Source organism: Streptomyces sp. NPDC001056 (assembly GCF_053598955.1).
Map to the genome: position 1 here is coordinate 112,645 of NZ_JBSFLI010000008.1, position 113,762 is coordinate 226,406.

General features: G+C 72.1%; 102 protein-coding genes, 7 tRNA genes and 2 pseudogenes (2 of these 111 only partly in view). 88 read left to right on the forward strand and 23 right to left on the reverse strand.

The features are described 5' to 3' along the window. The 3 genes from ACWDD7_RS12465 to ACWDD7_RS12475 all read left to right on the forward strand — a co-directional run. Positions 1–149, forward strand: the 3' end of a protein-coding gene (locus ACWDD7_RS12465; RefSeq protein ID WP_450457325.1) for an aldo/keto reductase. 823 nt of this gene lie to the left of the window's left edge; only the last 149 of its 972 coding nucleotides appear in the window; its start codon lies beyond the left edge, outside the window; the stop codon is at positions 147–149. Positions 150–233: 84 nt separating this feature from the next. After that, positions 234–785 (forward strand): TetR/AcrR family transcriptional regulator, encoded by a 552-nt coding sequence (locus ACWDD7_RS12470; RefSeq protein ID WP_351870496.1) that lies wholly within the window; start codon positions 234–236, stop codon positions 783–785. Next, entirely contained in the window at positions 782–2,305 is a 1,524-nt protein-coding gene (locus ACWDD7_RS12475; RefSeq protein ID WP_450457326.1) for an MFS transporter, read from the forward strand. Before ACWDD7_RS12470 ends, ACWDD7_RS12475 begins: the two co-directional genes overlap by 4 nt. A gap of 19 nt (positions 2,306–2,324) precedes the next feature. Here the strand turns inward: ACWDD7_RS12475 and ACWDD7_RS12480 are convergent, their stop codons facing one another. Next, positions 2,325–3,992, reverse strand: coding sequence for a multicopper oxidase family protein (locus ACWDD7_RS12480; RefSeq protein ID WP_450457327.1), 1,668 nt, complete (start codon positions 3,990–3,992; stop codon positions 2,325–2,327). 147 nt (positions 3,993–4,139) lie between these two features. Continuing rightward, positions 4,140–4,811, reverse strand: coding sequence for a lysophospholipid acyltransferase family protein (locus ACWDD7_RS12485; protein WP_351870506.1), 672 nt, complete (start codon positions 4,809–4,811; stop codon positions 4,140–4,142). A 348-nt stretch (positions 4,812–5,159) separates the two neighbouring features. On the opposite strand from ACWDD7_RS12485, the gene ACWDD7_RS12490 reads away from it, so the two are divergent. Both ACWDD7_RS12490 and ACWDD7_RS12495 read left to right on the forward strand, forming a co-directional pair. Beyond that, positions 5,160–6,344 carry a glycerophosphodiester phosphodiesterase gene (locus tag ACWDD7_RS12490; RefSeq protein ID WP_450457328.1) on the forward strand — a complete coding sequence of 395 codons (1,185 nt, stop codon included), beginning with the start codon at positions 5,160–5,162 and terminating at the stop codon, positions 6,342–6,344. Positions 6,345–6,518: 174 nt separating this feature from the next. Continuing rightward, the gene (locus tag ACWDD7_RS12495) at positions 6,519–7,016 is read left to right on the forward strand and encodes a GNAT family N-acetyltransferase (protein ID WP_450457395.1); all 498 of its coding nucleotides are present in this window, start codon (positions 6,519–6,521) and stop codon (positions 7,014–7,016) included. Positions 7,017–7,109: 93 nt separating this feature from the next. Here the strand turns inward: ACWDD7_RS12495 and ACWDD7_RS12500 are convergent, their stop codons facing one another. Together ACWDD7_RS12500 and ACWDD7_RS12505 are read right to left on the reverse strand one after the other, a co-directional pair. Further along, a complete protein-coding gene (locus ACWDD7_RS12500) occupies positions 7,110–7,529 on the reverse strand; it encodes a hypothetical protein (RefSeq protein ID WP_351870515.1) in 420 nt (139 codons plus the stop codon). Between the two features lie 2 nt (positions 7,530–7,531). Beyond that, positions 7,532–7,891, reverse strand: a complete 360-nt coding sequence (locus ACWDD7_RS12505; protein ID WP_145483871.1) for a hypothetical protein — start codon at positions 7,889–7,891, stop codon at positions 7,532–7,534. A 69-nt stretch (positions 7,892–7,960) separates the two neighbouring features. Here ACWDD7_RS12505 and ACWDD7_RS12510 point away from each other — a divergent pair. The 9 genes and pseudogenes from ACWDD7_RS12510 (at position 7,961) to ACWDD7_RS12550 (ending at position 20,433) form a co-directional block, all read left to right on the forward strand. Next, positions 7,961–8,651, forward strand: a pseudogene (locus tag ACWDD7_RS12510) (HAD-IA family hydrolase). Between the two features lie 399 nt (positions 8,652–9,050). After that, the gene (locus tag ACWDD7_RS12515; RefSeq protein WP_450457329.1) at positions 9,051–10,085 is read left to right on the forward strand and encodes a methionine ABC transporter ATP-binding protein; all 1,035 of its coding nucleotides are present in this window, start codon (positions 9,051–9,053) and stop codon (positions 10,083–10,085) included. Next, positions 10,082–10,819 carry a methionine ABC transporter permease gene (locus ACWDD7_RS12520; protein WP_392214786.1) on the forward strand — a complete coding sequence of 246 codons (738 nt, stop codon included), beginning with the start codon at positions 10,082–10,084 and terminating at the stop codon, positions 10,817–10,819. The genes ACWDD7_RS12515 and ACWDD7_RS12520 overlap by 4 nt, the downstream gene beginning before the upstream one ends. A gap of 153 nt (positions 10,820–10,972) precedes the next feature. Next, positions 10,973–11,803: a MetQ/NlpA family ABC transporter substrate-binding protein gene (locus tag ACWDD7_RS12525; RefSeq protein ID WP_351870527.1), complete on the forward strand. Its 831-nt coding sequence runs from the start codon at positions 10,973–10,975 to the stop codon at positions 11,801–11,803. Positions 11,804–11,972: 169 nt separating this feature from the next. Further along, positions 11,973–12,611 (forward strand): GNAT family N-acetyltransferase, encoded by a 639-nt coding sequence (locus tag ACWDD7_RS12530; RefSeq protein ID WP_450457330.1) that lies wholly within the window; start codon positions 11,973–11,975, stop codon positions 12,609–12,611. Positions 12,612–12,723: 112 nt separating this feature from the next. After that, positions 12,724–13,947 (forward strand): precorrin-6y C5,15-methyltransferase (decarboxylating) subunit CbiE, encoded by a 1,224-nt coding sequence (gene cbiE, locus ACWDD7_RS12535; protein WP_450457331.1) that lies wholly within the window; start codon positions 12,724–12,726, stop codon positions 13,945–13,947. 336 nt (positions 13,948–14,283) lie between these two features. Next, the gene (cobT, locus tag ACWDD7_RS12540; protein WP_450457332.1) at positions 14,284–18,144 is read left to right on the forward strand and encodes a nicotinate-nucleotide--dimethylbenzimidazole phosphoribosyltransferase; all 3,861 of its coding nucleotides are present in this window, start codon (positions 14,284–14,286) and stop codon (positions 18,142–18,144) included. Between the two features lie 149 nt (positions 18,145–18,293). Next, the gene (gene cobA / locus ACWDD7_RS12545) at positions 18,294–19,526 is read left to right on the forward strand and encodes a uroporphyrinogen-III C-methyltransferase (RefSeq protein WP_450457333.1); all 1,233 of its coding nucleotides are present in this window, start codon (positions 18,294–18,296) and stop codon (positions 19,524–19,526) included. Positions 19,527–19,614: 88 nt separating this feature from the next. Continuing rightward, positions 19,615–20,433, forward strand: a complete 819-nt coding sequence (locus tag ACWDD7_RS12550) for a TrmH family RNA methyltransferase (RefSeq protein WP_351870542.1) — start codon at positions 19,615–19,617, stop codon at positions 20,431–20,433. Positions 20,434–20,731: 298 nt separating this feature from the next. On the opposite strand, the gene ACWDD7_RS12555 is transcribed toward ACWDD7_RS12550, so the two are convergent. Beyond that, the gene (locus ACWDD7_RS12555) at positions 20,732–22,150 is read right to left on the reverse strand and encodes a protein kinase domain-containing protein (protein WP_450457334.1); all 1,419 of its coding nucleotides are present in this window, start codon (positions 22,148–22,150) and stop codon (positions 20,732–20,734) included. Between the two features lie 602 nt (positions 22,151–22,752). On the opposite strand from ACWDD7_RS12555, the gene ACWDD7_RS12560 reads away from it, so the two are divergent. The 3 genes from ACWDD7_RS12560 to ACWDD7_RS12570 all read left to right on the forward strand — a co-directional run bounded on the left by ACWDD7_RS12560 (position 22,753) and on the right by ACWDD7_RS12570 (position 24,598). Next, positions 22,753–22,929, forward strand: a complete 177-nt coding sequence (locus tag ACWDD7_RS12560) for a hypothetical protein (protein WP_450457335.1) — start codon at positions 22,753–22,755, stop codon at positions 22,927–22,929. A 368-nt stretch (positions 22,930–23,297) separates the two neighbouring features. Continuing rightward, positions 23,298–24,185 (forward strand): phosphotransferase family protein, encoded by an 888-nt coding sequence (locus ACWDD7_RS12565; protein ID WP_450457396.1) that lies wholly within the window; start codon positions 23,298–23,300, stop codon positions 24,183–24,185. Between the two features lie 101 nt (positions 24,186–24,286). Then, positions 24,287–24,598 carry a TFIIB-type zinc ribbon-containing protein gene (locus ACWDD7_RS12570; protein ID WP_351870548.1) on the forward strand — a complete coding sequence of 104 codons (312 nt, stop codon included), beginning with the start codon at positions 24,287–24,289 and terminating at the stop codon, positions 24,596–24,598. A gap of 46 nt (positions 24,599–24,644) precedes the next feature. Here the strand turns inward: ACWDD7_RS12570 and ACWDD7_RS12575 are convergent. The 5 genes from ACWDD7_RS12575 to ACWDD7_RS12595 form a co-directional block, all read right to left on the reverse strand. Next, positions 24,645–24,716 (reverse strand) — tRNA-Val (locus tag ACWDD7_RS12575). A gap of 29 nt (positions 24,717–24,745) precedes the next feature. Next, positions 24,746–24,817, reverse strand: a tRNA-Val gene (locus ACWDD7_RS12580). A 50-nt stretch (positions 24,818–24,867) separates the two neighbouring features. Beyond that, positions 24,868–24,939: transfer RNA gene (locus ACWDD7_RS12585), tRNA-Val, on the reverse strand. 1 nt (position 24,940) lies between these two features. Continuing rightward, positions 24,941–25,014: transfer RNA gene (locus ACWDD7_RS12590), tRNA-Cys, on the reverse strand. A 38-nt stretch (positions 25,015–25,052) separates the two neighbouring features. Next, positions 25,053–25,125: transfer RNA gene (locus ACWDD7_RS12595), tRNA-Gly, on the reverse strand. A 177-nt stretch (positions 25,126–25,302) separates the two neighbouring features. On the opposite strand from ACWDD7_RS12595, the gene ACWDD7_RS12600 reads away from it, so the two are divergent. The 3 genes from ACWDD7_RS12600 (at position 25,303) to ACWDD7_RS12610 (ending at position 28,372) form a co-directional block, all read left to right on the forward strand. Continuing rightward, on the forward strand, positions 25,303–26,358 hold the full coding sequence (locus tag ACWDD7_RS12600; RefSeq protein WP_351870551.1) for a chorismate-binding protein: 1,056 nt from the start codon (positions 25,303–25,305) through the stop codon (positions 26,356–26,358). After that, positions 26,355–27,179, forward strand: coding sequence for an aminotransferase class IV (locus ACWDD7_RS12605; RefSeq protein WP_351870554.1), 825 nt, complete (start codon positions 26,355–26,357; stop codon positions 27,177–27,179). Before ACWDD7_RS12600 ends, ACWDD7_RS12605 begins: the two co-directional genes overlap by 4 nt. A gap of 365 nt (positions 27,180–27,544) precedes the next feature. Then, complete coding sequence (locus tag ACWDD7_RS12610) at positions 27,545–28,372, forward strand: GNAT family N-acetyltransferase (protein ID WP_351870557.1); 828 nt, start codon at positions 27,545–27,547, stop codon at positions 28,370–28,372. Positions 28,373–28,421: 49 nt separating this feature from the next. Here the strand turns inward: ACWDD7_RS12610 and ACWDD7_RS12615 are convergent, their stop codons facing one another. Next, on the reverse strand, positions 28,422–28,946 hold the full coding sequence (locus tag ACWDD7_RS12615) for a DsbA family protein (protein ID WP_392214797.1): 525 nt from the start codon (positions 28,944–28,946) through the stop codon (positions 28,422–28,424). A 278-nt stretch (positions 28,947–29,224) separates the two neighbouring features. Here ACWDD7_RS12615 and ACWDD7_RS12620 point away from each other — a divergent pair, with 278 nt between their 5' ends. Both ACWDD7_RS12620 and ACWDD7_RS12625 read left to right on the forward strand, forming a co-directional pair. After that, the gene (locus ACWDD7_RS12620; protein WP_392214799.1) at positions 29,225–29,650 is read left to right on the forward strand and encodes a hypothetical protein; all 426 of its coding nucleotides are present in this window, start codon (positions 29,225–29,227) and stop codon (positions 29,648–29,650) included. A gap of 140 nt (positions 29,651–29,790) precedes the next feature. Beyond that, positions 29,791–29,967, forward strand: coding sequence for a hypothetical protein (locus tag ACWDD7_RS12625; protein ID WP_450457400.1), 177 nt, complete (start codon positions 29,791–29,793; stop codon positions 29,965–29,967). Between the two features lie 143 nt (positions 29,968–30,110). Here ACWDD7_RS12625 and ACWDD7_RS12630 read toward each other — a convergent pair whose 3' ends face one another. Then, on the reverse strand, positions 30,111–30,671 hold the full coding sequence (locus ACWDD7_RS12630) for a CGNR zinc finger domain-containing protein (RefSeq protein ID WP_351870565.1): 561 nt from the start codon (positions 30,669–30,671) through the stop codon (positions 30,111–30,113). A 310-nt stretch (positions 30,672–30,981) separates the two neighbouring features. Next, a complete protein-coding gene (locus tag ACWDD7_RS12635; RefSeq protein ID WP_004002642.1) occupies positions 30,982–31,395 on the reverse strand; it encodes an SsgA family sporulation/cell division regulator in 414 nt (137 codons plus the stop codon). Between the two features lie 190 nt (positions 31,396–31,585). On the opposite strand from ACWDD7_RS12635, the gene ACWDD7_RS12640 reads away from it, so the two are divergent. The 5 genes from ACWDD7_RS12640 to ACWDD7_RS12660 all read left to right on the forward strand — a co-directional run bounded on the left by ACWDD7_RS12640 (position 31,586) and on the right by ACWDD7_RS12660 (position 34,101). Further along, the gene (locus ACWDD7_RS12640; RefSeq protein WP_351870568.1) at positions 31,586–31,981 is read left to right on the forward strand and encodes a TIGR02611 family protein; all 396 of its coding nucleotides are present in this window, start codon (positions 31,586–31,588) and stop codon (positions 31,979–31,981) included. 83 nt (positions 31,982–32,064) lie between these two features. After that, positions 32,065–32,136 (forward strand) — tRNA-Val (locus tag ACWDD7_RS12645). Positions 32,137–32,400: 264 nt separating this feature from the next. Beyond that, positions 32,401–32,847 carry an SRPBCC family protein gene (locus tag ACWDD7_RS12650; protein ID WP_450457336.1) on the forward strand — a complete coding sequence of 149 codons (447 nt, stop codon included), beginning with the start codon at positions 32,401–32,403 and terminating at the stop codon, positions 32,845–32,847. Positions 32,848–32,886: 39 nt separating this feature from the next. Then, positions 32,887–32,958, forward strand: a tRNA-Val gene (locus ACWDD7_RS12655). A gap of 123 nt (positions 32,959–33,081) precedes the next feature. Then, complete coding sequence (locus ACWDD7_RS12660) at positions 33,082–34,101, forward strand: DUF2207 family protein (RefSeq protein WP_450457337.1); 1,020 nt, start codon at positions 33,082–33,084, stop codon at positions 34,099–34,101. Positions 34,102–34,144: 43 nt separating this feature from the next. Here the strand turns inward: ACWDD7_RS12660 and ACWDD7_RS12665 are convergent, their stop codons facing one another. Continuing rightward, positions 34,145–34,870, reverse strand: coding sequence for a 3'-5' exonuclease (locus ACWDD7_RS12665; protein ID WP_351875827.1), 726 nt, complete (start codon positions 34,868–34,870; stop codon positions 34,145–34,147). Positions 34,871–35,038: 168 nt separating this feature from the next. On the opposite strand from ACWDD7_RS12665, the gene ACWDD7_RS12670 reads away from it, so the two are divergent. The 4 genes from ACWDD7_RS12670 (at position 35,039) to ACWDD7_RS12685 (ending at position 39,556) form a co-directional block, all read left to right on the forward strand. Further along, positions 35,039–35,605: a DUF4365 domain-containing protein gene (locus ACWDD7_RS12670; protein ID WP_351875830.1), complete on the forward strand. Its 567-nt coding sequence runs from the start codon at positions 35,039–35,041 to the stop codon at positions 35,603–35,605. Beyond that, positions 35,602–36,813, forward strand: coding sequence for a hypothetical protein (locus ACWDD7_RS12675; RefSeq protein ID WP_450457338.1), 1,212 nt, complete (start codon positions 35,602–35,604; stop codon positions 36,811–36,813). The genes ACWDD7_RS12670 and ACWDD7_RS12675 overlap by 4 nt, the downstream gene beginning before the upstream one ends. Before the next feature lie 115 nt (positions 36,814–36,928). Continuing rightward, positions 36,929–38,905 carry a threonine--tRNA ligase gene (gene thrS / locus ACWDD7_RS12680; RefSeq protein WP_351875836.1) on the forward strand — a complete coding sequence of 659 codons (1,977 nt, stop codon included), beginning with the start codon at positions 36,929–36,931 and terminating at the stop codon, positions 38,903–38,905. Between the two features lie 93 nt (positions 38,906–38,998). Continuing rightward, complete coding sequence (locus tag ACWDD7_RS12685) at positions 38,999–39,556, forward strand: HIT family protein (protein WP_285560785.1); 558 nt, start codon at positions 38,999–39,001, stop codon at positions 39,554–39,556. Between the two features lie 67 nt (positions 39,557–39,623). Here ACWDD7_RS12685 and ACWDD7_RS12690 read toward each other — a convergent pair whose 3' ends face one another. After that, positions 39,624–41,270, reverse strand: coding sequence for a hypothetical protein (locus ACWDD7_RS12690; protein ID WP_450457339.1), 1,647 nt, complete (start codon positions 41,268–41,270; stop codon positions 39,624–39,626). A 188-nt stretch (positions 41,271–41,458) separates the two neighbouring features. Beyond that, positions 41,459–43,657, reverse strand: coding sequence for an elongation factor G-like protein EF-G2 (locus ACWDD7_RS12695; protein ID WP_450457340.1), 2,199 nt, complete (start codon positions 43,655–43,657; stop codon positions 41,459–41,461). A gap of 261 nt (positions 43,658–43,918) precedes the next feature. Between ACWDD7_RS12695 and pgsA the strand changes: the two are divergent. The 15 genes and pseudogenes from pgsA to ACWDD7_RS12770 all read left to right on the forward strand — a co-directional run bounded on the left by pgsA (position 43,919) and on the right by ACWDD7_RS12770 (position 59,597). Then, a pseudogene (gene pgsA / locus ACWDD7_RS12700) lies at positions 43,919–44,636 on the forward strand (phosphatidylinositol phosphate synthase). Next, positions 44,633–45,541, forward strand: coding sequence for a phosphatidylinositol mannoside acyltransferase (locus ACWDD7_RS12705; RefSeq protein WP_450457341.1), 909 nt, complete (start codon positions 44,633–44,635; stop codon positions 45,539–45,541). The pseudogene pgsA and the gene ACWDD7_RS12705 overlap by 4 nt, the downstream one beginning before the upstream one ends. Next, positions 45,538–46,701: a glycosyltransferase family 4 protein gene (locus ACWDD7_RS12710; RefSeq protein WP_351875851.1), complete on the forward strand. Its 1,164-nt coding sequence runs from the start codon at positions 45,538–45,540 to the stop codon at positions 46,699–46,701. The genes ACWDD7_RS12705 and ACWDD7_RS12710 overlap by 4 nt, the downstream gene beginning before the upstream one ends. Positions 46,702–47,071: 370 nt before the next feature. After that, positions 47,072–47,614 (forward strand): LemA family protein, encoded by a 543-nt coding sequence (locus tag ACWDD7_RS12715; RefSeq protein WP_392214815.1) that lies wholly within the window; start codon positions 47,072–47,074, stop codon positions 47,612–47,614. Positions 47,615–47,741: 127 nt separating this feature from the next. Continuing rightward, complete coding sequence (gene pdxS, locus ACWDD7_RS12720; protein WP_037651067.1) at positions 47,742–48,647, forward strand: pyridoxal 5'-phosphate synthase lyase subunit PdxS; 906 nt, start codon at positions 47,742–47,744, stop codon at positions 48,645–48,647. 27 nt (positions 48,648–48,674) lie between these two features. Next, the gene (pdxT, locus tag ACWDD7_RS12725) at positions 48,675–49,280 is read left to right on the forward strand and encodes a pyridoxal 5'-phosphate synthase glutaminase subunit PdxT (protein WP_450457342.1); all 606 of its coding nucleotides are present in this window, start codon (positions 48,675–48,677) and stop codon (positions 49,278–49,280) included. Between the two features lie 48 nt (positions 49,281–49,328). Continuing rightward, positions 49,329–50,081 (forward strand): YebC/PmpR family DNA-binding transcriptional regulator, encoded by a 753-nt coding sequence (locus tag ACWDD7_RS12730; RefSeq protein ID WP_285560801.1) that lies wholly within the window; start codon positions 49,329–49,331, stop codon positions 50,079–50,081. A gap of 136 nt (positions 50,082–50,217) precedes the next feature. Beyond that, complete coding sequence (gene ruvC, locus ACWDD7_RS12735) at positions 50,218–50,757, forward strand: crossover junction endodeoxyribonuclease RuvC (protein WP_351875860.1); 540 nt, start codon at positions 50,218–50,220, stop codon at positions 50,755–50,757. Further along, positions 50,754–51,359: a Holliday junction branch migration protein RuvA gene (gene ruvA, locus ACWDD7_RS12740; protein ID WP_351875862.1), complete on the forward strand. Its 606-nt coding sequence runs from the start codon at positions 50,754–50,756 to the stop codon at positions 51,357–51,359. The genes ruvC and ruvA overlap by 4 nt, the downstream gene beginning before the upstream one ends. A 27-nt stretch (positions 51,360–51,386) precedes the next feature. Then, entirely contained in the window at positions 51,387–52,481 is a 1,095-nt protein-coding gene (gene ruvB / locus ACWDD7_RS12745; protein ID WP_351875865.1) for a Holliday junction branch migration DNA helicase RuvB, read from the forward strand. Between the two features lie 192 nt (positions 52,482–52,673). Beyond that, positions 52,674–53,180 (forward strand): preprotein translocase subunit YajC, encoded by a 507-nt coding sequence (yajC, locus tag ACWDD7_RS12750; protein WP_450457343.1) that lies wholly within the window; start codon positions 52,674–52,676, stop codon positions 53,178–53,180. Positions 53,181–53,325: 145 nt separating this feature from the next. Beyond that, on the forward strand, positions 53,326–55,116 hold the full coding sequence (gene secD, locus ACWDD7_RS12755) for a protein translocase subunit SecD (protein WP_450457397.1): 1,791 nt from the start codon (positions 53,326–53,328) through the stop codon (positions 55,114–55,116). Positions 55,117–55,119: 3 nt separating this feature from the next. After that, positions 55,120–56,214, forward strand: coding sequence for a protein translocase subunit SecF (gene secF, locus ACWDD7_RS12760; RefSeq protein WP_450457344.1), 1,095 nt, complete (start codon positions 55,120–55,122; stop codon positions 56,212–56,214). Beyond that, positions 56,211–56,750, forward strand: coding sequence for an adenine phosphoribosyltransferase (locus ACWDD7_RS12765; protein ID WP_392214819.1), 540 nt, complete (start codon positions 56,211–56,213; stop codon positions 56,748–56,750). The genes secF and ACWDD7_RS12765 overlap by 4 nt, the downstream gene beginning before the upstream one ends. Positions 56,751–57,056: 306 nt before the next feature. Beyond that, positions 57,057–59,597, forward strand: coding sequence for a RelA/SpoT family protein (locus ACWDD7_RS12770; RefSeq protein WP_450457345.1), 2,541 nt, complete (start codon positions 57,057–57,059; stop codon positions 59,595–59,597). A gap of 93 nt (positions 59,598–59,690) precedes the next feature. Here the strand turns inward: ACWDD7_RS12770 and ACWDD7_RS12775 are convergent, their stop codons facing one another. Then, the gene (locus ACWDD7_RS12775; RefSeq protein ID WP_351875881.1) at positions 59,691–60,920 is read right to left on the reverse strand and encodes a DUF349 domain-containing protein; all 1,230 of its coding nucleotides are present in this window, start codon (positions 60,918–60,920) and stop codon (positions 59,691–59,693) included. 144 nt (positions 60,921–61,064) lie between these two features. Beyond that, the gene (locus ACWDD7_RS12780; RefSeq protein ID WP_351875884.1) at positions 61,065–61,889 is read right to left on the reverse strand and encodes a peptidylprolyl isomerase; all 825 of its coding nucleotides are present in this window, start codon (positions 61,887–61,889) and stop codon (positions 61,065–61,067) included. 180 nt (positions 61,890–62,069) lie between these two features. Between ACWDD7_RS12780 and ACWDD7_RS12785 the strand changes: the two genes are divergently transcribed. The 5 genes from ACWDD7_RS12785 (at position 62,070) to rpsD (ending at position 67,615) form a co-directional block, all read left to right on the forward strand. Beyond that, positions 62,070–62,777 (forward strand): MBL fold metallo-hydrolase, encoded by a 708-nt coding sequence (locus ACWDD7_RS12785; protein ID WP_285560819.1) that lies wholly within the window; start codon positions 62,070–62,072, stop codon positions 62,775–62,777. Between the two features lie 14 nt (positions 62,778–62,791). Then, positions 62,792–64,054 (forward strand): histidine--tRNA ligase, encoded by a 1,263-nt coding sequence (gene hisS / locus ACWDD7_RS12790; RefSeq protein WP_351875886.1) that lies wholly within the window; start codon positions 62,792–62,794, stop codon positions 64,052–64,054. Positions 64,055–64,600: 546 nt separating this feature from the next. Beyond that, positions 64,601–65,254: a vitamin K epoxide reductase family protein gene (locus ACWDD7_RS12795; RefSeq protein WP_351865859.1), complete on the forward strand. Its 654-nt coding sequence runs from the start codon at positions 64,601–64,603 to the stop codon at positions 65,252–65,254. Between the two features lie 83 nt (positions 65,255–65,337). Further along, positions 65,338–66,693, forward strand: coding sequence for a replication-associated recombination protein A (locus ACWDD7_RS12800; RefSeq protein WP_450457346.1), 1,356 nt, complete (start codon positions 65,338–65,340; stop codon positions 66,691–66,693). 307 nt (positions 66,694–67,000) lie between these two features. After that, positions 67,001–67,615 carry a 30S ribosomal protein S4 gene (gene rpsD / locus ACWDD7_RS12805; RefSeq protein WP_070030068.1) on the forward strand — a complete coding sequence of 205 codons (615 nt, stop codon included), beginning with the start codon at positions 67,001–67,003 and terminating at the stop codon, positions 67,613–67,615. Between the two features lie 105 nt (positions 67,616–67,720). Here the strand turns inward: rpsD and ACWDD7_RS12810 are convergent, their stop codons facing one another. Next, positions 67,721–69,856: an ATP-binding protein gene (locus ACWDD7_RS12810; protein WP_450457347.1), complete on the reverse strand. Its 2,136-nt coding sequence runs from the start codon at positions 69,854–69,856 to the stop codon at positions 67,721–67,723. Positions 69,857–70,017: 161 nt separating this feature from the next. Between ACWDD7_RS12810 and ACWDD7_RS12815 the strand changes: the two genes are divergently transcribed. The 13 genes from ACWDD7_RS12815 to nusB all read left to right on the forward strand — a co-directional run bounded on the left by ACWDD7_RS12815 (position 70,018) and on the right by nusB (position 83,120). Next, positions 70,018–70,464 carry a DUF948 domain-containing protein gene (locus ACWDD7_RS12815; protein ID WP_450457398.1) on the forward strand — a complete coding sequence of 149 codons (447 nt, stop codon included), beginning with the start codon at positions 70,018–70,020 and terminating at the stop codon, positions 70,462–70,464. A gap of 9 nt (positions 70,465–70,473) precedes the next feature. Then, positions 70,474–70,833, forward strand: coding sequence for a hypothetical protein (locus tag ACWDD7_RS12820; protein WP_450457348.1), 360 nt, complete (start codon positions 70,474–70,476; stop codon positions 70,831–70,833). After that, positions 70,833–73,505 carry an alanine--tRNA ligase gene (gene alaS / locus ACWDD7_RS12825; protein WP_450457349.1) on the forward strand — a complete coding sequence of 891 codons (2,673 nt, stop codon included), beginning with the start codon at positions 70,833–70,835 and terminating at the stop codon, positions 73,503–73,505. Before ACWDD7_RS12820 ends, alaS begins: the two co-directional genes overlap by 1 nt. A gap of 45 nt (positions 73,506–73,550) precedes the next feature. Continuing rightward, on the forward strand, positions 73,551–74,015 hold the full coding sequence (gene ruvX, locus ACWDD7_RS12830) for a Holliday junction resolvase RuvX (protein WP_351865843.1): 465 nt from the start codon (positions 73,551–73,553) through the stop codon (positions 74,013–74,015). Between the two features lie 121 nt (positions 74,016–74,136). Further along, positions 74,137–75,834, forward strand: a complete 1,698-nt coding sequence (gene mltG, locus ACWDD7_RS12835; protein WP_450457350.1) for an endolytic transglycosylase MltG — start codon at positions 74,137–74,139, stop codon at positions 75,832–75,834. Then, on the forward strand, positions 75,815–76,654 hold the full coding sequence (locus tag ACWDD7_RS12840) for a shikimate dehydrogenase (protein WP_392214836.1): 840 nt from the start codon (positions 75,815–75,817) through the stop codon (positions 76,652–76,654). The genes mltG and ACWDD7_RS12840 overlap by 20 nt, the downstream gene beginning before the upstream one ends. A 215-nt stretch (positions 76,655–76,869) precedes the next feature. Next, on the forward strand, positions 76,870–78,054 hold the full coding sequence (gene aroC, locus ACWDD7_RS12845; RefSeq protein ID WP_351865835.1) for a chorismate synthase: 1,185 nt from the start codon (positions 76,870–76,872) through the stop codon (positions 78,052–78,054). Then, positions 78,051–78,566, forward strand: coding sequence for a shikimate kinase (locus tag ACWDD7_RS12850; protein WP_450457351.1), 516 nt, complete (start codon positions 78,051–78,053; stop codon positions 78,564–78,566). Before aroC ends, ACWDD7_RS12850 begins: the two co-directional genes overlap by 4 nt. Next, complete coding sequence (gene aroB / locus ACWDD7_RS12855; RefSeq protein WP_450457352.1) at positions 78,563–79,654, forward strand: 3-dehydroquinate synthase; 1,092 nt, start codon at positions 78,563–78,565, stop codon at positions 79,652–79,654. The genes ACWDD7_RS12850 and aroB overlap by 4 nt, the downstream gene beginning before the upstream one ends. 162 nt (positions 79,655–79,816) lie before the next feature. After that, positions 79,817–80,821, forward strand: a complete 1,005-nt coding sequence (locus ACWDD7_RS12860) for an AAA family ATPase (RefSeq protein ID WP_450457353.1) — start codon at positions 79,817–79,819, stop codon at positions 80,819–80,821. 150 nt (positions 80,822–80,971) lie between these two features. Next, positions 80,972–82,078 carry an aminopeptidase P family protein gene (locus ACWDD7_RS12865; RefSeq protein WP_450457354.1) on the forward strand — a complete coding sequence of 369 codons (1,107 nt, stop codon included), beginning with the start codon at positions 80,972–80,974 and terminating at the stop codon, positions 82,076–82,078. Positions 82,079–82,122: 44 nt separating this feature from the next. Continuing rightward, on the forward strand, positions 82,123–82,689 hold the full coding sequence (gene efp, locus ACWDD7_RS12870) for an elongation factor P (protein WP_285560852.1): 567 nt from the start codon (positions 82,123–82,125) through the stop codon (positions 82,687–82,689). A 2-nt stretch (positions 82,690–82,691) separates the two neighbouring features. Continuing rightward, positions 82,692–83,120, forward strand: coding sequence for a transcription antitermination factor NusB (gene nusB / locus ACWDD7_RS12875; RefSeq protein ID WP_351865821.1), 429 nt, complete (start codon positions 82,692–82,694; stop codon positions 83,118–83,120). Between the two features lie 241 nt (positions 83,121–83,361). Here the strand turns inward: nusB and bldD are convergent, their stop codons facing one another. Further along, positions 83,362–83,865 (reverse strand): transcriptional regulator BldD, encoded by a 504-nt coding sequence (gene bldD / locus ACWDD7_RS12880; RefSeq protein WP_014671524.1) that lies wholly within the window; start codon positions 83,863–83,865, stop codon positions 83,362–83,364. Between the two features lie 254 nt (positions 83,866–84,119). On the opposite strand from bldD, the gene pyrR reads away from it, so the two are divergent. The 13 genes from pyrR to metK all read left to right on the forward strand — a co-directional run bounded on the left by pyrR (position 84,120) and on the right by metK (position 98,446). Then, the gene (pyrR, locus tag ACWDD7_RS12885; protein ID WP_450457355.1) at positions 84,120–84,692 is read left to right on the forward strand and encodes a bifunctional pyr operon transcriptional regulator/uracil phosphoribosyltransferase PyrR; all 573 of its coding nucleotides are present in this window, start codon (positions 84,120–84,122) and stop codon (positions 84,690–84,692) included. An 89-nt stretch (positions 84,693–84,781) separates the two neighbouring features. After that, a complete protein-coding gene (locus ACWDD7_RS12890; RefSeq protein WP_450457356.1) occupies positions 84,782–85,759 on the forward strand; it encodes an aspartate carbamoyltransferase catalytic subunit in 978 nt (325 codons plus the stop codon). Between the two features lie 4 nt (positions 85,760–85,763). Then, positions 85,764–87,050, forward strand: coding sequence for a dihydroorotase (locus tag ACWDD7_RS12895; RefSeq protein ID WP_450457357.1), 1,287 nt, complete (start codon positions 85,764–85,766; stop codon positions 87,048–87,050). Continuing rightward, positions 87,047–87,607 (forward strand): PH-like domain-containing protein, encoded by a 561-nt coding sequence (locus ACWDD7_RS12900; RefSeq protein ID WP_392214845.1) that lies wholly within the window; start codon positions 87,047–87,049, stop codon positions 87,605–87,607. Before ACWDD7_RS12895 ends, ACWDD7_RS12900 begins: the two co-directional genes overlap by 4 nt. Then, positions 87,604–88,746 carry a glutamine-hydrolyzing carbamoyl-phosphate synthase small subunit gene (gene carA / locus ACWDD7_RS12905; RefSeq protein ID WP_392214847.1) on the forward strand — a complete coding sequence of 381 codons (1,143 nt, stop codon included), beginning with the start codon at positions 87,604–87,606 and terminating at the stop codon, positions 88,744–88,746. The genes ACWDD7_RS12900 and carA overlap by 4 nt, the downstream gene beginning before the upstream one ends. Then, positions 88,739–92,047, forward strand: a complete 3,309-nt coding sequence (gene carB, locus ACWDD7_RS12910; protein ID WP_351865807.1) for a carbamoyl-phosphate synthase large subunit — start codon at positions 88,739–88,741, stop codon at positions 92,045–92,047. Before carA ends, carB begins: the two co-directional genes overlap by 8 nt. 83 nt (positions 92,048–92,130) lie before the next feature. Beyond that, positions 92,131–93,237: a quinone-dependent dihydroorotate dehydrogenase gene (locus tag ACWDD7_RS12915; RefSeq protein WP_351865804.1), complete on the forward strand. Its 1,107-nt coding sequence runs from the start codon at positions 92,131–92,133 to the stop codon at positions 93,235–93,237. Further along, positions 93,234–94,088, forward strand: coding sequence for an orotidine-5'-phosphate decarboxylase (gene pyrF, locus ACWDD7_RS12920; protein ID WP_351865802.1), 855 nt, complete (start codon positions 93,234–93,236; stop codon positions 94,086–94,088). The genes ACWDD7_RS12915 and pyrF overlap by 4 nt, the downstream gene beginning before the upstream one ends. Before the next feature lie 269 nt (positions 94,089–94,357). Beyond that, the gene (locus ACWDD7_RS12925; protein WP_037651003.1) at positions 94,358–94,681 is read left to right on the forward strand and encodes an integration host factor; all 324 of its coding nucleotides are present in this window, start codon (positions 94,358–94,360) and stop codon (positions 94,679–94,681) included. A 60-nt stretch (positions 94,682–94,741) separates the two neighbouring features. After that, on the forward strand, positions 94,742–95,299 hold the full coding sequence (gene gmk, locus ACWDD7_RS12930) for a guanylate kinase (RefSeq protein ID WP_285560871.1): 558 nt from the start codon (positions 94,742–94,744) through the stop codon (positions 95,297–95,299). A gap of 53 nt (positions 95,300–95,352) precedes the next feature. Beyond that, complete coding sequence (rpoZ, locus tag ACWDD7_RS12935) at positions 95,353–95,625, forward strand: DNA-directed RNA polymerase subunit omega (protein WP_005319902.1); 273 nt, start codon at positions 95,353–95,355, stop codon at positions 95,623–95,625. A 145-nt stretch (positions 95,626–95,770) separates the two neighbouring features. Further along, complete coding sequence (coaBC, locus tag ACWDD7_RS12940) at positions 95,771–96,973, forward strand: bifunctional phosphopantothenoylcysteine decarboxylase/phosphopantothenate--cysteine ligase CoaBC (RefSeq protein ID WP_351865868.1); 1,203 nt, start codon at positions 95,771–95,773, stop codon at positions 96,971–96,973. Positions 96,974–97,222: 249 nt separating this feature from the next. Then, positions 97,223–98,446, forward strand: a complete 1,224-nt coding sequence (gene metK, locus ACWDD7_RS12945) for a methionine adenosyltransferase (RefSeq protein WP_450457358.1) — start codon at positions 97,223–97,225, stop codon at positions 98,444–98,446. A gap of 61 nt (positions 98,447–98,507) precedes the next feature. On the opposite strand, the gene ACWDD7_RS12950 is transcribed toward metK, so the two are convergent. Beyond that, positions 98,508–99,302, reverse strand: coding sequence for a S1 RNA-binding domain-containing protein (locus ACWDD7_RS12950; protein ID WP_450457359.1), 795 nt, complete (start codon positions 99,300–99,302; stop codon positions 98,508–98,510). 290 nt (positions 99,303–99,592) lie between these two features. On the opposite strand from ACWDD7_RS12950, the gene ACWDD7_RS12955 reads away from it, so the two are divergent. Next, positions 99,593–101,758 carry a primosomal protein N' gene (locus ACWDD7_RS12955; protein ID WP_450457360.1) on the forward strand — a complete coding sequence of 722 codons (2,166 nt, stop codon included), beginning with the start codon at positions 99,593–99,595 and terminating at the stop codon, positions 101,756–101,758. Between the two features lie 163 nt (positions 101,759–101,921). Here ACWDD7_RS12955 and ACWDD7_RS12960 read toward each other — a convergent pair whose 3' ends face one another. Further along, entirely contained in the window at positions 101,922–102,464 is a 543-nt protein-coding gene (locus tag ACWDD7_RS12960) for a hypothetical protein (RefSeq protein ID WP_351865789.1), read from the reverse strand. A gap of 307 nt (positions 102,465–102,771) precedes the next feature. Here ACWDD7_RS12960 and fmt point away from each other — a divergent pair, with 307 nt between their 5' ends. The 8 genes from fmt (at position 102,772) to ACWDD7_RS13000 (ending at position 111,024) form a co-directional block, all read left to right on the forward strand. Next, positions 102,772–103,704, forward strand: a complete 933-nt coding sequence (fmt, locus tag ACWDD7_RS12965) for a methionyl-tRNA formyltransferase (RefSeq protein WP_450457361.1) — start codon at positions 102,772–102,774, stop codon at positions 103,702–103,704. Positions 103,705–103,997: 293 nt separating this feature from the next. Continuing rightward, positions 103,998–105,419, forward strand: coding sequence for an RsmB/NOP family class I SAM-dependent RNA methyltransferase (locus ACWDD7_RS12970; RefSeq protein WP_450457362.1), 1,422 nt, complete (start codon positions 103,998–104,000; stop codon positions 105,417–105,419). 174 nt (positions 105,420–105,593) lie between these two features. Next, positions 105,594–106,280 (forward strand): ribulose-phosphate 3-epimerase, encoded by a 687-nt coding sequence (gene rpe, locus ACWDD7_RS12975; RefSeq protein ID WP_351865781.1) that lies wholly within the window; start codon positions 105,594–105,596, stop codon positions 106,278–106,280. Between the two features lie 90 nt (positions 106,281–106,370). Then, positions 106,371–107,414, forward strand: coding sequence for a sugar-binding transcriptional regulator (locus ACWDD7_RS12980; RefSeq protein ID WP_351865778.1), 1,044 nt, complete (start codon positions 106,371–106,373; stop codon positions 107,412–107,414). A gap of 193 nt (positions 107,415–107,607) precedes the next feature. After that, a complete protein-coding gene (locus tag ACWDD7_RS12985; protein ID WP_450457363.1) occupies positions 107,608–108,084 on the forward strand; it encodes a ribonuclease domain-containing protein in 477 nt (158 codons plus the stop codon). After that, complete coding sequence (locus ACWDD7_RS12990; RefSeq protein WP_351865776.1) at positions 108,081–108,401, forward strand: barstar family protein; 321 nt, start codon at positions 108,081–108,083, stop codon at positions 108,399–108,401. Before ACWDD7_RS12985 ends, ACWDD7_RS12990 begins: the two co-directional genes overlap by 4 nt. A 490-nt stretch (positions 108,402–108,891) precedes the next feature. Next, entirely contained in the window at positions 108,892–110,334 is a 1,443-nt protein-coding gene (locus tag ACWDD7_RS12995; RefSeq protein WP_450457364.1) for a GuaB1 family IMP dehydrogenase-related protein, read from the forward strand. 237 nt (positions 110,335–110,571) lie between these two features. Then, a complete protein-coding gene (locus ACWDD7_RS13000) occupies positions 110,572–111,024 on the forward strand; it encodes an Lrp/AsnC family transcriptional regulator (protein WP_037650980.1) in 453 nt (150 codons plus the stop codon). 109 nt (positions 111,025–111,133) lie between these two features. On the opposite strand, the gene ACWDD7_RS13005 is transcribed toward ACWDD7_RS13000, so the two are convergent. After that, positions 111,134–111,874, reverse strand: coding sequence for a GntR family transcriptional regulator (locus ACWDD7_RS13005; protein ID WP_450457365.1), 741 nt, complete (start codon positions 111,872–111,874; stop codon positions 111,134–111,136). A 230-nt stretch (positions 111,875–112,104) separates the two neighbouring features. On the opposite strand from ACWDD7_RS13005, the gene ACWDD7_RS13010 reads away from it, so the two are divergent. Together ACWDD7_RS13010 and ACWDD7_RS13015 are read left to right on the forward strand one after the other, a co-directional pair. Next, positions 112,105–113,265, forward strand: a complete 1,161-nt coding sequence (locus ACWDD7_RS13010) for an ABC transporter substrate-binding protein (protein WP_351865767.1) — start codon at positions 112,105–112,107, stop codon at positions 113,263–113,265. Then, a protein-coding gene (locus ACWDD7_RS13015) for an ABC transporter permease (RefSeq protein WP_351865764.1) crosses the window boundary here: on the forward strand, positions 113,262–113,762 show its 5' portion. It continues 399 nt past the right edge of the window; 501 of the gene's 900 nt are visible here — the first part of the coding sequence; it begins with the start codon at positions 113,262–113,264; its stop codon lies beyond the right edge, outside the window. Before ACWDD7_RS13010 ends, ACWDD7_RS13015 begins: the two co-directional genes overlap by 4 nt.

Here is a 113,762-nt window from a genome sequence, read left to right on the forward strand (position 1 = left end):
TGTCCGGCGCCGTGACCCTCGGTCAGCTCGCCTCCAATCTGCACGCCCCCGCCGTCGACCTGGACGCGGACCGGATGACCCGGCTCGCCACGCTCACGGAGGACCCGCGCGTCTACTGGGAGCGGCGCGGCCGGCTGCCCTGGCACTGACCTGACACCCCGGCTGGCCAGCCATGATGAGTCGTGCATGCCCATGATGAGACGTTCACGTCTCATGTGGGCTACTCTTGTCTCATGGCCCTGGACCGAGACCATGTGCTGCGCAGCGCCGCCGCCCTGCTGACCCGTAAATCCACCGCGACCATGGACGAGGTCGCCAAAGCAGCCGGGATCAGCCGGGCCACGCTGCACCGCCACTTCGCCGGACGCGACGCGCTCGTACGGGCCCTGGAGGCGCTCGGCATCGCGGAGTGCGAGGCGGCGCTCGACCGGGCCCGCCCGGAGGAGGGGTCCGCGACCGACGCCGTCCGCAGGCTGGTCCGCGAGATCCAGCCGGCCGCGGGACTGCTCGCCTTCCTGTACGGCGAGAGCCAGCTGTGGGAGGGCGACCGGCAGAACGACGGCTGGCAGCGGCTCGACAGCCGGATCGGCGCCCTGTTCCAGCGCGGACAGCAGGGCGGCGAGTTCCGCATCGACCTGACCCCCGTCTGGCTCACCGAGGCGCTGTACGGCCTGACCGCGTCCTGCGCCTGGGCCACCCTGGACGGCCGCGTGGCCGCCCGCGACTTCCCGACCATGGTCGCCGAGCTGTTGCTCGGCGGCGCTCTACGGAGAGAGGAACCATGACCAGCACCCTGCAGCCGGCGCGTGTGGCGGAGGTGGAGAAGCGTCCGGGCCGTTGGCTCGCGCTCTCCGTCCTCGTCCTGGCCGTGCTGCTGGTGGCCGTCGACGCCACCGTCCTCGGCCTGGCGACCCCCTTCATCAGCGAGGACCTCCACCCCTCCGGCACCCAGCTGCTGTGGATCGGTGACGTCTACTCCTTCGTCATCGCCGGCCTGCTGGTCTCCATGGGCAGCCTCGGCGACCGCGTCGGCCGCAAGCGGATCCTGCTCTGCGGCGCCACCGCGTTCGGCGCGATATCCGTGCTCAACGCCTATGCGACGACACCCGAGTCGATGATCCTGGCGCGGGCGCTGCTCGGTGTCGCGGGCGCGACCCTGATGCCCGCCACCCTCGCCCTGATCCGCAACCTCTTCCACGACCCGCGCGAGCGCAGCCTCGCCGTCGGCATCTGGGGCGCCACGGCCTCCGCCGGTACGGCGCTCGGCCCCATCGCGGGCGGCTTCCTGCTGGAGCACTTCTGGTGGGGCTCGGTCTTCCTGATCAACCTTCCGGTGATGGCGGTCCTCGTCCTGGTCGGCGTCCGCACCCTCCCCGAGTCCCGTGACCCGGACCCCGGTCCCTGGGACCTGGCCAGCGTGCTGCTGTCACTCGTCGGCATGATCGGCGTGGTGTACGCCGTCAAGGAGACGGCCGCCCACGGCGTCTTTGGGCCCACGCTCGCCGTCGGTCTGCTGGGCGCCGCCGCCCTGTACGGCTTCGTCCGCCGCCAACTGACCATGCCCGTCCCGCTGCTGGACATGCGGCTGTTCGGCAACCGCGGCTTCAGCGGCGCCGTGCTCGCCGACCTGCTGACCGTGCTCGGCATGTCCGGCCTGGTGTTCTTCCTCTCCCAGTACCTCCAGCTCGTCCAGGCCAGGCGGCCGTTCGAGGCGGGCCTCGCCGAACTGCCCGCCGCCGTCGGCGCGGTGGTGGCCGGACTGGTCGCGGGCAACGCGGCCCGCCGCTTCTCGGTCCGCTCGGTGGTCTCGGCCGGACTCGCCGCGGTCGGCCTGTCCCTGGCCGCGCTGACCTCCCTCGGCCAGGCCACGGGCTACCCGGTGCTCGGCGCCGCCCTGCTGGTCGTGGGCGTCGGCGCGGGCCTGTCCTTCACGGTCACCGCCGACGTCATCCTCTCCAGCGTTCCCAAGGAGAAGGCCGGAGCCGCCTCCGCGGTCTCCGAGACGGCCTACGAGCTGGGCGCCGCCCTGGGCATCGCCCTCCTCGGCTCCATAGTGACCGCCGTCTACAGCGCCTTCCCCGCCCCGCCGCACACCCCACCGGGCGTCCACGACTCCCTGGGCGCGGCGGTGGACACGGCGTCCCGCATGGCCCCGGCGCCGGCCGAGTCCTTGCTGGACGCGGCCCGCGACTCCTTCGTCCACGGCCTCCACCTGGCCTCCGGGGCGGGCGCGGCGGTCCTGCTGGGCACGGCGGTGGCGGCGTGGTTCCTGCTCAAGGGCCTGAAGCTGGAGAACGCGGACTGACCGGCCGCTCGGCGACCTCTCACCGCTTGTATCCCAGCACCGTCATCATGCCGCTCTCCGAGTGGTACTGGTTGTGGCAGTGCAGCATCCACAACCCCGGATTGTCCGCGTCGAACTCCACCACCAGCTTCCGGTGCGGCAGCACCAGCGCCGTGTCCTTGCGCGCCCCCACCGCGTCCAGCCCGGTCATCGCGAACGTGTGGCCGTGCAGATGCATCGGGTGCCACATGTCCGTCGCGTTGATGAGAGTGAGCCGCACCCGCTCCCCGGCGTGGATCTCGTGCCGTTGCCGGACGTCGTACGCCTTGTGGTCGAAACCCCAGTCGAACTTCCGCATGTTGCCGGTGACCCTGATGCGCATCTGGCGGTCGGGATGCCGCTCGGGGAGGGCGACCGATTCGGCCGGTTCCAGCCGCCGCGCGGGCACGCACTCGCCGTCCAGTTCCCGGGGGCGGACGTCCGGCGCCGGGAGGTTCCTGCCCTTGTCGGTGCGGAGCACGGCGAGCGCGCTGCCCTTCTTGCCCTCGGCGAGCGCGACCAGCGGGAAACAGCCGTCCTTGACCGTCACCAGCACGTCGTACCGCTCGGACATCCCGATGAGCAGCGCGTCGGTCTCCTTGTGCCGCACGGGGTAGCCGTCGGTGTGCGTGACCGTCATGGCGTGGCCGCCGAGGGAGACCCGGAAGGCCGTCTCCGAGCCCGCGTTGACGAAGCGCAGCCGGACGCGGTCACCGGGACGGCAGCGGAACTCCGAGGGGTTGTGCGGCAGACGCCCGTTGGCGAGGTAGTACGGGTAGTCGACGCTGCCGCCGTCGCCCTGGAGCATGATGCTGTGGGAGTCGCGCAGCACCCGGTCGGGGCCGCCTCCCGCCTTCTTGGGCGGTGACGACTTCGCCTTGGCGGACCTGCCGGGACCCGGGCTCGGGCTGCCGCTCGCGTGCGGGTGCTCGGGGCCCATGCCCATGCCGGCCATCCCGGAGCCGCCCGGCTTGAGCTGTTCGAGCACGTTGTCGGGGGTGGACCCGGCCACGCCGTCGAGCCAGTCGTCCAGGACGACGACCCACTCCTTGTCGTAGGCGAGCGTCTCCTTGGGATCGTCCACGACGAGCGGCGCGTACAGGGCGCGGTCGGGCTGCATCCCGACGTGGGAGTGGAGCAGGTACGTACCCGGGTGCTTCACGGCGAACCGGTAACGGAAGTCCGTGCCGGCCGGGATGGGCCGCTGGGTCAGGTCGGGTACGCCGTCCATGTCGCAGCGCAGCCGCACCCCGTGGGAGTGCAGGGTGGTGGTGGTCGGCAGCCGGTTGGCGAGCGTCAGATCGAGGATGTCGCCCGCGGTGACCCGGACCAACGGCCCCGGCACCGTGTCGTTGTACGCCCAGGTGCGCACGGAGCGTCCGCCCAGGTCGAGCTTGGCCTCCGCCGCGGTGAACCGGTAGGTGCGCACCCGCCCCGCTCCCCGCTTGCGCTCGGTGGCGAGGACCTCCGGGTCCGACGGGTTGACGTACCCCTTGGGCCCCGCCGGTACGAAGTTCCCCTCGATGCCCGCCCCGAGGGGCCCGGTGTCCGCGTGGTGGGGACCGGAGCGGCTCTCGGGCCCTGAACCGGAGCCGCAAGCCGCCAGGAAACCCGCACCGACGGCTGCGATGGGGACACGGAGGAGGGTTCGCCGCGAAGGTGTATCCATGCCTGAATCAGACATGTTCTGTGGATCACACGCGCGGGGGCGTAGGCCGAATGCCCCTGCCTCGGGGCAGATTCACACCGGCAGACGGACGAACGCGGGCCGCCCCGGTACGACCGGAACGGCCCGCGTCCATCTGCTGCGTGAGGCTCAGGCGGCCTTCGCCTTGGTGGCGTACATGTCCACGTACTCCTGCCCGGACAGCCGCATGACCTCCGCCATCACGGAGTCGGTGACCGCCCGCAGCACATAGCGGTCGCGGTCCATGCCGTCGTAGCGGGAGAACTCCATCGCCGGGCCGAAGCGGACGGTGACCTTGCCGGGCCGCGGGATGCCGTTTCCGCCGGGCTGCAGCTTGTCGGTGCCGATCATGGCGAACGGCACCACCGGGGCGCCGGTCATCAGGGTCAGCCGGGCGATGCCCGTGCGGCCCCGGTACAGGCGGCCGTCGGGGGAGCGGGTGCCCTCCGGGTAGATCCCGAAGACCTTGCCCTCCTCCAGGACCCGTCGCCCCGTCATCAGCGCCGCCACGCCGCCGTTCGCGCCGTCCCGGTCCACCGGGATCATGCCGACGCCGGTGAAGAACCACGCCATCAGCCGGCCCTTGAGGCCCTTGCCGGTGACGTACTCGTCCTTGCCGATGAAGAGCACCTGACGCTTCGTGACCAGCGGCAGCACGATCGAGTCGATGAAGGTGAGGTGATTTCCGGCCAGAATCACCGGGCCGTCCCCCGGAATGTGCTCCACACCCTCCACCTGTGGGCGGAACATCAGGCGCATGATCGGTCCGAGCACTGCCTTGATGAGGCGGAAGCGGGACAACGGGTCCTCCGATGTCAGGGGAGCGATATGAGTCTGTGCAGGTGAGGACATTACTCGCGGGTCCGGCGCGAACGCACATCGGGCACGGCCGGTTCACCGAGGTCTTACGAAGTGTTGACGTGGGTTTACCTGCGGTGACGTGCGGCGGACGGCGTGTAACACCCTTGTGCCGATGTGACGGACATCGCTCACCCCGTCGCCGTAGCGACGGCCCGTCATCCGCCCGCACACACGGGCCACGCACCGTCACCCGGGAGTTCGACGCGAAGCCGCCCTTCTGTCATATGCCCACCCCTACGATCGCTCGGACTGATGAGCGAAGAAGACAGAAGACGGCAGGAGGCCGCCATGGGAACCGAGCGTACGACCGAGACGCAGCCACAGACGCAGGTCACGGGGCGGCGGGCGCTCCTCGGCGCCGCGATGCTGGGCGCGGGCGGTGCGGTCCTCGGACTGTCCGGCACGGCCAGGGCCGCCGAGGCCGGTACGGCGAAGAAGGCCACCGCGCGCGGGCTCAAGGGCCTGCCGGTGCCCACCGTCATCGGCCACCGCGGCGCCAGCGGCTACCGCCCCGAGCACACCTTCGGCTCCTACGAGCTGGCCCTCGACCTCGGCGCCGACATCGTGGAGGCCGGTGACCTCTGCCCGACCAGGGACGGCCATCTCGTCTGCCGGCACGAGCCGGAGATCGGCGGCACCACCGATGTCGCGGACCACCCCGAGTTCGCCGGCCGCAAGACCACCAAGGTGCTCGACGGCGTCCCCACCACCGGCTGGTTCACCGAGGACTTCACCCTCGCCGAGCTGAAGACGCTGCGCGCGATCGAGCGCATCCCGGCCAACCGCCCGCACAACACCCTCTACGACGGCCGCTGGGAGATCCCCACCTTCGAGGAAGTCCTCAAGTGGCAGGACGAACAGACCCGCAAGCGCGGCAAGCAGGTCTGGATCTACCCCGAGACCAAGCACCCCACCTACTTCCGCAAGCTGGGCCTCGCCCTGGAGGAGCGGGTCGCCAAGCTGCTGCGCAAGCACGGCAAGGACACCCGCAACTCCCCCGTCATCCTGCAGTCGTTCGAGCCCACCAGCATCCAGAAGCTCAACCAGCTGGTCGACAACCCGCTCGTGGTGCTGCTGTCCGCGGCCGACAGCCGTCCCTGGGACTTCGTGGAGGCGGGCGACCCGCGCACCGTTCGCGATCTGATCACGCCCAAGGGCCTGCGGGAGATCGCCGGTTACGCCCAGGGCATCGGCCCCACCCTGGACCTGGTCATCCCCAGGAAGGCGGACGGCAGCCTCGGCGAGCCCTCCACCCTGGTCTCCGACGCGCACCGGGTGGGCCTGATCCTGCACCCCTACACCATGCGCAACGAGAACCCCTTCCTGCCCGCCGAGTTCCGCAAGGGCACCGCGGCCGACGGCTACGGCAACCCCTTCGGCGCCTTCCAGGCGTACTTCGCGACCGGCATCGACGGCGTCTTCACCGACAACGCCGACACCGGCGTCCTCGCCCGCGCCGACTACCTGTCCTGACCCGCACCGGACGCCCCCGCCGATCTCCCGGCAGGCCACGGCCGGCAGGGAGACCGGCGGGGGAGTCGGCTATCTCACAGGACGGCACCGCACGACGGAGGTTGTTTCCCGCCGAGCGCGGGGATAGGAGTGTGGGGGACGACAGATGATCAGGTGAGCGGGAGGCATGCGCACATGGGCATGAGCGTGACCATCTCGGTGGCGACCGAACAGGACGCGGAGGACATCTTCCGCCTCCAGTACCTGTGCTTCCAGAGCGAGGCACAGCTCTACGGCAACTACCGCATCGAGCCGCTCGTCGAGACCCTCGACGCCGTCCGCCGCGAGGTCGCCGTCGACTGCGTCTTCGTCGCCCGGCTCGGCGACGAGGTGGTCGGCGCCGTACGCGGCAAGCTCACCGAGGAGGGCTCGGCCGTCATCGCCCGGCTCTGCGTCCATCCCCGCCTGCGGGGCCACGGTATCGGCGCCCGCCTGCTGCGCGCCGCCGAGGCCGCCCTGGCCGAGGACCGCGGCGCCACCCTCTTCCGCCTCCGGACCGGCCACCTCAGCGAGGGCAACCTCAGCCTCTACCGCCGGGTCGGCTACGAGGCGGTGGGCCGCGTCAAGGGAACGGACGGGGTGGAGCTGATCGTCCTGGAGAAGCCGGCGGCCAGTTACGCGACGACGGCGTGACCGACGCGACCCGAAGGGCGCGGGGCCGTATCGATGTGCGGCTCCGCCACGCGGGCACGGGCGACCCCGTCGGACGGAAAGCCGCCGGCGTACTCAAGCGCCCCTGCGCGACCGCGCCTTGCGCAACCAGTACATCGCGGAAAGAGGGAGCAGCACGGGAATGAAGACGTACCCCATCCCGTAGTCGGACCACACCGTGGAGTCGGGGAACGCCGAGGGGTCGACCAGGGTCCACGTCCCCACGAGCAGCACACCCGCCAACTCGACACCGCAGCACACCAACGCCGCCCGCCGGGCGACGTCCCCGCCCCGCACGAGGGTGTACGTGATGAACGCGTACACGACCCCGGCCACGGCGGACAACGAATAAGCGAGCGGCGCCCGTTGGAAGTCCGTCGCGATCTGGTAGACGGAACGCGACACCGCCCCGACGACCATCACGCCGTAGAACCACACGAGCAGCATCCCCGGCCCGCTGATCAACCGGGCCGGCTTCTCCTCCACGGTCGTCATCCTCAGCCTCCCCAGATGTCGAAGAGCCGGACCTGAAGCACGGCCAGCACCACGCCGCCCGCCGCGGCCGTCACCGAACCCCACCGGGTCCGCTCGGCCAGCGACATGAACCCCGCGGCCGGAACGCACGCGAACGCGCCCAGCAGATACGCCACGAAGATCGCGGTACCCTGCTCCGGCTTCTCGCCCCGTGCCAGCTGCACGATCCCGATCACCAGCTGGATCACGGCCAGCAACGACACCACGGCCATGCCGATGAAGTGCCAGTCCTTCGTCGGCTGGTCACGATAGGCGGCCCAGCCGCACCATGCGGCGAGCAGCAGCGCGGCGACCCCGGTCACCAGCGTCAGGACAGTGAGCATGCGGTGACCTTATTACGGCGGAAACGGGCCAACGCCGCCGACCCCGCCGTACACCGCACGGTCGAGGCCATGACGATCCACGCGCACGCCCTCCTGTTCGACAACGACGGCACCCTGGTCTCCTCCTACGACTCCGTCGTGCGCTGCTGGACCCTCCCCCAAGAACTCCGACAAGCTCCGTCCTCGGGGGACCCCCATGGCCCATGAGTACGGGGTCACGGCCGAGCGGTTCGGACAGGTGGAGCTGCACGGTCGTACCGCGGCGGAGATAATCGCCGACCTCCTGCCCGCCGACCTGGTGCCGGAGGCCGTCGCCCGGGTCGAGCAGCTGGAGGTGGAGGACGTGGCGAACGGGGGCGTGCGGCTGCTGCCCGGCACCCGCGCGTTCCTGGACTCCCTGCCCGCCGACCGCTGGGCCGTGGTCACCTCCGCCACCCGCCGGCTCGCGGAGGCCCGCCTCTCGGCGGTGGGCATCACCCCGAAGTCCCTGGTCAGCGCCGACGACGTGACCCACGGCAAGCCGGACCCCGAGCCCTGTCTGCCGGCCGCCCGGCAGCTCGGCGTGGATCCGGCCGACTGCGTGGTCTTCGAGGACGCCCCCGCCGGACTGCGGGCGGGCCGCGCGGCCGGGATGCTGACCGTGGCGTTGGCCACAACCCACCGCGCCGGGGAACTCGACGCCGACCTCGTCGTGGACGACCTCGCGGCCTTGCGCGCGCTGGCCACCGGCGGGGGAGTGGACATCTCCGTCCGCGACTGAGCCCCGCCCCGAGGTGTCCGCGGCTGTCCACTATGCGGACGGCGGCCACCGGTCGGCGGTGACCGTCTGCTTTACTGGGCCGCATGACCACGACGAACAGCCGCATCCCTGCGACCGAGGCGACCATGACGCCCGGTGCTGTTTGTACGTGTCCGTGTCGAATGTGCGCTTTCTAGAGGGCCCCCGCACCATCCGAGCCTCGCGCCCCGAAGCGAGAGCCGCGGCCCGTCCCGCGTCCGTACCGGGCGTGTGGGACCCGCCGGCCGCCCCGCGCACACGACGTTCTCCCCGGTTCCCCGCCACCCGAGGACCGTGCCGCGTCCCCGAACGAACGAACGCACGCAACGCACCCGTGCCGGGCACACCCGTGCCCGCGCACTCGACAGTGACGGAATTCCTGTGATCACCACATCGGGCCTGACCAAGGTCTACCGCTCCCGCGGCCGCGATGTCACCGCCCTCGACGGCGTCGATCTCCACGTCCGCGAGGGCGAGGTCTACGGCGTCATCGGCCAGTCCGGCGCCGGCAAGTCCTCCCTCATCCGCTGCGTGAACCTGCTGGAGCGACCCACCTCCGGCACCGTGACCGTCGCCGGGCAGGACCTCACCGCCCTGGCCGGCCGCGGACCGCGCGCCGGCCGGGAGCTGCGCCGGGCGCGCAGCCGGATCGGCATGGTCTTCCAGCACTTCAACCTGCTGTCCTCGCGGACCGTGCAGGACAACGTCGAGCTGCCGCTGGAGATCCTCGGCGTGTCCGGGAAGGAACGTTCCCGCAAGGCGCTCGCACTGCTCGACCTGGTCGGCCTCGCCGACAAGGCCAAGGCATACCCCGCCCAGCTGTCCGGCGGCCAGAAGCAGCGCGTCGGCATCGCCCGCGCCCTGGCCGGCGACCCCAAGGTGCTGCTGTCCGACGAGGCCACCAGCGCCCTCGACCCGGAGACCACCCGCTCCATCCTCCAGCTGCTGCGCGACCTGAACCAGCAGCTCGGCCTCACCGTCCTGCTCATCACCCACGAGATGGACGTGGTCAAGTCGATCTGCGACTCCGCCGCCCTGATGGAGAAGGGGCGGATCGTGGAGTCCGGCACGGTCAGCGAGCTGCTGGCCACCCCCGGCTCCGAGCTGGCCGCCGCGCTGTTCCCGCTGAGCGGCGAGTGCACGGGAGCCGAGCGCACCGTCGTCGACGTCACCTTCCACGGCGAGGCCGCGACCCAGCCGGTCATCTCCCAGCTGTCGCGCACCTACAACATCGACATCTCGATCCTGGGCGCCGCCATCGACACCGTCGGCGGCCTGCAGATCGGCCGGATGCGCATCGAGCTGCCCGGCCGCTACGAGGACAACGTGGTGCCCATCGGGTTCCTGCGCGAGCAGGGGCTCCAGATCGACGTCGTGGGCCAGGAGGCCGTGCTCGTGAAGGAAGGTGCCAAGTGACCTGGTCCGAGATGCAGCCCCTGCTGTCGCAGGCGTGTTCCGAGACGTTCGACATGGTGCTCTGGTCCACCCTGATCGCCGTCGTCGTGGGACTCCCGCTCGGCCTGCTCCTCGTCCTCACGGACCGCGGGGGCCTGCTGCAGAACGTCGTCGCCAACAAGGTGATCGGCCAGATCGTGAACGTCGGCCGCTCCCTGCCGTTCATCATCCTGATGGTCGCCCTGATGAGCTTCACCCGCTGGGTCACCGGGACGACGATCGGCACGGCCGCGGCGGTCGTACCGCTCGCCATCGGCGGCATCCCGTTCTTCGCCCGCCTGGTCGAGACGTCCGTGCGCGAGGTGGACGGCGGGCTCGTGGAGGCCGTGCAGTCGATGGGCGGCAACACCTGGACCATCGTCCGCAAGGTGCTCGTCCCCGAGTCCCTGCCCTCCCTGATCGCCGGCACCACCACCACGGTCATCGCCCTCATCGGCTACTCCGCCATGGCCGGCACGGTCGGCGGCGGCGGCCTCGGCGACCTCGCCGTGCGCTACGGCTACCAGCGCTTCGAGACCGAGCTGATGTGGATCACCGTCGCGATCCTCGCCGTCGTCATCTCCCTCATCCAGTTCGCCGGCGACTTCGCGGCGCGCGCCCTGCACAGCCGCGGCGGCCGCTCCGGCCCCGCGCCCAGGCTGCGGTTCCTGAAGGCCGAGTCGCCGGACACGGCCGAGGTCGGCAAGGCCGCGTAGGCGCCGGCCAAGCCGCGTAGAAACGTTTCTGCGAGGTGGCCGCCCCCGCAGCCCCGCCGCCCGCCCGCCACCCGACCACCACCCCTCGACAAGGCGCTTCGCGCCGCACCCCCCGATCCGGGGTCGCACCACCCATAAGGAAAGGCACTTTTCGTGCGTAACACCGTCAAGTTCACCACCGCCGCCCTCGCCGCCGGAGCCCTCGCCCTCGGGCTGACCGCCTGCGGCTCCGGCAAGTCCTCGGCCTCCCACGACTACAGCGGACCGCTGGTCGTCGCCGCCACCCCGGTCCCGCACGCCGAGGTCCTGAACTTCGTCGAGAAGAACCTCGCGAAGAAGGCCGGACTCGACCTCCAGGTCAAGGAGTTCACCGACTACATCACGCCGAACACGGCGACCGAGGACGGCTCGGTGGGCGCCAACTACTTCCAGACCAAGCCGTACCTGGACGACTTCAACAAGAAGCGCGGCACCCACCTCGTGTCCGTCGTCGGCGTGCACCTGGAGCCCCTCGGCCTGTACTCGCACAAGGTCAAGAAGCCCGGCGACCTCAAGAACGGTGCGACCATCGCCGTCCCGAACGACGCCGACAACGAGTCCCGCGCCCTGAAGCTGCTCGTCGCGGGCGGCCTCATCACCCTCAAGCCCGGCGCCGGCTCCGAGGCCACCCCCGAGGACATCGCGAAGAACCCCAAGCACCTCCGGTTCAAGGAGGTCGAGGCGGCCCAGACCCCGCGCTCCCTGGACGACGTGGACGCGGCGGTCGTCAACGGCAACTACGCCATCTCCGCGGGGCTGAAGCCCGCCAAGGACGCCATCCTCCTGGAGACGGCGAAGGACAACCCCTACGTCAACCTCCTCGTCGTCAAGAAGGGCAACGAGAACGACCCGCGGGTCAAGAAGCTCGCCAAGCTCCTCACCTCGCCCGAGGTCAAGAAGTTCATCGAGGACAAGTACCAGGGCTCGGTCATCCCGTCCTTCTGATCCGGCCACCGGCAGGCACCGCGTCGCTGACCCACGGGGTCCACTCCCTCACCGGGTGTGGACCCCGTCGTGCGGTTCAGTGGTTTCATGCTGCATGCTGGGCAGTTCAGCAGACCCGTGCCACGGCACCGATGGCACGCGAGTTCTTCCGAAGGTTACGGAGCGGCGCATGACGAGCACCTTCCCCAACATCTCCATCAGCACGGAGCGGTTGGTGCTGCGCCCCCTCGACGAGGACGACGTGCCCGCCCTGGCCGAGATGATGAACGACGAGCAGGTCGCCGCCTGGACCGACGTGCCCCAGCCGTTCACCGAGGCCGGTGCCCGCCGCTGGATCACCGAGCACGCGCCCGCCGAACGCGCCGCGGGCCGGGGCCTGGACCTCGCCGTCACCGAGTTCCTCACCCAGCGTCTGGTCGGCGTCGTCCAGCTGTCCAAGACCAACTGGCACATCCGCGCCACCGAGTTGTCGTACATCGTCGCCCCCTGGGCCCGCGGCGAGGGATACGCCTCGGAGGCCGCGCTCGCCATCGCCCGCTGGCTCTTCGACGACCGGCGCTTCGAGCGCATCGAGCTGCGCACCGCCGCCGACAACACCGCCTCCCAGCAGGTCGCCCAGAAGATCGGCTGCATCAGCGAGGGCGTGCTGCGCAACGCGTGCATAGCCCATGTGCGCACCGAGGACGGCGGCTGGGCCGACCTGCGCACCGACTTCATCGTCTGGAGCCTGCTGCCGGAGGATCTCGAAGGCGCCGACGAACAGCTCGCCGACACCGCCGGCTTCACGTCGTACGCCGACTGGAACTGACGCCACCCTCGTGGCCCGTCCTCGGCCGTGCGGCGGGACCGGGTACTCTCACGAAGCCCGCCACTGGGCCCCGCACCCCTGACGACCTGCGAAAACCTGGAGATGGACAACGATGGCCGACCGGGTCACGGTGATCGGCTGGGACGGCTCGCCGCTGACCGAGGCGGCACGCTCGGCGCTCGGCGCCGCCACCCTCGTGGCAGGCGCGGCCCACCATCTGGCGCTGCCCGAGCTCCCGTCCGCCGCCGAACGCATCCGCCTCGGCAGCGTGGCGCTCGCCGCCCGCCGCATCGCCGCCCACCGCGGCACCGCGGTCGTGCTGGCCGACGGCGACCCCGGTTTCTTCGGCGTCGTACGCACCCTGCGCGCACCGGAGTTCGGCCTGGAGGTGGAGGTCGTCCCCGCCGTCTCCTCCGTCGCCGCCGCCTTCGCGCGGGCCGGCATGCCCTGGGACGACGCCCAGGTCGTCGTCGCCCACCCGCGCACCCTGCGCCGGGCCGTCAACGTCTGCCGCGCCCACACCAAGGTGGCCGTCCTCACCTCGCCGGGCGCCGGCCCCGCCGAACTCGGTCTCCTCCTCGCCGGTGTCCACCGCACCTTCGTCATCTGCGAGGAACTGGGCACCGAACGCGAACAGGTCTCCGTCGTCACCTCCGACAACGCCCCCGACCACACCTGGCGCGACCCCAACGTCGTCATCGTCATCGGCGGACCGGTGAGCGCCTCGGAGAGCGGCGGCTGGATCGCCGGCCGCGACCCGGGCACCGGACCGCGCGGCTGGGTCCAGCCCGACGCGGCGTACGGCGACGGCGCCGCGCTCGGCGAGGGCGAGACCGAGCTGCTGCGCGCAGCCCAACTCGCCCGCCTCGGGCCCCGGGTCGGCGACCTCGTCTGGGACATCGGCTGCGGCTCCGGCGCGTTCGCCACCGAGGCCGCGCGCGCCGGTGCCGCCGTCATCGCCGTCGACCGCGACCCGGCCGCGTGCGCCCGCACCGACGGCGCCGCCCGCCGCTACGGCGTCCAGCTCCACGTCGTCCACGGCAGTGCCCCGCACGTCCTGGAGGACCTGCCCGAACCCGACGTGGTGCGGGTCGGCGGCGGGGGAGCGGCCGTCGTCTCGGCGGTCGCCGACCGGCGCCCGCAGCGCATCGTCACCCACGCCGCGACCCGCGACGCGGCCGAACTCGTGGGCCGCGACCTGACCGAGCACGGCTACCGCGTCGAGTGCGCCCTGCTCCAGTCCGTCGAACTGGACACCCGGGCCTGGCGGGAGACGGAGCGGAACGTTGCGTTCCTGCTCAGCGGGGTGCTCATGGATCGCCCCGTGATCCGGTAGTCGTACCGCGCGCGGTAGGCTGGCCGATCGTGGTACCGCACCGGTGGCCCGGAAATTCGTTCGCCAATGTCCGGAACGCACGCCCCGTTTGGGGTGGGTGGGGTACGGCGAACCCGTGGATGCGCAACGTGGCGCAGTCCACAGCGGCCTGTCGCGGATCATGCTGTCGTGACGGCGCAACGACCGGGACAATGCCACTGAATGGCTTTGTCGCCTTTTCCGGCGGGTCGTTCGTGCCGCTGGGCACGGACGCTCGTTCTTCACTACGGGGCGGTCGGCATGCCGTTCCGGGTGAGCTGGTCGTAGGAGCACTAACCGATTGGGCGAGGGGTACGCATGACCGACACCGGCCAGGTCCCGGGCGAGGGGCAGCCGGAGAGCGCAGGCATGGTGGAGCAGCCGGGCGTCACCGCGCACGGCGCGTACACCTACCTCTCCGAGGCACCCGCCGAGGACGAAGACCTGCTGCTGCCGGGCGCCCAGGGCGCATGGGGCAACGAGGTGCCGCCGCCCGCCCCGGAGCCCGTGGTCGAGGCCCTGCACGAGCCGGGCCCGCACGAGGCCGCCGGCCGTGACACGGGCTCCGTGGACCTGGGCGGCGTCCGCCTCCCGTCCCCGCACGAGACCATGGCGCCGCGCCGCCCGCTGCACCTCGGCCCGCCCATCCCCAACGCCTCCGCGAGCCCCGTCCGTTCCCTCGCCGACCGCGGCCCGGAGTACCTGGACGCCCAGCCGCTGCGCGAGATGGTCCCCCAGAGTGCCGCGCCCTGGGGCGCGGCTCCGGGGGGTACGGCGGTGGGGATGCCGGCCGCCGCGCAGGTGCCGGGTACGGCCGAGGCCGTGCCGGTCGCCGCCGGTACCCCGGGTGCCGAGGCCCCGGCGCTCGCCGTGCCGGGTACGGCGGATGCGGCGGATGCGCCGGTCGCCGGACAGGTGCCGGGTGCGGAAACGGTTGACCCGGCGGTCGCCGGCGCGCCGGACGACATCGCCGGCGAGGCCGCCGTGAACGGCCTCGCCGCCCCGGTCGCCGCGCAGGCGTCCGCCGCCGAGCAGGTGGTGCAGGGCCAAGACGGTCCCCAGCCCGCCGAGGGCCATGACGGTGTGTACGCGCCGCGGACCGAGGAAGCCGTGCCGGTCGCCGCCGAGCCCGCCCAGGTGCCGGTCGCCCAGGTCGCCGAGGCGACCGCCGTCGCCGCGCAGCCGGTCCAGGAGGCGCTGGTCGCCGAGGCGCCGGGCGCGCCGGAGGCCGGGGCCCCCGTGCAGGCCGAGGTTCAGGTTCCGGGTGCCGTCGAGGACGCCCGACCGACCGAGCCGGTCGCCGTCGAGGCCGTCCAGGTGGCCGAGCCGGTCGAGCCCGTGGTCGTCGAGGCCGTCCAGGCGGCCCAGCCGGTCGAACCCGTCGCCGTCGAGGCCGTCCAGGCGGCCCAGCCGGGCGAGCCCGTGGCCGTGGAGGCTCCCGTGGCCGTGGCGGCCGAGGTGCCGGTCGTGCCCGCGCCGGTTCCTCACCAGCTTCCCGACGCCGCCGGTCAGCCGGTCGCCGAGCCCGTCGAGCCGGTTGCCGTGGACGCCGTCCAGGCCGCCGAGCCGGTTGCCGTCGAGGCTGTCCCGGCCGTCGAGCCGGCTGCCGTCGAGGCCGTTCAGGCCGCCGACGCCGTCCAGCCCGTCGCCGCCCCGGTCGAGCAGGCCGAGGCGACCGAGGCTCCCGTCGCCCCCGCGCCGGTCGTTCACCAGGTCCAGGGTCCGCAGTCGGTCGAACCCGCGGCCCAGGACGCCGAGCCCGTGCCGAGCGCGCCCCAGCCGGGAGGTCCGCCCCCGGCCCCGGCCCCGGCCCCGGTCGAGGCGCAGCCCCTGCCCCAGCCGACGGCCCAGGACCAGACCGGCCCGGCAGTCCCCCCCGCCGAGCCCGTCCCGGCGGGCGACCCCGCCGTACCCACCTCGGTCCCCGGCCCCGAGCAGCCCGCCGAGGCCGTCCCGGCACCGGTCGCCGCCGTGGCCGTGGACCCGCAGGCCGCCGTCGCCGCGGAGGCCGAGGCCCCGCAGCCGCGACCCGCCGCCGACCCGGCCCCCGTCGCGCCCGCGCAGCCGCAGGACGCTTCGGCGCCCGTCGAGGCCCCGGCCCCGCAGCCCGCAGTCCCGGCGGAGGCCCCCGGGCAGCCCGCCCCCGCCGCCGAGCAGGTGCCCGGCGTCCCCCTGGAGCCGGGTCCCGAGCAGCCGCTCGGGGAGTTCGTGCCGGTGGAGGGGCAGGTGCCGAGCACGCCGCACCTGGCGCCGACCCCGCCGCACCCTCTCGTCCTGCCCGCCCAGGGCCCCGCGCCGCAGGCCACCGTGCCCGCGCCCCGCGAGGCCGAGGCCGCGCCGCACGCGACGACCCCGGAGCCCGCTGCCGCCGCGCAGGAGCCCGCTGCCGCCGCGCAGGGGGAGACCCCGGCCGAAGCGGCACCGGCACCCGCGCCGGGATCCACCGGTCCGGCCGCCCCCGGCTACGACGATGCCGAGCGCGAGGCCGTACTGAAGGTCATGCGCGAGCGCCGCGACATCCGCAACGGCTTCCGCAACGACCCCATCCCGCACGAGGTGCTGCTCCGCGTCCTGGAGGCCGCCCACACCGCGCCCTCCGTCGGCCACTCGCAGCCCTGGGACTTCGTCGTCATCCGGTCCGCCGAGACGCGCAACACCATGCACGAACTGGCCATGCGCCAGCGCGAGGCATACGCGAAGTCGCTGCCCAAGGGCCGGGCGAAGCAGTTCAAGGAACTGAAGATCGAGGCCATCCTCGACACTCCCGTGAACATCGTCGTCACCGCCGACCCCACCCGTGGCGGCCGGCACACGCTGGGCCGTTACACCCAGCCCCAGATGGCGCCGTACTCCGCGGCGCTCGCCGTCGAGAACCTCTGGCTCGCGGCCCGCGCCGAGGGCCTCGGCGTCGGCTGGGTCAGCTTCTTCGACGAGCGCGAGATGGTGCGCGCCCTCGGCCTGCCCGAGCACCTGGAGGTCATCGCCTACCTGTGCGTAGGCTACGTCGACGAATTCCCGGACGAGCCGGAGCTGATGCAGGCCGGCTGGTCCAAGCGACGCCCCCTGTCCTGGGTGGTGCACGAAGAGACGTACGGCCGCCGCGCCCTGCCCGGAGAGGAACCCCACGACCTGCTTGCCGAGACCGTCGCCCAGATCCGCCCGCTCGATGCCAAGGCCCTCGGTGAGGCCTGGGAGCGCCAGAAGCGCATGACCAAGCCGGCCGGCGCGCTCGGCATGCTGGAGATCATCTCCGCGCAGCTGTCCGGTCTCTCCCGGCAGTGCCCGCCGCCGATCCCGGAGCCCGCCGCCGTCGCCATCTTCGCGGGCGACCACGGTGTGCACGCCCAGGGCGTCACCCCCTGGCCCCAGGAGGTCACCGGTCAGATGGTGGCCAACTTCCTGGGCGGGGGCGCGGTCTGCAACGCCTTCGCCGCCCAGGTCGGCGCCGAGGTGTGCGTCGTGGACGTCGGCGTCGCCACCGACCTGCCCGCCACCCCGGGGCTGCTGCCCCGCAAGATCCGCGGCGGCACGTCCGACATGACCGCCGGGCCCGCGATGACCCGCGAGGAGGCCAAGGCGGCCATCGAGGTCGGCATCGAGACCGCCCGCGACCTGGTCGCGGCCAGCAACAAGGCGCTGCTCACCGGTGAGATGGGCATCGCCAACACCACCGCGTCCGCCGCGCTGATCTCCGTCTTCACCGGCGTCGACCCGGCCGAGGTCACCGGCCGCGGCACCGGCATCAACGACGAGACGCTGGCCCGCAAGACCGAGGTGGTCCGGCGCGCCCTGGAACTCCACCAGCCGGACCTGGCCGACCCCGTCGGCGTCCTCGCGGCCATCGGCGGCTTCGAGCACGCGGCGATGGTGGGCCTGCTGCTCGGCGGCGCGTCCCTGCGTACGCCGGTCATCCTGGACGGCGTCAGCGCGGGTGCCGCGGCCCTCGTGGCCCGCGCCATCGCCCCGGAGGTCCTCGCGGCCTGCATCGCCGGCCACCGCAGCGCCGAACCCGGCCACGTCGCCGCCCTCAACAAGCTCGGCCTGCGCCCCCTGGTGGACCTCGACCTCCGCCTCGGCGAGGGCACGGGCGCGCTCCTCGCCCTGCCGCTGGTGCAGAGCGCGGCGAGGGCGATGCACGAGGTGGCGACGTTCGACTCGGCGGGCGTCACCGAGAAATAGGTCCCCAGGGGCTTCGGCAGGGCGGTTCCGGTTGCCGCCCTGCCGTACTGCCGCACCGTCGTGACCAGCCCCCGGACACCTGCCCCGGCCTCACCGCTGCCCACGTAAAATCCGCACGTCAGGGCCACCACAACGTCCCCGGAGGAGCCATGGCCGAACACCCCGCCTACCCCGTAGGGCTCCGCCTCTCCGGCCGCCGCGTCGTCGTCCTCGGCGCCGGCCAGGTCGCCCAGCGCCGGCTCCCCGCCCTCATAGCGGCGGGCGCGGACGTCATCGTGGTGTCCCCCGAGGCGACCCCCTCCGTCGAGGCGATGGCGGACGCGGGCGAGATCACCTGGCACAGGCGGCGGTACGAGGACGGCGACCTCGCCGACGCCTGGTACGCCCTCATCGCCACCAGCGACCAGGAGACCAACTCCGCCGCCTCCGCCGAGGCCGAGCGCCACCGCGTGTGGTGCGTCCGCTCCGACGACGCCGACCGGGCCACCGCATGGACCCCGGCCACCGGCACCAGCGCGGGCGTCACCGTCGCCGTCCTCACCACGGACGCCCGCGGCCGCGACCCGCGGCACACCGCCGCCATCCGCGACGCGGTCGTCGAGGGCCTGCGCGACGGCACCCTCGTCGCCCCCCACCACCGCACCCGCACCCCCGGCGTCGCCCTGGTCGGCGGCGGCCCCGGCGACCCCGACCTGATCACGGTCCGCGGCCGTCGGCTGCTCGCCGAGGCGGACGTCGTGATCGCCGACCGGCTCGGCCCGCGCGACCTGCTCGCCGAACTCCCGCCGCACGTCGAGGTGATCGACGCGGCGAAGATCCCGTACGGCCGGTACATGGCCCAGGAGGCCATCAACAACGCGCTGATCGAACACGCCAGGCAGGGCAGGTCGGTCGTACGGCTCAAGGGGGGCGACCCCTTCGTCTTCGGCCGGGGCATGGAGGAGGTCCAGGCGCTCGCCGAGGCCGGCATCCCCTGCACCGTCGTGCCGGGCATCTCCAGCTCCATCTCGGTGCCGGGCGCGGCCGGCATCCCGGTCACCCACCGGGGCGTCGCCCATGAGTTCACGGTCGTCAGCGGCCATGTGGCGCCCGACGACGAGCGTTCGCTGGTCGACTGGCCGTCGCTGGCCAGGCTCACCGGCACGCTGGTGATCCTGATGGGCGTCGACAAGATCGGGAAGATCGCCGAGACGCTCGTCGCGCACGGCAGGTCCCCGAAGACCCCGGTCGCGCTGGTGCAGGAGGGTACGACGGCCGCGCAGCGCCGGGTCGACGCCACCCTCGCCACGGTCGCCGAGACCGTCCGCGCCGAGGACGTGAAGCCCCCGGCGGTCATCGTGATCGGCGAGGTCGTGACGCGGGGCCTCGCGCCGACCGTGTGACCGAATCCCCCTTGATCACGCGTAACCTCGGGTAACGCACCCCTACCCAGCCGTTGGCACCACACCCAGGACAAGGCAGTATCACCCTGTGGCCGATCTCATCACCGTCGACGATCCCGACGACCCGCGTCTTTCCGACTACACGGACCTGACCGACGTCGAACTGCGCCGCAAGCGCGAGCCCGCCGAGGGCCTGTTCATCGCCGAGGGCGAGAAGGTCATCCGCAGAGCCAAGGAAGCGGGCTACGCGATGCGCTCCATGCTGCTCTCGGCGAAGTGGATCGACGTCATGCGCGACGTCATCGACGAACTCCCCGCCCCCGTCTACGCGGTGAGCCCGGAACTCGCCGAGCGCGTCACCGGCTACCACGTGCACCGCGGCGCGCTCGCCTCCATGCAGCGCAAGCCGCTGCCGACCGCCGCCGCACTGCTGGGCTCCGCCCGCCGCGTGGTGGTCATGGAAGCGGTCAACGACCACACCAACATCGGCGCGATCTTCCGCTCGGCGGCCGCCCTCGGCATGGACGCGGTCCTGCTCTCGCCCGACTGCGCCGACCCGCTGTACCGGCGCAGCGTCAAGGTGTCGATGGGCGCGGTGTTCTCGGTGCCGTACGCCCGCCTGGAGAACTGGCCGAAGGGCCTGGAGCAGGTCCGCGAGGCCGGCTTCACCCTCCTCGCCCTCACCCCCGACGAGAAGGCCCGCAGCCTGGACGAGGCCGCCCCGCACACGATGGACAGGGTCGCCCTGATGCTGGGCGCCGAGGGCGACGGCCTCTCCACCCAGGCCCTCGTCGCCGCCGACGAATGGGTCCGCATCCCCATGTCCCACGGCGTCGACTCACTGAACGTGGGTGCCGCCGCCGCGGTCGCCTTCTACGCGGTGGCGACGGGCCGCCCGCGGTCCTGACTCCACGACCGGTCGGCCCGGCGCCGAGGCGGGCCGGCTCGCCAGGGGCGCGTCGAGGCCCGGCGATCCCTCCGTCGTCCGCGCGGGCCACTTCGCGGGCGTGATGCCCCGCGGCCAGAAGTCCCCTGGTGAGTGCGCCGCATCGGCCCCGACGGATCGCGGAAGTCCGTCATGGACCGGATGCGCGCGGCCCCCGGCGGACGACGCCGCGTGGGGCGACGTGCGGGGGAGCTTCACCGAACCACCAGGGCCCTCGGCCCCGCCGGTCGACCACGGACACCCACCGCGCGGTGCGCCCTCACCCTCCGGCGCCGCGGTCCGCGGGGGAGGAGCCGGGCGGGTCGGCGTACGGCCGTGTGTCACCGGCCGTACGCGACGGGGCGACCGGCGTCTGCTGCGACGGCCGTACCCCCGCGCCGAACGCGCCGCCGAAGCCGTTGCCCAGGCCCCGGGCCGGGCCCTGGCAGCCCTGGGCCAGGGCGATGCCGAGGGCCACGAGCAGGGTCACCACGACGAACACGGTGAGGCGCTGCCGGAGCAGGCGGGGATTGGCGGGACGCAGGCCGGTCTTCGTGGTGCGCGGGGCCGGGCGCCGGGCGTTGCCGCGGGTGCCGGGACGGCTTTTGCCGGTGGAGCGGGGGCCGCTGCCACGCTGGTCCGGGGTGGGCCGTGCCGTGCCCGGCCGGGAGGTGGCGTTGCCGCCGCGGGAGGTGCTGCCGCCGCGCGAGGGCACCCCGCCGCCCCGGGACGAGGCGCCGCGCGGCAACGGTGTGCCGGGGGCCTGGCGGCGTGTGGCGCGCTGCGTGTCCGGATACGTGTCGGCGAGCCGCCCGGTGGGCCGGTCCGCCTCCGCCGCGCGCGGGGAGGGCGGTCGCGCCTCGCTCTGGCCCTGCGCCTCGCGGGCCGCGATCTCCTTGAGCCGCAGGGACAGTTGGAGCGTGCTGGGCCGGTCCTCGGGGTCCTTCGCCAGACAGGCCCGGATCAGCGGGGCGAGCGCGTCGGGCACGCCGTGCAGCTGCGGCTCCTCGTGCACCACCCGGTACAGCATCACCTCGGAACTGCCGTGCCCGAAAGGGGAGTCGCCGGTCGAGGCGTAGGCGAGGGTCGCGCCCAGCGAGAAGACGTCCGTGGCCGGGGTGACGGCCGCCCCGCGCACCTGCTCGGGGGCGAGGAAGCCGGGGGAGCCCACGGCGGTGCCCACATGGGTGAGGGTGGAGGCACCGGTGGACCAGGCGATGCCGAAGTCGATGATCCGCGGCCCCTTGGGGGACAGCAGGATGTTGGAGGGCTTGAGGTCCCGGTGGACGACCCCCGCCTCGTGCACCGCGACCAGGCCCTCGGACAGCGCCGCGCCGATCGCCGCCGCGTCGGCCGCGAGGAGCGCGCCCTCGTCGGCGACCCGGTCGTGCAGGGACGGCCCGGGGACGTACTGGGTGGCGAACCAGGGGCGGTCGGCCTCCAGGTCGGCGGCCACCAGCCGGGCCGTGCAACCGCCCCGGATGCGACGGGCCGCGGAGACCTCGCGTGCGAAACGCGAGCGGAACTCCTGGTCCTCGGCGAGATCGGGCCGGATCACCTTCAGGGCGACCCGCTGCCCCTTCTTGTCGGAGCCGAGGTAGACCACGCCCATTCCGCCCGCGCCGAGCCGTCGGTGAAGCCTGAACGAGCCGACGACGCGCGGGTCCTCGCGCCTCAGGCGCATCATCGCCATGTTCATCCCCGCTGCCCGGTCCCTCTGACGTGGCACAGCTTACGTTTCCCGGGCCGCCCGCGCGCAGAGGCCGCGCCCTCTCGGCGCGACGGATTGTGCGCGCCGCCGGGCCGAGGTGAGACACGGTCAGGAGACCTGCGGCTACGGCCCTCTTGAGCCGCCGCCAACGTCAACCGGGCGCGTCCACAGGGACGTTGAACCCGCCACGACCAGGGGACCCCGTCCTCCCCTCCGTCGCCGGAACCCGCCGCGGACGCCCCGCTCCACCCGTCGTCGACCGGTGCCCGGACGGCACCCGGCGTCCGCTCCATGACCGTCCCGAGTGATCGAAGTCACGCGTTCCGGTGCGCTGTCCGCGTCCGACATGCCCGACACGGTGGGCGACCCCTCAGGGAAGACCCCGAGACCCGGGACCGGCTCTCCACCCAGGGGAGTAGGCCGCGGCCGGGGGCTCATCCTCCGGGAGGCCCGGCAATAGGTACGAGGGCATGACGCCCGGTTCGCGCCCCGCGCCTAGATTTGAGGTCAAGCGGCGGGTGCAGCGCTCGTCCCCCGAGGTCGGACACCCGCCGCTGTCACAGACAACCGAGACGGTCAGGAGAGGGACCATGACCCACCCGGCACCGCGACGCACCGCGTTCGCATCCCGCCGCGCGGGTCGCCGCCACCCGCTGGTGGCGACGCTCATGGCCCTTCCCCTGGCGGCCCTGCTCCTGCTCGTCTTCGACGGCTGGGAGACGGTGGCCACACAGGCGTCGTCCGTGGGTGCGATGCTGGGGCGCTGAGCGGCGACCCCAGGCCCGGAAGAGCGGTCCGGGCGGGGACATCCATCCATGAAACCCCGTGGGGACGGGGGTGCGACGGACGGCACATATGCCGGCGCAGCTGGGGAGCTGCGCCGGCATAGCCGTTCCCTGCCGGGGAGGCTGCCGGGGACGCCGACCCGCCATCGCCGTGACAGCCGTCGGGCGACCGTGCCGCCGCCGTGACCGAGCGTGCCGCCGCCGTGACCGAGCGCGCTGTCGCCCGCGCCCCGGGGCACCGGCCGGCTCCGGTGAGCGACCCGGCCTCCGCCCGGCGCGCCGCAACCGCCACCCCCACCCCACCGTCGTATTTCTCACCACACCCCGTCCCCCCCCGAGGCCCCGTGAACATCGTCCCCGCCCTCGTCGCGCACGCCCGCGCCACGCACCCCCACCGCGCCGCCGCCCCCACCACCCTCGCCGACCGCCCCGACGCCACCGTCATCCGCCTCGGGGACACGGTCGTCAAGGCCCACGCCCCCGGCACCGACCCCACCCACCTGGCCCGACGCCTCGAAACCGCCGCCGAGCTGCCCGGTATCCTCCTGCCCCCGCTCACCCCCACCGCGGAGAACCTGCACGACCGCCCGGTGACCTACTGGCCGTACGGCACCCCCGTGGACCCCGCCGCCCCCGCCGCGGCCCCCTGGGAAGCCGTCGCCACCCTCCTCGCCCGGCTGCACCACGCCGTCCCGCACCCCGCCCTGCCCCCGATGCGCGGCCCCGCCAAGGCCGCCCGCGCGATCACCCGCCTCCACGCGGCCCTCCGCGCGGCGCCCCACCCCGCCGCCCGTCCCGTCCTCGACGCCTGGGCCGCCCTTCCCGCCTGGGCCCGTGCCGAGGCCCCGATGCCCGGCCCGCGAGCGGTCTGCCACGGCGACCTCCACCTCGGCCAACTCGTCCGGCATCCCGCCCCCGACGGCCCCTGGCGGCTGATCGACGTGGACGACCTGGGACTCGGCGTCCCCGCCTGGGACCTCGCCCGCCCCGCCGCCTGGTACGCCTGCGGACTCCTCCCGCCCGACGACTGGACCCGCTTCCTGGCCGCCTACCGGCGGGCAGGCGGTCCGGCCGTCCCGGCGGACGGCGACCCCTGGGCCGCCCTGGACGTCCCGGCCCGCGCCCTCAGCGCCCAGACGGCCGCCCTGGCGATCACCAAGGCGCTCGCCGCGGACCGCCCGCTGGACGAGATCGAGCAGGCCGTCGTCGACGCCTGCGCCCGCATGCCCGCCCCGTGACGTCCGTTCTCCCGGAAGGTGGTTGCAACCACGCGCGGTGGAACGGAGTCTGTCCTGGGGAAACACCAAGCAGTACCGACCGGCGAGGAGTTGAGCCGACGATGCAGTGTCCGAAGTGCCACGCACCCATGCAGACGTACAACCGCAGCGGCGTCCAGATCGAGCAGTGCGGCGGGTGCCGCGGCATCTTCCTCGACTACGGCGAGCTGGAGGCCCTGACCCAGCTGGAGTCCCAGTGGTCCAAGCCCGCCCCGCCGGCCCCGCCCGCCGCCCCGCAGGGGTACCCGGCCCCCTCCGCGCCCGCCTGGGGCGCCCCGTACGGCGGTCACGGCGGCGGTCACTACGAGCACGGCCACCACGGCCACCACGGTCACCACCACCGGAGCTTCACCCACATGCTGTTCTCCAGCTGAGGGACGACGAAAGCCCCCGGCCGACGGCCGGGGGCTTTCTGCTGTGTGGACGATACTGGGATTGAACCAGTGACCTCTTCCGTGTCAGGGAAGCGCTCTCCCGCTGAGCTAATCGTCCGCGGACAGTGATCCGGGGACCACGGTCAGTGCGCGATACTGGGATTGAACCAGTGACCTCTTCCGTGTCAGGGAAGCGCTCTCCCGCTGAGCTAATCGCGCGGGTGTGGATCTTCGAGAGACCCGGGACCTCCGGCTGACCGGCGATCCAGTGGACGATACTGGGATTGAACCAGTGACCTCTTCCGTGTCAGGGAAGCGCTCTCCCGCTGAGCTAATCGTCCTTGGAGGTGGAGACGGGATTTGAACCCGTGTAGACGGCTTTGCAGGCCGTTGCCTCGCCTCTCGGCCACTCCACCAGGAGTGTAGGGGATCGGGACGACCCCTTCTTCCTTCGAGCGGACGACGAGGCTCGAACTCGCGACCTCAACCTTGGCAAGGTTGCGCTCTACCAACTGAGCTACGTCCGCTTGTCGTTTCGTTCCGCTTCCGCGTCCCGGCGACGTGTTGAACTCTAGCGGATTCCCGGGCCAGTACAAAAACGCGTTTGCGCAGCGTGCTGCGCTGCACCCGGCGCAGGCGGTGGTCAGGGGCCCCTCCGGGACATCCCCGGGTCACCTCCACGACACCCACCTAGACTCGGGCACGTGCTCCACCATGCTCCTGGCCTTCCCCCGCTGGCCCGCTTCGGCGACCGCCTCGCGACCGGCCTCCTCGATGTCACCAGCGATCCCGCCGCCCTGGAATCCACCGGCTTCTGGGCCGTGTGCGCGGACTTCGAGGGCCGTCTGACCTGCGCACGCTTCGCGGACGTACGACAGGAACCGGTGCCCGCCCCCGTGCCCGGCGGCTGGCACGGCCCCGCCGTGGGGGACTGGGTCTCCTCCCTGGACCGCGCCTCCTACACCGCGGCCGTCCGCCGCGTCCGCGCCCACATAGCGGCCGGCGAGGTCTACCAGGCCAACCTCTGCCGGGTGCTCAGTGCGCCGATCGCCCCCGACGCCGACGTGGACGCCCTGACCGCCCTGCTGGCCCGCGGCAACCCGGCACCGTACGCCGGAACGATTCGCCTGCCCGCGCACGGTGTGGAGATCGCCACCGCGTCCCCGGAGCTGTTCCTGCGCCGCGACGGGCGGACCGTGGAGTCCGGACCCATCAAGGGCACCGGCCGCACCGAGGCGGACCTCCTGGAGAAGGACTACGCCGAGAACGTGATGATCGTGGACCTGGTCCGCAACGACATCGGGCGCGTCTGCGCCACCGGCAGCGTCACCGTCCCGGACCTGTGCGTGGTGGAGAAGCACCCCGGCCTCGTCCACCTCGTCTCCACCGTCCGCGGCGAGCTGCGCGCGGGCGCGGGCTGGCCCGAGCTGCTCGCCGCCGCCTTCCCGCCCGGTTCCGTGACCGGCGCGCCCAAGTCCAGCGCCCTCAGGATCATCGAGGCCCTGGAGCCGGCCCCGCGCGGCCCCTACTGCGGCGGCATCGGCTGGGTCGACGCCGACCGGGGTACCGGCGAGCTGGCCGTGGGCATCCGCACCTTCTGGATCGACCGCGCCGCGGGCGTCCTGCGCTTCGGTTCCGGCGCCGGCATCACATGGGGCTCGGACCCCGAGGGGGAGTGGCGGGAGACCGAGCTGAAGGCGTCCCGCCTGCTCGCGGTAGCGTCGGGGGCGTACGAGCGAAGTGGAGAGGCGTGCACATGAGGATCTGGCTGGACGGCGGGCTGCGGGACATGGACTCCGCGCGGGTCTCCGTCTTCGACCACGGGCTGACCGTCGGCGACGGCGTCTTCGAGACCGTGAAGGCGGTCGAGGGCCGCACCTTCGCACTCACCCGGCACCTCGACCGGCTCACCCGCTCGGCCCGGGGACTCGGTCTGCCCGACCCCGACCACGACGAGGTCCGCGAGGCCTGCGCCGCCGTGCTCGCGGCCAACCCGATGCCGCTCGGGCGGCTGCGGATCACCTACACCGGCGGCCACGGTCCGCTCGGCTCCGACCGCGGCGAGCACGGTACGACCCTGGTGGTCGCCCTCGGCGAGACCACGCGCCGCCCGGACACCACGGCCGTGATCACCGTCCCCTGGACCCGCAACGAGCGCGGTGCCCTCACCGGCCTGAAGACCACCTCGTACGCCGAGAACGTCGTCGCCCTCGCCCGCGCCCACGAACAGGGCGCCTCCGAGGCGCTGTTCGGCAACACCGTCGGCCAACTGTGCGAGGGCACCGGCTCGAACGTCTTCGTCGTCCTGGACGGCGAGATCCACACGCCACCGGTCGCCTCCGGCTGCCTCCCCGGCATCACCCGTGCCCTCGCCGTCGAATGGACGGGCGCCAGGGAAACCGACCTCCCCCTCGACGTGTTGACCCACGCCGACGAGATCTTCCTGACCTCCACCCTGCGCGACATCCAGGCGGTCCACCGGGTGGACGACCGCGAACTGCCGGACACGCCGGGCCCGGTGACCACGAAGGCGATGCGGATCTTCGAGGAGCGCGCGGGGCAGGACCCGGACCCGCGGTGACGCGGTAGCACGGGCGCGGGCTCGGTGGGCCGGCTTCGGTCCGGGCCGCCGGGACCACGCGTGAGCGCGTCTCGGACGGGCCGGGCGGTGTGCCGGTCCGCGGCCCGCCGGCTCCGGGGCGCGGAGGCGCGGGGCTGACACCGCGATCCGGGCGGACGATGGGGTGGGCGCGCGTGCGCGGGGGCCGGTCGGCCGTCGGGAGCGGGTCGCGGCCGGTGGGCCGGGCCGCGCGGGCCGGCCGTGACCCGGGCGGGACCCGGCCGTCGGCCCGGTGCTTCGACCTGACCCGTGTCCCGGGCGGGACGCCGGCCCGAGCCTCGGCGAACCGGCTGACTCCGGCCGCCGCCCTGGGTAGAACAGCTGTGATGACCACGACCCTGCGGCCCCTTGAGCCGCTTCAGCAGCATCCCGACGGCACCCGTTCGCGCCGCTACCAGGTGTGCGTGAACAGCCGTCCCGTGGGCGAGATCCACCTCGGGACCTCGCCGTCCCTCGGGGACACGGTGGCCCGCGTCGACGACCTGCGGATCGCCGAGGCCGACCGCCGCCGCGGCCGGGGGACGGTCGCCGCGCTCGCCGCGGAGGAGGTGGCGCGCGGCTGGGGCTGCCGGCAGATCGAGACCGTCGTACCGGCGGCCTCGGCGGACATCGCGCTGCGGCTGTTCGGCGCCCTCGGCTACACCCTGCGCAATCGCGGCATGGAGAAACGCCTCGACGCCGCCCCGCCCGCGCTGCCGCCGGGCAGCCGCGCACGGCCCATGTCCGAGGCCGAGTTCGCGGACTGGCAGGCCCACGAGCACGAGCGCTACATCCGTACGTGGGCCGAGCGGGGCGTCCCCGAGGCGATCGCCCGCGCCAAGGCCCGCGACGACCATGCCCGGCTGCTGCCGCGGGGACTCTCGACGGAGGGCATGCTCTTCAGCGTCCTGGAGCACGAGGGGACCCGGGTCGGCACCCTGTGGCTGGCCCTGCGGGAGGACGCGGCGTACGTGTACGACGTCGAGGCGGACGCGGCCGGGCGCGGCCAAGGGCACGGCCGGGCGCTCATGCTCCTCGCGGAGCGCCAGGCACTGGAGGCCGGCCGGCCGCTCCTCGGCCTCAACGTGTTCGCGGGCAACACCCCGGCCGAGCGGCTGTACGAGTCACTCGGCTACGAGACGGTGACGTACTCCTTGTCGAAGCCGCTGCTGTAGGCAGGCCGGTCCAAGGGGGCGGCGCGGCATCGCGGAGGCGGAGGAGTCCTCAGGCGTCACGCTCGCCCAGCAGGCGGTCGGCGATCTCCTCGATCCGCTCGCGCAGCCCCTCCTGGCTCTTGCCGCCGTCCAGCCGCTCGCCGCCGATGACGTACGTCGGGGTCCCCGTCACGCCGATCGCCTTGCCCTCGGCCTGGTCGGCGTCGACGATCAGGATGTGCCGGCCGTCGATCAGCGCGGTGTCGAACTCCTCGGCGTCCAGACCGAGTTCACGGGCCACCTCGACCAGGAGGGGCTCTCCCTCCCGGCCCAGTTCCCCGACCCGCTCCAGGACGGCCTCCACGTACGGCCAGCCGCTGCCCTGCGCCAGCGCCTCCTCGGCGGCCTGGGCGGCCGCGAAGGCGTGCTTGTGCCGCTCCAGCGGGAAGTGCCGCAGCCGCACGTCCAGCCGGTCGCCGTAGCGGGCACGCAGGGCGCGCACGTCGTCCAGGGCGGTACGGCAGTCGGGGCACTGGAGTTCGCACCAGACGTCGAGGACGAGGGCGTCGGTGCGCACGGGGGAGGAGTCGCTCATGCCCTCCAGTCTTCCAGGCCGGCCACGACCACCCCAACGCGGACCTCGGCTCGGCCCCCGGCGGGCTCGGCGTCTCTCCCCACGCCCTCGGCCACCGGCACCCGAGGAGGAGGCGACCCGGAGATCTCCCTGATGTGCGGCTCGGGGCATGGCCCCGTGCGGGCCGGGCGGTGCAGGATGGAAGGGACGAAGCGCCACACGTCGGCCGTACCGGAGTACCGGAGGGCCGCTGGTGACGCGCCGACCTTCCACCCGACCGAGCCCGCCAGGAGGACCGGATGATCGCCGAGACAGTCTGCTCCGCCGTGTCCGCGGCGGGCCTGGGTATCGCGGTGGTCACGGCCTATCGCAGGCGCTTCCTGTCGGCGGCCCGCATCGCGGCCTACGCGCTGGTGCCGGTCGGCCTCGTGATGACGGGCATCGTGGGCTGGCTCGCGGACACCGCGTTCAGCCCCACCGCCTGGGCGGGCTTCGGCGTGCTGGCCGCGGCCTGGCTGCTGTTCGCCGGCACCCGCGCGGTGGAGCGCCGCAGGGCCGGCGCGGGCCCGGAGCGCGGGGCGGCGTCCGACACCGGCAGGACGCGGCCGGGCACCACGGCACCCACGTCATCCGCTCCGGCGCTGGGGCGGGGCCAGGGGAAGCGTCCGACGTCCGGCGACGACTTCAGCGACATCGAGGCGATCCTCAAGAAGCACGGCATATGACAGTCACATGAGTTGCCGGGGCGTCACAGTGGGTCCGCGGACGTCCGGAATCGTTCACCAGCCGAAGCGAGCCGGACGAGAGATCACGGGAATCGGCGAACTCCCGCAAGATCGTGAGTCTTGATCGCTGACGAGGGCCCGTGTGCGCCATGATCGGCCGCGAGATGCTGGATACGACGCAGAGCGAGGCCGCGCCGCCGAAGGACGAGCCGCGCGGGTGCCTCTTCGCCCTTTCCCAGCCACCGCTGATGATCTTCCTGGCGGTGATCGGGTGTCTGATCCTCATGGCTGCGCTGCACGATCTGCTGTTGCTGTGAGCCGTACACGTCCGTCCCGGCGCCACCCGCCGGGACCGACGTCGCCCCCTGGAGCGCTGCCGTTCACCCGCCCGGCCCAAGCCCGTCGGCCTCTCTTCCGGCCGAGACCACCGGCCTCTTCCGCCGGCCCCCCCGGGGACGGCTCAGCCCGTCGCCTCCTTGCGGCGCGCCCGGTACGCGGCGACATGCAGACGGTTGCCGCAGGTGCGGCTGTCGCAGTAGCGGCGGGAGCGATTGCGGGACAGGTCGACGAAGGCGCGGCGGCAGTCCGGGGCCTCGCAGCGGCGCAGGCGCTCCACCTCGCCGGCGACGACGAAGAAGGCCAGGGCCATGCCGCAGTCGGCGGCGAGGTGGTCGGCCACGGAGGCGCCGGGGGCGAAGTAGTGGACATGCCAGTCGTAGCCGTCGTGATCGGTCAGCCGCGGAGTGGTGCCCGCCGCCGCGACCAGTTCGTTGATCAGCGCGGCGGCGCTCCTGGCGTCCGGGGCCGCGAAGATCGCCGCGAACCGCGCCCGGACCGCCCGCACGGCCGACAGGTCGGTCTCCGACACCACCCCGACATCGCTGACCTCGTGGTTTCGTATGAAATCCGCGAGGGCCGGGACATCGGGCAGCCCGTCCGGCGCCGTCTCGTCCTCCGGCGCGGTGTTCACCAGGTCCACCACGGTGTCGAGGGCGCACCGGGTGTCGTGGGTGATCAGCACGTTTCGCTCCCTGGCCTGGGGGTCGGGCGGGCGCCCGCCGATGCTGGCCGATGGTAGCGACAACGTGTCCCTCGCAGGGGCCGCGTCCGGCCCCGACCGCCCGTGGAACGCCGTCACGGGGCCAGGAGGTCCCGGAGTCGCCGTGAGCGCGCCCAGGGCCGCCGCACGAGACCCCTGCGCGCACACGGACGGACCGACCCCGTTCCGTGAACGCTCACGGTGACGGCGCCGGCCTGTGCCGTATGCGGTTGTCGTGGCCCGAGCCGTCTCCCCGAGTGGACGGCGCCGGGCTGCTCGGAAGGGCGGCGGGCTAGCTTTCCGCCAGGATGTGCGAGAGCTCCTGATCCAGATCGAAGTGCCGATGCTCCGTGCCGGGCGGCACGGCGGCGTCGGTTCGCTTCAGGAAGGACTCCAGGGCCCGCGCGGGCGCCTCGAGCAGGGCCTCCCCCTCGGGGGAGCTGAGGGCGATGCAGACAACGCCCTGACCATGGCTGCGGGACGGCCAGACCCGGACGTCTCCGGTTCCGGTGGGCCGGTGCAGCCCCTCGGCGAGGAGGTCGCGGGCGAACACCCACTCGACGGTCTCCTCGGCTCCGGTGTGGAAGGTGGCGTGCACGGCGTAGGGGTCGGCCGTGTCGTACCGCAGGCCTGCGGGGACAGGCAGGGAGGACTCGCTCGACACAACGAGGCGCAGGTGCAGCTCGCAGCTGACCGTGGTGTTCATAAGCGCCAGGGCCTTTCGCTCAGTGTGCGCTCGGGGATTCGCACGTCGGCGAAATCGACATGCCACCTACGGTGCCGTTGTAAACCCCTCTGAGGGTTTTGCGTGTGTTTACGACACTCTTCCGGCCGAGAACTCGTACCGGATCTACGACCATTCCGGTGATGTGAATCACTCGGGTAGCGTTGTCGGTATGAATACGGGGAGTGACGATCCTGGGCTCGGGTCCCGCGCGCCCGAATTCATCAAGGCGCGCAGACTGCTGCACCGCGGCTGGCAGGCCGGCGTCTTCGTGATCGGCCTCGCGGTCGTGATCGCCGGCGTCGCCCTGCTCCCGCTGCCCGGACCCGGCTGGGTGGTGATCTTCGCGGGCATGGCGATCTGGGCGACCGAGTTCGTGTGGGCCCAGCTCGTGCTCCGCTGGACCAAACGCAAGGTCACCGCGGCGGCGCAGCGTGCCCTGGAGCCCGAGGTGCGCCGCCGTAACATCGCGCTGACGACGACCGGAGCGGTGATCGTCCTGGTGCTGGGCACGATCTACCTGGCGCGGTTCGGTCTCGTGCCGCCCTGGAGGACCGAGAACCGGTGAGCCGCCTCGCCGCCCCGCCCGGCCGTCGCCGCGGCCATGGTCGAGGGCACTCCCTGACATGGGGTAATGTTCTTCCTGCGCCGGGGCGATTAGCTCAGTGGGAGAGCGCTTCGTTCACACCGAAGAGGTCACTGGTTCGAACCCAGTATCGCCCACCCCGGATCGACGGCCCATCCGCGAAAGAGCGGATGGGCCGTCGTCGTATTCGCATGCCGTGACGAACCGTCACCCGGCGGGAGACATTCCGCTCGCGCGCAACTGGCCGAAAGTGTCCGGGCTTTACGGAAAGCCGCCCAGTTTCCCGGCCGCTGCCCCGGGAGTGCGGAATTCCGCGCGGCCCAAGGCCCGTGACGCCTGCGCAATCTGAGCCGGAATCAGCGGACGGCGCGAGCGGCCGCTCCGCGCGGCACACTCGACGCATGGACTGGAACCACTACCGCTTCCGCAGCCTGTGGCCCCTGCCCGCCCCGCCGGCCGCCGTCTACGCCGTGCTGGAACGGCCCGAGGACTACCCCCGCTGGTGGCCCCAGGTGCGCGCGGTGACCCGGATCGACGACTCCACCGGCATCCTCACCATCCGCTCGGCACTGCCGTACGCCATGACTGTCACCGCCCGCGAGAGGCGCCGTGACCCGGCAGCCGGGGTCCTGGAGATCGCCATGAGCGGCGACATCGAGGGCTGGGCGCGCTGGACGGTCACCGCCGCGGGCCCGGGGACGCTCGCCGTCTACGAGCAGGAAGCCGACGTCCGCAAGCCCCTGCTCCGGCGTCTCGCCGTGCCCGGTCGTGCGGTCTTCCGCGCCAACCACGGCCTGATGATGCGGGCCGGACGGCGCGGACTGCTGCGCCGGCTGCGAGCGGTTTGAAGGATCGGCGTCGGGACCTGTATTGTTCACTGCGTTCCCGGGCGATTAGCTCAGTGGGAGAGCGCTTCGTTCACACCGAAGAGGTCACTGGTTCGAACCCAGTATCGCCCACCGGGAGAGAGCCGGTCCGCACAGCGGACCGGCTCTTCTGATGCCAGAGGGGCGCCCTGGGCGAGGAGCAGGACGGGGACGGACCGAGACCCGGCGCCCGCAGGGAAGGCCGTCGGCACCACCGTGACCCACCCGCTGCTGAATGCCCTCCTCGGCCTCGCCCTCGCCGCCGCGCTGATCACGATCCTGCTGCTGCGCCTCGCCGGTCGCGACCGGCCCGCGCCCAGGGGCACCGACCCGGGCACGCCCGGCCCCACACCACCGCCGGGCCTGAACGCCGCCCAGGGCGGGCTCCTCGTCACCGAGCGGGTCGAGGCCCGGCACCGGACCGCCTGGCTGCTCGGCGCCGTCGCCGAGGGCCACCTCGTCCTCGGCGGCGGGACACACGCGCCGACGCTGCGGCGTCGCGCCACGAGCGCCGGGGCCTGCGACCCGGTCACCAGGGATGTCTTCCAGCGCGTCTTCGCCGGGCGCCGCGAGGTCGTCCTGGGGTCGTACGACCCGTGGTTCCGGGAGGGCTGGGAGGCGCTGGCCGGTCACCTGACCCGGTGGCAGGAGGGGTCCGGCCTGTGGGGCGCGGCCTCCCTGCGCCGGGCGCTGGCCGGGCGGTACGCCGGCATCGCCGCGAGTGTGCTCGGCTTCGTCTTCGCCGCCGTGGGCGCGGCGCTCGGCGGTGGCCGCCATACGGCGGGCGGCCCGCTGCTCATCGCGGGCGCGGTCGTCTTCGGTGCCGGTCTCGCACTGGCCCGGCGCGCCTGGGAACTCCAGCGGCGCACCCCCGAGGGCGGCGCCCAGCGGCTACGGGTCGAATCGTTCCGGCGCTGTCTCGCCGACCCCGCGGCCTTCCCCGGCACGGAACCCCTCGACGACGACCAGGTACGCCACTGCACGGCCTGGGCCGTCTCCCTGGACCTCGCCGCCGACTGGCGCGAAGCCGTGGAGACCTCCGCCGACCCCACCCGCCGACCCTCCTCCCGCACCGTCCGGCTGGGCCCCGCCCTCGCCCGGGCCCTCATCGGGACCGCGGTGGCGTCCGCCCGATCCCCGTCGTCCGGTGGGAGTTCCGGCGGCAGCTCGGGTGGCGGCAACTCATCCTCGGGCGTCGGCGGCGGAGCGGGCGGCGGCGGAGGCGGCTCCTGGTGAGTCCGCCCGCCGGGGCGACGCGCCGAGTCCGGGAGCGGGCGTCCTACGCCGCCGCCGGCATCTGCGGTCGTAGCGGCCACTCCGTGTCGACCGTCTCGTCCGAGCCGTTGCGGGCGAACCAGGACTGGAGGCCGCGGGCCTGGGCGGCGTGCCAGCCGGCCTGGAGGGTGTGGAGTTCGGCGGGGGAGAGGCGTTCGAGGCGGGTGGCGAAGCGGCGGCCCAGGGCGCGGACCACCTCCAGCGCCGCCAGCGCGTCCGTCGCCGCGTCGTGTGCCCCCTCCAGCTCCACGCCGTAGTGCGCGCACAGGTCGGTCAGCGTGCGCCGCCCCTTGCGGTAGCGGTCCAGATGCTTGTCCAGCACCCGCGGGTCCAGCACCCGCAGCGGCACCGAGGGGAACCACCGCTCCAGGGAGGACGCCCGGTGCCGGCGCAACTCCCGGTCCAGCAGCGTCAGATCGAACGGCGCGTTCATCACCACCAGCGGACGCCCCCGCGCCGCGTGCTCCGCCAGCTGCTCGGCTATCTCGAACACCACCGGCGCCGGCCAGCGCCCGTTGCGCTGCAGGTGCTCCTCCGTCAGCCCGTGCACCGCCGTCGCCTCCGCCGGCACCGGCACCCCCGGGTTCACCAGCCAGCGCGAGACCCGGGGCAGGGTCTGCGGCGCGTCCTGGACGACCACGGCGGCCGACACGATCCGGTCGGTCTCGACGTCCACGCCCGTGGTCTCCGTGTCGAAGGCGGCGAGCGGCCCCTCGTACCAGTACGTCATCCCAACCCAACTCCTCCATCACCCACGGCGGCTGACGTTCCGTCTTCTGCCTGTTTGGTGATACCCGGGCCGTTTGCGCCGTACGCCGGAAGGAGACAACAGGAGTACGGGTCTTTGCAGTTCAGCAGCCCGCAGCGGGGAAACTCTTGGCTTGGAAGGCTGTTGGTCATGGCCACTCTGCAGCCCGAGCGGGGCGGGCTGCTGCCCGAAGGCACGGGCACCGTCCGCGGCTCGCTCGCCACCACCGCCTGCATGGAGACGCTGCAGGTCGGCTATCTGCACGCGGTCGCCGCGGCGGCCGGCTGCTCGCTGTCCCAGCCCTTCCCGGACAACGGCATCGACTGGCACGTCAGCCACAGCGCGCCGGGCCACACGGTCGACGACGAGGTCACCATCAAGGTCCAGCTGAAGGCGACGTACCAGATCCCGCCCCACCCCCCGGGCCGCGCCTTCTCCTTCACCCTCGACAACGACCACCTGCGCAAGCTCGCCCGCACCCCCGTCACGGTGCACAAGATCCTCGTCGTGATGCTGGTCCCGCGCGCCCAGGACGACTGGCTGCGCGCCGGCCACGACCGGCTCGACCTGAGGCACTGCTGCTACTGGGTCAACCTGGCCGGCCACCCCATCACCGGCCGGCACCGGACCACCGTGCGGATACCGACCACACGCATCTTCGACGACCGGGCGCTGTGCGAGATCATGACCCGCGTCGGGACGGGAGGCAGACCATGAGGACCGGTCCCCACGAGGAGCCGGTGCCGCGGCCGCGCCCCGACGCCCTCCCCTGGCACCGCACACCCCGCGCCGCCGACGTCGACCCCGCGGTGCTCGGCGTCCTGCTGCGCCGGCACGGCTGGCAGCGGCGCGGCGGGTCCGCCGGACGCTACGGCCGCTGGACCCCGCCCGGACCGGGCGGCGGCGCGACCAGCCTGCTGGTGCCCGAAAGCCGGGCCTTCCCCGACAGCGACGACCTGCTCGGCGAGGCCCTGGACGCCCTCGCCCGCAGCGACACCCCCGCCGCCCGCGAGGTGCTCGTCTGCCTCGCCGTACCCAGCGACGAGATCCGCTGGTGGCGCGATGTCCCGAGCGGCCCGGCCGGCACCGCCTCCTGGGGCCGCGAGGAGCGACTGCGCGCCGCCGCCCGGCAGATGCTCCTCGCCGCCGCGCTCGCCACCCGTGCGCGCGCCGGGTACCACGGCGCCCGCCACCGCCGTGCCGCCACCGCACTCCTCGACGACGTCCTCGTCGGCCCCGCCACCGAGGACGGCCGGCTGACCGCCTTCGCGCCCGTGCCCGCCGCCCGGCCCCTCGCCGTCCGCCTCCAGCAGGCCCTGTACGCCGCCCGCGAGGCCATCGACTACCGGCGCGCCACCGGCGGCATGGACGCCTTCGACGGCGCCGTCGAGGCCGGCGTCAGCCGCGAGCTGACCGAAGCGCTCGGCGCCCTCGTGCGCGGCACCGAGGGGGCCCGGGTCTCCGTCGCCTGGGCCCCCGCCGCCGGCGTCCCCGAGGGCTGCGCCCCCGACGCCGAACCGGTCGAGTTCTCCCCGGGCGACCTGCCCGTGCTCCGCGACGCCGCCGCCCGCTACCTGCACGAGGAACCCTCCGTACCCGTGCGGATCACGGGCGCCGTCGTACGCATGCGCCGCTCCGGACCGCGCGGCGAGGGCACCGTACGGCTGCGCGTCCTCGCGGGCGCCGAGGTGCCGCACGTCCGCGCCACCCTGGACGAGGAGGACTACCGCATCGCGGGCCACGCCCACCTCGTCGGCCTCCCGGTGCGCGTGCACGGCCGGCTGGAGCGGCGCGGCGGCTTCCGCAGACTCACCGGCGCCTGCGGGGTCGTACCCGTACAGGTGGACGACGCCGAGCGGGACCGGCTGATGAAATCCCTCCAGGAGAACCTGGACTTCTTCGAGGAGGCTTGCGGAGAGACGTGAGAGGGCGGGGACACCGTCCGTAACCGTTTCGCGGTCGGCGCCCTCGGGTCGGTACGATCGCCTGTGCGCGCGCTCCTGGTATGGCGCCGCACCCACCTTCAGTCAGGAGAGACCGGTGTCAGACGTCCGTGTGATCATCCAACGCGATTCCGAGCGGGAAGAACGCGTGGTGACGACGGGCACTACGGCCGCCGACCTCTTCGCGGGCGAGCGCTCGATCATCGCCGCGCGCGTGGCCGGCGAGCTGAAGGACCTCGCCCACGAGCTGTCCGACGGCGACGAGGTCGAGGGTGTCGAGATCTCGTCCGAGGACGGCCTCAACATCCTCCGGCACTCCACCGCGCACGTCATGGCGCAGGCCGTGCAGGAGATCTTCCCCGAGGCCAAGCTGGGCATCGGCCCGCCGGTCAAGGACGGCTTCTACTACGACTTCGACGTCGACAAGCCGTTCACGCCCGAGGATCTCAAGGCCATCGAGAAGAAGATGCAGGAGATCCAGAAGCGCGGGCAGAGGTTCGCCCGTCGTGTCGTCACCGACGACGCCGCCCGCGAGGAGCTGGCCGACGAGCCGTACAAGCTGGAGCTGATCGGCCTCAAGGGCTCCGCGTCGCACGACGACGGCGCGGACGTCGAGGTCGGCGCCGGCGAGCTGACGATCTACGACAACCTGGACGCCAAGACGGGCGAGCTGTGCTGGAAGGACCTCTGCCGCGGTCCGCACCTGCCCTCCACCCGCCTCATCCCGGCGTTCAAGCTGATGCGCAACGCGGCCGCCTACTGGCGCGGCAGCGAGAAGAACCCGATGCTCCAGCGCATCTACGGCACCGCCTGGCCGTCCAAGGACGAGCTGAAGGCGTACCTGGAGTTCCTCGCCGAGGCCGAGAAGCGCGACCACCGCAAGCTCGGTGCCGAGCTGGACCTCTTCTCCATCCCCGAGCAGATCGGCTCCGGCCTCGCCGTCTTCCACCCCAAGGGCGGCATCATCCGCCGGACCATGGAGGACTACTCGCGGCGCCGCCACGAGGAGGAGGGCTACGAGTTCGTCTACACCCCGCACGCGACGAAGGGGAAGCTCTTCGAGACCTCGGGCCACCTGGACTGGTACGCCGACGGCATGTACCCGCCCATGCAGCTCGACGAGGGCGTGGACTACTACCTCAAGCCCATGAACTGCCCGATGCACAACCTGATCTTCGACGCGCGCGGCCGCTCGTACCGTGAACTGCCGCTGCGTCTCTTCGAGTTCGGGACCGTGTACCGGTACGAGAAGTCGGGCGTCGTGCACGGCCTCACCCGGGCCCGGGGCTTCACGCAGGACGACGCGCACATCTACTGCACCCGTGAGCAGATGTCCGAGGAGCTGGACAAGACGCTCACCTTCGTCCTCGGCCTGCTGCGGGACTACGGTCTGACCGACTTCTACCTGGAGCTGTCCACCAAGGACCCGGAGAAGTTCGTCGGCTCCGACGAGGTCTGGGAGGAGGCGACCGAGACCCTGCGCCAGGTCGCCGAGAAGCAGGGCCTGCCCCTGGTCCCCGACCCGGGCGGCGCCGCGTTCTACGGCCCGAAGATCTCGGTGCAGGCCAAGGACGCCATCGGCCGTACCTGGCAGATGTCGACCATCCAGCTCGACTTCAACCTGCCCGAGCGGTTCAACCTGGAGTTCACCGGCCCCGACGGCTCCAAGCAGCGTCCGGTCATGATCCACCGCGCGCTGTTCGGCTCCATCGAGCGCTTCTTCGCGGTGCTCCTGGAGCACTACGCGGGCGCGTTCCCGGCGTGGCTCGCCCCGGTGCAGGCGCTGGGCATCCCGATCGGCGACGCCCACGTCGAGTACCTGGAGAAGTTCGCGGCGGCGGCCCGCAAGCAGGGCCTGCGCGTCGAGGTGGACTCCTCCTCGGACCGCATGCAGAAGAAGATCCGCAACGCGCAGAAGCAGAAGGTGCCCTTCATGGTCATCGCCGGCGACGAGGACATGTCGAACGGCTCGGTGTCCTTCCGCTACCGCGACGGCTCCCAGGAGAACGGCATCCCGGTCGACGAGGCCATCGCCAAGATCGCCAAGGTCGTGGCGGAGCGGGCCCAGGTCTGACCCTGGCCGATAAGGGCCTGACCCTGGCCGATATGGGCCCCCGGAGGATGTCCGTCCCCGGGGGCCCTGGCCTGTGAGGGGGCCTTACGCCATATGCTGCATGGCATGACGAGTGAGCCGGAGCAGCAGATCGGCGTGGGGACGCAGGACGCGTTCCAGCGCCTGTGGACGCCTCATCGGATGGCCTACATCCAGGGCGAGAACAAGCCGAGCGGCCCGGGGGCCGACGACGGCTGTCCCTTCTGCTCGATCCCGGCCAAGTCCGACGAGGACGGGCTGATCATCCGCCGGGGCGAGCATGTCTACGCGGTCCTCAACCTGTATCCGTACAACGGCGGCCATCTGATGACCGTGCCCTACCGGCACGTGGCCGACTACACGGATCTCACCGGCCCGGAGACCGCCGAGCTGGCCGAGCTGACCAAGCAGGCGATGACCGCCCTGCGCACCGCGTCCGGGGCGCACGGCTTCAACATCGGCATGAACCAGGGCGCGGTGGCGGGCGCGGGTATCGCCGCGCACCTGCACCAGCACGTGGTGCCCCGCTGGGGCGGCGACACCAACTTCATGCCCGTGGTCGGCCACACCAAGGTGCTCCCGCAGCTCCTTGCCGACACCCGCAAGATGCTGGCGGAGGCCTGGCCCGCGTAAGGCCGCTCGGATACGAAGAGGGCGCCCCCCTTTCCCGGGGAGGCGCCCTCTTCGTGTCCCGGACGTGCTACGCGTCGTACAGATCCGCCTTGCGCGGCGACGGGTCCTGGACCTGGCCGCTGAGGAACGACGACCGGTTGCCGAACTTCTCCGTGTCGACGCCGTGCTCCTTGAGGACCTTGATCGCGGCCGAGTGCACGACCCGCAGCACCGGGGTGGCCGCGCGCAGCGCGTCGTCGGCCATGAAGCGGTGCCGCCACGGCTGGTCGGCCCACGCGTGCCGCAGACCGAACGGCTCCGGCAGGCCGAGGGAGCCGCCGAGCCAGTTGAGCAGCGGCGGGTACCAGGCCAGCGGGGCGCGCACGGCGAGCCGTACGACCTCGTCGGTGGTCATCAGCGGCAGGTTGATCTTGCGGGTCTCCCAGGGCTTGAAGGTCTTGGCGACCTCCTTGGTCGGCGCCTCCGGCTTGCCCCAGAACAACCCGTTGACCGGGCCCAGCGCATGCCCGGTGACCTCGATGCGCAGCGTCTCGTGCAGCACGGTCACCGTGATCATCATGGTGAGCACCAGCTGGCCGTCCCACAGCGTCCACTGCACGCCCAGGTAGTGCCGGTCGCCCTTGCCGAACTGCTGCTTGTTGCAGATCTCCTGTATGGCGTGCGGCTTGACCTGGAAGGCCTCCACGTCGGTGCCCTCCGGCCGGGACACCGCCCCCGCCTTCTCGGCGATCGGGGTGACGATCCAGTGCTTGACCGACGGCTTGGGGAAGCCCCCGGTGTTCAGCGGGCCGCGCTCCAGCAGCGCCAGCTGGTCATGGATCGCGCGGATGACGTCCCAGCTGCGGAACGGGTGGATCTCGCGGCCCGGTTGGGCGGACACCAGGTCCTCGGCGAGCTGCCAGGAGCCCCAGCGGGTGCCCATGCCGAGTATGCCCTTGGGGCCCGCGTAGAAGACGGAGTTGGACTGCTGCTCGGCGGTGAGCCGGGCCAGGGACTCGCGCAGCGCGTCGGCCGCGGTCTGGTTCGGGCCGCGCGGCACCGCCTCGGGCACCTTGATGCCCACGCTGCTGCCCGACAGCAGGCCGTCCCAGCGCCCCCGCAGGTCCTTGGCGGTGCGCTCGCAGATCCGCTTGGCCAGGTACCAGCCGACGGCCGGCAGCACCACGGCCGCCCGCGCGTACCACCCCCAGAAGCCGCCGAACGGCATCTTGATCAGGAGCAGCACGGCCAGCACGCCCACGCCGAGGAGCAGCGTGGTGGCCAGGGTGCCGGCCCGCTTGTCGTCCCGCTTGGCGATGAACGAACGCAGCTGGAAGACGAGCAGCCAGGCGATCAGCCCCGGCAGGAAGAGCACCCCGCACAGGACCGTCACCAGCATCAGCCGGTTGTCCCGCTCGCGGCGGATGTTGTTGGCCGCCAGGCAGTGCTCGACCACGAACTGCGGCTCGGAACCGAACGACTGGATGAGCGGCTTGCGGCCGGCGCCGAGCATGCGGTCCACGACGGCGCGCGAGAACGCCTCGCCGAGGTTGGGCTTGAACAGCCCGATCCGGCCGGTCTTGACGGTGGACTGGTGCCACTCGTTGTCGGCTTCCTTGATCTTGTCGACCGGGTCGTCCCGGTAGGCCGCGGAGGCCAGCGCGGCCGTCGCCGCCTGCTGGCCGTCGCCGGAGACGGGCACCTGGGGCCCGTCCCACTCCGTTCCAAACGACATTCCCGCCCCCATCGCCGCCGGTGTCGCTCCTGCGGCCTTCCCGACTTCCCTGCCCCGCACACCTGTTGGGCCCGTCGTCGTACCGGAACCGGACGTCCGGTGCCCGAGGTGCCCAGGTGATCAGCGTATCCGGCACCACCGACGACCGGAGGGCGGACGGCCGAAGCCGCCCGCCCGGAATCGGCCGATCAGCCTTCGTCCCCGGCCTGTTCGCGAATGCGCTCGGCGATCTGCGGGGGCATCGGCTCGTGGCGTGCGTACGCCCGGTCGAAGCGCGCCGTGCCGTGGGACAGCGAGCGCAGGTCGACGGCGTAGCGGCCGATCTCGAACTCGGGGACCTCGGCCCGGATCAACGTGCGTCCGGAGCCCACCTGTTCGGTGCCGAGCACCCGGCCGCGGCGGCCCGACAGGTCGCTCATCACGGCGCCCACGTAGTCGTCGTTGACCAGGACGCTCACCTCGGCCACCGGCTCCAGCAGATGGATCCTCGCGTCCGCGGCGGCCTCGCGCAGGGCCAGCGCGCCCGCGGTCTGGAAGGCGGCGTCGGAGGAGTCCACCGAGTGCGCCTTGCCGTCGAGCAGCGTGACCCGCACGTCCACGAGCGGATGTCCGGCGGCGACGCCCTTCGCGGCCTGCGCGCGCACGCCCTTCTCCACGGACGGGATGAACTGGCGCGGCACCGCTCCGCCGACCACCTTGTCCACGAACTCGATGCCCGAGCCCCCGGGCAGCGGCTCCACCTCGATCTCGCAGATGGCGTACTGGCCGTGCCCGCCGGACTGCTTGACGTGCCGGCCGCGCCCGGTGGCCCTGTTCGCGAACGTCTCCCGCAGGGAGACCTTGTGCGGTACGACGTCCACCTGGACGCCGTAGCGGCTGCGCAGCCGATCCAGCGCGACGTCCGCGTGCGCCTCGCCCAGGCACCACAGCACCACCTGGTGGGTGTCCTGGTTCTGCTCCAGGCGCATCGTCGGGTCCTCGGCGACCAGCCGGGACAGGCCCTGCGAGAGTTTGTCCTCGTCGGCCTTGCTGTGCGCCTGGATGGCGACCGGGAGCAGCGGGTCCGGCATCTGCCAGGGCTCCATCAGCAGCGGGTCGTCCTTGGCGGAGAGGGTGTCCCCGGTCTCGGCGCGGGACAGCTTGGCCACGCACACCAGATCGCCGGCGACGGCCTGGGTGACCGGCCGCTGCTGTTTGCCGAACAGCATGGACAGGGCGCCGATCTTCTCGTCCACGTCGTGGTCCTCGTGGCCCCGGTCGGTCAGGCCGTGCCCGGAGACGTGCACCGTCTGGTCGGGGCGCAGCGTGCCGGAGAAGACGCGGACCAGGGAGATGCGGCCGACGTAGGGGTCGGAGGCGGTCTTGACGACCTCGGCGGCCAGTGGTCCGGCGGTGTCGCACGGCTTCAGCTCGCGCGGCCTGCCGTCGAGGGTGGTCACGCCGGGCACCGGATGCTCGAACGGAGTCGGGAAGCCGCCCGTGATCAGGTCGAGCAGCTCCACGGTGCCGAGGCCCTGGCGGGCACCCTCGGCGGCGGGGGCGGCCGCCAGCACCGGGAAGAAACTGCCGCGCGCGACGGCCCGCTCCAGGTCCTGGATCAGCGTCTTGATCTCGACCTGCTCGCCGCCGAGGTAGCGGTCCATCAGGGTCTCGTCCTCGCTCTCGGCGATGATCCCCTCGATGAGCCGGTTGCGGGCCTCGTCCAGGTCCGGCAGCTGGTCCGGGCCGGGTTCGGACTCCTTGCGCTCGCCGGACGAGTAGTCGAACAGCTTGCGGGTGAGCAGCCCCACCAGGCCGGTCACGGGTGCGTGCCCGTCCGGGCCCGCGGGGCCGCGCAGCGGCAGGTACAGGGGCAGGACGGCGTCCGGGTCGTCGCCGCCGAAGGCCTCGGCGCAGATCCGGGTCATCTCCTCGAAGTCCGCGCGGGCGGCCTCCAGGTGCGTGATCACGATCGCCCGGGGCATCCCGACGGCCGCGCACTCCTCCCAGACCATGCGGGTCGAGCCGTCCACCCCGTCCGAGGCCGAGACGACGAAGAGGGCCGCGTCCGCGGCGCGCAGACCGGCCCGCAGCTCCCCGACGAAGTCCGCGTACCCGGGGGTGTCCAGGATGTTGATCTTGATGCCGTCCCAGCCGACCGGCACCAGGGACAGCTGTACGGAGCGCTGCTGCCGGTGCTCGATCTCGTCGTAGTCCGAGACGGAGCCGCCGTCCTCCACGCGGCCCGCCCGGTTCACCGCCCCGGCGGTCAGCGCGAGGGCCTCCACCAGGGTCGTCTTGCCCGATCCGGAGTGGCCGACCAGCACCACATTCCGTATGGACGCGGGTTGGTCGGCCGTCAGAGCCCTGCCGGCGGCCCCGGGGTGTGTCTGAGTCTTGTCGCCCATGATCCTGCCTCCCGTGCACGGTGAGGTCATCGGGGCGCGGACACGCGAACCGCGTGCTGTGGCGGCTTCGGCGACGCCCGCGGTTATTCGAGCTTTCCACTCCCGTCACGTCGCGTCCATACGGAGGCCCCGATCCCGCCGTCGGCACCCCGCGCGGGGGCGTACGGACCGGTCGGGGCCCTGTCCGTACGAGCCCAGCGCACCACCTCGGCGCACGGGCCGCGGGTGCCCGCCCGTCACGGGTACGCGCGCGTGGCTACGATGGGCCAGCCGGCGGCCATCAGGGCCGCGGCGACAACCGACCGTCGGGAAGGCCATGCTGAACAAGTACGCGCGTGCATTCTTCACGCGTGTCCTCACACCGTTCGCCGCGTTTCTCATCCGGCGGGGGGTGAGCCCCGACACGGTCACGCTGATCGGCACGGCGGGCGTGGTGGCGGGCGCGCTGGTCTTCTATCCCCGGGGCGAGTTCTTCTGGGGCACGGTCGTGATCACCCTGTTCGTCTTCTCCGACCTGGTCGACGGCAACATGGCCCGCCAGCTGGGCCGCTCCAGCCGCTGGGGCGCCTTCCTGGACTCCACCCTGGACCGGGTCGCCGACGGCGCGATCTTCGGCGGCTTCGCGCTCTGGTACGCGGGCAACGGGAACGACAACGTGCTGTGCGCGGTCTCGATCTTCTGCCTGGCCAGCGGCCAGGTGGTGTCGTACACCAAGGCGCGCGGCGAGTCGATCGGGCTCCCGGTCGCCGTCAACGGACTCGTCGAACGTGCCGAGCGGCTGGTGATCTCGCTGGTCGCGGCCGGTCTGGCGGGCCTGCACACGTTCGGTGTGCCGGGCATCCAGTGGCTGCTGCCGGTCGCCCTGTGGATCGTGGCCGCGGGCAGCCTGGTCACGCTGATCCAGCGGGTCGTCACCGTGCGCCGGGAGTCCGCCGAGGCCGAGGCGGTCGCGCAGGACACGAGCGGGGCGGCGCGGTGAGCGTCTCCGACCGGCTCAGCGACGCGCTGTACGGCGCGGGCTGGAGCACCGTCAAGAAGCTCCCGGAGCCCGTCGCGGCCCGCCTCGGGCGGGGCATCGCCGACCTCGCCTGGAAGCAGCGCGGCAAGGGTGTGCAGCGCCTGGAGGCGAACTACGCGCGCGTGGTGCCCGGCGCGAGCCCCGAACGCCTGGCCGAACTGTCCCGCAAGGGCATGCGCTCCTATCTGCGCTACTGGATGGAGTCCTTCCGGCTGCCCGCCTGGAGCCCCGAGCGGATCAGGGCGGGCTTCGACCCCAAGGACATACACCACCTGACCGAGGGCCTCGACGCCGGCAAGGGCGTGATCCTCGCCCTGCCGCACCTGGCCAACTGGGACCTGGCCGGCGCCTGGGTCACCACCGAGCTGCGCACCCCGTTCACCACGGTCGCCGAACGCCTCAGGCCCGAGACGCTCTACGACCGTTTCGTCGCCTACCGCGAGGGCCTCGGCATGGAGGTGCTGCCGCACAGCGGCGGCTCCGCCTTCGGCACCCTGGCCCGCCGGCTGCGCGACGGCGGCCTGGTCTGCCTGGTCGCCGACCGCGACCTGTCCGCCTCCGGCGTGGAGGTCGACTTCTTCGGCGAGAAGGCCCGGATGCCCGCCGGCCCCGCCCTGCTCGCCCAGCACACCGGCGCCCCGCTGCTGCCGGTCACCCTCTGGTACGACGACTCGCCCGTCATGCGGGGCCGTGTCCACCCCCCGATCGAGGTACCCGAGTCGGGCACCCGGGCCGAGAAGGCGTCCGCCATGACACAGGCCCTGGCCGACGCCTTCGCCACCGGGATCGCCGGGCACCCGGAGGACTGGCACATGCTCCAGCGGCTGTGGCTCGCCGACCTCGACCCCGCGAAGGGACCCGCGTGAGAATCGGGATCGTCTGCCCGTACTCCTGGGACGTGCCCGGTGGCGTCCAGTTCCACATCCGCGACCTCGCCGAGTACTTCATCCGCCTCGGCCACGAGGTCTCCGTGCTCGCCCCGGCCGACGACGACACCCCGCTGCCGCCGTACGTCGTCTCGGCGGGCCGCGCGGTCCCGGTGCCGTACAACGGCTCGGTGGCCCGGCTGAACTTCGGCTTCCTGTCGGCCGCGCGGGTACGGCGCTGGCTGCACGACGGCGCCTTCGACGTGGTGCACATCCACGAGCCGACCTCGCCCTCGCTCGGCCTGCTCACCTGCTGGGCCGCGCAGGGCCCCATCGTGGCCACCTTCCACACCTCCAACCCGCGCTCGCGGGCGATGATCGCGGCCTACTCGATCCTCCAGGCGGCCCTGGAGAAGATCAGCGCCCGGATCGCGGTGAGCGAGTACGCGCGACGCACCCTGGTCGAGCATCTGGGCGGGGACGCGGTGGTCATCCCCAACGGCGTCGACGTCGACTTCTTCGCGAGGGCCGAGCCCAGGCCCGAGTGGCAGGGGGAGACGATCGGCTTCATCGGCCGCATCGACGAGCCCCGCAAGGGCCTGCCCGTCCTGATGAGGGCCCTGCCGAAGATCCTGGCCTCCCGGCCCACCGCGCGGCTGCTGGTCGCGGGCCGTGGCGACGAGGAGGCCGCCGTCGAGAACCTGCCGGCCGAGCTGCGCTCCCGGGTGGAGTTCCTCGGCATGATCAGCGACGAGGACAAGGCGCGCCTGCTGCGCAGCGTCGACGTCTACGTGGCGCCCAACACCGGCGGCGAGAGCTTCGGCATCATCCTGGTCGAGGCCATGTCCGCGGGCGCCCCCGTGCTCGCCTCCGACCTCGACGCCTTCGTACAGGTCCTCGACGAGGGCCGGGCGGGCGAGATCTTCGCCAACGAGGACGCGGACGCGCTCGCCGACGCCGCCGTACGCCTGCTGGCCGACCCGGAGCGCCGCGCCGGGCTCCGCGCCCGCGGCAGCGCCCATGTACGGCGCTTCGACTGGTCCACGGTCGGCGCGGACATCCTCTCCGTCTACGAGACGGTCACGGACGGCACGACGGCGGTCGCGGCCGACGAACGGGCGACGGGGCTGCGGGCCCGGTTCGGACTGGCGCGGGACTGAGACGCCGGGCGGGGGAGCGGGTTCTTCCGGGGCGCGTCGGGACCCGCCGCGGGGCCGCGGACCTGCTTCGGGCTCGAACGGGACGGAAACCCCCGGCGGGAGTGAAACCGGGCCGGCGCTCCTTCCAGGGGCGGTGCGGGACTGGCTCCGGGCCTCCGCGCGCTTCGTGCCGCCCCGGGACGGAAACCTCGGGTGGGAGGGGAACCCCGGGGCGATACCGGGCGTCGCGCCGCCGCGGGCTCGTCGGTGGGACCGGGCGGTGGGCCGAGCGCCGGGCGCGCGGGTTCCTCCGGGGCGGTGCGGGACCGGTCCCCGCGATGCCCTTCGCCGCCCTTTCGGTGGGCCCACGGGGTGCCGATAGCCTTCCCGCGTGACCGCAACCCTCATCTGGATCCTCGTCGCCCTCCTCGCGATCGGCGTCTACCTGAGCTGGACCGCAGGCCGCCTGGACCGGCTGCACGTACGGATGGACGCCGCCCGTGCCGCGCTCGACGCCCAGCTGCTGCGCCGCGCCTCCGTGGCCCAGGAACTCGCCACCTCCGGCGTGCTGGACCCGGCCGCCTCGATCGTGCTGTACGAGGCCGCGCACGCCGCCCGGCAGGCCGAGGAGGAGCAGCGGGAGGTCGCCGAGAGCGAACTGAGCCAGGCACTGCGCGCGGTGTTCGCGGAACCGGCCCAGGTCGAGGCCCTGCGCGAGGCCCCCGGCGGCGAGGAGGCCGTCCACGAGCTGGCCGAGGCCGTGCGCCGGGTCCCGATGGCCCGCCGCTTCCACAACGACGCCGTGGGCGCCGCCCGCCGGCTGCGCGGGCACCGCAAGGTCCGCTGGTTCCGGCTGGCCGGCCACGCCCCCTTCCCGCTGGCCTTCGAGATGGACGACGAACCCCCCGCCGCCCTGGTGGAACGCGCCGCCTGACCGCCCCTCACCTGGCATTCCCAGCGAAAACGAGCCACAGGCTTTCCATTGGCCCTTGCTGTGGCCTGCTCCACTCGCGTTTCCTCGGTGCAGCAGAGAACCCTCTTTCACTTCAGTGAGGTCGCCCGTGTCCACCACCGAGAACCAGGCTCCCGAGACCGGTACCGCCCGCGTGAAGCGCGGCATGGCCGAGCAGCTCAAGGGCGGCGTCATCATGGACGTCGTCACCCCGGAGCAGGCGAAGATCGCCGAGGACGCGGGCGCCGTCGCCGTCATGGCCCTGGAGCGGGTCCCGGCCGACATCCGCAAGGACGGCGGCGTGGCCCGCATGTCCGACCCGGACATGATCGAGGGCATCATCGACGCCGTCTCGATCCCGGTCATGGCCAAGTCCCGCATCGGCCACTTCGTCGAGGCCCAGGTCCTGCAGTCCCTCGGCGTCGACTACATCGACGAGTCCGAGGTCCTCACCCCGGCCGACGAGGTCAACCACTCCGACAAGTGGGCCTTCACCACCCCGTTCGTGTGCGGCGCCACCAACCTGGGCGAGGCCCTGCGCCGCATCGCCGAGGGCGCCGCGATGATCCGCTCCAAGGGCGAGGCCGGCACCGGCAACGTCGTGGAGGCCGTGCGCCACCTGCGCCAGATCAAGGGCGAGATCGCCAAGCTGCGCGGCTGCGACAACAACGAGCTGTACGCCGCCGCCAAGGAGCTGCGCGCCCCCTACGAGCTGGTCAAGGAGGTCGCCGAGCTGGGCAAGCTCCCCGTGGTGCTGTTCTCCGCCGGCGGCGTGGCCACCCCGGCCGACGCGGCCCTGATGCGCCAGCTCGGCGCCGAGGGCGTGTTCGTCGGCTCCGGCATCTTCAAGTCCGGCGACCCGGCCAAGCGCGCCGCCGCCATCGTGAAGGCCACCACCTTCTACGACGACCCGAAGATCATCGCGGACGCGTCCCGCAACCTCGGCGAGGCCATGGTCGGCATCAACTGCGACACCCTCCCCGAGACCGAGCGCTACGCGAACCGCGGCTGGTAAGCACAGGCCCACAGGTACCCGAATCCCATGAACACTCCTGTCATTGGCGTCCTGGCCCTCCAGGGCGACGTACGGGAGCACCTCATCGCCCTGGCCGCGGCGGACGCCGTGGCCAGGCCGGTGCGGCGCCCCGAGGAACTCGCCGAGGTCGACGCGCTCGTCCTGCCCGGCGGGGAGTCCACCACCATCTCCAAGCTGGCCGTGCTCTTCGGCGTGATGGAGCCCCTGCGCGCCCGCGTGCGCGCCGGCATGCCCGTCTACGGCACCTGCGCGGGCATGATCATGCTGGCCGACAAGATCCTCGACCCGCGCTCGGGCCAGGAGACCATCGGCGGCATCGACATGATCGTGCGCCGCAACGCCTTCGGACGCCAGAACGAATCCTTCGAGGCGACGGTCGACGTCAAGGGCGTCCCGGGCGATCCTGTGGAGGGCGTCTTCATCCGCGCCCCCTGGGTGGAGTCCGTCGGCGCGAACGCCGAGGTGCTCGCCGAGCACGACGGCCACATCGTCGCCGTCCGTCAGGGCAACGCGCTCGCCACGTCGTTCCACCCGGAACTGACCGGCGACCACCGCGTCCACGCCCTTTTCGTGGACATGGTGCGCGCCCAGGCCACCACGGAGTCCTTGTAGGATCTCAGGCGTTCGTTCATAGATGGGTAACGCGAAGGAGACAGGCAGATGTCCGGCCACTCTAAATGGGCTACGACGAAGCACAAGAAGGCCGTGATCGACGCCAAGCGCGGCAAGCTCTTCGCGAAGCTGATCAAGAACATCGAGGTCGCGGCGCGCATGGGCGGCGTCGACCTGGACGGCAACCCGACGCTCTACGACGCCGTCCAGAAGGCCAAGAAGCAGTCGGTCCCGAACAAGAACATCGACTCCGCGATCAAGCGCGGTGGCGGTCTCGAGGCCGGCGGCGCCGACTACGAGACGATCATGTACGAGGGCTACGGCCCGAACGGTGTCGCGGTGCTCATCGAGTGCCTCACCGACAACCGCAACCGCGCCGCCTCCGACGTGCGCGTCGCCATGACCCGCAACGGCGGCAACATGGCCGACCCGGGCTCGGTGTCGTACCTCTTCAACCGCAAGGGCGTCGTCATCGTCCCCAAGGGCGAGCTGACCGAGGACGACGTGCTCGGCGCCGTCCTGGACGCGGGTGCCGAGGAGGTCAACGACCTCGGCGAGTCCTTCGAGGTGCTCAGCGAGGCCACCGACCTGGTCGCGGTCCGCACCGCCCTCCAGGAGGCCGGCATCGACTACGACTCGGCCGAGGCCAACTTCGTCCCGACCATGCAGGTCGAGCTGGACGAGGAGGGCGCCAAGAAGATCTTCAAGCTGATCGACGCCCTGGAGGACAGCGACGACGTGCAGAACGTCTTCGCCAACTTCGACGTGAGCGACGAGATCATGGAGAAGGTCGACGCGTAACGCGTACGGCTGACCGACCGGGCCGACGGGACACACCCCGTCGGCCCGTCGCGTTGTGGGGCGTTGGTGCGCGGCCTTGTCAGTGGCACCCGATAGCCTGCACAAACAGGTGATCGAGCGCTCAAGGGGAGGGACCGTGCGGGTACTGGGGGTGGACCCGGGACTGACCCGGTGCGGGGTCGGCGTGGTCGAGGGGGTCGCCGGCCGCCCGCTCACCATGATCGGAGTCGGCGTCGTACGCACCCCGGCGGACGCCGAACTCAGCGACCGGCTGCTCGCCGTCGAGCAGGGCATCGAGGAATGGCTGGACGAGCACCGGCCCGAGTTCGTCGCCGTGGAGCGTGTCTTCAGCCAGCACAATGTGCGCACCGTGATGGGCACCGCCCAGGCCAGCGCCGTCGCCATGCTGTGCGCCGCCCGCCGCGGCATCCCCGTCGCGCTGCACACCCCCAGCGAGGTCAAGGCCGCCGTCACCGGCTCGGGCCGCGCCGACAAGGCGCAGGTCGGCGCCATGGTCACCCGGCTGCTCCGGCTCGCCGCGCCCCCCAAGCCCGCCGACGCCGCCGACGCCCTCGCCCTCGCCATCTGCCACATCTGGCGCGCCCCCGCCCAGAACCGGCTCCAGCAGGCCCTCGCCCTGCACACCGCCCACGCAACGAAAGGCCGTACGGCATGATCGCCTTCGTCAGCGGCACGGTCGCCGCGCTCGCCCCCGACGCCGCGGTGGTGGAGGTCGGCGGCGTCGGCATGGCCGTCCAGTGCACCCCGGACACCCTCTCCACGCTCCGCGTCGGACAGCCCGCCAAGCTGCACACCTCCCTGGTCGTGCGCGAGGACTCGCTGACCCTGTACGGCTTCGCGGACGACGACGCCCGCCAGGTCTTCGTGCTGCTCCAGACCGCCAGCGGCGTCGGCCCCCGCCTCGCCCAGGCCATGCTCGCCGTGCACAGCCCGGACGCGCTGCGTCGCGCCGTCGCCACCGGGGACGAGAAGGCCCTCACCGCGGTCCCCGGCATCGGCAAGAAGGGCGCCCAGAAGCTGCTCCTGGAGCTGAAGGACCGCCTCGGCGCGCCCGTCGGCGCCCCCGCGGTCGGCGCCCCGGTCACCCAGGGCTGGCGCGACCAGCTGCACGCGGCCCTGATCGGCCTCGGCTACGCCACCCGCGAGGCCGACGAAGCCGTGTCCGCCGTGGCCCCCCAGGCCGAGGCGGTGGGCGGCACCCCGCAGGTCGGCCAGCTCCTGAAGGCCGCCCTGCAGACCCTGAACCGAGCCCGCTGACCCCCACCTTTTGTTGAGGCACACCACATGAACTGGGACGACACGGCCGACACACCCGCCGGCGAACGGCCGCCCGTACCCCCCGCGGAGCGGCTGGTGGGCTCCGTCGCCGACCGCGAGGACCAGGCCGTCGAGGCCGCCCTGCGCCCCAAGGACCTCGGCGAGTTCATCGGCCAGGAGAAAGTCCGCGAACAGCTCGACCTGGTGCTGCGCGCGGCCCGCGCCCGTGGCGCCACCGCCGACCACGTGCTCCTCTCCGGCGCCCCCGGCCTCGGCAAGACCACCCTGTCGATGATCATCGCGGCCGAGATGGGCGCCCCCATCCGCATCACCTCGGGACCCGCCATCCAGCACGCCGGCGACCTCGCCGCGATCCTCTCCTCCCTCCAGGAGGGCGAGGTCCTCTTCCTGGACGAGATCCACCGCATGTCCCGGCCCGCCGAGGAGATGCTCTACATGGCGATGGAGGACTTCCGCGTCGACGTCATCGTCGGCAAGGGCCCCGGCGCCACCGCCATCCCCCTCGAACTGCCCCCGTTCACCCTGGTCGGCGCCACCACCCGGGCCGGACTGCTGCCGCCCCCGCTGCGCGACCGCTTCGGCTTCACCGCGCACATGGAGTTCTACGAGCCCCGCGAACTGGAGCGCGTCGTGCACCGCTCCGCGCAGCTCCTGGACGTCGGCATCGAGGCGGAGGGCGCCGCCGAGATCGCCGGCCGCTCCCGCGGCACCCCCCGCATCGCCAACCGCCTGCTGCGCCGCGTCCGCGACTACGCGCAGGTCAAGGCCGACGGTTTGATCACCCGCGAGATCGCCGCGGCGGCCCTCGCCGTCTACGAGGTCGACGCGCGGGGCCTGGACCGGCTGGACCGCGCCGTCCTGGAGGCTTTGCTGAAGCTCTTCGCCGGCGGCCCCGTCGGCCTGTCCACGCTCGCCGTCGCGGTGGGGGAGGAGCGGGAGACCGTCGAGGAGGTGGCCGAACCCTTCCTGGTCCGCGAGGGACTGCTGGCCCGCACCCCGCGCGGCCGCGTCGCCACGCCCGCCGCCTGGACGCACCTCGGTCTCACCCCGCCCGGCGCCGCCACGTCGGGAAACGGACAACAGGACCTGTTCGGGACGTGACACCTCCGGCGCCCGATGCGCCGCCACTCGGGCGGTGGCCCGGTGCGGAACCCAGGTGCCATGCTGAGCGTTGTTCCATGTGTGCGGACTCGCTTAGACTCCGCCGATGCCGCCCTTGCGGGCGGCGCCGACACACCCCCATCCCCGAAAAGGCCGCTGTCCGTCGCGGTCGCGCGAAGGAAATCCCGTCCCGTGAATGCCTATACCCTTCTCCCGTTCATCGTGCTCATCGCGGCCATGTTCCTGATGACGCGCTCTGCCAAGAAGAAGCAGCAGCAGGCCGCCCAGATGCGCAACGAGATGCAGCCCGGTTCCGGTGTCCGCACGATCGGGGGAATGTACGCGACGGTCAAGGAAGTCAACGAGGACACCGTGCTCCTCGACGCCGCTCCCGGCGTGGACCTCCTCTTCGCGAAGAACGCGATCGGCGCCGTCCTCACCGACGACGAGTACAACCGCATCGTGCACGGCATCGAGCACGACCTGAAGTCCGACGCCGACATCGTCCCGGACGACGCCTCCTCCCTCACCGAGACCGACGAGACCGACGGATCTGCCGCCGCTGCCGCCGCCTCCGACGACAAGATCGACCTCGGTAAGAAGGACGCCGACGAGGACGCCGCCGACGGGTCCGAGGCCGCCGCGGCCACGACGGAGGACCAGCCGAAGAAGACCGACGGCGACTCCGACGCGAAGTAGTCACGCCCCGGTGGCGCGCGAGACGGCATAATCACGCCCCGCGCTCCACCGGGCGCGTCTGTTTCCCGCACGGGGAGCCCGACACCATGTCATGGCCGCCGAGCGCCGACCCGGCGCCGAGCGGCCCGAGAGGGAGTACGAGAAGGTGGCAGCACCTAAGAAGGGCCGGAGCGCGAGCGCCCAGAGCAAACCAGGGCGCTCACTGGCCCTCATCCTGATCGCCATCGTGGCGCTCACCGGAGGGATGTTCGTCTCCGGGCACACCACTCCGCGTCTCGGCATCGACCTCGCCGGTGGTACGAGCATCACGCTCAAGGCGAAGGCCGACCAGGGGTCCGCGATCAACAAGGCCAACATGGACACCGCGGTCGACATCATGAACCGCCGTGTCAACGGTCTCGGCGTCTCCGAGGCGGAGGTGCAGACCCAGGGAACCGACAACATCATCGTCAACATCCCGCGGGGCACCAACTCCAAGGAGGCCCAGCAGCAGGTCGGCACCACCGCCAAGCTCTACTTCCGCCCCGTGCTGGCGCGCGAGCCCAGCGGCGCCGCGGCCAGCCCCTCGCCGAGCGGCTCCCCGACCAGCGGCTCCTCGCCCAAGCCGGGCGCCGGCAGTCCCTCCCCGAGCGCCTCCTCCTCGCAGAAGGCCTCCTCGTCCGGCACCGCGTCCCCCACCGCCTCCGCGACCACCCAGGGCCGCGCGGTCACCGACGCGCTCAAGGCGGGCTCCAGCCCCTCGCCGAGCGCGACGCCCACCGGCGGCTCCTCGCCCCAGGCCACCCCCTCGGCCTCGGCCTCCGCCGGCGGTAAGGACACCTCGAAGCTCCAGGCCGCGTACACCGCCCTGGACTGCACCAAGCCCGACGACCGCGCCAAGGCCGGCAACAACGCCAAGCCCGGCGACCCCACCATCGCCTGCGGCAAGATCGGCAAGGGCTACTACAAGTACCTGCTCGGCCCCGCCGCCGTGGACGGCACCGAGGTGAAGAAGGCCCAGGCGGTCTTCGACACCCAGGGCGCCTCCGGCTGGCAGGTCCAGATGACCTTCGACTCCACGGGCGCCAAGAAGTTCGCCGACATCACCGGCGAGCTGGCCAAGAACCAGGCCCCGCAGAACGAGTTCGGCATCGTCCTGGACGGCGAGGTCGTTTCCAGCCCGTACGTCAGCCTGGCCATCACCGGCGGCCAGGCGGAGATCTCCGGCAGCTTCACGCAGCAGGACGCGCAGAGCCTCGCCAACATGCTGTCGTACGGCGCCCTGCCGCTGTCCTTCCAGGAGCAGTCCGTCACCACCGTGACCGCCGCGCTCGGCGGTGAGCAGCTGCACGCCGGTCTGCTCGCCGGCGCCATCGGCCTCGCCCTGGTCGTGATCTACCTGGTGGTCTACTACCGCGGCCTGTCGCTGGTCGCCATGGCCTCCCTCGTGGTCTCCGCGATCCTCACGTACGTGATCATGTCGCTGCTCGGCCCGGCCATCGGCTTCGCGCTGAACCTGCCGGCCGTCTGCGGTGCCATCGTGGCCATCGGTATCACCGCCGACTCGTTCATCGTCTACTTCGAACGCATCAGGGACGAGATCCGCGAGGGCCGCTCGCTGCGCCCCGCCGTCGAGCGTGCCTGGCCGCGCGCCCGGCGCACCGTCCTGGTCTCCGACTTCGTGTCGTTCCTCGCCGCCGCGGTGCTGTTCATCGTGACCGTCGGCAAGGTCCAGGGCTTCGCGTTCACGCTGGGTCTGACCACCGTGCTCGACGTGGTCGTCGTCTTCCTGTTCACCAAGCCGCTGATGACCCTGCTGGCCCGCCGCACGTTCTTCGCGAACGGCCACAAGTGGTCCGGGCTGGACCCGAAGAGCCTCGGTGGCAAGCCGCCGCTGCGCCGCACCCGCCGTCCCGCCGGTCCCGCCGCCGGCCCTGTCGACCCGAAGGAGGCATGAGCGATGTCGAAACTCGGCTCCCTCGGCGCCCGGCTGCACCGCGGCGAGATCAGCTACGACTTCGTCGGCAAGCGCAAGATCTGGTACGGCGTCTCGATCCTCATCACGATCACGGCCATCCTCGGTCTGGCGGTGCGCGGCCTGAACATGAGCATCGACTTCCAGGGCGGTGCCGTCTTCACCACGCCGAACCACATGAGCACCTCGGTCGCCCAGGCGGAGACGTACGCCAAGGACGCCTCCGGCCACCAGGCCGTCGTGCAGAAGCTCGGCAACGGCAGCCTGCGCATCCAGATCGCCGGCGTGGACACCGACAAGTCCGACCAGATCAAGCAGACCCTCGCCAAGGACCTGAACCTCAACCCCGAGAAGCTCGCCGCCGACCTGGTCGGCCCGAGCTGGGGCCAGGAGATCGCCAACAAGGCCTGGGAGGGCCTGGCGATCTTCATGGTGCTCGTCGTGATCTACCTGGCCATCGCGTTCGAGTGGCGCATGGCCGTCGCGGCCCTGGTCGCCCTGATCCACGACATCACCATCACGACCGGTATCTACGCCCTGGTCGGCTTCGAGGTCTCGCCCGGCACCATCATCGGTCTGCTCACGATCCTCGGTTACTCGCTCTACGACACGGTCGTCGTCTTCGACAGCCTCAAGGAGCAGACGAAGGACATCACCAAGCAGACCCGCTTCACCTACAGCGAGATCGCCAACCGTTCGATCAACGGCACCCTGGTCCGCTCGATCAACACCACGGTCGTCGCCCTGCTGCCGGTCGCCGGTCTGCTCTTCATCGGCGGCGGCTTCCTCGGTGCCGGCGACCTGAACGACATCTCGCTGTCGCTGTTCGTCGGCCTCGCGGCCGGCGCCTACTCCTCGATCTTCATCGCCACCCCGCTCGTCGCCGACCTCAAGGAGCGCGAGCCCGCGATGAAGTCGCTCACCAAGCGGGTCATGGCCAAGCGCGCCCAGGCCGCTTCGGAGGACGGCGTCGCCGGCGATGGCGACGTCGAGGAGGCCGCGCCCGCCGTGGTCGGCCCGCGCAACCAGCCCGTCTCCCGCGGCCGGGGCCGCGGCCGCCAGACGGGCAAGCGCCGATGACCGACATCCAGGAGCTGCTGCTCAGCCGCATCCGCGACGTCGCGGACTACCCGGAGCCGGGCGTGATGTTCAAGGACATCACCCCGCTGCTGGCGGACCCCGCCGCGTTCACCGCCCTGACCGACACCCTCGCGGGCATCGCCGCGAGTACCGGCGCCACCAAGATCGTCGGCCTGGAGGCCCGGGGCTTCATCCTCGGCGCCCCCGTCGCCGTCCGCGCGGGCCTGGGCTTCATCCCGGTCCGCAAGGCCGGCAAGCTGCCCGGGGCCACCCTGGGCCAGGCCTACGACCTGGAGTACGGCTCGGCCGAGATCGAGGTGCACGCGGAGGACCTGACCTCCGGCGACCGCGTCCTGATCGTGGACGACGTGCTGGCCACCGGCGGCACCGCCGAGGCGGCGATCCACCTCATCCAGCGCGCCGGTGCGGAGGTCGCGGGCCTCGCGGTCCTGATGGAGCTGGGCTTCCTCGGCGCCCGCACCCGCCTGGAGCCCACCCTCGCCGGAGCCCCCCTGGAGGCCCTCCTCCAGGTCTGACCGGCACCGACGGCAACACCGTACGGCCGCCCCGGCACCCCGCCGGCGGCGGCCGTACGGCGTTTCTCCACCGCGGAACCGCTCTCGTCGACGCGGCCCGGGGGGCGTTCTCCCGGCCGGAACCACCCTCGCCGGCCCCCTGGACAGCACCTCCCGGCCACCTCCCGGAATCCCCCGTGCATCCCAGGCGTTACAGGGGTAGTCGGTCCCTACGGTCCGCCTGCGGGCTATTCGCAGCGGCAGGATCGCTACCATGGGGTCTCCGGAGCCTGACCGGGGGACCCGGAACGTGCACGAGGAGCCCTCTTGCCAGACGAGGCCCAGCCACTGACCGCCGCCAAGCCCGAGCCCGCCTCGGCGCCCGCGGCCAAGCCCGCGCCGAACGTGTCGACCGCCAAGAACGACACCCGCGGGGCGGTCGAGCACGCCCCGTCCGCGTCCGTCGAGAAGTCCGCCGAGGCCTCCCGTCCCAAACCGGCGGCCCCCGCCGGGCGCCCCGCCCAGCCCCCCGTCGTGCGCTCGCCCGCCGTGCAGCCCGGCCGCACCGGCTCCTCCAATCGCGTCCGCGCCCGCCTGGCCCGCCTCGGCGTCCAGCGCGCGAACCCGTACAACCCGGTCCTGGAACCGCTGCTGCGGATAGTGCGCAGCAACGACCCGAAGATCGAGAACTCCACCCTGCGCCAGATCGAGCGCGCCTACCAGGTCGCCGAGCGCTGGCACCGCGGCCAGAAGCGCAAGAGCGGCGACCCGTACATCACGCACCCGCTCGCCGTCACCACCATCCTCGCCGAACTGGGCATGGACCCGGCCACGCTGATGGCGGGCCTGCTGCACGACACCGTCGAGGACACCGAGTACGGGCTCGACCAGCTGCGCCGCGACTTCGGCGACACCGTCGCCCTCCTCGTCGACGGCGTCACCAAGCTGGACAAGGTCAAGTTCGGCGAGGCCGCGCAGGCCGAGACCGTGCGCAAGATGGTCGTCGCCATGGCCAAGGACCCGCGCGTCCTGGTCATCAAGCTCGCCGACCGCCTGCACAACATGCGCACCATGCGCTATCTCAAGCGCGAGAAGCAGGAGAAGAAGGCGCGCGAGACCCTGGAGATCTACGCGCCGCTCGCCCACCGCCTGGGCATGAACACCATCAAGTGGGAGCTGGAGGACCTCGCCTTCGCGATCCTCTACCCCAAGATGTACGACGAGATCGTCCGGCTGGTGGCCGAACGGGCGCCCAAGCGCGACGAGTACCTGGCCATAGTGACCGACGAGGTCCAGTCCGACCTGCGCGCCGCCCGGATCAAGGCGACCGTCACCGGCCGCCCGAAGCACTACTACAGCGTCTACCAGAAGATGATCGTCCGCGGCCGCGACTTCGCGGAGATCTACGACCTGGTGGGCATCCGCGTCCTCGTCGACACCGTCCGCGACTGCTATGCCGCCCTCGGCACCGTGCACGCGCGATGGAACCCGGTCCCCGGCCGGTTCAAGGACTACATCGCGATGCCCAAGTTCAACATGTACCAGTCGCTGCACACCACGGTGATCGGTCCCAACGGCAAGCCCGTCGAACTGCAGATCCGCACCTTCGACATGCACCGCCGCGCCGAGTACGGCATCGCCGCGCACTGGAAGTACAAGCAGGAGGCCGTCGCCGGCGCCTCCAAGGTGCGTACCGACGCGCCGAGGACGGCCGGCAAGGACAAGGACGCCATCAACGACATGGCGTGGCTGCGGCAGTTGCTGGACTGGCAGAAGGAGACCGAGGACCCGGGCGAGTTCCTGGAGTCCCTGCGCTTCGACCTCTCCCGCAACGAGGTCTTCGTCTTCACGCCCAAGGGCGACGTCATAGCGCTCCCGGCGGGCGCCACCCCGGTGGACTTCGCCTACGCCGTGCACACCGAGGTCGGCCACCGCACCATAGGAGCGCGGGTCAACGGCCGCCTCGTACCGCTCGAATCCACCCTGGACAACGGCGACCTGGTGGAGGTCTTCACCTCCAAGGCGACCGGCGCCGGGCCCTCCCGCGACTGGCTCGGCTTCGTCAAGTCGCCCCGGGCGCGTAACAAGATCCGCGCCTGGTTCTCCAAGGAGCGCCGGGACGAGGCGATCGAGCAGGGCAAGGACGCCATCGTGCGGGCCATGCGCAAGCAGAACCTGCCGATCCAGCGCATCCTGAACGGCGACTCCCTGATCACGCTCGCCCACGAGATGCGCTACTCGGACATCTCCGCGCTGTACGCGGCGATAGGCGAGGGCCATGTCTCCGCGCAGAACATCGTGCAGAAGCTGGTGCAGGCCCTCGGCGGCGAGGAGGCCGCCACCGAGGAGATCGACGAGTCGGTCCCGCCGTCCCGCAGCCGCGGCCGCAAGCGCCGCTCCAGCGCCGACCCCGGCGTCGTGGTCAAGGGCGTCGACGACGTGTGGGTCAAGCTGGCCCGCTGCTGCACCCCCGTGCCCGGCGACCCGATCATCGGCTTCGTCACCCGCGGCAGCGGCGTCTCCGTGCACCGCAGCGACTGCGTCAACGTGGATTCGCTGTCCCGGGAGCCGGAGCGCATCCTCGACGTCGAGTGGGCGCCCACCCAGTCCTCGGTCTTCCTGGTCGCCATCCAGGTCGAGGCCCTGGACCGCTCCCGGCTGCTGTCGGACGTCACCCGCGTGCTGTCCGACCAGCACGTCAACATCCTCTCGGCCGCCGTCCAGACCTCCCGCGACCGCGTCGCCACCTCCCGCTTCACCTTCGAGATGGGCGATCCCAAGCACCTCGGCCACGTCCTGAAGGCCGTACGGGGCGTGGAGGGCGTGTACGACGTCTACCGCGTGACCTCCGGACGCAGTCGGTCGTAACCGCCGTAGCACCGCCTCGGAAGCCGGCTCCGGAAGACAGGGAAAGGGCCCCGTACGCGCGTACGGGGCCCTTTCACGCCGGTATCGGGGGAATCAGCCGCCGAACTCGTGCAGCCCCTTCAGAGCCTGGTCCAAGAGTGCCTGGCGGCCCTCCAGTTCCTTCTGGAGCTTGTCGGCCTTCGCGGTGTTGCCCTGGGCGCGGGCCTGTTCGATCTGCGCCCCCAGCTTGTCCACGGCCGCCTGGAGCTGCCCGGTCAGACCCTCGGCACGCGCACGCGCCTCCGGGTTCGTACGGCGCCACTCGGCCTCCTCGGCCTCCTGGATCGCCCGCTCGACCGTGTGCATCCGGCCCTCGACCTTCGGCCGCGCGTCCCTGGGGACGTGGCCGATGGCCTCCCAGCGCTCGTTGATCGAACGGAAGGCGGCACGGGTGGCCTTCAGATCGCCGATCGGCAGGAGCTTCTCGGCCTCCTCGGCCAGCTCCTCCTTGAGCTTCAGGTTCTCCGTCTGCTCCGCGTCCCGCTCGGCGAACACCGAGCTGCGCGCCGCGAAGAACACGTCCTGGGCGCCGCGGAAGCGGTTCCACAGGTCGTCCTCGTGCTCGCGCTGGGCGCGGCCCGCGGCCTTCCACTCGGACATCAGATCGCGGTAACGGGCCGCCGTCGGACCCCAGTCCGTGGAGCCGGACAGCGCCTCGGCCTCGGCGACCAGCCGCTCCTTGATCCGGCGGGCGTCCTCGCGCTGCGCGTCCAGCTGTGCGAAGTGCGCCTTGCGACGCTTGGAGAACGCCGACCGGGCGTGCGAGAAGCGGTGCCACAGCTCGTCGTCGGACTTGCGGTCCAGACGCGGCAGCCCCTTCCAGGTGTCCACCAGCGCCCGCAGCCGCTCACCCGCGGCCCGCCACTGGTCGGACTGCGCGAGCTGTTCCGCCTCGACGACCAGGTCCTCCTTGGCCTTGCGGGCCTCGTCGGACTGCTTGGCCCGCTGGGCCTTGCGCTCCTCGCGGCGCGCCTCGACGGTCTCCACGAGCTTGTCCAGCCGGCCGCGCAGCGCCGCCAGGTCGCCGACCGCGTGGTGCGCGTCCACCTGCTCGCGCAGGTGGTCGATGGCGGCCTGGGCGTCCTTCGCCGACAGGTCGGTGGTCCGCACTCGCTTCTCGAGGAGGCCGATCTCGACAACCAGGCCCTCGTACTTGCGCTCGAAGTAGGCCAGCGCCTCCTCAGGGGAGCCGGCCGCCCAGGATCCGACGACCTGCTCGCCGTCGGCCGTACGCACGTACACGGTCCCCGTCTCGTCGACGCGGCCCCACGGGTCGCTGCTCACAGCGCCTCCTCCACATGATGCCTGCGGGGTGCCTCAGCGCCCCCGGGCATCCACCACAGTTTCGTCACGGCCAACATAGGCGACCAGCGGGTTCCCTGTCCGCATCCAGCGCGACCGAAATTGCGCCGACGGCCTTGACCGCCCTCAGGACTTGGCGACCGTCGCCTTGTTGATCACAACGGTCGCGTTCGGGGCACCGTCACCCTGGCCGGTGCTCTCGCCGGCCGCCGCGATCTTGTCCAGCACCTTCATGCCGGACGCGGAGATCGTGCCGAACGGCGTGTACTGGGGCGGCAGCGGGCTGTCCTTGTAGACCAGGAAGAACTGGCTGCCGCCGGTGTGCTTCTGGCCGGTGTTGGCCATCGCCACGGTGCCCGCCGGGTACGTGTTCTTCTTCAGGCTCGAATCCTTCAGGTTCTCGTCCGGCAGCGTGTAGCCGGGACCGCCCATGCCGGTGCCCTGCGGGTCGCCGCACTGCAGCACGTAGATGCCCTGCGTGGTCAGGCGGTGGCACTTGGTGTGGTCGAAGAAGCCCTTGCCCGCGAGGAAGTCGAAGGAGTTGACCGTGTGCGGGGCCGCGGACGTCTTCAGCGCGATCGGGATGTCACCGCACGTCGTCGCGAGGTTCAGCGTGTACTTCGCCGACGTGTCGATCGACATCGCCGGCTCCTTCTTCCAGCTGAGCTTCTGCACCGAGCCCGCGGCAGGCTTCTGGCACGGGTCCGGCGCCTTGCTCGGCCGCGCGGACGCGCTCGGCGTGGTCTTGGCGCTCGCGTCGGTCTTCTTGTCGTCGCCTCCCAGCGCGTGGGTCGTGTACAGCGCCACACTGCCGATCACGATCACGCCCAGTACCGACGCGATCGCGGAGTTGCGCACACGGGCCTTGCGCCGCGACTCGGTGCGCCGCTGCTGCTGACGCAAGAACTTCTCCCGGGCGAGCTGACGCCGCCGCTGCTCCTGGCTGACCACCGGGTTCTCTCCTCATGCGTGTCGTTGTCGAGCGGTACGCGTGCGTCCTCGTGGGCCGACCACTGCGTGTAGCCCCGTACCGTATATGGGTTCGCTGAGGAAACGGCAGCGCCGGTAGGCTCTGAGCGCGGCCGAGGCCGCCTTGTCACCGCCTGCCAACCGATGAAACGAAGGACGATCGTGCTCATTGCCGGGTTCCCCGCCGGGGCCTGGGGGACGAACTGCTACCTCGTCGCCCCCGCCGCCGGTGAGGAGTGCGTGATCATCGACCCGGGCCACCAGGCCGCCGAGGGAGTCGAGGAAACGCTGAAGAAGCATCGGCTCAAGCCCGTCGCGGTCGTCCTCACCCATGGCCACATCGACCATGTGGCCTCGGTCGTCCCCGTGTGCGGCGCCCATGACGTCCCCGCCTGGATCCATCCCGAGGACCGCTTCATGATGAGCGACCCGGAGAAGGCGCTCGGCCGCTCCATCGGCATGCCGCTCATGGGCGAGCTGACCGTGGGCGAGCCCGACGACGTCAGGGAACTGGCCGACGGGGCGCGGCTGGAGCTGGCCGGGCTGGAGTTCTCCGTCGCGCACGCGCCGGGCCATACCAAGGGGTCGGTGACCTTCCGGATGCCCGAGAGCGCCGACGTCCCGTCGGTGTTCTTCTCCGGGGATCTGCTGTTCGCCGGCTCCATCGGACGCACCGACCTGCCGGGCGGATCCATGGCGGACATGCTCGGGTCGCTGGCACGGGTGTGCCTGCCGCTCGACGACTCCACCGTGGTCCTGTCCGGCCACGGCCCCCAGACGACCATCGGCCGCGAGCGCGCCACCAACCCCTATCTGCGGGAAGTGGCAGCCGGCCAGGGAGCCCCCGCGGCTCCCCGACGAGGAATGTGACGAGAGAGCTTCCCGTGAGCACCTTCCAGGCCCCCAAGGGCACCTACGACCTGATCCCGCCGGACTCGGCCACGTACCTCGCGGTCCGTGAGGCGATCGCCGCTCCGCTGCGCAACTCCGGCTACGGCTACATCGAGACCCCCGGTTTCGAGAACGTCGAGCTGTTCGCGCGCGGCGTCGGCGAGTCCACCGACATCGTGACCAAGGAGATGTACGCCTTCGAGACCAAGGGCGGCGACAAGCTCGCCCTGCGCCCCGAGGGCACGGCCTCCGTGCTGCGCGCGGCCCTGGAGGCCAACCTGCACAAGACCGGCAACCTCCCGGTCAAGCTCTGGTACTCGGGCTCGTACTACCGCTACGAGCGCCCGCAGAAGGGCCGTTACCGCCACTTCTCCCAGGTGGGCGCCGAGGCGATCGGCGCGGAGGACCCGGCCCTCGACGCCGAGCTGATCATCCTGGCCGACCAGGCGTACCGCTCGCTGGGCCTGCGCGACTTCCGCATCCTGCTCAACAGCCTGGGCGACAAGGAGTGCCGGCCGGTGTACCGGGCCGCGCTCCAGGACTTCCTGCGCGGCCTGGACATCGACGAGGACACGCGCCGGCGCGCCGAGATCAACCCGCTGCGCGTCCTGGACGACAAGCGTGAGTCCGTCCAGAAGCAGCTCACCGGCGCCCCGCTGCTGCGCGACTACCTTTGCGACGCGTGCAAGGCGTACCACGAGGAGGTCCGCGAGCTGATCACGGCGGCGGGCGTGGCCTTCGAGGACGACCCGAAGCTGGTCCGCGGCCTGGACTACTACACCCGCACCACCTTCGAGTTCGTGCACGACGGCCTCGGCTCGCAGTCCGCGGTGGGCGGCGGCGGCCGCTACGACGGCCTGTCCGAGATGATCGGCGGCCCCGCGCTGCCCTCCGTCGGCTGGGCCCTCGGCGTCGACCGCACGGTCCTCGCGCTGGAGGCCGAGGGTGTGGAGCTGGACATCCCCGCCGGCACCTCCGTCTACGCCGTCCCGCTCGGCGAGGAGGCCCGGCGCGTCCTGTTCGCCAAGATCACCGAGCTGCGCAGGGTGGGCATCGCGGCGGACTTCTCGTACGGCGGCAAGGGCCTCAAGGGCGCGATGAAGAGCGCCAACCGCAGCGGCGCGCGCTACGCCCTCGTCGCCGGTGAGCGCGACCTCGCCGAGGGCGTCGTCCAGCTCAAGGACATGGAGTCCGGCGAGCAGACGGCGATCGGCGTCAACGAGATCGTGGCGGAGCTGGAGTCCCGGCTCGGCTAGTCGGCACGACGCACAGGAAGGGCGCCGGGGATGTCCCCGGCGCCCTTCTCGCTGCTCCAGCGGTCCGGCATCGGGTCGCCGCGCGGCCGGAAGAACCGACAGATCCCGTCAACTCGGCGGGTGCCGGTTCGTCCTGCCGGTCGATTCCGGCCGGGGACCGCCCGGCGCGGCCGCCCGGCGCCGGGTCCGCGCCGGGCGCCGGGACCTCGACCCCGTCCCGGGACCGGTTGCCCCGGAGGACCTCCGCCATGGTGTCCCCGCCCACGCCGTCGGGTCCGAGCAGGCCGGACGCCTTATCGCGCCGGATGCCGGGATCCGGGCCCGTCCACCGCGGTCGCGTCCCCGTGCCGCGCCCGCGGTCCCGGCGCGTTCACCTCGAATTCGCTCGCGTGTGCTGTCATGGCCTTGATGCTCTGGCTGGAACCCCACGGTCCGTGACCGCCGGCGGAGCGGCTTGTGTCCGTCGAACGGTGGGCACACAGGAGGGTGCGGCACAATGGCCGACGCCCGAAGATGGTCCAACTCTCAAGTGACGGAATCGGCGTGATGAGCAAGACGACAGTCAACGACGTCTCCGCGGTGTCCGGTCCCGACCGCCCCGCCGACGCCCGCACGGTGGGCGGCAGCCGCGCCTTCGCCCTGCTGCTGGTCATCACCGGCGCGGCCGGACTCCTGGCCGCCTGGGTGATCACGCTCGACAAGTTCAAGATCCTCGAATACAAGGTCGCGGGCAAGACCTTCACCCCGGGGTGCAGCGTGAACCCGGTGGTCTCCTGCGGCAGCGTGATGGAGAGCAAGCAGGCCGCCGTCTTCGGCTTCCCCAACCCGATGCTCGGCCTGGTCTGCTACGGCGTCGTGATCTGCGTCGGCATGAGCCTGCTGACCCGCGCCCGCTTCCCGCGCTGGTACTGGCTGACGTTCGACTTCGGCACCCTCTTCGGCGTCTGCTTCGTCACCTGGCTGCAGTTCGAGTCCCTGTACCGGATCAACGCCCTGTGCCTGTGGTGCTCGCTGGCCTGGGTCGCCACGATCACCATGTTCTGGTACGTCACCTCGTTCAACGTCCGCAACGCCTTCCTGCCCGCCCCGCGCTGGCTGCGCTCCTTCTTCGGCGAGTTCACCTGGGTGCTCCCGGTCACCCACTGCGGCATCATCGCCATGCTGATCCTGACCCGCTGGGGCAGCCAGCTCTGGGCCTGAGCCCCCGCCCGCGGCCCGGCCCGGCGCCCGGTCCCGGACCGGGGCCGGGCCGGATTGTCGGTGCCGTGTCTTAGGGTTTCAGCGTGGAACCCGACCTCTTCACCGCAGCAGCCGAGGAACGCCAGGAGAAGGACCCGGCGGCCAGTCCCCTGGCGGTGCGCATGCGCCCGCGCACGCTCGACGAGGTCGTGGGCCAGCAGCACCTGCTCAAGCCCGGCTCGCCCCTGCGCCGCTTGGTCGGCGAGGGCTCCGGCGGCCCCGCCGGACCGTCCTCGGTGATCCTTTGGGGCCCGCCCGGCACCGGCAAGACGACCCTCGCGTACGTCGTCTCCAAGGCGACCAACAAGCGCTTCGTGGAGCTGTCCGCGATCACCGCGGGCGTCAAGGAGGTGCGCGCCGTCATCGACGGCGCCCGCCGCGCCGCCGGCGGCTTCGGCACCGAGACCGTCCTCTTCCTGGACGAGATCCACCGCTTCAGCAAGGCCCAACAGGACTCCCTGCTCCCCGCCGTCGAGAACCGCTGGGTGACCCTGATCGCGGCCACCACCGAGAACCCCTACTTCTCGGTGATCTCCCCGCTCCTGTCCCGCTCCCTGCTGCTCACCCTCGAACCCCTCACCGACGACGACGTCCGCGGCCTGCTCCGCCGCGCCCTGGACGCCGAGCGGGGCCTGAAGGGCGCGGTCACCCTCCCCGAGGACACCGAGGACCACCTGCTGCGCATCGCTGGCGGCGACGCCCGCCGCGCCCTGACCGCCCTGGAGGCCGCCGCCGGGGCCGCCCTCGACCAGGGCGAGAGCGAGATCTCCCTCGCGACCCTGGAGCAGACCGTGGACCGTGCGGCGGTGAAGTACGACCGCGACGGCGACCAGCACTACGACGTCGCCAGCGCCCTCATCAAGTCCATCCGCGGCTCCGACGTGGACGCGGCCCTGCACTACCTCGCCCGCATGATCGAGGCCGGCGAGGACCCCCGGTTCATCGCCCGGCGCCTGATGATCTCCGCCAGCGAGGACATCGGCCTGGCCGACCCGAACGCGCTGCCCATCGCGGTCGCCGCCGCCCAGGCCGTCGCCATGATCGGCTTCCCCGAGGCGGCGCTGACCCTCAGCCACGCCACCATCGCCCTCGCGCTCGCCCCGAAGTCCAACTCCGCGACGACCGCGATAGGCGCCGCCCTGGAGGACGTGCGCAAGGGCCTCGCGGGCGCGGTGCCCCCGCATCTGCGCGACGGCCACTACAAGGGCGCCGCCAAGCTCGGCCACGCGCAGGGGTACGTGTACCCGCACGACCTGCCCGAGGGCATCGCCGAGCAGCAGTACGCCCCGGACGCGCTGAAGGACCGCGAGTACTACGCGCCGAGCCGGCACGGCGCCGAGGCGCGGTACGCGGACGCGGTCGACTGGACCCGCAAGCACCTCGGTCGCAGACGGTCCTGAGCAGCCTGTAGAATGCCCGGAAGCGCCCAGTCCCGTGCCGTCAGAGCGGGACAGCGGGCCGGAGTTCCCGTCCTCCCGGGGATGGACTCCAGGAGCGTCGCGCACCGTCGATCGGTGTCGCGGGCAGCCCACCACCACCCCGGAGCCCGGGAGCGGTCGGTGGGCCACTCGCGTGCTGCACGTATGTGCCCAGACCAGGGAAGCGGCTGCCCAGCAGGTCCCCTCGCGGACCGGCGGGTTTTCCCGGCTGCGGATGCGACCTCCCCGAACCCTGGCAAGCCGAACACTACGAAACGAGATTGAGACAGTGGCGAACCAGTCCCGCCCCAAGGTCAAGAAGTCGCGTGCCCTCGGCATCGCGCTGACCCCGAAGGCCGTCAAGTACTTCGAGGCCCGCCCCTACCCGCCGGGTGAGCACGGCCGCGGCCGCAAGCAGAACTCGGACTACAAGGTCCGTCTGCTGGAGAAGCAGCGCCTGCGCGCTCAGTACGACATCTCCGAGCGCCAGCTGGTCCGCGCCTACGAGCGTGCGTCCAAGGTCCAGGGCAAGACCGGTGAGGCCCTGATCGTGGAGCTGGAGCGCCGCCTCGACGCGCTGGTCCTGCGTTCGGGTCTCGCCCGCACGATCTACCAGGCCCGCCAGATGGTCGTCCACGGCCACATCCAGGTCAACGGCCAGAAGGTCGACAAGCCGTCCTTCCGTGTCCGTCCGGACGACGTCGTGCAGGTCCGCGACCGCTCCAAGGACAAGACGCTCTTCCAGATCGCCCGTGAGGGTGGCTTCGCCGCGGACGGCGAGACCCCGCGCTACCTCCAGGTGAACCTCAAGGCCCTGGCGTTCCGCCTGGACCGTGAGCCGAACCGCAAGGAGATCCCGGTGATCTGCGACGAGCAGCTCGTCGTCGAGTACTACGCCCGCTGATCCCAGCCCCGGCGCAGCACCGCACTCCGGCCCGCCGTCTTTCCCGTCCTTCCGGGCGGGGGAGGCGGCGGGTCCGCGTTTTCCCGGCCGCGCCGCCCGCCCGTCCTACCGCTGCCTCCCGGCTTCGCGGCCCCCGCCCGCCCGCACCGCGTCCCACCGCGACGATCCGCGGGGCACCGGCACCGAGACCGGCGGTCGCGCCCCGTCCCGGCCCAGCACCCGGCCCACCGCGGCCTCCCGGTCCAGGCGCGCTCCGCGTCGTACGCACTCCTCGTAACGGGCGTCGCCCAGCGCCTCGCGGGCGGTCGTCTCGCACTGGGCGTGCGGGGCGTTGTAGTGCGCCGAGCCGAAGAGGGGGAGGCCCACCGAGGGCCAGGAACGTGCGGCCGCGCCCTGGAGGAGGGCGGCCTCGGCGGCATCGCCCTCGGTCGCCGTCACCAGGGCGAGGAGTTCGAGGGAGAGGACCGAGCCGAGCAGGTCGTCGAAGGCGTGGGCATGGCGCAGGCACTCGGTCAACAGCTCCCGGGCGCGTGCCGAGGCGCCGTCCCGCCAGGCCGCGTACGCCAGCACGTACAGCGCGTACGACCGCGCCCAGCGCTCCCCGTGCTCCTCGCACACCCGGCGCACGTCCTCGCACAGTCGCACCGCGTCCGGCAGGTCCCCCTGGAAGGCACGCGCCATCGCCAGCTCCACCCGCCCCATGAGCACATTGCTGTTCAGCTCGCCGATCTCCCCGTAGCGGGCGAGCGCCGACCGCAGCAGCGTTTCTGCACGCGGCAGATCGTCCGTGACCAGCGCCAGACAGCCGGTGCGGTGCTCCGCGTACGCCACCGCCAGCGGGTCCGCTGCCCGCTCAGCCCGCTCCCGGCACGCGCGCAGCGCCTCCCGCGCCGGACCGCGGTCGCCCTGGAGCACCGCCACATAGCCGAGCACCCACAGGGCCTTGAGCCGGGACCGTTCGTACCCCGACTCCAGGGCCGCGCTCCGCTCCAGCCAGCGCCGCCCCTCCGCGAGCCGGCCGCAGCCCACCCAGCAGAACCACAGCGACCCCGCCAGGTACTGGCCGAGATGCGCCTCCTCGGGCTGGGTGAGGCAGAACTCCAGCGCGGCCCGCAGGCTGGGCAGCTCCACCGCCACCCGCGCGGCCACCTCCCGCTGCCGGGGCGAGAACCACTCCTGCTCGCACCAGGTCGCCAGCCCCAGGTACCAGTCCCGGTGCCGCCGGCGCAGCCGGGCCGCGTCCCCGGTCGCCTCCAGCCAGCCGGCGCCGTAGGCCCGCACGGTGTCCAGCATCCGGAAGCGGGAACCCGCCGGGGTCTCCTCGCGAGTGATCACCGACTGGGCCACCAGCTCCGAGAGCACGTCGAGGACGTCCGTGTCGGGCAGCCCGTCCCCACTGCACACGTACTCGACCGCCTCCAGGTCGAAGGTCCCCGCGAACACCGTGAGCCGCGCCCACAGCAGCCGTTCGGGCGGGGTGCACAGCTCATGGCTCCAGCCGATCGCCGTGCGCAGCGTCTGGTGCCGGGGCAGCACATCGCGGCCGCCGCCGGTCAGCAGCCGGAACCGGTCGTCCAGGCGGCCCAGCAGCTGCGCGGGGGACAGGACCCGCAGCCGCCCCGCCGCCAGCTCCAGCGCCAGCGGGATGCCGTCCAGGCGCCGGCACAGCTCCCGCACCTCGGGGCCGTCGGACACCGGGACCCCCTGCTCCCGGGCCCGGTCCGTGAACAGCTCCACCGCCTCGTCCGCGCCGAGCGGCGCCAGCGGGAACAGCCGCTCGCCCGCCAGGCCCAGCGGCCGCCGACCCACCGCCAGCACCCGCAGCTCGGGCAGCTCGCGCAGCAGCTCCGCGACCAACTCGGCCGCGGCGTCCACCAGATGCTCGAACCCGTCGAGGACCAGCAGCACCGGGCGCCCGGCCAGTTGCTCCGGCACCGTCTCGCGCGGCGCCCGCGCGGTGTGGTCGGTCAGCCCGAGGGCCTCCGCCACCTCGTACTCCACGAACTCCGGGTCGTGCGCCGACGCCAGCTCCACCCAGCCGTGCGCCGTCTCCCAGTCCGCGACGACCCGCGCGGCCAGCCGGGACTTGCCCACGCCCCCGGCCCCGGTCACCGTCACCAGCCGGCCCGCCCGCAGCGCCGCGGCGAGCCCCGCCACCTCCGCCGTACGTCCGACGAATCCGGTCACTTCGAGGGGCGGCTCGCCGTCGGCGAAAGGTTCTGGGCACTGAGGACCTCGCATGGGACACGGAGCGTACTGAACCGTGTTCATTCCGTACAATCGCTTCCCACAACTCCACCGCTCGCGCGGGGAAACCGGTACGGAGCGTCCGCCCCGGCGCGATAGGCTCGGGACACGACTTTTCCGATGCTCAGGCACGTTTCAGGGAGCGGGTGCGCACAGTGTCCGGTGGCGAGGTGGCCGGGATCCTGGTGGCCGTCTTCTGGGCGATCCTGGTCTCCTTCCTCGCGGTGGCTCTCGTGAGGCTGGCCCAGACGCTCAAGGCGACCACCAAGCTCGTGGCGGACGTGACCGACCAGGCCGTTCCGCTGCTCGGGGAGGCGTCCCGGGCCGTGCGCTCCGCGCAGACCCAGATCGACCGGGTCGACGCGATCGCCACCGACGTCCAGGAGGTCACCTCGAACGCCTCCGCGCTGTCGACCACTGTGGCCTCCACCTTCGGCGGCCCGCTGGTCAAGGTCGCGGCCTTCGGCTACGGCGTCCGCAGGGCGCTCGGCGGCCGCAAGGCGGAGGACGTGCCCGAGGAGTCGCCCCGGCGTACCGTGATCGTGGGCCGCACGGTCCCCGCCGCACGACGCAAGCGCAACCTCCGCGGGAAGAGGGACTGAGACCGAGCCATGTTCCGCCGTACGTTCTGGTTCACCACCGGCGTCGCCGCCGGCGTCTGGGCCACCACCAAGGTCAACCGCAAGCTGCGGCAGCTGACCCCCGAGAGCCTGGCCGCGACCGCGGCCAACAAGGCCCTGGAGACCGGACAGCGCCTGAAGGACCGCGCGGTCGGCTTCGCGCTCGACGTCCGCGACAACATGGCCCAGCGGGAGAACGAGCTCCAGGAGGCCCTCGGCATCCAGGAGGACCCCGGACTTCCCGCCCCCCGGCGGCTCGCCGCCATCGAGTACACCCCGAGCGCCAACCGCACCAACCCGAAGTACATCGAATCCCCGATGCACTCGTACAACCGGAATGAGGACCACTGATGGAGTCGGCCGAGATTCGCCGCCGCTGGCTGAGCTTCTTCGAGGAGCGCGGGCACACCGTCGTCCCTTCGGCGTCGCTCATCGCGGACGACCCGACTCTGCTCCTCGTCCCCGCCGGCATGGTGCCCTTCAAGCCCTACTTCCTGGGTGAGGTCAAGCCGCCGTTCCAGCGCGCCACCAGCGTGCAGAAGTGCGTGCGCACGCCCGACATCGAAGAGGTCGGCAAGACCACCCGCCACGGCACGTTCTTCCAGATGTGCGGCAACTTCTCCTTCGGCGACTACTTCAAGGAAGGCGCCATCAAGTACGCCTGGGAGCTGCTCACCAGCGCCCGGGACAAGGGCGGTTACGGCCTCGACCCCGAGCGCCTGTGGATCACCGTCTACCAGGACGACGACGAGGCCGAGCAGATCTGGCACGAGGTCGTCGGCGTGCCCAAGGAGCGCATCCAGCGCCTGGGCAAGAAGGACAACTTCTGGTCCATGGGCGTCCCCGGCCCCTGCGGCCCCTGCTCCGAGATCAACTACGACCGCGGCCCCGAGTTCGGCGTCGAGGGCGGCCCGGCCGTCAACGACGAGCGGTACGTGGAGATCTGGAACCTCGTCTTCATGCAGTACGAGCGGGGCGAGGGCACCGGCAAGGACGACTTCGAGATCCTCGGCGACCTGCCCAGCAAGAACATCGACACCGGCCTCGGTCTTGAGCGCCTCGCCATGATTCTGCAGGGCGTGCAGAACATGTACGAGATCGACACCTCGATGGCCGTCATCGAGAAGGCCACCGAGCTGACCGGCGTCCGCTACGGAGACGCCCACGACTCGGACGTCTCCCTGCGTGTGGTCACCGACCACATGCGCACGTCCGTGATGCTCATCGGCGACGGCGTCACCCCGGGCAACGAGGGCCGCGGCTACGTGCTGCGCCGCATCATGCGCCGCGCCATCCGCAACATGCGCCTGCTCGGTGCCACCGGTCCGGTGGTCAGGGACCTGATCGACACCGTGATCGGCATGATGGGCCGGCAGTACCCGGAGCTGGTCACCGACCGCGAGCGCATCGAGAAGGTCGCCCTCGCCGAGGAGAACGCCTTCCTGAAGACGCTGAAGGCCGGCACCAACATCCTGGACACCGCCGTCACCGAGACCAAGCAGTCCGGTGGTTCCGTCCTGTCCGGCGAGAAGGCCTTCCTGCTCCACGACACGTGGGGCTTCCCGATCGACCTCACCCTGGAGATGGCCGCCGAGCAGGGCCTGTCCGTGGACGAGGAGGGCTTCCGGCGCTTGATGAAGGAGCAGCGGGAGCGCGCCAAGGCCGACGCCCAGGCCAAGAAGACCGGCCACGCCGACCTGGGTGCCTACCGCGAGATCGCCGACAGCGCCGGTGCCACCGACTTCATCGGCTACACCGACACCGAGGGCGAGTCCACCATCGTCGGCCTGCTGGTCGACGGCGCCTCCTCCCCGGCCGCCTCCGAGGGCGACGAGGTGGAGGTCGTCCTGGACCGCACCCCGTTCTACGCCGAGGGCGGCGGCCAGATCGGCGACACCGGCCGCATCAAGGTCGACACCGGCGCCGTGATCGAGATCCGCGACTGCCAGAAGCCGGTGCCGGGTGTCTACGTCCACAAGGGCGTGGTCCAGGTCGGCGAGGTGACGGTCGGCGCCAAGGCCCACGCCTCCATCGACAACCGCCGCCGCAAGGCCATCGCCCGCGCCCACTCGGCCACCCACCTCACCCACCAGGCCCTGCGCGACGCCCTCGGCCCGACGGCCGCCCAGGCCGGTTCCGAGAACCAGCCCGGCCGCTTCCGTTTCGACTTCGGGTCGCCGTCCGCCGTGCCGACGGCCGTGATGACCGACGTCGAGCAGAAGATCAACGAGGTGCTGGCCCGCGATCTCGACGTGCACGCCGAGGTCATGGGCATCGACGAGGCCAAGAAGCAGGGCGCCATCGCCGAGTTCGGCGAGAAGTACGGCGAGCGGGTCCGTGTGGTGACCATCGGCGACTTCTCCAAGGAGCTGTGCGGCGGCACGCACGTGCACAACACCGCCCAGCTGGGGCTGGTGAAGCTGCTCGGCGAGTCCTCCATCGGCTCGGGTGTGCGCCGTATCGAGGCCCTGGTCGGTGTGGACGCCTACAACTTCCTCGCCCGTGAGCACACGGTCGTCAACCAGCTGACCGAGCTGCTCAAGGGCCGCTCGGAGGAGCTGCCGGAGAAGGTCTCCGCCATGCTCGGCAAGCTGAAGGACGCCGAGAAGGAGATCGAGAAGTTCCGCGCCGAGAAGGTGCTCCAGGCCGCCGGCGGTCTCGCCGAGTCCGCCAGGGACGTGCGGGGCATCGCCCTGGTCACCGGCCAGGTGCCGGACGGCACCACGCCGGACGACCTGCGCAAGCTGGTCCTCGACGTGCGCGGCCGCATCCAGGGCGGCCGGGCCGCCGTGGTCGCCCTGTTCACGGTGAACAACGGCAAGCCGCTGACGGTCATCGCCACCAACGAGGCCGCCCGCGAGCGTGGCCTGAAGGCCGGTGACCTGGTGCGTACGGCCGCCAAGACCCTCGGCGGCGGCGGTGGCGGCAAGCCGGACGTCGCCCAGGGCGGCGGCCAGAACCCGGCCGCCGTCGGCGAGGCCGCCGAGGCCGTCGAGCGTCTCGTCGCCGAGACCGCCAAGTGACGGGCGAGACGGCCAACTGACATCCGAGTAAGGAAACAGTCGGAAATGCGCAGAGGACGTCGGCTTTCGATCGACGTCGGGGACGCCCGGATCGGGGTCGCCTCGTGCGACCCCGACGGGATCCTCGCCACCCCGGTGGAGACGGTCCCCGGCCGGGACGTCCCCGCCGCCCACCGCCGGTTGCGTCAACTGGTGGCGGAGTATGAGCCGATCGAGGTAGTCGTCGGTCTCCCTCGCTCCCTCAAGGGGGGCGAGGGTCCGGCCGCCGTCAAGGTCCGCGCCTTCGCCCAGGAGCTGGCCAGGGGCATCAAACCGGTGCCGGTCCGCCTCGTGGACGAGCGGATGACGACCGTGACGGCCAGTCAGGGGCTGCGGGCCTCGGGCGTGAAGTCCAAGAAGGGCCGGGCCGTCATCGACCAGGCCGCGGCCGTGATCATCCTTCAGCAGGCCCTCGAATCCGAACGGGTGTCAGGTAAGGCACCAGGCGAGGGCGTCGAAGTGGTCATCTGATCGCGATACGGTAACGTTCCGCGCGATGCGGCGGCGTTCGAACAGCCGACGCACAACAAGAGGCGGAGCGGAAGCCGGCCCCCGGCCGTGTGACCGTCGGCCTCGCGGCTCTAGGGGATCGATGACTGAGTATGGCCGGGGCCCAGGCTCCGAACCGTGGCATCCGCAGGACCCGTTGTACGGGGACGGCGGATGGGAAGGGCAGCAGGCTTACGCCGGGCATCAGGCTGCCTACGGCGGCCAGTCGCAGCAGCAGTACCCTCAGCAGCAGCAGTACGGCGACTGGTCGCAGGGCCAGCAGCCGGGGTACGACGGTCAGCAGTACCCGTACTACGGGGACCAGGGACATCCTCAGTACGACCCCCATTACCAGGGCCAGCACCCGGAGTACCAGCAGCAGCCCCAGCAGCCGGGCCACCCCGGCCACCAGGGCTGGGACGCGACCGGCACCCACGGCCAGGTGCCCTACGCGGCCGACCCGGGCGACCCCTACGGTCAGCAACCCGTGGCGTACGGCGCCGAGCAGCCCGACCTCTACGGCACCGAGGACGCCTATCCGCCGCCGGAGCCGCCCGGCCGCAGGCGCCCCGAGGCCGAACCCGAGCAGGACTCCGTCGCCGACGACGAGGAGGAGCACGCCTTCTTCGCGGGCGGCGGCGAGGACGACGACGAGGAGCACGAGCTGGCCGGCCGCCGGGAGCGGCGCGGCGGCAAGGGCAGAAAACCCGTCAAGAGCAAGAAACGGCGTACCGGCTGCGCCTGCATGGTCGTCGTCCTGGTCTTCGGCGGCGGCCTCGGCGGAGTCGGGTACTACGGCTACAAGTTCTACCAAAATCGTTTCGCCCCGGCTCCGGACTACGCGGGCGAGGGCACCGGCGAGACGGTGACCGTCGAGATCCCCAAGGGCGCCGGCGGCTGGGACATCGGACGGCGGCTGAAGGAGGCCGGCGTCGTCAAGAGCGCCGAGGCCTTCGTGCACGCCCAGGGCACGACACCGGGCGGCGACTCGATCCAGGCCGGCGCCTATCTCCTGAAAAAGGAGATGTCCGCGGCCAGCGCCGTGCGCATGATGCTCGACCCGAAGAGCCAGAACAATGTGATCGTGACGCCGGGCGAGCGGAATGTCGCCGTTTACCAGGCCATCGACAAGAAGCTTGAGATCTCCGCCGGCAGCACCGAGAAGATCGCGAAGAAGGAATACCGGGACCTCGGTATGCCGGCCTGGGTGCAGAACAGCCCCGAGATGAAGGACCCGCTGGAGGGCTTCCTCTTCCCGGGCACCTATCCGGCCGCCAAGGGCATGAAGCCGGACACGATCCTCAAGCAGATGGTGGCCCAGGCCAAGGAGCGGTACGCCACCTACGGCCTGGACGCGAAGGCCAGGTCGCTGGGCCTGCACGACGCTTTCGAGCTGGTCACGGTCGCGAGCCTGGTGCAGGCGGAGGGCAAGACCCACGACGACTTCCGCAAGATGGCCGAGGTGGTCTACAACCGCCTCAAGCCCACCAACACCGAGACGAACCAGTTGCTGCAGTTCGACTCGACGTACAACTACGCCAAGGGCACCAGTAACATCCATATCTCCGAGAAGGAGATCAACAGCAACCAGAGCCCGTACAACACGTACACCCACAAGGGCCTTCCGCCCGGTCCCATCGGCAACCCCGGCGAGGACGCGATCAAGGCGGCGCTGAATCCGACCCACGACGGCTGGATCTATTTCGTGGCGACCGACGGTACGACCAATACCGAATTCGCCCGCACCTACGAAGAATTCAAGCAGCTCAAGGACAAGTTCAATGCCAGCTCGGGCAACTGACGCCCGCCGGGCCGCCGTGCTCGGAAAGCCCATCGCCCACTCGCTCTCCCCGGTGCTGCACCGGGCGGCCTACGAGGAACTGGGGCTCGCCGGCTGGTCGTACGACCGTTTCGAGGTCGACGAGGCCGCGTTGCCCGCCTTCTTCGAGGGGCTCGGGCCCGAGTGGGCGGGGCTGTCGCTCACCATGCCGCTGAAGCGGGCGGTCATCCCGCTGCTGGACCAGATCAGCGAGACGGCCGCCGCCGTGGACGCCGTCAACACGGTGGTGTTCGACGCGGACGGCCGTAAGCGAGGGGACAACACCGACATCCCGGGCATGGTGGCCGCGCTGCGCGAACACGGCATCGAACAGGTGGAGTCCGCCGCGATCCTCGGTGCCGGCGCCACCGCCTCCTCCGCGCTCGCCGCCCTGTCCCGCGTCTGCACCGGCGAGGTCGTCGCCTACGTGCGCAGCGAGCCCCGCGCCGAGGAGATGCGCCAGTGGGGCCGCCGCCTCGACGTGGACGTCCGCACGGCCGACTGGTCGGACGCGGCCGAGGCCCTGCGCGCCCCGCTGGTGATCGCCACCACCCCCGCCGGTACCACCGACGCCCTCGCCGCCGCCGTACCCGAACGCCCCGCCACCCTGTTCGACGTGCTCTACGAGCCCTGGCCCACCGAGCTGGCGGCCCGCTGGTCCATGTACGGCGGCGCCGTCGTCGGCGGCCTCGACCTGCTGGTCCACCAGGCCGTGCTCCAGGTCGAACAGATGACCGGGATCGCCCCGGCGCCGCTGGAGGCCATGCGCAGGGCCGGGGAACAGGCGCTCGCCGCCCGCTGACCTCCCCGTACCGCGTCCGCCGCCCGCTGACCTCCCCGTACCGCGTCCGCCGGCCGTCCACGACCCGTCCGCTTGCTGGACCGGACACCGGACACCCGTCCCGGACGTGGGAGGATCGGAGGTGGCGGACCGGCGCCGCGCATCCGGTCCCGTCGTCGGCGCCCGCGAGCACGCGTGCGCCGGGCAGTACCGGGCGCGAACACTGAGGAGCACCGTTGAGCAGGCTGCGTTGGCTGACCGCGGGGGAGTCCCACGGTCCCGCACTTGTGGCGACGCTGGAGGGCCTTCCCGCCGGCGTACCGATCACCACGGAGATGGTGGCGGACCACCTCGCGCGGCGGCGGCTCGGCTATGGCCGCGGTGCGCGGATGAAGTTCGAGCGGGACGAGGTCACCTTTCTGGGTGGTGTCCGGCACGGGCTGACCCTCGGTTCGCCGGTCGCGATCATGGTGGGCAACACCGAGTGGCCGAAGTGGGAGCAGGTGATGTCGGCCGACCCGGTCGACGCCGAGATCCTCGACGGGCTCGCGCGCAACGCGCCGCTGACCCGGCCGCGGCCCGGTCACGCGGACCTCGCGGGCATGCAGAAGTACGGCTTCGACGAGGCCCGTCCGATCCTGGAGCGGGCCTCGGCCCGTGAGACGGCGGCCCGGGTGGCGCTGGGTGCGGTGGCCCGGTCGTACCTGAAGGAGACGGCCGGGATCGAGATCGTCTCGCATGTGGTCGAGCTGTGCTCGGTGAAGGCCCCCGCCGGGGTGTACCCGACGCCGGCCGACGTCGAGAAGCTGGACGCGGACCCGCTGCGCTGCCTGGACGCGGACGCGTCGAAGGCGATGGTGGCGGAGGTCGACCAGGCCCACAAGGACGGTGACACCCTCGGTGGCGTGGTCGAGGTGCTGGCGTACGGCGTTCCGGTGGGCCTGGGCTCGCACGTGCACTGGGACCGCAAGCTGGACGCGCGCCTGGCCGGGGCCCTGATGGGCATCCAGGCGATCAAGGGCGTGGAGATCGGTGACGGCTTCGAGCTGGCGCGGGTGCCGGGTTCGAAGGCGCACGACGAGATCGTGAGCACCCCGGAGGGCATCCGGCGCGTCTCCGGCCGCGCGGGCGGCACCGAGGGCGGGCTGTCCACGGGCGAGCTGCTGCGGGTGCGGGCCGCGATGAAGCCGATCGCGACCGTGCCGCGCGCGCTGCGGACCGTGGACGTGGCCACCGGCGAGGCCGCGCAGGCCCACCACCAGCGCTCGGACGTCTCGGCCGTGCCGGCCGCGGGCATCGTGGCCGAGGCCATGGTGGCGCTGGTGCTGGCGGACGCGGTCGCGGAGAAGTTCGGCGGCGACTCGGTGGCCGAGACCCGCCGGAACGTCCGGTCGTACCTCGACAACCTGCGAATCCGATGAGCGGGCCGCGTCTGGTCCTCGTCGGCCCGATGGGCGTCGGCAAGTCCACCGTCGGCCGGCTGCTGGCCGAGCGGCTGGGCACCGGCTACCGGGACACCGACGACGACATCGTGGCCGCCGAGGGCCGGGCCATCTCCGAGATCTTCGTGGACGAGGGCGAGGAGTTCTTCCGGGCGCTGGAGAAGGCGGCCGTGGCCGCCGCGCTCGCCGAGCACGAGGGCGTCCTCGCGCTCGGCGGCGGCGCGGTCCTCGACGCGGACACCCGCGCGCTGCTCGCCCGGCACCCGGTCGTCTACCTCTCCATGGACGTCGAGGAGGCGGTGCGGCGCACCGGCCTGAACGTGGCCCGCCCGCTGCTCGCGGTCAACCCGCGCAAGCAGTGGCGCGAGCTGATGGAGGCCCGGCGCCATCTGTACGAGGAGGTCGCCACCGCCGTCGTCGGCACCGACGGCCGCACCCCCGAAGAGGTCACCCAAGCAGCGCTGGACGCACTGGAGTTGAAGAAGGCATGAGCGAGGCAGTCACCCGGATCCAGGTCGCGGGCACCGCGGGCACCGACCCGTACGAGGTGCTGGTCGGCCGTCAACTCCTGGGCGAACTGGCCGGGTTGATCGGGCCCAAGGCCAAGCGCGTGGCCGTGGTCCACCCGGAGGCGCTGGCCGAGACCGGGGACGCCCTCCGCGCCGACCTGGCCGAGCAGGGCTACGAGGCCATCGCCATCCAGGTGCCCAACGCCGAGGAGGCCAAGACCGCCGAGGTCGCCGCCTACTGCTGGAAGGCGCTCGGCCAGTCCAACTTCACCCGCACCGACGTCATCGTCGGCGTGGGCGGCGGCGCCACCACGGACCTCGCGGGCTTCGTGGCGGCGACCTGGCTGCGCGGGGTGCGCTGGATCGCCGTACCGACCACCGTGCTCGCCATGGTGGACGCGGCGGTCGGCGGCAAGACCGGCATCAACACCGCCGAGGGCAAGAACCTGGTGGGCGCCTTCCACCCGCCGGCCGGCGTGCTGTGCGACCTGGCCGCCCTGGACTCCCTGCCGGTCAACGACTACGTCTCCGGACTCGCCGAGATCATCAAGGCCGGCTTCATCGCCGACCCGGTGATCCTCGACCTGATCGAGGCCGACACCGAGGCGGCGCGCACCCCGGCGGGACCGCACACGGCCGAACTGATCGAGCGCTCGATCCGGGTCAAGGCCGAGGTCGTCTCCTCGGACCTGAAGGAGTCGGGCCGCCGCGAGATCCTCAACTACGGCCACACGCTCGGCCACGCCATCGAGAAGAACGAGCGCTACAAGTGGCGGCACGGCGCCGCGGTCGCGGTCGGCATGCACTTCGCCGCCGAACTCGGCCGCCTCGCGGGCCGGTTGGACGACGCGACCGCCGACCGGCACCGCGCGATCCTGGAGTCCGTGGGCCTGCCGCTGCACTACCGCTACGACCAGTGGCCCAAGCTGGTCGAGAACATGAAGGTCGACAAGAAGTCCCGCGGCGATCTGCTGCGCTTCATCGTCCTGGACGGGCTGGCCAAGCCGACCGTCCTGGAGGGCCCCGACCCGGCCGTCCTGCTGGCCGCCTACGGGGAAGTCGGCGAGTAGTCCTCGCAGGCCGCGCCACTTTCTTCGGCGCGTCGGGCACTTCGGGCCGCCCCCGGCCGTTTCACCGAACGACGGCCGGGGACGGTACCGTTCGGAAAGGAGCGGGGCCCGCCCCCCGCCGCCTGCACCCCCAACTGCCTGTACGAGACGGAGTGGCAACGGATGCAGCACGCAGTGGGTTCTCCGCTGCCGCCGCCCCACCAGCCGGGGCACCGGCCGCACACCGGCTGGCCGCCGGCCGCGCACCACCCGGGCGACCACCCCGGCCCCGCCCAGGGCCCCGTCGCCCCGCCCCCGCCCTTCCCGCCTCCGTCGGGACAGGTCCCTCCGGGCGGGCCGCAGCCGCTGGCTCCTTCGGGGCCCGGACACCCGGGACCCCTGGCGCCCTCGGGTCCGGTGCCGCCGGGGCATCCGCACCCGCCGAACCGTTCCGCCCCGGGGCACCCCCAGCCGCCGGCTCCCCCCGGCCCGCCGCCGCAGGCGCCCGCCCCGCGGCGGATGCCCGCTCCGCCCGCCCCCGACAGCACCGGTCATGTGCATCTGCCGCCCGGCGGGCCGTTCGGAGTGCCCACGCCGGCGCCGACCGCCGCCGCGATGCCCGATCCGACGACCACCACGCTGGCCGTCCTGCTGATCGGCCCCGCCGGTGCGGGCAAGACCAGCGTGGCGAAGTACTGGGCGGACCACCGCAGGGTGCCCACGGCTCACATCAGCCTGGACGACGTCCGCGAGTGGGTGCGTTCCGGCTTCGCCGACCCCCAGTCCGGCTGGAACGACCACTCGGAGGCCCAGTACCGCCTGGCCCGCCGCACCTGCGGCTTCGCCGCGCGCAACTTCCTGGCCAACGGCATCTCCTGCATCCTGGACGACGCCGTGTTCCCGGACCGCCCGGTCGTCGGCCTCGGCGGCTGGAAGCGCCACGTCGGTCCCGGCCTGCTCCCGGTCGTCCTGCTGCCCGGCCTGGACGTCGTCCTGGAGCGCAACGCCGAACGCTCGGGCAACCGCCGCCTCACCGACGAGGAGGTCGCCCGCATCCACGGCCGCATGGCCGGCTGGTACGGCTCGGGCCTTCCGATCGTCGACAACTCGCAGCTGGACGTCCCGGGCACGGCGAGGGTCCTGGACGAGGTCCTGGCGAGGGCGATAGCGAGCCCACCGAACTGGTGATCGCAGGGGCCCCGGTCCGGCGCCCGCGGGGCGCGGGAACGGCCGTGACAAGCCCGCCGCCACCCGCGCGCCGGCCATGGAGCCCCTCTCCGGTCCCCGCTCGGCCGCTATAAATCGGCATAAACGACATAAAACTCCTAAGCTCATCTCATGTCAGAGGTGTACGCGAACCGCCGATCCCGCCTCCGGGACCACTTCAACGCGGCCGGCACCGCGGCAGCGCTCGTCACCCGCCCCGCCAACGTGCGCTACCTCGCGGGCGCCGCCCCGCACGGCGCCGTGCTGCTCCTCGGCAGTCACGAGGACCTCCTGGTGTGCGTGGTCCCGCCCGACGACCGTCCCTTCGAGGGCCGCCCGGACGACAGCCTGCGGGTGCACGTCCTCCCCGCGCGGGGCGGCGACACCGCCGTGACCGCCGCGGGCCTCGCCCGGAACCAGGGCGCGGACTCCCTCGCCGTCGAGGAACACCATCTGACGGTCACCCGGCACCGGGCCATCTCCGCCGTCGCCCCCGCCCTGCGTCTCACCGACGTCGGCGGCGCCGTGGAACAGCTCCGGATCGTCAAGGACGAGGAGGAGATCTCCTGCCTGCGGATCGGCGCCGAGATCGCCGACCAGGCCCTCGGCGAGCTGCTGGAGTCGATCCTGGTCGGCCGCACCGAGCGGCACCTCGCCCTGGAGCTGGAGCGCCGCCTGGTCGACCACGGCGCCGACGGCCCGGCCTTCCCCACCTCCGTCGCCACCGGCCCGAACTCCGGCCGCCGCGGCCACCGGCCCACCGACCGGCGCGTGGAGGAGGGGGATTTCCTCTCCGTCTGCCTCGGCGCCACCTATCGCGGCTACCGCTGCGAGATCGGCCGTACGTTCGTCATCGGCACCTCGCCGGCGGACTGGCAGATCCAGCTGTACGACCTGGTCTTCTCCGCCCAGCGCGCCGGACGCGAGGCCCTCGCCCCCGGCGCCGCGTACCGTGACGTGGACCGCGCGGCACGCCAGGTGCTGGACTCCGCGGGCTATGCGGAGGCCCTGCCACCGCTCACCGGCCACGGCGTCGGACTCGAAATCGACGAGGACCCGCAGCTGACGCCCGCGGCCATGGGTAAACTGGACGCTTGCGTGCCGGTCACCGTCGAACCGGGGGTCCACCTCCCGGGCCGGGGCGGTGTCCGGATCGATGACACGCTCGTCGTGCGCCCCGAGGCGGACGGCGGACCCGAGCTACTCACCATCACGACCAAGGAGCTGCTCGCGCTGTAGCGCGTGACCCGGGGTCGTACGTCAGTCCAGGAGATTCCGCAACCGTGGCTTCCACGAACGACCTCAAGAACGGCCTGGTGCTCAAGCTCGAAGGCGGCCAGCTCTGGTCCGTCGTCGAGTTCCAGCACGTCAAGCCCGGCAAGGGCCCGGCCTTCGTGCGCACCAAGCTCAAGAACGTGCTCTCCGGCAAGGTCGTCGACAAGACCTTCAACGCCGGTGTCAAGGTCGAGACCGCCACTGTCGACAAGCGCGACATGCAGTTCTCGTACATGGACGGCGACTACTTCGTCTTCATGGACATGGAGACCTACGACCAGCTGATGGTCGACCGCAAGGCCGTCGGCGACGCCGCCAACTTCCTCATCGAGGGCTTCACCGCGACCGTCGCGCAGCACGAGGGCGAGGTGCTCTTCGTGGAGCTGCCCGCCGCCGTCGAGCTGACCATCCAGGAGACCGAGCCGGGCGTCCAGGGCGACCGCTCCACCGGTGGCACCAAGCCCGCCACCCTGGAGACCGGCCACCAGATCCAGGTCCCGCTCTTCATCACCACCGGCGAGAAGATCAAGGTCGACACCCGTACGAGCGACTACCTCGGCCGGGTGAACAGCTAACCGTGGCTGCCCGTAACACGGCCCGCAAGCGCGCCTTCCAGATCCTCTTCGAGGGCGACCAGCGCGGCGCCGACGTCCTCACGGTCCTCGCCGACTGGATCCGGCTGTCCCGGTCCGACACCCGGCAGCCGCCGGTCAGCGAGTACACGATGCAGCTGGTCGAGGGGTACGCCGAGCACGCCCGGCGCATCGACGAGCTGATCGCCCAGTACGCCGTCGGGTGGACGCTCGACCGGATGCCGGTCGTGGACCGCAACATCCTGCGGCTGGGCGCATACGAGCTGATCTGGGTGGACGAGACCCCGGACGCCGTCGTGCTGGACGAGATGGTGCAGCTGGCGAAGGAGTTCTCGACCGATGAGTCGCCCTCGTTCGTCAATGGTCTGCTGGGGCGGCTCAAGGAGCTGAAGCCGTCGCTCCGCCGGGCTTAGCCGCCGGCTCCGCCGGGCTCGGGCTCGGCCGGAAAGACCGCCCAGAGGGGCGCAGGGAGCTGCGACACGGTGGCCGCGGGTTGTCCGTGGCCTGTGCGCGGTTCCCCGCGCCCCTCAGGCATGTTCGCGGCCACCGGCATCGACGGGGCCCGGAACAGTCGTGGAAAACGTCGCCGGGGTGGCCCGAACCGTATGGTTCAGGCCACCCCGGCGACACGTTTCTGCGTAGCTCCCTACGCCGTCACGCCTCTTCGTGCGTGGCGACCGCGCGGCGGGCGTCCGCGTCCAGGACGCCCCAGCTGATCAGCTGCTCGGTGAGGACCGACGGGGACTGGTCGTAGATGACGGCGAGTGTGCGCAGGTCGTCCTGGCGGATGGACAGCACCTTGCCGTTGTAGTCGCCGCGCTGGGACTGGATGGTCGCCGCGTAGCGCTGCAGGGGGCCCGCCTTCTCGGCCGGCACGGTGGCCAGCCGCTCCAGGTCGAGGACCAGCTTCGGCGGCGGCTCGGCGGCGCCGCCGGGCGTGGTGCCCGGCAGAAGCTCCTGTACCGGGACGCCATAGAAGTCGGCCAGCTCGGCAAGGCGCTGTACGGTCACGGCACGGTCGCCGCGCTCGTACGAACCCACCACCACGGCCTTCCAGCGACCCTGGGACTTCTCCTCGACACCGTGGAGGGAAAGGCCCTGCTGGGTGCGGATGGCCCGGAGCTTGGCCCCGAGCTGTTTGGCGTATTCGCTGGACATATAGCTCCCCGGACACTGTGTCGACGCGGCCGGCTGTCTTCCCGCCGCGCGTTTTGGTAACTCACTGTGAGGTTACGCAGCGTGATTCTTCTGCGTCAAGCCGAATGGGCCACCCCGACGCTTCCGTGGTAGTGAACATCGCTTGGGCCAAGGGGGTGACCGGAGACCCCCCTGGGGACCTGCTACCGTGGATGGCGCAATTCCGACGTCCTTTAAGGTCCGTCCCGTGAGGCGGAGAAGGAGGTCCGTTTTCTATGGACACGAACGCCCACCCCCAGGCGGCCGATGCCCGGCCCGTTCTTGAGGGCCCCGACATCGCGCGGGTGCTGACCCGCATCGCCCACGAGATCGTCGAGCGCGCCAAGGGCGCCGACGACGTGGTGCTCCTCGGCATTCCGACCCGGGGCGTCTTCCTCGCCCAGCGGCTGGCAGCCAAGCTCGCGCAGATCACCGACCGCGCCATCCCGGTCGGCTCCCTCGACATCACCATGTACCGCGACGACCTGCGCATGCACCCGCCGCGTGCGCTGGCCCGCACCGAGATCCCCGGCGACGGCCTCGACGGCAAGCTGGTCGTCCTCGTGGACGACGTGCTCTTCTCGGGCCGCACCATCCGCGCCGCCCTCGACGCCCTGAACGACCTCGGGCGCCCGCGCGCGGTCCAGCTCGCGGTCCTGGTCGACCGCGGCCACCGCGAACTGCCGATCCGCGCCGACTACGTCGGCAAGAACCTCCCCACGTCGTTGCGGGAGACGGTCAAGGTCCAGCTCGCCGAGGAGGACGGTCGCGACACCGTGCTGCTCGGTGTGAAGCCGGCCGACCAGTAGCGACTCAGGCGCACAAGGGTCGCTTCGGCGTACCCGCCCGCGCCCGGGTTTGCCCCGAACCTCCCGAACTGCCTTACGGAGCCTGACAGATGCAGCGTCATCTCATCTCGGCCGCCGACCTCTCCCGCGACGACGCCGTCCTGATCCTCGACACCGCCGAGGAGATGGCCCGGGTCGCGGACCGGCCGATCAAGAAACTGCCGACCCTGCGCGGCCGCACCGTGGTGAACCTCTTCTTCGAGGACTCCACGCGCACCCGGATCTCCTTCGAGGCCGCCGAGAAGCGCCTGTCCGCGGACGTCATCAACTTCTCCGCCAAGGGGTCGAGCGTGTCCAAGGGCGAGTCCCTGAAGGACACCGCCCAGACCCTGGAGGCGATGGGCGTCGACGCCGTCGTCATCCGGCACGGCGCCTCCGGCGCGCCCTACCGCCTCGCCACCTCCGGCTGGATCGACGCCGCCGTGATCAACGCCGGCGACGGCACCCACCAGCACCCCACCCAGGCCCTCCTGGACGCCTTCACCATGCGCCGCCGCCTGGTCGGCCGCGACGCGGGCCTCGGCCAGGACCTGGCCGGCAAGCGCGTCACCCTCGTCGGCGACGTCCTGCACAGCCGGGTCGCCCGCTCCAACGTCGACCTGCTGCACACCCTCGGCGCCGAGGTCACCCTGGTCGCCCCGCCCACCCTGCTCCCGGTCGGCGTCGAGTCCTGGCCCTGCGCGGTCTCGTACGACCTCGACAGCACGCTGCCCAAGACCGACGCGGTGATGATGCTGCGCGTGCAGCGCGAGCGGATGAACGCCGCGTTCTTCCCGACCGAGCGCGAGTACTCCCGGCGCTACGGCCTCGACGGCGACCGCATGGCCAAGCTGCCCGAGCACGCCATCGTGATGCACCCCGGCCCGATGGTGCGCGGCATGGAGATCACCGCCGAGGTCGCCGACTCCGACCGCTGCACCGCCGTCGAACAGGTCGCCAACGGCGTGTCCATCCGGATGGCCGTCCTGTACCTGCTGCTCGGCGGCAACGAGCCCGCCGCCTCCCCCCTTCGCACTGAGGAGAAGTAAGAACATGAGCAAGATCCTTATCCGCGGTGCGAAGGTGCTGGGCGGCGAGCCGCAGGACGTGCTGATCGACGGCGAGACCATCGCCGAGGTGGGCACCGGCCTCAGCGCCGAGGGCGCCGAGGTGATCGAGGCCGACGGCAAGGTGCTGCTGCCGGGCCTGGTCGACCTGCACACCCATCTGCGCGAGCCCGGCCGCGAGGACTCCGAGACCGTCCTCACCGGCACCCGCGCGGCCGCGAGCGGCGGCTACACGGCCGTCTTCGCCATGGCCAACACCTTCCCCGTCGCCGACACCGCCGGCGTCGTCGAGCAGGTCTGGCGGCTCGGCAAGGAGCACGGCTACTGCGACGTCCAGCCCATCGGCGCCGTGACCGTGGGCCTGGAGGGCAGGAAGCTCGCCGAACTCGGCGCCATGCACGAGTCGGCCGCCGGGGTCACCGTCTTCTCCGACGACGGCAAGTGCGTGGACGACGCGGTGATCATGCGCCGCGCCCTGGAGTACGTGAAGGCCTTCGACGGCGTCGTCGCCCAGCACGCCCAGGAGCCCCGGCTGACCGAGGGCGCCCAGATGAACGAGGGCGTCGTCTCCGCCGAACTGGGCCTGGGCGGCTGGCCGGCCGTCGCCGAGGAGTCGATCATCGCCCGCGACGTGCTGCTCGCGGAGCACGTGGGCTCCCGCGTCCACATCTGCCACCTGTCGACCGCCGGCTCCGTCGAGATCGTCCGCTGGGCCAAGTCCCGCGGTATCCGGGTCACCGCCGAGGTCACCCCGCACCACCTGCTGCTCACCGACGAACTGGTGCGCACCTACGACCCCGTCTACAAGGTCAACCCGCCGCTGCGCACCGAGCGCGACGTCATGGCCCTGCGCGAGGCGCTCGCCGACGGCACGATCGACATCGTCGCCACCGACCACGCCCCGCACCCGCACGAGGACAAGGACTGCGAGTGGGCCGCGGCCGCCATGGGCATGGTCGGCCTGGAGACCGCGCTGTCGGTGGTCCAGGAGACCATGGTCGACACGGGCCTGCTGGACTGGGCCGGCGTCGCCGACCGCATGTCCGCCAAGCCCGCGCGGATCGGAGGGGCCACCGGACACGGCCGTCCCGTCTCGGCCGGTGAGCCTGCCAACCTCACCCTGGTCGACACGGCATACCGTGGCCAGGTGGACCCCGCGGGCTTCGCCTCGCGCAGCCGCAACACCCCCTACCAGGGACGCGAGCTGCCGGGCCGTGTGACGCACACGTGGCTGCGGGGCAAGGCCACGCTCGTCGACGGGAAGCTCACGTGACACCTGTAATCCTCCTGGCCGAGGCCGAGAAGTCGGCACCGGTCACCGACTGGCCGGCGCGCATCGGCTGGCTCGTCGGTCTCCTGCTCTTCATCGCGCTCGTCTACTGGCTGATGCGCGAGGGCTGGAAGTGGCGCGCCACCCTCCAGAGCGACATCCCGGAGCTGCCCGGCGCGCCCGAGGAGACCGGCCCGGTGAGACTGAGCATGAGCGGCCGCTACCACGGCTCCACCACCGCCGGGCAGTGGCTGGACCGCATCGTGGCCCACGGCCTGGGCACCCGCAGCCTGGCCGAGCTCACCCTCACCGACGCGGGCCTGGAGGTCGAACGCCCCGGGGCGAACGACTTCTTCATCCCCGCCGCCGCGCTGCGCGAGGCCCGGCTCGACAAGGGCATCGCCGGCAAGGTCCTCACCGAGGGCGGACTGCTGGTGGTGACCTGGGCGCACGGCGACAAACTGATCGACTCGGGCTTCCGCTCCGACCACGCGGCCGAGCACCCCGAATGGGTCGACACCCTGAACCACATGATCAACGACACGGAAGGCGCACGATGACGACCTCCACCAGGGGAGCCGCGAAGGTTCCCGCCGTACTCGTCCTGGAGGACGGCCGCACCTTCCGCGGCCGTGCCTACGGGGCCGTGGGGGAGACCTTCGGCGAGGCCGTGTTCTCCACCGGCATGACCGGCTACCAGGAGACCCTGACCGACCCGTCGTACGACCGCCAGATCGTCGTCGCCACCGCCCCGCAGATCGGCAACACCGGCTGGAACGACGAGGACGACGAGTCGGCCCGCATCTGGGTCTCCGGCTACGTGGTCCGCGACCCCGCGCGCGTGCCGTCCAACTGGCGCTCGAAGCGCTCCCTGGACGACGAACTGGAGCGCCAGGGCGTCGTCGGCATCTCCGGCATCGACACCCGCGCCCTCACCCGCCACCTGCGCGAGCGCGGCTCCATGCGGGCCGGCGTCTTCTCCGGCGAGGCGATCGCCGCCGACTCCGAACTCCTCGCCCGTGTGCAGGCCCAGCCGCACATGAAGGGCGCGAGCCTGTACGAGGAGGTCGCGACCAAGGAGGCGTACGTCGTCCCCGCGATCGGCGAGAAGAAGTTCACCGTCGCCGCCATCGACCTCGGCATCAAGGGCATGACCCCGCACCGCATGGCCGAGCGCGGCATCGAGGTGCACGTCCTGCCCGCCACCGCCACCGCCGACGAGGTCTACGCCGTCGCCCCCGACGGCGTGTTCTTCTCCAACGGCCCCGGCGACCCCGCCACCGCCGACGGTCCGGTCGCCCTGATGACCGCCGTCCTGGAGCGCAGGACGCCGCTGTTCGGCATCTGCTTCGGCAACCAGATCCTCGGGCGCGCCCTCGGCTTCGGCACCTACAAGCTGAAGTACGGCCACCGGGGCATCAACCAGCCGGTCCAGGACCGTACGACCGGCAAGGTCGAGGTCACCGCGCACAACCACGGCTTCGCCGTCGACGCGCCCCTCGACCAGGTCAGCGACACCAGATTCGGCCGTGCCGAGGTCTCGCACGTCTGCCTGAACGACGACGTCGTGGAGGGGCTCCAGCTGCTCGACCAGCCCGCCTTCTCCGTCCAGTACCACCCCGAAGCGGCGGCCGGTCCGCACGACGCCGCCTACCTGTTCGACCGCTTCGTTTCCCTGATGGAGGGCCAGCGTGCCTAAGCGCACCGATATCCAGTCCGTCCTGGTCATCGGCTCCGGCCCGATCGTCATCGGCCAGGCCGCCGAGTTCGACTACTCCGGCACCCAGGCGTGCCGCGTGCTCAAGGCCGAGGGCCTGCGCGTCATCCTCGTCAACTCCAACCCGGCGACGATCATGACCGACCCGGAGATCGCCGACGCCACCTACGTCGAGCCGATCACCCCCGAGTTCGTCGAGAAGATCATCGCCAAGGAGCGCCCCGACACCCTGCTGCCCACCCTGGGCGGCCAGACGGCCCTGAACACCGCCATCTCGCTGCACGAGAACGGCGTCCTGGCCAAGTACGGGGTCGAGCTGATCGGCGCCAAGCCCGAGGCCATCCACAAGGGCGAGGACCGCGACCTGTTCAAGGACGTCGTGGAGGAGGTCCGCCGCAAGATCGGGCACGGCGAGTCCGCCCGCTCGGTGATCTGCCACTCCATGGACGACGTCCTCAAGGGCGTCGAGACGCTCGGCGGCTACCCCGTCGTCGTGCGCCCCTCCTTCACCATGGGCGGCGCCGGCTCCGGCTTCGCCCACGACGAGGAGGAGCTGCGCCGCATCGCCGGCCAGGGCCTCACCCTCTCGCCGACCACCGAGGTGCTCCTGGAGGAGTCCATCCTCGGCTGGAAGGAGTACGAGCTGGAGCTGATGCGCGACAAGAACGACAACGTCGTGGTCGTCTGCTCCATCGAGAACTTCGACCCCATGGGCGTGCACACCGGTGACTCCATCACCGTCGCGCCCGCGATGACGCTCACCGACCGCGAGTACCAGATCCTGCGCGACATCGGCATCGCCGTGATCCGCGAGGTCGGCGTCGACACCGGCGGCTGCAACATCCAGTTCGCGGTCGACCCCGAGGACGGCCGCGTCATCGTCATCGAGATGAACCCGCGCGTCTCCCGCTCCTCGGCCCTCGCCTCCAAGGCGACCGGCTTCCCGATCGCGAAGATCGCCGCCAAGCTGGCCGTCGGCTACACCCTGGACGAGATCCCGAACGACATCACCCAGGAGACCCCGGCCTCCTTCGAGCCCACGCTCGACTACGTCGTCGTCAAGGCGCCCCGGTTCGCCTTCGAGAAGTTCCCGCAGGCCGACTCCACGCTGACCACCACCATGAAGTCGGTCGGCGAGGCCATGGCCATCGGCCGCAACTTCCCCGAGGCCTTCCAGAAGGCGCTGCGCTCGCTGGAGAAGAAGGGCAGCCAGTTCGCCTTCACCGGCGAGCCCGGCGACAAGGAGACCCTGCTGCGCGAGGCGGTGCGGCCCACCGACGGCCGGATCAACACCGTCATGCAGGCCATCCGCGCCGGCGCCACCCCGGAGGAGGTCTTCGCGTACACGAAGATCGACCCCTGGTTCGTGGACCAGCTGTTCCTCATCAAGGAGATCGCGGACGAGCTGGCCGAGGCCGACGAGCTGACCGGCGACCTGCTCGCCGAGGCCAAGCGGCACGGCTTCTCCGACCAGCAGATCGCCGAGATCCGCGGCCTGCGCGAGGACGTCGTCCGCGAGGTCCGGCACGCCCTCGGCATCCGCCCGGTCTACAAGACGGTCGACACCTGCGCCGCCGAGTTCGCCGCCCGTACGCCGTACTTCTACTCCGCCTACGACGAGGAGTCGGAGGTCGCCCCGCGCGAGAAGCCGGCCGTCATCATCCTCGGCTCCGGCCCCAACCGCATCGGCCAGGGCATCGAGTTCGACTACTCCTGCGTCCACGCCTCCTTCGCGCTGTCCGACGCCGGGTACGAGACCGTGATGGTCAACTGCAACCCGGAGACCGTCTCCACCGACTACGACACCTCCGACCGGCTCTACTTCGAGCCGCTCACCCTGGAGGACGTCCTGGAGATCGTGCACGCCGAGCAGCAGGCGGGACCCGTCGCGGGCGTCATCGTCCAGCTCGGCGGCCAGACCCCGCTCGGCCTGGCGCAGGCCCTCAAGGACAACGGCGTGCCGGTCGTGGGCACCTCCCCCGAGGCCATCCACGCCGCCGAGGACCGCGGCGCCTTCGGCCGCGTCCTCGCCGAGGCGGGCCTGCCGGCCCCCAAGCACGGCACCGCCACCACCTTCGCCGGGGCCAAGGCCATCGCCGACGAGATCGGCTACCCGGTCCTGGTGCGGCCGTCGTACGTGCTCGGCGGGCGCGGCATGGAGATCGTCTACGACGAGACCCGCCTCGCCGCCTACATCGCCGAGTCCACCGAGATCAGCCCCTCCCGGCCGGTCCTCGTCGACCGCTTCCTGGACGACGCGATCGAGATCGACGTCGACGCCCTCTACGACGGCGAGGAGCTGTACCTCGGCGGCGTCATGGAGCACATCGAGGAGGCCGGCATCCACTCCGGCGACTCGGCGTGCGCCCTGCCCCCGATCACGCTCGGCGGCTTCGACATCAAGCGGCTGCGCGCCTCCACCGAGGCCATCGCCAAGGGCGTCGGCGTGCGCGGCCTGATCAACATCCAGTTCGCCATGGCGGGGGACATCCTCTACGTCCTGGAGGCCAACCCGCGTGCCTCCCGTACGGTCCCCTTCACTTCCAAGGCGACCGCGGTGCCGCTCGCCAAGGCCGCCGCCCGCATCTCGCTGGGCGCGACCATCGCCGAGCTGCGCGCGGAGGGGCTGCTGCCGAGGAACGGCGACGGCGGCGAACTGCCGCTGGACGCGCCGATCTCCGTCAAGGAGGCCGTGATGCCGTGGTCGCGCTTCCGCGACATCCAGGGCCGCGGCGTGGACACCGTCCTCGGCCCGGAGATGCGCTCCACCGGCGAGGTCATGGGCATCGACTCCGTCTTCGGCACGGCCTACGCCAAGTCGCAGGCGGGCGCCTACGGCCCGCTGCCCACCAAGGGCCGCGCGTTCATCTCGGTCGCCAACCGCGACAAGCGCTCGATGATCTTCCCGGCCCGCGAGCTGGTCGCCCACGGCTTCGAGCTGCTGGCGACCTCCGGCACCGCCGAGGTCCTCAGGCGCAACGGCATCAACGCCACCGTGGTGCGCAAGCAGTCCGAGGGCACCGGTCCCAACGGTGAGAAGACGATCGTCCAGCTCATCCACGACGGCGAGGTCGACCTCATCGTCAACACCCCGTACGGCACCGGCGGCCGCCTCGACGGCTACGACATCCGCACGGCCGCCGTCGCCCGCTCCGTGCCGTGCCTGACGACCGTCCAGGCCCTCGCCGCGGCCGTCCAGGGCATCGACGCCCTCAACCACGGCGACGTGGGCGTCCGCTCGCTCCAGGAACACGCGGAACACCTGACCGCGGCCCGCGACTAGCAGCCCCGAGGGGGACACCGGAAACGGTGTCCCCCTCTTCATGAGGACCCTGGTCCGCATGAGAACCCAGAGGACTTTCCCAGATGTACAAGCTGTTCTTCCGTCTGGTCTTCACACGGATGGACCCCGAGAAGGCCCACTACCTCGCCTTCCGCTGGATCCGGCTCGCCGCGCGCGTCCCGGTGCTGCGCACCTTCGTCGCGGCGGCCCTCGCGCCCCGCCACAAGGAGCTGCGCACCGAGGCGTTCGGGCTGCGGATGCACGGCCCGTTCGGGCTCGCCGCCGGTTTCGACAAGAACGCCGTGGCGATCGACGGGATGTCGATGCTGGGCTTCGACCACGTCGAGATCGGCACGGTCACCGGCGAGCCGCAGCCCGGCAACCCCAAGAAGCGGCTGTTCCGCCTCGTCGCCGACCGCGCGCTGATCAACCGCATGGGCTTCAACAACGACGGCTCGCTGACCGTGGCGGCCCGCCTGGCCACCCGCGAGCCCGTCTTCAGGACCGTGGTCGGCGTCAACATCGGCAAGACCAAGGTCGTCCCGGAGGCGGAGGCCGTCGCCGACTACGTGAAGTCCGCCGAGCGCCTCGCGCCGTACGCCGACTACCTGGTCGTCAACGTCTCCTCGCCGAACACGCCCGGCCTGCGCAACCTCCAGGCGGTGGACCACCTGCGCCCGCTGCTGACCGCCGTCCGCGAGGCCGCCGACCGCACGGTCGCGAGCCGCCGCGTCCCGCTCCTGGTGAAGATCGCCCCGGACCTGGCCGACGAGGACATCGACGCCGTCGCCGACCTGGCCGTGGAGCTGGGCCTGGACGGCATCATCGCCACCAACACCACCATCGCCCGCGACGGCCTCGGCCTGAGGTCCCCGGCCGCGCTGGTCGGGGAGACCGGCGGCCTGTCCGGCGCGCCGCTCAAGGCCCGCTCCCTGGAGGTCCTGCGCCGCCTGTACGCGCGCGTGGGCGACCGGATCACCCTGGTGGGCGTCGGCGGCATCGAGACCGCCGAGGACGCCTGGCAGCGCATCCTGGCCGGCGCCACGCTGGTCCAGGGCTACAGCGCCTTCATCTACGAGGGCCCCTTCTGGTGCCGCGCGATCCACAAGGGCCTCGCCGCCCGCCTGCGCACCAGCCCGTACGCCACCCTCGCCGACGCGGTCGGCGCCGACGTGAGGAAGCCCCGATGACCAGCCCGAGCCCGATCGAGCCCTTCGGCGCCCGTCTGCGCCGCGCCATGGACGAGCGCGGCCCGCTGTGCGTCGGCATCGACCCGCACGCCTCCCTGCTCGCCGAGTGGGGCCTCGGCGACGACGTGGCGGGCCTGGAGCGGTTCAGCCGCACCGTGGTCGAGGCCATGGCCGACCGGGTGGCCGTGCTGAAGCCGCAGAGCGCGTTCTTCGAGCGGTTCGGCTCGCGCGGCCTCGCCGTCCTGGAGAAGTCGGTCCAGGAGGCGCGCGCGGCCGGCGCCCTGGTCGTGATGGACGCCAAGCGCGGCGACATCGGCTCGACCATGGCCGCCTACGCCGAGGCGTTCCTGCGCAAGGACGCCCCGCTGTCCTCCGACGCGCTGACCGTCTCGCCGTACCTCGGCTACGGCTCGCTGAGCCCGGCCGTGGCGCTGGCGAAGGAGAACGGCGCCGGGCTGTTCGTGCTGGCGCTGACCTCCAACCCGGAGGGCGGCGAGGTGCAGCACGCGGTGCGCGCCGACGGTCGCAGCGTGGGCGCGACCATGCTGGCCCACCTGGCGGCCGAGAACGCGGGACAGGAGCCGCTGGGCTCCTTCGGCGCGGTCGTCGGCGCCACCCTCGGCGACCTGTCCGCGTACGACCTGGACATCAACGGCCCGCTGCTCGCGCCCGGCATCGGCGCCCAGGGCGCGACCCCGGCCGACCTCCCGTCGGTCTTCGGGGCGGCCGTGCGCAACGTCGTGCCGAACGTCAGCCGGGGTGTGCTGCGTCACGGACCCGACGTCGGGGCGCTGCGCGCGGCGGCCGAGCGCTTCGCGGAGGAGATCAGGACGGCCGTCGACGGGGGCTGACACCCGCCGGCAGGCGCTCGGCTGAGCGGACCGGTGCCGAATTGAGTGTGAATACATCCTCAAATCAAGGGCAATATGTCTGAAATGTCCGGCCTGACGGAGGCTGACCAGGACTTTTCCGCTGTTCTCGCTGACTCTGGCGGACTTGGCCGCTAGTCTCCGAGCGAGGGTGAACGGGCAAGCGTGTTGCTCGTGGCTCCCCAGGTGTGGGGCGACTAGGTTCCTCACCGGTCCGTATCCGACAGTTCGACATCCGAGGTGACGTAGGCGTGGCTCTTCCGCCCCTTACCCCTGAACAGCGCGCAGCCGCGCTCGAAAAGGCCGCCGCGGCTCGCCGGGAGCGGGCCGAGGTCAAGAATCGACTCAAGCACTCCGGCGCCTCCCTGCACGAGGTCATCAAGCAGGGCCAGGAGAACGACGTCATCGGCAAGATGAAGGTCTCCGCGCTGCTTGAGTCCATGCCGGGCGTGGGCAAGGTCCGCGCCAAGCAGATCATGGAGCGTCTGGGCATCTCCGAGAGCCGCCGGGTGCGCGGTCTCGGTTCCAACCAGATCGCTTCCCTGGAGCGTGAGTTCGGCAGCACCGGCGCCTGAGTCCGGGCCCGCGCCGGACCGGAGTCCCGGGCACTCCGGGATTGCTGGAATAATCACTGCATGAGTGAACGTCCGCGGCTGACCGTGCTCTCCGGCCCCTCGGGGGTCGGCAAGAGCACGGTCGTCGCCCATATGCGCAAGGAACACCCCGAGGTCTGGCTCTCGGTGTCGGCGACGACCCGTAAGCCGCGCCCCGGTGAGCAGCACGGAGTCCACTACTTCTTCGTCACCGACGAGGAGATGGACAAGCTGATCGCCAACGGCGAGCTGCTGGAATGGGCCGAGTTCGCCGGCAACCGGTACGGCACGCCCCGCGCCGCCGTCCTGGAGCGGCTGGAGAAGGGTGAGCCCGTCCTGCTGGAGATCGACCTCCAGGGCGCCCGCCAGGTCCGTGAGTCCATGTCCGACGCACGGCTGGTGTTCCTGGCTCCCCCCTCCTGGGAGGAGCTGGTGCGCAGGCTGACCGGCCGGGGCACCGAGTCGCCCGAGGTCATCGAGCGCCGCCTGGAGGCGGCCAGGACCGAACTGGCGGCCGAGCCGGAGTTCGACGAGACCCTGGTCAACACCTCCGTCGAGGACGTGGCCCGTGAGCTGCTAGCCTTGATGGACGTTGTGTAATCGTGACGCTGATCACGATCATCGATTCTTTTCCATCCATCGGAAGGTAGAGCGTGTCCTCTTCCATCACCGCGCCCGAGGGCATCATCAACCCGCCGATCGACGAGCTCCTCGAGGCCACCGACTCGAAGTACAGCCTCGTGATCTACGCGGCCAAGCGTGCTCGCCAGATCAACGCGTACTACTCGCAGCTCGGTGAGGGCCTCCTTGAGTACGTGGGTCCGCTCGTTGACACCCATGTCCACGAGAAGCCGCTCTCGATCGCCCTGCGCGAGATCAACGCCGGTCTGCTGACCTCCGAGGCCATCGAGGGCCCCGCGCAGTAGTACGTCACGGATTCGCCCGGTATTTCGAGGGCGCGCCCGGTCGTACGTTCAGACCGCAGATGGTTTTTCCACAGGCCCGGCAGTCACACTGCCGGGCCTGTGGTGTGTCATGGGTGTTGCAGGTATTCCGGACCGAGGAGACATGGTGGACAAGCCGAGGGTGGTACTGGGGGTCAGCGGTGGCATCGCCGCGTACAAGGCCTGTGAGCTGCTGAGGAGGTTCACCGAGTCGGGCCACGACGTACGCGTGGTGCCGACCGCGTCCGCGCTGCGCTTCGTCGGCGCCGCGACCTTCTCCGCCCTGTCCGGCAACCCCGTCGCCACCGAGGTCTGGGAATCCGTGCACGAGGTCCCGCACGTCCGCATCGGCCAGCACGCCGACCTCGTCGTGGTCGCCCCCGCCACCGCCGACATGCTCGCCAAGGCCGCCCACGGCCTCGCCGACGACCTGCTCACCAACACCCTCCTGACGGCCCGCTGCCCCGTGGTCTTCGCCCCGGCCATGCACACCGAGATGTGGGAGCACCCCGCCACCCAGGAGAACGTGGCCACGCTGCGCCGCCGCGGCGCCGTCGTCGTCGAACCCGCCGTCGGCCGCCTCACCGGCGTCGACACCGGCAAGGGCCGGCTGCCCGACCCCACGGAGATCTTCGAGGTCTGCCGGCGCGTCCTCGCCCGCGGCGTCCAGGAACCCGACCTGCGCGGACGCCATGTGGTGGTCTCCGCCGGCGGCACCCGCGAGCCCCTGGACCCGGTGCGCTTCCTCGGCAACCGCTCCTCCGGCAAGCAGGGCTACGCCCTCGCCCGCACCGCCGCCGCCCGCGGCGCCCGGGTGACACTGATCGCGGCCAACACCCACCTGTCCGACCCGGCGGGCGTGGACGTCGTCCGGGTCGGCACCGCCGTCCAGCTGCGCGAGGCCGTGCTGAAGGCCGCGGCGGACGCCGACGCCGTCGTCATGGCCGCGGCCGTCGCCGACTTCCGGCCTGCGGCCTACGCCACCGGCAAGATCAAGAAGAAGGACGACAAGGAGCCCGAGCCCATCGTCCTGGTCCGCAACCCCGACGTCCTCGCCGAGGTCTCCGCCGAACGGGCCAGGGCCGGACAGGTGATCGTGGGCTTCGCCGCCGAGACCGACGACGTCCTCGCCAACGGCCGCGCCAAGCTCGCCCGCAAGGGCTGCGACCTGCTCGTCGTGAACGAGGTGGGGGAGCGCAAGACCTTCGGCTCCGAGGAGAACGAGGCCGTCGTGCTCGGCGCCGACGGCAGCGAGAACCCCGTGCCGCACGGGCCCAAGGAGGCCCTCGCCGACATCGTCTGGGACCTGGTCGTGGACCGCCTGGACTGACGCGGGCGCGGCCGGCCGGGCGAATCCGGTGACGGATTCAGGCCATGCTCAAGTCGGGGGTCGCTACCCTGGCCAAGGCCGCCGGGCATTGTGCACAATGCCCGTGCCGCAGGTCACAGCGCTCCCGAGAGGCGAGACGGTGCCCCACCGGCCGAGTGCGACCGATAAACTGTTCAAGGTCGACCGGGCGCAGCCCCGCGTTCGACTGCAAATGATCAGCCAGCAGCCGCTGCAACCACAGGGAGCGTTGTGTCCCGTCGCCTGTTCACCTCGGAGTCCGTGACCGAGGGTCACCCCGACAAGATCGCTGACCAGATCAGCGACACCATTCTCGACGCGCTTCTGCGCGAGGACCCGTCCTCCCGGGTCGCCGTGGAGACGCTCATCACCACCGGCCTGGTGCACGTGGCCGGCGAGGTGACCACCAAGGCGTACGCGGACATCGCGACCCTGGTGCGCGGCAAGATCCTGGAGATCGGTTACGACTCCTCCAAGAAGGGCTTCGACGGCGCCTCCTGCGGCGTGTCCGTGTCCATCGGCGCGCAGTCCCCGGACATCGCGCAGGGTGTCGACACCGCCTACGAGTCCCGCGTCGAGGGTGCCGCCGCAGGCGGGGAGCACGACGAGCTGGACAAGCAGGGCGCCGGCGACCAGGGCCTGATGTTCGGTTACGCGTCCGACGAGACGCCGACCCTGATGCCGCTGCCGATCTTCCTCGCCCACCGCCTGTCGAAGCGACTGTCGGACGTCCGCAAGAACGGCACCATCCCCTACCTGCGCCCGGACGGCAAGACGCAGGTCACCATCGAGTACGACGGGGACAAGGCCGTCCGTCTCGACACGGTCGTCGTCTCCTCGCAGCACGCCTCGGACATCGACCTGGAGTCACTGCTCGCCCCCGACATCCGCGAGTTCGTGGTGGAGCCGGAGCTGAAGGCGCTGCTCGAGGACGGCATCAAGCTGGACACGGAGAACTACCGTCTCCTGGTCAACCCCACCGGCCGCTTCGAGATCGGTGGCCCGATGGGTGACGCGGGCCTGACCGGCCGCAAGATCATCATCGACACCTACGGCGGCATGGCCCGCCACGGCGGCGGCGCCTTCTCGGGCAAGGACCCGTCCAAGGTGGACCGCTCGGCCGCCTACGCGATGCGCTGGGTCGCCAAGAACGTCGTGGCCGCCGGTCTGGCCTCGCGCTGCGAGGTACAGGTCGCGTACGCGATCGGCAAGGCCGAGCCGGTGGGCCTGTTCGTGGAGACCTTCGGCACCCACAAGGTCGACACCGACAAGATCGAGAAGGCCATCGACGAGGTCTTCGACCTCCGCCCGGCCGCGATCATCCGCGACCTGGACCTGCTGCGCCCGATCTACGCCCAGACCGCCGCCTACGGCCACTTCGGCCGCGAGCTCCCCGACTTCACCTGGGAGCGCACGGACCGCGTGGACGCCCTGCGCAAGGCCGCGGGCCTGTAGTCCCACAGCCGCTCGCGAGGCCCGGCTCCCTTCGGGGGACCGGGCCTCAGCGCTCTCGGGTTCAGCGGGCAAGCCCCAGCCGGAGCCGCCGCCGCGCACGGTCGACCTCCAGGACCCTGACCCGGAGCTCCTGCCCCTCCTCGACGCTCCGGCCGCCCAGTTCGTCGGAGTGCACCAAGCCCTCCGCGAACGCCTCGACCCGCACGAACACCCCGAACGGGACGATCCTGGTCACCGGCCCGGCCACGACGTCCCCGACGTCCAGGGCCAACGCGTCCCAGGGGTCCTCCTGGAGCGCCTTGAGGGAAAGGGCGACCTGACCGCGGCGGGTGTCCGCGACGAGCACCCGTGCCGTGATCCGCTGCCCCGGCGTCACCACATCCGCCGGATCGTCGAACCGGGACCAGGACAGCTCGGGGACGTTGACGAAGCCGGTGCCCTCGTAGACCGGATGCGCGGGTTCGCCGTCGAGCCGTACGAAGACCCCGAAGGGGTGGACCGAGGAGACGGTCCCCGCCACGACGTCGCCGCGTCCGACGCCCCGCAGGAAGCGGTACAGCGCCTCGTCCTCGGTGGCCCGCCCCGACAGCAAAGTCCCGCCCCCGCGCCCGTCGCGCATCGTCACCTCCGCGCGGAGCCGCTGCCCCACCGCGAGCACGTCCGACGGGTGCTGGACGCGGCGCCAGGTCAGTTCGTGCCCAGGGACGCGCCCGGAGGGGAGTCCCGGCGCGTCGCCGTCCAGCAGCACCAGCACATCGCCCCCGTCGAACCCGGCGACAGTGCCGGTCAGCACCTCCCCGGGGGCGACCAAGCGTTCTCTCAGGCATTCCAGCGGATCCGGCGTCGGTTCGGTCATGGCAGCGAGCGTAGGCACGGCGCCGTGCGGGCCGGTACCCAAATCGAGTGGTGGACGCGGACGAGCGGCGTCTACCGTGAGGCCGTCGGCGCTCGTCCGGTGCGCGGGTCGCGGCTCCTTCTGGGCGTCAGCCCTCGCGGGTTCGAATCCCGTCGCCGCCCCGTGCGCGGGGCGGTGTGGCCGAGTGGTCCATGGCGGAAGCGCCGTACGGCGCGGCCGCGACCGGGACGATCTCGGGCGGGCGCCGGCACCTCGGGTCGTTGTCAGTCGGGTTTGGTAAGAATGCAAGCGTGAGCAGCGAGAACGGGGAGCCCCGGACGGACGGGGACGGCGGGGCCGAACAGGCGCCGTCGGAGCAGCTCGCGCTCATCCGGGAGAGCGTACGCAAGGCCAGGACGCCCCGCGCCAAGCCGCGCACCTGGCGCGGCGCCGCGCTCGCCGAGCGGCTGCCCGTCGCGCGGGTACTGGTCGACAAGGGCGTCCTCCACCTCGACCGGTACTTCGACTACGCGGTCCCCGCCGAACTGGACGAACAGGCACAGCCCGGGGTGCGCGTACGCGTGCGGTTCGGCGCCGGACGGCACCGGGTGCGCGAGGGGCGCCGCGAGGGCGGCGGCCTCATCGACGGCTTCCTCGTCGAACGGCGGGCCGAGTCCGACTACTCCGGCCCCCTCGCCGCGCTCGCCCAGGTCGTCTCCCCCGAACCGGTCCTCGGCGAGGAACTGCTCGGCCTCGCCCGCGCCGTCGCCGACCGCTACGCGGGCAGCCTCGCCGACGTGCTCCAGCTCGCCGTGCCACCCCGCAGCGCCCGAGCCGAGAAGCGCCCCTCACCCGCGCCCCTGCCGCCCCCCGAGGCACCCGACCCCGGCTCCTGGACGCGGTACGAACAGGGCAGCGCCTTCTTGCGGACCCTGGCCACCGGCGGCGCCCCCCGCGCGGTGTGGCACACGCTGCCGGGACCGCTGTGGAGCGAGGAACTGGCCCGCGCCGTCGCCGCCACCCTCGCCTCCGGACGCGGCGCGCTCGTCGTCGTCCCCGACGGACGCGCCGCCGCACGCGTCGACGCCGCACTCACCACCCTGCTCGGCCAGGGACACCACGCCCTGCTCACCGCCGACGCCGGTCCCGAGAAGCGGTACGCGCAGTGGCTCGCGGTACGGCGCGGCTCCGTGCGGGCGGCCGTCGGCACCCGGGCGGCCATGTTCGCGCCCGTACGGGACCTCGGGCTCGTCGCGATCTGGGACGACGGCGACGACAGCCACAGCGAACAGCACGCCCCCCAGCCGCACGCCCGCGACGTCCTGCTGCTGCGCGCCACCCTCGACAAGTGCGCGTTCCTGCTGGGCGGATTCTCCTGCACCGTGGAAGCGGCCCAACTGGTCGAGAGCGGCTGGGCCCGGCCCCTGATCGCCGGGCGGGAGCAGATACGGCGGTCCGCGCCGCTCGTACGCACCGTCGGGGACGAAGACCTCGCCCGCGACGAGGCCGCCCGCGCCGCCCGGCTGCCCACCCTCGCCTGGCAGGCGGCCCGCGAGGGCCTGCGGCACGGACCGGTGCTGGTCCAGGTGCCCCGCCGGGGGTACGCGCCGCGCATGGCCTGCGACCGGTGCCGGGCCCCGGCGCGCTGCCGGCACTGCGCCGGGCCGCTCCAGGGACAGGACGCGGGTGTGCTGCGCTGCGGCTGGTGCGGACGCGCGGAGGACGCCTGGCACTGCCCGGAATGCGGCGGCTTCCGGCTGCGTGCCCAGGTGGTGGGCGCCCGTCGCACCGCCGAGGAACTGGGCCGCGCCTTTCCCGCCGTACCCGTGCGCACCTCGGGGCGCGAACACGTACTGGACACCGTGCCGGGCACCCCCGCGCTGGTGGTGAGCACCCCGGGCGCCGAACCGGTCGCCGAGGGCGGATACGCGGCGGCGCTGCTGCTCGACGGCTGGGCCATGCTCGTACGACCCGACCTGCGGGCCGGTGAGGACGCGCTGCGCCGGTGGATCGCGGCGGGGGCGCTGGTGCGGCCGCAGGCAGAGGGCGGCACGGTGGTCGTGGTGGCCGAGCCGACCCTGCGGCCCGTACAGGCGCTGGTGCGCTGGGACCCCGTCGGGCATGCGCTGCGGGAGCTGTCCGAGCGGGCCGAACTGGGCTTCCCGCCGGTCTCCCGGATGGCGGCCGTGTCCGGCACGCCGACGGCCGTCGCGGAGTTCCTCGCCATGGTCCAACTGCCGCCGGACGCGGAGGTGTTGGGTCCGGTACCGCTGCCGCCCGCCCCGCCCGGGGGCCCTCGCAGGACCGGGGCGGCGCCACCCGGCGAGCACTGGGAGCGGGCCCTCGTACGGGTCCCGCCGGGCAGCGGCTCGGCGCTGGCCTCCGCCCTGAAGACCGCGCAGGCCGCGCGGATGGCGCGGGGGAGCGGGGAGGCGGCACGTGTGAGGGTGCGGATCGATCCGCCGGACATCGGATGACAGCCGGGGCTTGCGCCGGAGGAGGGGTGTGTCCCTGGGGCTCCCCGGGGGATTTCCCGGGGCCCCTTCCCCCGAGACCTACCGGAGGCCGAGGCGTCGACCCGGCCCTCTCCTGGCAGCCCTCCCGGAGGTGCGCGCCGGATTGCCGGGAGGGCGAGACCGGTCAGCCGTTGCGCGGGCCCGGGAAGGCAGTCGGGCGGGCCTCCTCCCGGAACGTCGGGCTGCCCGAGGTCGGCTGGGTGGGCATCGAGCGTGCGGCGGGGACCGTCGGCACCGCGGGCAGGCCGGCGTTCACATTGAGCGTGCGGGTGCCGGACGGCTCCGCGGTCCGCTCGGCCTCCGCGGCGGCCTGGGCGGCGGCGCGGCGGGCGCCGTAACGGCGGTGCACCGCCTGCTTGGTGACCCCGAGTGCCGAGCCCACCGCGTCCCAGGAGAAACCGAGCGAGCGGTCGAAGTCCACGGCGGCGGTGACCAGGGTCTCGACACTGTCGCGGAGTTCCTGGGCGAGGCGGACCGTCGGGGCGGGGGCGCGTCCGTAGACGACGAAGCCCGTGGACGGGCCGGTGCGGCGCGGACGGTAGACGTTGCCCAACTGGGCGGTGAGCGTGCGCAGTGCGTCCACCTGCCGGCGGACCCGCTCGATGTCCCGCACCAGCAAGTGCAGGCTGGCCCGAGCCTGGGCGTCGTGGGTTGCGTGGTCGGCCATGAACAAGCCTCTCGAACCGGCGTTGAAAGGAAATGGGCGGCTGAAGCGGCCCTATGTGGTCAACTCTTTCTTGACCAACGCCTGTGCGCTCCGCTGGTCACGGGGTGGGGGCGCGCGGGCATATGCGTACGCCGTCAGTCCGCCCGCGCGCCACCCGTCTCCGGCCGCCCGCGCGCCGCCCGATCCCAGGTGGCCGGGAAGCCGGGCGAGTTGGCGGCCGCCGTGCTCCGCGAGGTGCCGGTTCCCGGGCGGTCATAGACTGGTGCGCTGCCCGTCCGATCCCCGCCCGAGAGGCCCGATCCCGCCCATGAAGCTCGTCTTCGCCGGTACCCCCGAGGTCGCCGTTCCCGCCCTGGACGCCCTGCTCGCCTCCGGGCGGCACGAGGTGGCCGCCGTCGTCACCAGGCCCGACGCCCCCGCCGGACGGGGCCGCAGGCTGGTCGCGTCGCCCGTGGCCGAGCGGGCGGAGGAGGCCGGCATCGAGGTGCTCAAGCCGGCCAAGCCGCGGGACCCCGAGTTCCTGGCGCGGCTGACGGAGATCGCCCCCGACTGCTGCCCGGTCGTCGCCTACGGCGCGCTGCTGCCCCGCGTCGCCCTCGACATCCCCGCCCACGGCTGGGTCAACCTGCACTTCTCGCTGCTGCCCGCCTGGCGGGGCGCCGCGCCCGTGCAGCACGCCCTCATGGCGGGCGACGAGATCACCGGCGCGTCGACCTTCCTCATCGAGGAGGGCCTGGACTCCGGGCCGGTGTACGGGACGGTGACCGAGGAGATCCGCCCCACGGACACCAGCGGCGACCTGCTCACCCGGCTGGCCTTCGCCGGGGCCGGGCTGCTCGCGGCGACCATGGACGGCATCGAGGACGGCACCCTGAAGGCCGTACCGCAGCCGGCCGAGGGCATCACCCTCGCGCCGAAGATCACCGTCGAGGACGCCCAGGTGCACTGGGCGGCGCCGGCGCTGCGCGTCGACCGGGTCGTGCGCGGCTGCACCCCGGCGCCCGGCGCCTGGACCACCTTCCGCGGCGAACGGCTCAAGCTCATCCAGGTCGCCACGGTGCCCGAGCGGACCGACCTCGCGCCGGGACGGATCGCCGCGGGCAAGAACAGCGTGCACGTGGGCACCGGCTCCTACGCCGTCGAACTCCTCTGGGTCCAGGCCCAGGGGAAGAAGCCGATGCGCGCGGCGGACTGGGCGCGGGGGGTGCGGATCGCGGAGGGCGAGGTGGTGGGCGGCTGAGCCGGACCGCGTTTACGTCTCCCGGGGGGGCCTCCCCCCCGCCCCCCGCCCCTCCCCACCCCCTCATCCCCGTCACTCACCCACGGCGTCGCCCCGAAGGATCTTCCCGCCCCCGCCCCGCCCCGGGGCTGTGCGGTCCCAGGACGCGCTCCGGGACGCACTGCGGGCCTTCGCCGCAGCGCCCCGAGCCGGGGAGTGGCCGGGAGGGGGCCCGCCCGACCCGCGCCACCTCGACGGACGCTGCCGACGTAGGCTTGGCCGCATACCCCTTTCACCTCCGGAGCACCTTTTTCGTGAGCGAGCAGTCGCGGCGGGGTCGTAAGCCCGCCAAGCCCTATCGGCGTCCCAAGAAGGACCCCGTCCGCATTCTGGCCTTCGAGGCGTTGCGGGCGGTGGACGAGCGGGACGCCTACGCCAACCTCGTGCTGCCCCCGCTGCTGAGGAGGGCGCGGGAGAAGGACGACTTCGACGCGCGGGACGCCGCGCTCGCGACCGAGCTGGTGTACGGCACGCTGCGCCGGCAGGGCACGTACGACGCCGTGATCGCGGCCTGCATCGACCGGCCGCTGCGCGAGGTCGACCCCCCGGTGCTGGACGTGCTCAGCCTGGGCGCGCACCAGTTGCTCGGGACGCGGATCCCGACGCACGCCGCCGTGTCCGCCACCGTGGAACTCGCCCGGGTCGTACTCGGTGACGGGCGGGCCAAGTTCGTCAACGCGGTGCTGCGCAAGGTCGCGCAGGACGATCTCGACGGATGGATCGCCAAGGTCGCGCCGCCCTACGACGAGGACCCCGAGGACCACCTCGCCGTCGTGTACTCCCACCCCCGCTGGGTCGTCTCCGCGCTGTGGGACTCGCTGGGCGGCGGGCGCGCCGGCATCGAGGAGCTGCTCGCGGCCGACAACGAGCGGCCCCGGGTGACGCTGGTCGCGCGGCCGGGCCGGGCCACCGCCGAGGAACTGCTGCGCGAGGAGGCCGCGGAGGGCGGGCACTGGTCGCCGTACGCCGTGCGGCTGGCCGAGGGCGGCGAGCCGGGCGCGGTCGAGGCGGTGCGCGAGGGCCGCGCCGGGGTGCAGGACGAGGGCAGCCAGCTGGTCGCCCTCGCGCTGGCCAACGCGCCTCTGGAAGGGCCGGACAGGAAGTGGCTCGACGGCTGTGCGGGGCCGGGTGGCAAGGCCGCGCTGCTGGCGGCCCTCGCCGCCGAGCGGGGTGCCGTACTCCTCGCCTCGGAGAAGCAGCCGCACCGGGCCGGGCTGGTGGCCAAGGCGCTGGCCGGCAATCCGGGGCCGTACCAGGTGATCGCGGCGGACGGCACGCGGCCGCCGTGGCGGCCCGGCAGTTTCGACCGGGTGCTGGTGGACGTGCCCTGCACCGGGCTCGGCGCGCTGCGGCGGCGGCCCGAGGCGCGCTGGCGCCGGCGTCCCGAAGACCTGGACAACTTCGCTCCTCTCCAGCGCGCCCTGCTGCGCACTGCGCTCGACTCGGTGCGCGTCGGCGGCGTGGTCGGCTATGCCACCTGCTCTCCGCACCTCGCCGAGACCCGCGCGGTCGTCGCCGATGTGCTCAAGCAGTACCCGGACGCCGAACTCCTCGACGCCCGGCCGCTGCTGCCCGGGGTCCCCGCGCTCGGCGAGGGCCCGGACATCCAGCTGTGGCCGCATGTCCACGGCACTGACGCGATGTACCTCGCGCTGATCCGCCGGACCGCCGGCTGACGGTCGCGAAGGGCGGATGCGCGGTTCTCATTTCACCGCGTGCGTCGGCTTCGTTGCCGTCGGTTATCCACAGGAACGGGTGGATCATCGGACGAACAGCGGACCAGTATGATGAACGGTCTCGCCTGTGGACGGGCGCGAACATCAGTGCCTCGGGCATGGCAGTCTTGGGGCATGGCCGTGCAGATCAACCCCAGCATCCTGTCCGCCGACTTCGCGCGCCTCGCGGAGGAGGCCAAGGCTGTCCAGGGCGCCGACTATCTCCATGTCGACGTCATGGACAACCACTTCGTCCCCAACCTCACGCTCGGCGTGCCGGTGGTGGAGTCCCTGGCGCGTGCGACGGACACCCCGCTGGACTGCCACCTGATGATCGAGGACCCCGACCGCTGGGCTCCTCAGTACGTGGAGGCGGGCGCCTCGTCCGTCACCTTCCACGTGGAGGCGGCCGCCGCTCCGGTCCGCCTCGCCCGCGAGATCCGCGCCAAGGGTGCGCGCGCCTCCATGGCGCTCAAGCCCGCGACGCCGATCGAGCCCTTCGAGGACCTGCTGCCGGAACTCGACATGCTGCTGATCATGACTGTCGAGCCGGGCTTCGGCGGCCAGGCCTTCCTCGACATCATGCTGGCGAAGATCCGCCGCACCCGTGAGCTGATCGCCAAGTGCGGCCTCCAGCTGTGGCTCCAGGTCGACGGCGGCGTCTCGGCGTCCACGATCGAGCGGTGCGCCGAGGCGGGCGCCGACGTGTTCGTCGCCGGCTCGGCGGTCTACGGGGCGCAGGACCCGGCGGAGGCGGTGCGTGCCCTGCGCGCCCAGGCGGAGACGGCCACCGCCAAGGCGACCTGGGCATGCGACCACTGAGCCACGGCTACGTGAACGGTTGAGAGAACGGCGCCCATCAGGGCGGATCAGTTGCGCCGAATCTGCAAGGATGAACGGCGAATCCAGAGTGTGAACAGCAGTGAGGAGATCGCCGTGTCGGGTATGTCGGCGGGCCGGTCAGCCATGCGGATGGGACCCGCTGAGCTGGTCCAGGCGGCGGCCATGGCCCGCCGCTTCTACCTTGAGGGCAAGTCCAAGATCCAGATCGCGGAGGAGTTCGGCGTCAGCCGCTTCAAGGTGGCCCGGGTCCTGGAGACGGCTCTCGAACGGGATCTCGTACGCATCGAGATCCGTGTGCCGGCCGAGCTGGACGCCGAGCGCTCCGACGCGCTCCGCGCCCGCTACGGCCTGCGGCACGCCGTCGTGGTCGAGTCCCCGGCCGAGGCGGAGGAGACCCCCGACCCCGAGAACCTCGGAGAGGTCGCCGCGGACCTGCTCGGCGAGCTGGTCAACGAGGGGGACGTGCTCGGGCTCGCCTGGGGCCGGTCCACCATCCACATGGCCGCCGCGCTCGACCGGCTGCCGCCGTGCACCGTGGTGCAGCTGACGGGTGTGTACGACGCGGGTACCTCGGAGCGCGGTTCGGTCGAGGCCGTGCGCCGTGCCGCGCAGGTCTCGGGCGGCGACGCCCACCCGATCTACGCGCCGATGCTGCTGCCGGACGCGGCCACCGCGGCGGCGCTGCGCAGCCAGACCGGGATCGCCCGCGCCTTCGAGTACTTCGACAAGGTCACGGTCGCCTGCGTCTCCATCGGTTCCTGGGAGCCGGGCATCTCCACGGTGCACGACATGCTCAGCGACGAGGAGCGGGCGCACTACGCCTCGCTCGGTGTCGCCGCCGAGATGGCCGCGCACCTCTTCGACGCCGAGGGGCGCCGGATCGGGCGGGACCTCGGCGAGCGGTGCATCACCGTCAAGGCCGACCAGCTGCGCCGTATCCCGGAGGTCGTCGCGATCGCCGGTGGTCAGCGCAAGGCGGCCGCGATCGACGCGGTGCTGCGTTCCGGGCTGGTCACCAGCCTGGTCACGGACACCTCGGCCGCGGACTACCTGATGACGGCGGGCCAGCCCCCGAAGCCCGCGCTGAGCCGCCAGGACCCTGACGGGCAGTGACGGGGCCGGGAGCCGGCAGAGCCTGGTAGAGGGGTGTCGTCGCCGGCGCGACGGCCGGGTCCCGGTTCGTCCGTGGTCCCGCCGTCGCACCGCCGAGGGCCATGCCGCCCCGGCTCCGGCCGGACCCGGCACCGGCGCGTCCCGGCGCGCCGTGCTGTCGTCGTCACGCGACCGCCGTGACAGCATCGTCCGCATGGTGTTCCGCCGCGTCCCCTCGATGTCCGAACGGCACCGGCCCCGGGTGCCCGGCCGGACCGTGCCCCGGCTTCTCGCGGGGCTCCTCGTCGTCCTCGCCGTCCTGCTCGCCGGCTGCGCCTCGGGCACGGCCACCGGTACGGGAGCGCGTACCGCCTCGCCCACCGCCACCGTCGCCATCCCCGGGTGGGCCAGGGGCATGGCGACCGTGCCGGAGTCGCGGTTGCCGGCGGAGGCGCGGCGGACGCTGGCCCTCATCGACCGGGGCGGGCCCTATCCCTATGCGCGGGACGGGATCGTCTTCGGGAACTTCGAGCGGCACCTGCCGAAGCACCAGCGCGGCTACTACCACGAGTACACCGTGAGGACACCGGGGTCGCGCGATCGCGGGGCCCGGCGCATCATCACCGGACAGGGCGGGGAGTTCTACTACACCGATGATCACTACAACTCGTTCCGGGCGGTGCTGAGATGACCGAGAAGCTCGGCGACCGCCTGGTCGTCACCCTGGACCTCGCCGGCGTCACCGACAAGGCCGGCCTGATGGACGCCGTGGTGCGCGCCCTCGGCCTGCCCGGCTGGTTCGGCCGGAACTGGGACGCGCTCCTCGACAGCCTCACCGACCTCTCCGTCTGGCCGGCCGGGGCGCGCGGGCGCGGGCTGCTGCTCGTCGTCACCGGGTGGGAGCCGTACGCGGACGCCCGGCCCGAGGAGTGGCGGGTGGCCCGCGAGATCTTCACCGAGGCGGGCGAGCGCACCGCCCCGCTCACCGTGGCCCTCGCGCTGGGATGAGCGCGTCCCGTCATGCGGCCACCCCCGCGTGACGGCGCGTCAATTCCCGCTTGCCGAGAGGCTGTGGCCGCTCGCGGCGTCCATCGCGGGTCTCTCCCGTGTGCTCGGCGTGCCCCTGCCGTCCGGGGTGCCGTGGGCAGGCAGGCCCGCCGTCGGCGCGCCGGGCCGGGCCGACCGGCCGGGCGATCGTATCGAGGACGGCCGGATCGGCCCCGCGCTATGCCGTGTCCCTGAACGACGCGCGTCGATGGACGAGCGGTTCGGCGCCCGGGAGCAGCGGTGGCAGGCGCACGTCCGCCCGCTTCCCGGAAGAGGCGCGCGCCACCCCGGGGCGATCGGTTTCGGCGGATCCTCCGAAGGCCGTCCGGGCACCCTGGAGGTTCCGCCCGGGTACGTGCGGGGCCCGGTCATGGGAGAATGAAGTACGTGCTCTTTTCCCCCTGGCGCACCCGTCGGGGGGTCACCTCTGAACGACTGGGATGTGCAGCACGTGCGTTTCCTCAATGACATCCGGCCCACGTACGACCTGACGTACGACGACGTGTTCATGGTGCCGAGCCGCTCCGCCGTGGGCTCCCGGCAGGGCGTGGACCTCAGTTCGCCGGACGGCACGGGCACGACCATCCCGCTCGTCGTCGCCAACATGACCGCCATCGCCGGGCGCCGGATGGCCGAGACGGTGGCCCGCCGCGGCGGCCTCGTGGTCATCCCCCAGGACATCCCGAACGACGTCGTCACCGAGGTCGTCTCCTGGGTGAAGAGCCGCCACCTGGTGCTGGACACCCCGATCGTGCTGGCCGCGCACCAGACCGTCGCCGACGCCCTCGCGCTGCTGCCCAAGCGGGCGCACAACGCGGGCGTGGTCGTGGACGAGAACCAGCGGCCCATCGGCGTCGTCACCGACGCGGACCTCACCGGCGTCGACCGCTTCACCCAGCTCGAAGTGGTCATGTCCAAGGACCTGCTCCTGGTGGACGCGGACATCGACCCGCGCGAGGCCTTCCACACCCTCGACACGCACAACCGCCGCTACGCCCCCGCCGTCGACAAGGACGGCAGGCTGGCCGGCATCCTCACCCGCAAGGGCGCCCTGCGCGCCACCCTGTACACCCCGGCCGTGGACGCGGACGGCAGGCTGCGCATCGCCGCCGCCGTCGGCATCAACGGCGACGTGGCGGGCAAGGCCAAGGAACTGCTCGACGCGGGCGTGGACACGCTCGTCATCGACACCGCGCACGGCCACCAGGAGTCGATGATCAGCGCGATCAAGGTGGTGCGGGCGCTCGACCCGCAGGTGCCGATCGTCGCGGGCAACATCGTCTCCGCCGAGGGCGTCAAGGACCTGATCGACGCGGGCGCGGACATCATCAAGGTCGGTGTCGGCCCCGGCGCCATGTGCACCACCCGGATGATGACCGGCGTGGGCCGCCCGCAGTTCTCCGCGGTGCTGGAGTGCGCCGCCGAGGCCAGGAAGTACGGCAAGCACGTATGGGCCGACGGCGGTGTCCGTCACCCGCGCGACGTGGCCATGGCTCTCGCCGCCGGCGCCTCGAACGTGATGGTGGGCTCCTGGTTCGCCGGTACGTACGAGTCCCCGGGCGACCTCCAGCACGATGCGAACGGCCGCCCGTACAAGGAGTCGTTCGGCATGGCCTCGGCGCGCGCGGTGCGCAACCGCACGTCGGAGGAGTCGTCGTACGACCGCGCCCGCAAGGCGCTGTTCGAGGAGGGCATCTCCACCTCGCGGATGTTCCTCGATCCGGCCCGCCCGGGTGTGGAGGACCTGATCGACTCGATCATCGCGGGTGTCCGTTCCTCCTGCACCTACGCCGGCGCCGGCTCGCTGGAGGAGTTCGCCGAGCGGGCCGTCGTCGGCATCCAGAGCGCGGCCGGGTACGCCGAGGGCAAGCCGCTGCACGCCAGCTGGAGTTGATCTCCGCGGCCCACGGCTCCCGCCGCCCCCCGAAGGGAACGGCGGGGGCCGTCGTCGTCCGGCGACCGGGGCGATGTGCCGCGGGACCGTGGAACCCGGTGTTCGGTGTCCGGCTGACGGTCGGGCTCGTGTTCTACTTCGTGTACGGCTTTCGCCGTTCCCGTCTCGCGACCGGTGACGGCCTCGCGGTGGCGGCAGAGAAGTGGACGAACCGAAGAAGTAAGTGAACCACCCCCTGTGCTGAACGATCTCGACGAACGCATCGTGCACGCCCTCGCCGAGGACGCCCGCCGCTCCTACGCGGACATCGGGCAACTGGTCGGACTGTCCGCGCCCGCGGTGAAACGCCGTGTCGACCGGTTGCGGGCGACCGGCGCGATCACCGGATTCACCGTGCGGGTCGATCCCGCGGCGCTCGGCTGGGAGACCGAGGGGTACATCGAGATCTACTGCCGGCGCAACACGTCGCCGGAGACGATCCTGCGGGGTCTGGAGCGGTACCAGGAGGTGGTGGCCGCCTCGACGGTCACCGGGGAAGCCGATGCGATCGCGCAGGTCTTCGCCTCCGACATGCGGCATTTCGAGCGGGTGCTGGAGCGGATCGCGGGGGAGCCGTTCGTGGAGCGGACGAAGTCCGTGCTCGTCCTGTCGCCGCTGCTCCGGAGGTTCTCCTCGGGGGCGCCGGGATAGCGGCGGATTCCGGCTCGGGAGGTTCGTCGCGGTACCGGGTGCGGGTGTTCCGGGGCCGCGGGAAACCACCACGGGCCCGCGCCCGGCATCCGGCGGAACCGCCCGGGTCCTATTCCGCGGCCTTCCGCGACAGCGCGTTGTTCCCGATCGAGTTGTGCACGCTGAACGTCACCGCGTCCGGCCGGTAGCGGTCGTCCGACCACTCCACCGGGCGGCCCTCGCGCGTCGTCGTCACGCGGCGGACCCGCAGCAGCGGACTCGTGCGGCGGACGCCCAGCAGTTCCGCGTCCCGCGCGCCGCAGGCGACCGCGTCGATGATGTGCTCGCCGTAGGCGAAGACGAGGCCGGTGTCGTCGTAGAGGCGCTGGGTGACGGAGGGGCAGTCGGGTTCGATGGACTCGACGGCGGAGGAGATCCAGTCGGCGTAGACCGTGCGTTCGAGCAGGACGGGGTCGCCGTCCAGGCCGCGCAGCCGCAGAACGTGCAGGACCGGCGTGCGCAGGGGGAGCTGGAGGCGGACGGCATCCTCGTGGGTGGCCGGGCGGTACGACTGTTCCACCACGTGGCCGGTGGCCTCGCGGCCCATCGCGCGGGCCCACTGGGCGAAACTGCGCAGCTCCTCGAAGCTCTGGCTGCGGCGGCTCGCGAGGACGACGCGGCGGGCGCCCTGGCGGGAGCCGATCAGCCCCTCCGCGGTGAGCGCCGCGACGGCCTGGCGGACGGTGCCGCGGGAGACGCCGTAATGGGCGGCCAGCTCCGACTCCGAGGGCAGCCGGCTGCCGACCGCGTACTGCTCGCAGTCGATCGCGCGCCGCAGCTCGTCGGCGATCTCCTCGTGTCGCGCCGTCATGCTTCCCCTCTGTTCAGGCCGCTGTGCACAGCGTGACCAGCCTAATCGACGTCCCGGTGTGATCGGGGCGAGCCGCAACTGTGCAGGGAATCAGCGGCTGGAGTTCCCTCCGTGTTTACGGACAGGACACCGCGGGCGGGCGTACTGAGGCCGACTTGTTCAGACAAGTTTGTCGAGCGAGTCTCAAGACCCTCGTAGCACCTCACCCCCGTGCTTCCCCTGGAGAGACCGTGAAGTTGTCCCTGCCGAGAAACGCCGTGCTCGGCGGTTCCCTCGCCGTCGTCGCCGCGCTCGCGCTGAGCGCCTGCGGCGCCGCCCCCGACAACGCGTCGACCACCACCAAGGACGGCAAGAGCGCCGCCACCGCCGCCTCCGCGGCCGACTTCGGCGGCATGGACGCCCTGGTCAAGGCGGCCAAGAAGGAAGGCTCGCTGCACATCATCGCGGTGCCCCGCGACTGGGCCAACTACGGCGCGATCATCGACGCCTTCCAGAAGAAGTACGGCATCAAGATCCAGGACGAGAGCCCCGACGGCTCCAGCCAGGACGAGATCAACGCCGTCACCTCCCGCAAGGGCCAGGACCGCGCCCCCGACGTCCTCGACCTCGGCAGCTCCTTCGCCCTCAGCGCCGCCCAGCAGGGACTGCTCGCGCCCTACAAGGTGGCCTCCTTCGCCGACATCCCGGCCGGCCAGAAGGACCCGCAGGCGCGCTGGTACAACGACTACGGCGGCTACATCTCCATCGGTTGCGACGCCAAGCGCGTCAAGGTGTGCCCGACCACCTTCAAGGACCTGCTCAAGCCCCAGTACAAGGGCCAGGTCGCGCTCAACGGCAACCCCACCAAGTCCGGTTCGGCCTTCGGCGGCGTCTACGCGGCGGCGCTCGCGAGCGGCGGCTCCTTCGACAACATCCAGCCCGGCCTGGACTTCTTCGCCAAGCTGAAGAAGAACGGCAACTACACGCCGGTCGAGTCCACCCCGGCCACCGTGGAGAAGGGCGAGACCCCGATCTCCATCGACTGGGACTACCTGAACGCCGGTTACGCCGACGAGTTCAGGACCAAGGGCCTCGACTGGAAGGTCACCGTCCCGAGCGACGGCCAGTACGCCCAGTACTACTCCCAGGCCATCACCAAGGACGCCCCGCACCCCGCGGCCGCCCGGCTGTGGCAGGAGTTCCTGTACAGCACCGAGGGCCAGAACCTGTGGCTCAAGGGCTACGCGCGCCCGGCCCTGATGACCGCCATGCAGTCGGCCGGCACGCTCGACACGTCGGCCGCCGCCAAGCTGCCCAAGGTCACCGGCGCGCCGTCGTTCCCGACCGAGGCCGAGCAGACCAAGGCCAAGACGGTCATCGCCCAGGGCTGGGGGAAGGCCGTCTCCGGATGACCACCGCCCTCCCGCATACGGACGTGGCGCCCGTCGCTTCTGCGAAGCGGCGGCGCCGCGCCCCGGGCTGGCTCGCCGTGCTGCCGCTGCTGGTCTTCACCGCCATCGCCTTCGGCCTGCCCGCGATCGCCATCCTCGACGGCGCCTTCACCGCCAAGGACCCCACCACCGGCGCCACCTCCTACACCGGCGCCAATCTGACGGCCTCGCTGCACGGGGCGTACCTCACCGCCCTGCTCGGCAGCGTCAAGCTGTCCGCGATCTCCGCCGTGCTCGGCGCCCTGCTCGGGCTGCCGCTCGCCCAGGCCGTGGTCGGTTCGCGTTCCCGCGCGCTGCGCGAGGCCGTGCTGACCGCCTCCGGCGTGCTCGCCAACTTCGGCGGTGTCCCACTGGCCTTCGCCTTCGTCGCCACCCTCGGCAACGCGGGCGTGCTCACCCTGCACCTCGGCCTGAAGGACAGCGGCTGGAACCTGTACAGCTTCTGGGGCCTGGTCCTC

What these genes read in the sequence shown, in the direction of transcription:
- ACWDD7_RS12470 (WP_351870496.1), top strand. Translation starts at nt 234, where the DNA reads ATGGCCCTGGACCGAGACCATGTGCTGCGCAGCGCCGCCGCCCTGCTG.
- ACWDD7_RS12475 (WP_450457326.1), top strand. Translation starts at nt 782, where the DNA reads ATGACCAGCACCCTGCAGCCGGCGCGTGTGGCGGAGGTGGAGAAGCGT.
- ACWDD7_RS12480 (WP_450457327.1), bottom strand. Translation starts at nt 3,992, where the DNA reads ATGGATACACCTTCGCGGCGAACCCTCCTCCGTGTCCCCATCGCAGCC.
- ACWDD7_RS12490 (WP_450457328.1), top strand. Translation starts at nt 5,160, where the DNA reads ATGGGAACCGAGCGTACGACCGAGACGCAGCCACAGACGCAGGTCACG.
- ACWDD7_RS12495 (WP_450457395.1), top strand. Translation starts at nt 6,519, where the DNA reads ATGGGCATGAGCGTGACCATCTCGGTGGCGACCGAACAGGACGCGGAG.
- ACWDD7_RS12500 (WP_351870515.1), bottom strand. Translation starts at nt 7,529, where the DNA reads ATGACGACCGTGGAGGAGAAGCCGGCCCGGTTGATCAGCGGGCCGGGG.
- ACWDD7_RS12505 (WP_145483871.1), bottom strand. Translation starts at nt 7,891, where the DNA reads ATGCTCACTGTCCTGACGCTGGTGACCGGGGTCGCCGCGCTGCTGCTC.
- ACWDD7_RS12530 (WP_450457330.1), top strand. Translation starts at nt 11,973, where the DNA reads ATGACGAGCACCTTCCCCAACATCTCCATCAGCACGGAGCGGTTGGTG.
- cbiE (WP_450457331.1), top strand. Translation starts at nt 12,724, where the DNA reads ATGGCCGACCGGGTCACGGTGATCGGCTGGGACGGCTCGCCGCTGACC.
- cobT (WP_450457332.1), top strand. Translation starts at nt 14,284, where the DNA reads ATGACCGACACCGGCCAGGTCCCGGGCGAGGGGCAGCCGGAGAGCGCA.
- cobA (WP_450457333.1), top strand. Translation starts at nt 18,294, where the DNA reads ATGGCCGAACACCCCGCCTACCCCGTAGGGCTCCGCCTCTCCGGCCGC.
- ACWDD7_RS12555 (WP_450457334.1), bottom strand. Translation starts at nt 22,150, where the DNA reads ATGAACATGGCGATGATGCGCCTGAGGCGCGAGGACCCGCGCGTCGTC.
- ACWDD7_RS12560 (WP_450457335.1), top strand. Translation starts at nt 22,753, where the DNA reads ATGACCCACCCGGCACCGCGACGCACCGCGTTCGCATCCCGCCGCGCG.
- ACWDD7_RS12570 (WP_351870548.1), top strand. Translation starts at nt 24,287, where the DNA reads ATGCAGTGTCCGAAGTGCCACGCACCCATGCAGACGTACAACCGCAGC.
- ACWDD7_RS12605 (WP_351870554.1), top strand. Translation starts at nt 26,355, where the DNA reads ATGAGGATCTGGCTGGACGGCGGGCTGCGGGACATGGACTCCGCGCGG.
- ACWDD7_RS12610 (WP_351870557.1), top strand. Translation starts at nt 27,545, where the DNA reads ATGACCACGACCCTGCGGCCCCTTGAGCCGCTTCAGCAGCATCCCGAC.
- ACWDD7_RS12615 (WP_392214797.1), bottom strand. Translation starts at nt 28,946, where the DNA reads ATGAGCGACTCCTCCCCCGTGCGCACCGACGCCCTCGTCCTCGACGTC.
- ACWDD7_RS12620 (WP_392214799.1), top strand. Translation starts at nt 29,225, where the DNA reads ATGATCGCCGAGACAGTCTGCTCCGCCGTGTCCGCGGCGGGCCTGGGT.
- ACWDD7_RS12635 (WP_004002642.1), bottom strand. Translation starts at nt 31,395, where the DNA reads ATGAACACCACGGTCAGCTGCGAGCTGCACCTGCGCCTCGTTGTGTCG.
- ACWDD7_RS12640 (WP_351870568.1), top strand. Translation starts at nt 31,586, where the DNA reads ATGAATACGGGGAGTGACGATCCTGGGCTCGGGTCCCGCGCGCCCGAA.
- ACWDD7_RS12650 (WP_450457336.1), top strand. Translation starts at nt 32,401, where the DNA reads ATGGACTGGAACCACTACCGCTTCCGCAGCCTGTGGCCCCTGCCCGCC.
- ACWDD7_RS12665 (WP_351875827.1), bottom strand. Translation starts at nt 34,870, where the DNA reads ATGACGTACTGGTACGAGGGGCCGCTCGCCGCCTTCGACACGGAGACC.
- ACWDD7_RS12670 (WP_351875830.1), top strand. Translation starts at nt 35,039, where the DNA reads ATGGCCACTCTGCAGCCCGAGCGGGGCGGGCTGCTGCCCGAAGGCACG.
- ACWDD7_RS12675 (WP_450457338.1), top strand. Translation starts at nt 35,602, where the DNA reads ATGAGGACCGGTCCCCACGAGGAGCCGGTGCCGCGGCCGCGCCCCGAC.
- ACWDD7_RS12685 (WP_285560785.1), top strand. Translation starts at nt 38,999, where the DNA reads ATGCTGCATGGCATGACGAGTGAGCCGGAGCAGCAGATCGGCGTGGGG.
- ACWDD7_RS12690 (WP_450457339.1), bottom strand. Translation starts at nt 41,270, where the DNA reads ATGTCGTTTGGAACGGAGTGGGACGGGCCCCAGGTGCCCGTCTCCGGC.
- ACWDD7_RS12695 (WP_450457340.1), bottom strand. Translation starts at nt 43,657, where the DNA reads ATGGGCGACAAGACTCAGACACACCCCGGGGCCGCCGGCAGGGCTCTG.
- pdxT (WP_450457342.1), top strand. Translation starts at nt 48,675, where the DNA reads ATGAACACTCCTGTCATTGGCGTCCTGGCCCTCCAGGGCGACGTACGG.
- ACWDD7_RS12730 (WP_285560801.1), top strand. Translation starts at nt 49,329, where the DNA reads ATGTCCGGCCACTCTAAATGGGCTACGACGAAGCACAAGAAGGCCGTG.
- ruvA (WP_351875862.1), top strand. Translation starts at nt 50,754, where the DNA reads ATGATCGCCTTCGTCAGCGGCACGGTCGCCGCGCTCGCCCCCGACGCC.
- ruvB (WP_351875865.1), top strand. Translation starts at nt 51,387, where the DNA reads ATGAACTGGGACGACACGGCCGACACACCCGCCGGCGAACGGCCGCCC.
- secF (WP_450457344.1), top strand. Translation starts at nt 55,120, where the DNA reads ATGTCGAAACTCGGCTCCCTCGGCGCCCGGCTGCACCGCGGCGAGATC.
- ACWDD7_RS12765 (WP_392214819.1), top strand. Translation starts at nt 56,211, where the DNA reads ATGACCGACATCCAGGAGCTGCTGCTCAGCCGCATCCGCGACGTCGCG.
- ACWDD7_RS12795 (WP_351865859.1), top strand. Translation starts at nt 64,601, where the DNA reads ATGAGCAAGACGACAGTCAACGACGTCTCCGCGGTGTCCGGTCCCGAC.
- ACWDD7_RS12810 (WP_450457347.1), bottom strand. Translation starts at nt 69,856, where the DNA reads ATGCGAGGTCCTCAGTGCCCAGAACCTTTCGCCGACGGCGAGCCGCCC.
- ACWDD7_RS12820 (WP_450457348.1), top strand. Translation starts at nt 70,474, where the DNA reads ATGTTCCGCCGTACGTTCTGGTTCACCACCGGCGTCGCCGCCGGCGTC.
- alaS (WP_450457349.1), top strand. Translation starts at nt 70,833, where the DNA reads ATGGAGTCGGCCGAGATTCGCCGCCGCTGGCTGAGCTTCTTCGAGGAG.
- ruvX (WP_351865843.1), top strand. Translation starts at nt 73,551, where the DNA reads ATGCGCAGAGGACGTCGGCTTTCGATCGACGTCGGGGACGCCCGGATC.
- mltG (WP_450457350.1), top strand. Translation starts at nt 74,137, where the DNA reads ATGACTGAGTATGGCCGGGGCCCAGGCTCCGAACCGTGGCATCCGCAG.
- ACWDD7_RS12840 (WP_392214836.1), top strand. Translation starts at nt 75,815, where the DNA reads ATGCCAGCTCGGGCAACTGACGCCCGCCGGGCCGCCGTGCTCGGAAAG.
- ACWDD7_RS12850 (WP_450457351.1), top strand. Translation starts at nt 78,051, where the DNA reads ATGAGCGGGCCGCGTCTGGTCCTCGTCGGCCCGATGGGCGTCGGCAAG.
- aroB (WP_450457352.1), top strand. Translation starts at nt 78,563, where the DNA reads ATGAGCGAGGCAGTCACCCGGATCCAGGTCGCGGGCACCGCGGGCACC.
- ACWDD7_RS12860 (WP_450457353.1), top strand. Translation starts at nt 79,817, where the DNA reads ATGCAGCACGCAGTGGGTTCTCCGCTGCCGCCGCCCCACCAGCCGGGG.
- ACWDD7_RS12865 (WP_450457354.1), top strand. Translation starts at nt 80,972, where the DNA reads ATGTCAGAGGTGTACGCGAACCGCCGATCCCGCCTCCGGGACCACTTC.
- bldD (WP_014671524.1), bottom strand. Translation starts at nt 83,865, where the DNA reads ATGTCCAGCGAATACGCCAAACAGCTCGGGGCCAAGCTCCGGGCCATC.
- pyrR (WP_450457355.1), top strand. Translation starts at nt 84,120, where the DNA reads ATGGACACGAACGCCCACCCCCAGGCGGCCGATGCCCGGCCCGTTCTT.
- ACWDD7_RS12890 (WP_450457356.1), top strand. Translation starts at nt 84,782, where the DNA reads ATGCAGCGTCATCTCATCTCGGCCGCCGACCTCTCCCGCGACGACGCC.
- ACWDD7_RS12895 (WP_450457357.1), top strand. Translation starts at nt 85,764, where the DNA reads ATGAGCAAGATCCTTATCCGCGGTGCGAAGGTGCTGGGCGGCGAGCCG.
- carA (WP_392214847.1), top strand. Translation starts at nt 87,604, where the DNA reads ATGACGACCTCCACCAGGGGAGCCGCGAAGGTTCCCGCCGTACTCGTC.
- ACWDD7_RS12915 (WP_351865804.1), top strand. Translation starts at nt 92,131, where the DNA reads ATGTACAAGCTGTTCTTCCGTCTGGTCTTCACACGGATGGACCCCGAG.
- pyrF (WP_351865802.1), top strand. Translation starts at nt 93,234, where the DNA reads ATGACCAGCCCGAGCCCGATCGAGCCCTTCGGCGCCCGTCTGCGCCGC.
- gmk (WP_285560871.1), top strand. Translation starts at nt 94,742, where the DNA reads ATGAGTGAACGTCCGCGGCTGACCGTGCTCTCCGGCCCCTCGGGGGTC.
- ACWDD7_RS12950 (WP_450457359.1), bottom strand. Translation starts at nt 99,302, where the DNA reads ATGACCGAACCGACGCCGGATCCGCTGGAATGCCTGAGAGAACGCTTG.
- ACWDD7_RS12960 (WP_351865789.1), bottom strand. Translation starts at nt 102,464, where the DNA reads ATGGCCGACCACGCAACCCACGACGCCCAGGCTCGGGCCAGCCTGCAC.
- fmt (WP_450457361.1), top strand. Translation starts at nt 102,772, where the DNA reads ATGAAGCTCGTCTTCGCCGGTACCCCCGAGGTCGCCGTTCCCGCCCTG.
- rpe (WP_351865781.1), top strand. Translation starts at nt 105,594, where the DNA reads ATGGCCGTGCAGATCAACCCCAGCATCCTGTCCGCCGACTTCGCGCGC.
- ACWDD7_RS12985 (WP_450457363.1), top strand. Translation starts at nt 107,608, where the DNA reads ATGGTGTTCCGCCGCGTCCCCTCGATGTCCGAACGGCACCGGCCCCGG.
- ACWDD7_RS12990 (WP_351865776.1), top strand. Translation starts at nt 108,081, where the DNA reads ATGACCGAGAAGCTCGGCGACCGCCTGGTCGTCACCCTGGACCTCGCC.
- ACWDD7_RS13005 (WP_450457365.1), bottom strand. Translation starts at nt 111,874, where the DNA reads ATGACGGCGCGACACGAGGAGATCGCCGACGAGCTGCGGCGCGCGATC.